Genomic DNA, 112,990 nt, shown 5'->3' on the forward strand with positions numbered 1-112,990 from the left:
TTAGAGGTCCTAACAGAGTCGTTGGATGTGTCGCCAGGTGATGATGCAGGTGGCGAGGCCGAGGAAGGCTTCGTGGATGTCGTCGCGGCGTTCCCAGCGGATGCGCAGCCGTTTCATGCCGTGATACCAGGCGATGGTGCGTTCAACGACCCACCGGACGGTGCCCAGCCCGGATCCGTGGGGACGTCCGCGGCGGGCGAAGCGGGTGCGGACGTCCCGGGCACGCATGCGGCGGCGGTACTTGTCGTGGTCGTAGGCCCGGTCGCCGTAGACCGTCTCCGGCCGGTGACGAGGGCGCCCACGCCGCCCGCGCACGCGGGGCACCGCGTCGAGCAGCGGCTCCAACTGGGTGACGTCGTTGCGGTTGCCGCCGGTCAGGACCACAGCCAGCGGGATCCCGTTGCCGTCGGTCAGGACATGGTGCTTGGAGCCCGGTCGGGCGCGGTCGACCGGACTCGGCCCACTTTTGGGCCCCGCCGCGCGGCCCGCACATGCGAGGAATCGATCACCGCCCGATCCCAGTCCAGCCTCCCCGCCGAGTGCAACTCCGCCAGCAACACCGCATGCAACCGGGACCACACCCCGGCCTTGTTCCAGTCACGCAACCGACGCCAACACGTCATCCCCGACCCGAACCCCAACTCCTGGGGCAGGAACTCCCACTGGATGCCCGTGTGCAGCACGAACAGGATCCCGCACAACACCCGCCGATCCGGCAACCGCTTCCGCCCCGGATTGCGTGACCTGCGCTCCACCACCGGCAACAACGGCTCGACCCGCTCCCACAATCCGTCCGAGACAATCCACGGCGGCGCCTCACCTCTCCTCACCAGACCATGATCCACAACCGACGACCACGTTGCCACACAAGTTGATCATTCTGTTAGGAACTCTTAAACCACAGACACGGCTGAGCAAGAGCCCGCCCCAGGCACCCACAACAAACCCCGGCGCTTGAGCCGAAGCGCGCACCAAGGTCCCGGCGAAGCGGCCGAGCACACGGCCCAGCGAATTTCGCAGCCCCCGAATCAATCCAAGCAGGAGACACCGACAGAGGCGGGCGGCCGGATCGGGGTTGTCCACAGGCGGTCGGGTGCCACCCCCGACAACAGACGTAGGACGACCGGACGGTTTGCCGCCGAGTTGGCGTTCCCCACGTAGAGTCCCGGTCCGTGAACCCACTCCGTTCCCTGATCCTCGCCGCCGCGCGGAACGGCGCCACCCGCCGCCTCGTGGCGACCGCCCCCGTGAGCCGGGACGTCGTCCGCCGGTTCGTGGCGGGGGAGACCACCGAGGACGCCGTCGCCGTGACCCGGCGGTTGGTCGACTCCGGTCTCGCCGTCACCCTCGACCACCTCGGTGAGGACACCACCGACACCGAGCAGGCCGAGCACACCGTCCGCGCCTACCTGGACCTGCTCTCCGCCCTGGGCCCGCTCGCCGCGCACGCCGAGGTGAGCGTCAAGCTCACCGCCGTCGGTCAGTTGCTCGACGAGGGGTTGGCCCGGGACAACGCCGCCCGGATCTGCGCCGCCGCGGCCGAGGCGGGCACGACGGTCACCCTCGACATGGAGGACCACACCACCACCGACTCCACCCTCCGGGTGCTCGACGGCCTGCGCCGCGAGCACCCGTGGGTGGGCGCGGTCCTCCAGTCGTACCTGCACCGCACCCTGGACGACGTGCTCGACCTCTCCGGCCCCGGCTCCCGGGTCCGGCTGTGCAAGGGCGCCTACGCCGAACCGGAGTCGGTGGCCTTCCAGGAGCCCGTCGAGGTCGACAAGAGCTACGTGCGCTGCACCAACGCCCTGCTCGCGGGTTCCGGTGTGCCGATGTTCGCCACCCACGACCCGCGCCTGGTGCGGATCATCGGCGAGCGCGCCCAGGCCCACGGGCGACCCCCGGGCAGCTACGAGCACCAGATGCTCTACGGCATCCGCCCCGAGGAGCAACTGCGGTTGGCCCGCCTCGGGCACACCGTCCGGGTGTACGTGCCCTACGGCGGTGAGTGGTACGGCTACCTCATGCGCAGGATGGCCGAACGGCCCGCGAACACCGCGTTCTTCCTGCGCGCCCTGGTGACCCGGACCTGACGGACGGCGGCGATGGTGGCGCGGGGGGAATCGGTGGACCGGGCGTGGCAGGCTGTGGCCATGAATAGCGCTGCTGGGCACGGCGATGTGCGGGCGGGTGGCGGCCCGGCGCCCGCGGTCGGGTCGTTCGCCGCGGCCGTGCGCGTGCGCCCCCTGGGGGACGGCACGTTCACCGCCGACCTGCCCGCCGCCTGGACCGTGGGCGGGCGCCCGCACGGCGGCTTCCTGATGGCCCTGCTGGCCAAGGCGGCCGTGGCCACGCACACCGGTTCCGGCACGCCGCTGGTCGACCCGCTCTCGGTGAGCGCGCAGTTCCTGCGCCCACCGGGGGTGGGGCCGGTCCTGCTGCGCACCGATGTGCGCAAGTCGGGCAGGCGCACCACCGTCGTGTCCGTCCACTTGGAACAGAGCGGGCACAGTTGCGTCGAGGGCCTGGTCACCACCGGCAGGCTGCCCAGGGAGCGGGCCGCGTGGACCGACCTGCCCAACCAGTCCGCCGAACCGCCCGGCAACGCCATCGACCTGTCGGCCATGCGCTCGGCGTCGGCGTTCAAGCTCAGCGAGACCTGCGACGTGCGCCTCGACCCCAACGGGGCGGGCTTCCTGCACGGGCACATCGGCGACCCGCTGCGGCTGCGGCTGTGGGCCCGCCCGCGCGGCGAGCACCCCGACCCGCTGTTCGCGCTGGTCGCGGGGGACATCTCGATGCCGGTGACGTTCAACCTCGGCCGCGTCGGCTGGTCGCCCACGGTCCAGCTCACGGCCTTCCTGCGCTCCCGCCCGGCGCCGGGCTGGCTGCGCATCCAGGTCGAGTCCAAGGCCGTGCACGGCATGTGGTTCGACGCCGACGCCACCGTCGTCGACTCCACCGGCCGCCTGGTCTGCCAGGCCCGGCAGCTCGCGCTCTCCGCCATCGGCTGACCACCCCGGGAGGGTCCGGTTCCCCGGCCCCTCCCGGGGCGGCCGGGCTGGATAGCCTGGTCGCATGACTGAGGTGAAGCGACCGGTCGTCGCGGTGTTCGGCGCGGGCAAGATCGGCGAGGCGCTGCTCTCGGGCCTGCTGCACGGCGGGCGGAGCACCGACGAGCTGGTGTTCACCGAGCGCTCGGCCGCGCGCGCCGCCCAGCTCACCGCCGACCACGGCATCCCCTCCGCCGACGTGGCGGACGCGGCGGAGCGGGCCGACGTGCTGGTGGTCGCGGTCAAGCCGCAGGACATCGAGCCGCTGCTGGACGAGCTGGCGCCGGTGGTCGGCCCGGGCAAGCTGGTCGTGTCGCTGTGCGCGGGCCTGCCGACCGCCCTGTTCGAGCGCAGGCTGCCCGAGGGCGTCCCGGTGGTCCGGGTCATGCCGAACACCCCGATGCTCGTCAACGAGGCCATGAGCGCCATCTCCGCGGGCGCGCACGCCGGTCCCGAGCACCTGGCCACCGTCGAGGAGCTGATGGGCGTCGTCGGCAAGGTCGTCCGGGTGCCCGAGGCGCAGCAGGACGCCGTCACCGCGCTGTCGGGTTCCGGGCCCGCCTACTTCTTCTACCTGGTCGAGGCCATGATCGACGCGGGCATCCTGCTCGGCATCCCGCGCGCGGTCGCCCAGGACCTCATCGTGCAGTCCGCGGTCGGCGCGGCCACCATGCTCGCCCAGGGCGGCGACCACCCGGTGACCCTGCGCGAGGCGGTCACCTCCCCGGCGGGCACGACGATCATGGCGATCCGCGAGCTGGAGCGGCACGGGGTCCGCGCCGCGCTCATCGACGCCATCGAGGCGGCCAGGGACCGCTCCCGCGAACTGGGCGCCGCGCACGACCAGGGTTGATTGAATAACCGAAAGTGACATCGCACCAGTCACACGTGTCCCGCTACCCTCGATCGAAGCACGTGCGTGTCGAATCCGTCGGTGGGGAAGCCGGCGGCGCGACGCGTGTTGAAGGTTGCGGTGAATCATGGCTGTTCAGAAGCGAGATGAGCCCAAGACCCTGCCCCAGGTGCAATTCCTGACCGTGGCCGAAGTGGCCACCCTGATGCGGGTCTCCAAGATGACGGTCTACCGGCTGGTGCACGGCGGCGAGCTGCCCGCGGTGCGGGTCGGCAAGTCGTTCCGCGTGCCGGAGAAGGCCGTGCACGACTACCTGCAGAACGCGTACTTCGACGCGGGGTGACCCGGGCCCGTTGACGGGCCCCTTGCCGGGGCCGCCCAAGCCGCCGGGTACTCTGGTCAGCCGTTGTGCCTGGTGTCTTGGCGCGCGTCCTCGGACGTGGCAGCACCGGAGCGCCGGACTCCAGTACGACCAACGGACAGGAGCTGAACCCACATGGGCTCGGTCATCAAGAAGCGTCGCAAGCGCATGTCGAAGAAGAAGCACCGCAAGCTGCTGCGCAAGACTCGCGTCCAGCGTCGCAAGCTCAAGAAGTAGTTTCGCAACACCCGGCGGGCGGCCTGTGCTCATCTGCGCACAGGCCGCTGCCTTGTTCGGGTGAACATCCCCCGACACCCCGTGTGACCTGCGTTAAGAGTGTGTTGCTCGACTGGCGGCCCGCCGGGGCCCGCGTACAGTCGTAGGTCCCGACACCTCATCCCAGGGATGCCCATGACGCCCAAAGTCGTTCTGGTGACCGGCGTCGGCGGCTACCTGGGTGGCCACCTGGCCGCCCGGCTCGCGGCCAACCCGGACATCGACCGCGTCCTCGGCGTCGACACCGTGCCCCCGTACCGGGACGTGGTGCGCACCATGGGTCGGGCCGAGTTCGTCCGCGCCGACATCCGCAACCCGCTGATCGCCAAGGTCATCACCTCGGCGAACGTGGACACCGTTGTGCACGCCTCCCTGACCGCGCTCCCGCCCGGGCCCACCCGGCGCACCGCGCTCAAGGAGATGAACGTCATCGGCACCATGCAGCTCCTGGCGGCCTGCCAGCGGGCGCCGTCGGTGCGCAAGCTGGTGGTCAAGTCCAACACCGCCGTCTACGGCGCGGGCCCCCGCTCCCCGGCGGTGTTCACCGAGGACGACACCCCCAAGGACATCTCCTCCGGCGGCCCGGCCAAGGACGCCGTCGAGGTGGAGCAGTACGTGCGCGGCTTCGCCCGCCGCCGCCCGGACGTCGAGGTCACCCTGGTCCGGCTGACCAACCTGATCGGCCCCCGGGTCGACACGGTGCTCACCCGCTACTTCGCCCTGCCGGTGGTCCCCACCGTGCTCGGCTACGACGCCCGCATCCAGTTGCTGCACTCGGAGGACGCCCTCGCGGTGCTGGAGCAGGCGGCCCTGCGCGAGGGCGGGGGAGTGTTCAACGTGGGCGGCGACGGCGTGCTGATGCTGTCGCAGGCCATCCGCCGGGCGGGGCGCGTCCAGCTCCCCATGCCCGCCGCGGCGGTGCCCACCGCGGGCAGGCTGCTGCGCGGCGCCCGGCTGGTCGACTTCAACCCCGACCACGTGCGCTACCTGAACTACGGCCGGGTCGTCGACACGACCCGGCTGCGGACGGTCTTCGGGTTCACCCCCAGGTGGACCACCCGGCAGGCGTTCGACGACTACGTGCACGGCAGCGCGCTGCGGCCGGTGCTCGACCCGTCGCTGCTCGCCGCGTTGGAGAGCCGGGTCCTGCGGACCCGGGTGTGAGGCAACCGAGCGGAGAAGGTGCGTAGGGAATGCAGGAAGCCAGGGTGATCCCGCTCCAGCGGACCGAGCGGAATCGCCGGTTCACCCCGCCGTCCACCCCCGACGGCCCGGCCGTCGAACCAACGCCGCTGCGCCCGGAGCCCGCCGCGCCGCCGGTCTCGCCGCTGCGCCGGGGCGTGGCCGACGCGCTGGCCTTCGCTCGACGCAGGCTCGCTGGCGATTACCAGGTCGACGAGTTCGGCTTCGACCGCGACCTCACCGAGGCCCTCCTGCTCCCGCCGCTGCGCGTGCTCTACGACAGGTGGTTCCGGGTCGAGGTCAGCGGCATCGAGAACCTGCCGGTCGACAGCGGCGCCCTGATCGTCAGCAACCACTCGGGCACGCTGCCGATCGACGCGCTGATGACCGCGGTCGCCGTCCACGACAACCACCCGGGCAGGCGGTACCTGCGGATGCTCGGCGCCGACCTGGTCTTCCAGGTGCCGGTGCTCGGCGCGCTGGCCCGCAAGTCCGGCCAGACCCTGGCCTGCAACCCCGACGCCGAGCACCTGCTGCGCTCCGGCGAACTGGTCGGCGTGTGGCCGGAGGGCTTCAAGGGCATCGGCAAGCCGTTCTCCGACCGCTACAAGCTCCAGCGCTTCGGCCGCGGCGGGTTCGTCTCGGCCGCCCTGCGCACCGGGGTGCCGATCGTCCCGTGCTCCATCGTGGGCGCGGAGGAGATCTACCCGAAGATCGGCGACCTCAAGGCCATCGCCCGGCTGTTCGGCCTGCCGTACTTCCCGATCACCCCGTTCTTCCCGCTGCTCGGCCCGCTCGGCGCCGTCCCGCTGCCGTCGAAGTGGCACATCCGCTTCGGCGAGCCCATCACCACCGACACCTACGACGCCGACGCCCAGGACGACCCGATGCTGGTCTTCAACCTCACCGACCAGGTCCGCGAGACGATCCAGCAGACCCTCTACCGGATGCTCACCCAGCGCGGCAACCCGTTCCTCGGCTGAGCCGCTACCGGGCCAGCCGGTAGCGGGTCAGGCCGCGGATCACCACGGTCTTGCGCCAGCGCGCCCGCCCGACCGGCTTCAGCTCGGGCAGCCGCTCGGCCAGGGCCGTCAGGGCGACCTCGCCCTCCAGCCGGGCCAGGGGTGCGCCCAGGCAGTAGTGGATGCCGCTGGAGAACGACAGGTGGTCGCCGCTGTCGGGGCGGGAGATGTCGAAGCGGTCGGGGTCGGTGAACACCTCCGGGTCGCGGTTGGCCGCGCCCAGCAGGCAGGCCACGAGCGTGCCCGCCCGCGCCTTCACCCCGCCGATCTCCACGTCCTCGTGCGGCAGCCGCTGCGTCATCTGCACCGGCGACTCGTACCGCAGCACCTCGTCCACCGCCGCGGGCGCCAGCGACGGGTCCGCGCGCAGCGCCGCCCACTGGTCGGGGTGCGCGGCGAAGGTGTGCACGGCGTTCCCGATCAGGTTCGACGTGGTCTCGAACCCCGCGATCAGCAGCAGCTCGCAGGTCGAGAGCAACTCCTGCTCGGTCAGCTCCCCGCGCCCGAGCGCCTCGACGAGGGTGCTGATGACGTCCGGCCCCGGGTCGGCGGTCCGCTCCTCGATCAGCCGCAGGAACAGCTTCTGCAACTCCCCGGTGGCGTCGCGCAGGTCCCGGGCGTGCCGGACCGACTTGATGCCGTCCAGCGAGGCGCCGAGGACCCTCCCGTACCGCAGGAACGTGTCCGCGTCGACGTCCGGCACCCCCAGCAGGTCGCTGATGACGGCGATCGGCAGCGGCGAGGCGAAGTCCGCGACCAGGTCGAACACCGGCTTCGCCAGCGCGTCGTCGAGCAGCCGGTGCGTGGTCTTCTCCACGCTCTCCCGGTACCCGGCGATCTGCTTCGGCCCGAACGCGGGCCGGGCCAGCCCCCGCAGCCGGGTGTGGTTCGGCGGGTCCTCCTCCAGGAAAGTGTGCGTCACCAGGTGCTCGGCGGGCAGCGGCGACCGCGCGAACGGCGCGGGCTCGGACCCGTCCGCCGTGCGCACCCCCAGCCGCCGGTCGCGCAGCACCTGCGACACCAGCGCGTGCGAGGCCACGGTCACCGCACCGGTCCGGCTGCGCTGCGCCCCGCTCAGCCGCCGGTACTGGGCGTACGGGTCGGCCCGCCACGGCGGCGCCACCACCCGCGCCAGCGGGTCCCCGGCCGCGGCGATCCCCCACACCCCGCCCCACACCAACGCCAGCCGACCACCCAGAGCGATCTCGTCCCGAAGCGCCATGCGCTCCACCCTAGGCGCGACCCAGCCCCTCTTCCAGGGCCGTGACCAGCGGGGTGCCGCCCAGGCGCCCGCTGAAGCGCGGAATCGAACCCCTGGTCCGGGCAGCGTCAGAAGGCCCGCTTCTTGTAGGCCAGCCCCGCCGCGACCGCACCGGCCAGCGCCCCCGCGCCCAGCACCGACGGCACGCCGATCTTCGCCGCCTTGCGCCCGGTCCGGAAGTCGCGGATCTCCCAGCCGCGCTTGCGGGCGACCTCGCGCAGCCCGCCGTCCGGGTTGACCGCCACAGCGGTCCCCACCACCGACAGCATCGGCACGTCGTTCGAGGAGTCCGAGTACGCCGTGCACCGGCGCAGGTCCAGCCCCTCGCGGGCGGCCAGCGAGCGCACCGCGTGCGCCTTCGCGGGCCCGTGCAGCATCTCGCCGACCAGCTTGCCGGTGAACACCCCGTCGGTGCTCTCCGCGACCGTGCCCAGCGCCCCGGTCAGCCCCAGGCGGCGCGCGATGATCGAGGCGAGTTCGACCGGGGTGGCGGTCACCAGCCACACCCGCTGGCCCGCCTCCAGGTGCATCTGGGCCAGGGCGCGGGTGCCGGGCCAGATCTTGTCCGCCATCAGGTCGTCGAAGATCTCCTCGCCGAGCGAGATCAGCTCCGCCACCGTGTGGCCCGCGACGAAGGACAGGGCCTGCTCGCGGCTGGTGCGGATGCTCTCCGCGGTCTCCTTGCCGCCGACGCGGAACAGGACCTGCTGCATGGCGAACTTGAGCAGGTCGGAGTTGGTGAAGAACTTGCGCGCGGCCAGGCCCCTGGCGAAGTGGAAGATCGAGGCGCCCATCATGACGGTGTTGTCCACGTCGAAGAAGGCCGCGGCGGTGAGGTCGGGCGGGGCGCTCGTGCGCGGCGGCTCGTTGGCCTCCATCGCGACCGCGGCGTCGGCGCTCGCCGCGCCCGCGACCACCGCGATGCGTTCGCGTTCGAGTCCGGGGTCCTGCTCCCCACGCCGCAGGGACACCGCGCGCCTCCCGTCCGATTGGGACTCCGCCGATCAGTGTCGATCAGTCAGCCGACCAGTCGACCACAGCCTAGCGCCGTCCGGTCAGCCGATCTCGATACCGGGCAGGCCCAGGATCGGGGGTACCGCGATCGTGGGCAGGGGGAGCGGGAGCGGCACCTTCAGGGTCGGCGGCGTCGAGGTTCCCGGCCTCGGCGGCGTGGTCGTGGTCGCCTCACCGGGCGTCGACGGCGGCGGCTGCACGGGTGTCGGGGCGGTCGTGGTGGCCACCGGGTCGCTGCCCGCGCCCGGTGCGGGGGGCAGGCCCGCGGGGCCGTCGGAACCGGTGGTCGGGGCGACCTGGCCGGTGCCGGTGGTGGTGCCGGGGGCACCGGCCCCGGGCTGGGTGCCCGCCTGCGACGGCGGCGGCGGCACGGCGCCGGGGCGCAGCGCGCACACCGTGGTGGCGGGCAGCGGACCCAGCTCGTCGACCGCGCCGGAGGTGATCTCGTGGCAGGGCAGCCGGTCGAGCAGCGCGGCCGAGCGGGCCTGGACCTCGGTCAGCAGGGTCGAGGTGGTCGACTCGCGGTTGGCCGCGGCCGCGGGCAGCCGGTCGCGCACGGCGGCGAGGCGCGAACCCTGCTGGGCCGCCCAGCCGCCCAGCGCGTCGAGCCCGCCGCCGTCGCCGGTGGTGACCAGGGCCAGGGTCAGCAACTGCCGGGTGCCCGCGGTGGTGTCGCCCTCGAAGTCGGAGAACGCGGCCAGGTAGTCCGACACCGGGCCGTCGGCCGGGTCGGGGTGGCGCTGGGTCAGCGTCTCGATCTCGGTGATCCGCGCGGAGGCGAACTCCAGGTGCTTGAACGCCCGCTCCTCGTCGCCGAAGGTCAGGCCGAGGGACGCGGCCTCGCCGGTGCGCTTGATCCCGTACAGCGGATCACCCGGGAGGGCGTCGCGGGCGAGCAGCAGGCTCATCCCGCCGAGGGAGAAAACCATCACCAGCACGGCCACCGCCGCCACCGCGAACCGCCCGCGGACCCCGTGGGTGGTTCTTGGGCCCTCCCCGGGCCGCGTGCTGCCGGTGGTCGCGGTGGCGCGGCGGGAGCGCGGCGCGCGGCCCGCCCGGACCGGTCGCGGGTTGGGCGTCGGTCGCGGCCGGTCGGCGGGGAACTCGGTCAGCACCCGGTTGAAGATGCGGTCGCGGGCCGCGGGGTCCGGGCCGGTCAGCGGGCCGAGCTGGGCGAACAGGCCGAGGACGGCCCGGTCGTCGTCGGTGAAGTCGTCGTCGAGGTCGGCGAGCAGCGCCCCGAGGTCGGCGCGCGACGACTCGGCGCGGCCGTCCGGCGCACGCCCGTCGCGCGGGCCCGAGGACCCCGATCCGCTCTCCACATCCCGCTCCGATTTCGGCGTTGGCTCTTGATCGGTCTCAACGACCGCGGGTGCCGGGGGTTACGGCTCCGGCCCGCCGCTCCCCGCGTTGTACACCCGTTCGGCGTACACCGCTCACCGGAGCTCCGTCGGCAGCAACTGCGCGAGCCGCCGCACCGCCCGGTGCTGCAACGCCTTCACCGCACCCTCGTTGCGGTTCATGATCTCGGCTGTCTCCGCGACGGACAACCCTTGCAGGAATCGCAGCACGATGCACTCCCGCTGGTCGTCGCCGAGCTGGTCGACGCACTGCAGCAGCGCGTCGCGGGTCACCCGGGACATGACCTGCTGCTCGGGGCCCGCTTCGTCGCGCTCGGAGTCGCGGAACTCCGGGGTGGTGACCTCCAGCCGGTAGCGGCTGGACTTGACGTGGTCGAGCACCAGGTTGCGGGCGATCGTGACGAACCACGCACCCACGTCGCGGCCCTGGTAGCTGACCGAGGTGATGCGGCGCAGCGCGCGCAGGAACGTCTCGCTGGTGACGTCCTCGGCCAGCTCGCGGTCGCCCACCCGGAACAGCACGTAGCGGAACACCACGTCGACGTAGCGGTCGTAGAGCTTGCCGAACGCGACCGTGTCCCCGGCCTGCGCGGCGTGCACCAGCTCCCAGGACGCGCGGTGCGCCTCCTCGGCCTCCACCGGCTCGGTCCCGGTGGTCCCGTCGGCGGGAACGGTCGCGTCCCCGGCCGGCTCCGGTGCCGGACGGGCGTGCGGCACGGCCGCGTCGGCCGTGTTCGTTCGCGTAGGACGGGTCATCGAGCTGCCGCTCACTCCCTGGACGGTCCCGTTCGGCTGACCACGCGTTGGGCATCCGGTGGGGCTTACGTGTCGTTACTTTTTAGTAGTTGATAAGTCTTCAGGTAAAGGATGTGTCATCTGATGTAGTGAACCGTGATGTTGGTGAGCCGCGCCACAGCGTGGGCATTGCCCGATGCCGTGCAAATGCAGCACCCTATCCGGGTACCTGCGACGAGAGGCCCGCTCCGATGGCAGAGTTGCCCACCGGAACCATCGCTGACCTGGTCATGAAGGCCGCCGCGACGGTACCCCGTCATCTCGCCCTGGTCGACGCCCCCAGCGGGGCGTCGCTGACCTGGCGGGCGCTGGACGCGGCGGTCGACGCCTACGCCCGGGTGCTGACCGAGCACGGTTTGACGCAGGGTGATCGCGTCGTCCTGCTGCTGCCCAATGGGCTCGAATTCTGCGTCGCACTCTTCGGCGTCATCCGTGCGGGTGGCGTGGCCGTCCCGATCGACACCGAATCCGCCCCGCCCGAGGTGCGGCGGGTCGTGGAGCACTGCGGCGCCGAGCTGGCCCTGGGACTCGGCGGGGATGCCGCCGCGGCAGCGCTGCCCGCCCCGGTCCTCGACGCGGAGCCGGGGGAGCCGTTCGCGGCCGTCGGCGGCGGCGAGGACCTGGCGGTGCTCTGCTACACCTCCGGCACCGGCGGGCTGCCGCGCGGGGTGATGCTGTCGCACCGGGCGCTGCTGGCCAACGTCGAGCAGTGCGCCGCGCTGCGCCCGGCCCCGGTCACCGCCCAGGACCGGGTCCTGCTGGCCCTCCCGCTCTCGCACGCCTACGGCCTGTCCGGCCTGTGGCAGGTCGCCGCCGCCGGGGCCACCGGGGTGCTGCTCGACCACTTCGCCGTGGCCAGCGCGCTGGCCGCCTGCCAGGAGCGGCGGATCAGCACCGTCGTCGGGGTGCCCGCGATGTACCGGGCGTTCGTCGGCGCGGGCGCCGAGCGGCTGGGGGAGGCGCTGTCCACGGTCCGGCTGGCCACCTCCGGCGCGGCCCCGCTGGACCCGGGGGTGCTGGCCGGGTTCCGCCGCGAGACCGGCCTGTCGATCTACGAGGGCTACGGCCTGACCGAGACCGGCCCGGTGCTCACCTCCACCCTGGCCAGCGGGGTCGCCAAGCCCGGCTCGGTCGGCAAGCCCATCCCCGGCGTGGAACTGCGCCTGGTCGACAGCGACGGCTCGACGATCGAGGTCCCCACCGAGGACGACGAGATCAGCTACGGCGAGGAGGAGACCGGCACCGGCCTGGTCGCCGCCCGTGGCCCCAACCTGTTCAGCGGCTACTGGCCCGACGGCGCCCACGGCCCCGACGCGGACGGCTGGTTCCGCACCGGCGACGTCGGCTACCTCGACCCCGACGGCGACCTGCGCCTCGTCGACCGCGCCAACGACCTGATCATCGTCAACGGCTTCAACGTCTACCCGCACGAGGTCGAGCGGGTCGTCGGCGAACTCCCGGAGGTCGCCGAGGCCGCCGCCGTGGGCGTCCCGGACGAGCGGGCGGGCGAGCGGGTCAAGGTCGTGGTCGTCCTGCGCCCCGGCACGGAACTGACCGAGGACGGCGTCCGCGCCCACTGCGCGGAGAACCTGGCCCGCTTCAAGGTCCCGGCGGCCGTGGAGTTCGCCGACGCCCTCCCGCACTCGGTCACCGGCAAGATCCGCCGCGCCGGCCTGCGCGGCCCGCGCTGACCCCGCCGGTAGCGTGGCGGCCATGAGCACCAGGGTGACGGTGGTGACCAGGCAGGGCTGCCACGCCTGCGAGGTCGCCGAGGCCGACGTCGCGCGCATCTGCGCCGACCTCGGCATCGGCTGGGACACCACCGACGTCGACACCGACCCGGAACTCCGGGCCGAGTTCGGCGACCGGGTCCCGGTGATCCTGGTCGACGGGGACGAGCACGGGTACTGGAAGGTCGAGGAACCCCGCCTGCGCGCGGCACTCGCCTGACGCCGCGCGGACCGGGGTTGAGCAGCCACCACCCGATCGGGTGGTGGCAATCCGCGGGTCCACCGGGATCGAATACCGCACGTGGACACCATGGAGCGCGACGCAGTGGCCGAGGCACAGCCCGCCGACAAGCTGCCGGTGCCGATCGCGGCGCTGATCGGCGTGCTCGCGGTGGCCGCCGCCCTGGCCGCGGGGCACTTCGTGGCCGGGTTCGTGGGGCCGACCGCCTCCCCGTTCCTGGCCGTCGGCAACAGCGCGATCGACCTGACGCCCGAGTCGCTCAAGTCGTTCGCCATCCGCAACTTCGGGTCCAACGACAAGGTCGTGCTGCTCTCCGGCATGGCCGTGACCATGCTGCTGGTGGCCGTCGTCGCGGGCCTGCTGTCGCGCCGCAAGCCGCTGCCCGGCCTGGTCATCGCGGGCGCCCTGGGCCTGGTCGCCATCGCCGCCGTGCTCAACCGCCCCGACGGCGGGCAGCTCGCGGTGCTCGCCCCGATCGCCAGCCTCGCCGCCGCCATCGGCGTCTTCCGCTGGCTGCACCTGGTGGCCACCAGCCGCTTCACCGCCGAATCCGCGCACGACCAGGGCCTGTCGCGGCGCAGGTTCCTCTACTCCTCCGCCGGTGTCGCGGTCGGCGCGGGCGTGCTCGGCGGGGTGGGCCAGTTCCTGTCGGGCCGCGTCGACGTCGAGGGTTCGCGGGCGGGTGTCGGCTCGCTCAGGCCGAAGGTGCCCGCCCCCGCGATCCCCAACACGGCCGACTTCTCCGCCATCGGCTCGTCGAAGTTCATCACCAGCAACGAGAAGTTCTACCGCGTCGACACCGCCCTCACCGTGCCCCGCCTGCGCGCCGAGGACTGGAAGCTGCGCGTGCACGGCCTGGTCGACAACGAGCGCACCTTCGACTTCGGCGACATCCGCGACCGCGACCTGGTCGAGAAGACCATCACCATGACCTGCGTGTCCAACGAGGTCGGCGGCCCGTACGTCTCCACCGCGAACTTCATCGGCGTCCCGGTGCGCGACCTGCTGCTGGAGGCGGGCGTGCCGAACCGCTCCGCCTGGGTCTTCTCCACCAGCGTGGACGGGTGGACCACCGCCACCCCCGTGGCCGACCTGCTCGACGAGGAGCGCGGCGCCCTGCTGGCCATCGGCATGAACGGCGAGGCGCTGCCGCTGGAGCACGGCTTCCCGGCCCGCCTGGTCGTCCCCGGCCTCTACGGCTACGCCTCGGCCACCAAGTGGGTCGTCGACCTGGAGCTGATCACCGAGGGCGCCAAGAAGTTCTACTGGGAGGAGCGCGGCTGGGCGACCAGGGGCCCGATCAAGACCCAGTCCCGCATCGACTTCCCGGTCGGCTTCGGCAACGTCCCGGCGGGCAAGGTCCAGGTGGCCGGGGTTGCCTGGGCGCAGACCGTGGGCATCGACAAGGTCGAGGTCCGCATGGACGGCGGCCCCTGGCAGGCCGCGGAGCTGGCCACCGAGGTCAACGACCGCACCTGGCGGCAGTGGCGCACCGAGTTCGACCTGGGCAGCGGCAGCCACCGGGTGGAGGTCCGCGCCACCGACCGCAACGGCAACACCCAGACCCCCGACCGCGTCCCCCCGATCCCCGACGGCGCGACCGGCTGGCACCTCATCCAATTCTCCGTGGACTGATCCCCGACCCGGGCGCCGCCGCAGACCACTGCGGCGGCGCTCGTCCTTCCGGTGCCGGTGTCACCCGACACACCACCCGCGTTCGCACAGATGTTCGACTGTGGGCTATACTCGTGGGCATCCGGGATTGGTCGGCGGGGAAGGTCGACCAAGGTCGGGTGCCTGGCGGTCGGCGAGCCCACGCGGCTCGCCGACCGCTGGCCCGTTCGCACCCGCCCCGGTCTCTCCGGGCACCCGCCGCGCACCGCCCGTCAGCGCGGCCCTGGGCCATCCGGGTACACCTCGATGCGGTGGTGTGGCGTGCGTCAAGCCCCTGGCCACTGACTTTGTGCACGCGTTCACAAGCGGTACCGTGTTCTCATCCCGGAGACATTTCCTGTCGAGGAGTACCAGCGTGGCGGCACAGCGAGGCCAGCGGAACGGTGTCGGCGGCGACACCCCACCCGCCCCCACCGCCGCGGAGGTCACGACCCCGATCCCCAGGGTGGCCGAGGTGCCCGCGGCGCGGGAGCGCGCCCGGGCGATCCCCGAGGCCGCGGTGGCCCGGCTGGCCGTCTACCTGCGGGTCCTGTCCGCCATGCAGGAGCAGGGCGCGGGAACGGTCTCCAGCGAGGAACTCGCGACCGCGGCGGGGGTCAACTCGGCCAAGCTCCGCAAGGACCTGTCCTACATCGGCTCGTACGGCACCCGCGGGGTCGGCTACGAGGTGGCGGTGCTCATCGAGGAGATCGAGCGCATCCTCGGCCTGACCCGCAAGCACAGCGTCGCCGTGGTCGGGATCGGTAATCTCGGTCACGCCCTGGCCAACTACGGCGGCTTCCCCGGGCGCGGCTTCCCGGTCTCCGCGCTGTTCGACGTGGACCCCGACCTGGTCGGGGTGCCGGTCGGGGGCCTGCCGGTCGACCACATCGACGACATCTCCCGCGTGTGCGCCGAGCGCGAGGTCTCCATCGGGGTCATCGCCACGCCGCCGCCCGCCGCCCAGACGGTCTGCGACCGTTTGGTCGAGGCGGGAGTTCAGTGCATCCTGAACTTCGCGCCCGTCGTGCTGCAGGTGCCCGACCACGTCGAGGTGCGCAAGGTCGACCTGGCGGTCGAGCTGCAGGTGCTGTCGTTCCACGTGGCGCGGCGAGCCGACGACGCGGCCGCCACGAACGGGCAACAGGTCAACGGGATGGTGGTGTCATGAGCGTGCTCGCGGTCGGGATGTCGCACCGCAGCGCCGACGTCCGCTTGCTGGAGCGGGTGACGGTCGCCGCCGCCGACGTGCCCAAGGTCCTGCACGACCTGCTGGCCTGCCCGAACGTGACCGAGGCCGTGCTCGTCTCCACCTGCAACCGGGTCGAGGTCTACGCCGTCGTCGAGGCCTTCCACGCCGGGCTCTCCGACGTCGTGGGCGTGCTGGCCCGGCACGCCGGGGCCGACCCCACCGCGCTGCACGACCACCTCTACGTGCACTACGCCGCCTCCGCCGTGCAGCACCTGTTCACCGTGGCGGCGGGCCTGGACTCCATGGTCGTCGGCGAGTCGCAGATCCTCGGCCAGGTGCGGATCGCCTACGGCACCGCCACCGAGTGCGGCACCGTCGGCCGCTCGCTGCACGAGCTGGTGCAGCAGGCGCTGCGCATCGGCAAGCGCGTGCACACCGACACCGGGCTCGACCAGGTCGGCGGCTCCGTCGTCTCCGAGGCGCTGGCCGACGCCGACCGGTCCCTGGGCGGCCTCGCGGGCCGCTCGGCGCTGATCGTCGGCGCCGGTTCCATGGGCGGGCTGGCCGCCGCGGCCCTGCGCCGCGCGGGTGTCGGCGAGGTCGTCATCGCCAACCGCTCCGCCGCCAACGGCGAGCGGCTGGCCGCGGCGCTGCTGGAGCAGGGCGTCCCCGCCCGCGCCGTGGTCGGCCTGCACGACCTGACGGCGCTGATCGCCGCCGCCGACGTCGTGGTGTCCTGCACCGGCGCGGTCGGCGCGGTCATCCCGGTCGAGGCCGTCGCCGCGCGCACCACGCCGCTGGTCGTCTGCGACCTCGGCCTGCCGCGCGACGTCGAGGACGGCGTTGGCGAGCTGCCCGGCGTGCACGTGGTCGACCTGGTCAGCCTCCAGCGCCGCCTGGCCGAGACGCCCAGCGGGCTCGACACCCGCCGGGCCGCCGAGATCGTCGCCGAGGAGGTGCGCGGCTACCTCGCCGCGCAGCGCTCGGCGGAGGTCACCCCCACCGTGACCGCCCTGCGCCGCCGGGCCGCCGAGGTCGTCGACGCCGAACTGCTGCGCCTGGACTCCCGGCTGCCCGACCTGGACGACCCGGTCCGCGACGAGCTGGCGCGCACGGTCCGCCGGGTCGTCGACAAGCTGCTGCACACCCCGACGGTGCGGGTCAAGGAGTTGGCCTCCGGACCCGCGGGCACCGGTTACGCCGAGGCGCTGCGCGAGCTGTTCCAGCTCGACCCGCAGAAGCCCGCCGCCGTGGCCGTCGCCAGTGAGGACAAGACGTGAAGCGAACCATCAGGATCGGCACCCGTGGCAGCGCCCTCGCGCTCGCCCAGACCGGGACCATCGCCGACGCGCTGGAGAAGGCGGGCGCGGCGACCGAGATCGTCGTCGTGTCCACCCCCGGCGACCGCTCGCACGCCCCCATCGCCGAGATCGGCGTGGGCGTGTTCACCTCGGCGCTGCGCGACGCGCTCGCCGACGGGACCGTGGACGTGGCCGTCCACTCCTACAAGGACCTGCCGACCGCCCCGGACCCGCGCCTGTCGATGGCCGCGGTGCCGCAGCGCCAGGACCCCCGGGACGCGCTCGTGGCGCGCGACGGGCTCACCCTGGGCGAGCTGCTGCCGGGCGCGCGGATCGGCACCGGCTCGCCACGGCGGGCCGCGCAGTTGCACGCGCTCGGCCTCGGTCACGTGATCGTGCCGATCCGCGGCAATGTGGACAGTCGGATCAAGAAGGTGCGCGACGGCGAACTCGACGCCGTCGTGCTCGCCCGCGCCGGGCTCGCCCGGCTGGGCAGGCTCGACGAGATCACCGAGACCCTCGACCCCATCCAGATGCTCCCCGCGCCCGCGCAGGGAGCGCTGGCGGTGGAGTGCCGGGTCGACGACGTCGACGTCGAACACCTTCTCCGGTCCACAGTGGATGACGAAGCCACCCGGCTCGCGGTTGCCGCGGAGCGCGCCATGCTGGCCGCGCTCGAAGCGGGATGCAGCGCGCCCGTTGGCGCTTTGGCCGACGTCGTCGAAGACTTCGACCAGGACGACAGGGTGATCCTCCGCCTGTCGCTGCGCGGCGTCGCCGCCGCCTACAGCGCGGACGGCGACCCGACGGGTCCGGTCGAGATCATGCGAGCGTCGGCCACCGGTGACCTGACCGAAGGAGAGCAGCTCGGTCGTGCGCTGGCCGCCGAGCTGCTGGAACTCGGGGCCGGGGTGCTCTCCGGTCCCGAGGCGTAGTTGATGGGAAGTGTGGCCTGACATGACCACCCGTGCACGTAAGTCCCCCGGTCGCGTCGCCTTCGTGGGCTCCGGTCCCGGCGACGCCGGACTGCTCACGGTTCGCGCCAAAGAGCTGCTCGAACGCGCCGAGCTGGTGGTGACCGACCCCGATGTGCCCGCCGCCGTGCTGGCCTTCACCAGCGCCGACGCCGAGGTGCGCCCCGCCGTGGGGCAACCCGCGGACGTGGCCAAGGACCTCTCCGGTGAGGCGAAGGCCGGTCGCGTCGTGGTGCGCCTGGTCGCGGGCGACCCGCTGACGCACTCGGCCGTGGTGGCCGAGGCGCAGGCGGTGGCCCGCACCAGCGCGGTGTTCGACGTCATCCCCGGCGTCTCCCCCGCCACCGCGGTCCCGGCCTACGCGGGCATCGCCCTGGGCTCCGGGCACACCGAGGTCGACGTGCGCGGCGACGTGGACTGGGCGGCCCTGGCGGCCGCGCCCGGCCCGATCGTGCTGCACGCCAGCGCCAGCCACCTCGCCGAGGCGGCCTCCTCGCTGGTCGAGCACGGCCTCGCCGCGCAGACCCCGGTCGCGGTCACCGCGGACGGCACCGCGACCAGCCAGCGCACCGTCGACACCACGCTGGCCTCGCTCGCCGCCGACGCCGGGGAGATCTCCGGCCACCTGGTGGTGACGGTCGGCGCCGCCGCCGCGCAGCGCTCGAAGCTGTCGTGGTGGGAGTCGCGCGCCCTCTACGGGTGGCGCGTGCTGGTGCCGCGCACCAAGGACCAGGCGGGGGAGATGAGCGAGCGCCTGCACCTGCACGGCGCCATCCCCAGCGAGGTGCCGACCATCTCGGTCGAGCCGCCGCGCAGCCCCGCGCAGATGGAGCGCTCGGTCAAGGGCCTCGTCGACGGCCGCTACCAGTGGGTCATCTTCACCTCGACCAACGCCGTGCGCGCGGTCTGGGAGAAGTTCGCCGAGTTCGGCCTGGACGCCCGCGCCTTCTCCGGCGTGAAGATCGCCTGCGTGGGCGAGGCGACCGCGGCCAAGGTGCGCTCGTTCGGCATCAACCCGGAGCTGGTGCCCTCGGGCGAGCAGTCCAGCGAGGGCCTGCTGGCGGACTTCCCGCCGTACGACGACATCCTGGACCCGGTGGAGCGCGTGCTGCTCCCGAGGGCCGACATCGCCACCGAGACCCTGGCGGCCGGTCTGCGCGACCGCGGCTGGGAGATCGACGACGTGACGGCCTACCGCACCGTCCGGGCGGCCCCGCCGCCCGCCGACACCCGCGAGATGATCAAGACCGGCGGGTTCGACGCGGTGTGCTTCACCTCGTCGTCGACCGTGCGGAACCTGGTCGGCATCGCGGGCAAGCCGCACACCCGCACCCTGGTCGCGTGCATCGGCCCGAAGACCGCCGAGACCGCCCGCGAGTTCGGCCTCCGGGTCGACGTCCAGCCCGAGCACGCGACCGTGCCCGCGCTGGTCGACGCCCTGGCCGAGCACGCGGCCCGGCTCCGCGCGGAGGGCGCCCTGCCGCCGCCGCGCAAGACCAAGCGCGCGCGCCGCTGACCGGCGCGGCACCGACAGACTGGGCGGGCGGGGTTGCCACTGGCACCCCGCCCGCTCCGGTTTCCGATCCAGTTCGGGAGAGCCTGATGTTCCCCAACCACCGCCCCCGCCGCCTGCGCCGCACCCCCGCGCTGCGCCGCATGGTCAGCGAGACCACCCTCGCGCCGCACCAGTTGGTGCTCCCCGTGTTCGTCAAGGAGGGCGCCACCGAGCCCACCCCGATCTCGAGCATGCCGGGCGTCGTCCAGCACACCCGCGACACCCTGCGCAAGGCGGCCGTCGAGGCCGTCGAGGCCGGGGTGGGCGGCATCATGGTGTTCGGCGTCCCGGAGGTCCGCGACGCCGTGGGCTCCGGCGGGGTCGACCCGGAGGGCATCCTCAACGTCACCCTGCGGGACCTGCGCGCCGAACTCGGCGACAGCACGGTCCTGATGTCCGACCTGTGCCTGGACGAGTTCACCGACCACGGCCACTGCGGCGTCCTCGACGGCGAGGGCAACGTCGACAACGACGCCACCCTGGCGGTCTACGCCGACATGGCCAGGGCCCAGGCGGACGCGGGCGCGCACCTGCTCGGCCCCAGCGGCATGATGGACGGCCAGGTCGGGGTCATCCGCGAGGCCCTGGACACCTCGGGCCACGCGGACACCGGCATCCTGGCCTACTCGGTCAAGTTCGCCTCGGCCCTCTTCGGCCCCTTCCGCGAGGCGGTCGACTCCCAGCTCACCGGCGACCGCAAGACCTACCAGCAGGACCCGGGCAACATCCGCGAATCCCTGCGCGAGGTCCACCTCGACCTGACCGAGGGCGCGGACCTGGTCATGGTCAAGCCCGCCGGGGCCTATCTGGATGTGATCAGGGCGGTCCACGAGGTCTCCGACGTGCCGGTGGCGGCCTACCAGGTCTCCGGCGAGTACGCGATGGTCGAGGCCGCCGCCGCCAACGGCTGGCTGGACCGCGACCGGACCATCCTGGAGACGCTGACCTCCATCCGCCGCGCAGGCGCCGACGTCATCCTCACCTACTGGGCCACCGAGGCGGCGACCTGGCTCAACCGCCGCTGACCCCGCTGGTTTCGCTGTTCTCACCGGCCGCTGCGGCGACCCGCCGCTCCCGCGCGGTGGTCGCGGTCTCGATCAACCGGTCGAGGCTGCGATCGGTGAGCACGACCTCGAACCCGGTCGCCCACTCGCCCAGGAGCAGGCGGGTGTCCTCGTCCTCGCCGAGGGTGAAGCTCATCCGGCAATCGTCGGGCACGCTGACCCAGGCCCCGACGGTGGGCACATCGCTCATGGAAATCTCCCGAAACGCTCGAAGGTGGGGGTTGTACTGCCGTTGAGACAACGGGTTCGGTCCCTATCCTGCAAGCGCACGCGGAGAAGACCCGGAATGTCGTTGGCAAACCGAGTCCGATACCGCGAAACGAGCGGGGAAAGTCTTGCAAATCGGATGTAGGCTCCCCCCGGGATGAAAGGTGGGGCGGTGTCCGAGGGGACAACGGGCTCAACGGTGCCGAGGCGCCAACTCGGCAGGTACCTGCGCGACCTGCGCGGCAAGGCCAGGCTCACGGTCCGCGCGGCGGCGGAGGCGTTGGAGTGGTCGGAGGCCAAGATCTGGCGGATAGAGACAGGCCAGACCGGCCTTCGTAGCCTGGACGTGGAGGCCATGTGCAAGGTCTACGGCGCCCCGCCGGAGGCCACGGGATCGCTGAAGGAACTCGCCAAGGAAACCAAGAGCAAGGGGTGGTGGCACGCCTTCGGCGATGTCCTGACCAACGACTTCAACCTCTACGTCGGCTTGGAGGAAGCTGCCTCGTCCTTGCGCTGGTATCAGTGCGAGTTGATTCCTGGCCTCTTCCAGACCCCCGAATATGCTCGGGTCATCTTCCGTGGTGGGCGCTCTGACGTGTCAGAGGAAGTGATCGAGCGTCTTGTCCGGCTGCGTGTCGAGCGGCAGGCAATCCTGGACCGGGTCACCGCCGCCCCGGACGTCTCCGTGGTGATCAACGAGGCGATCCTCCGCCGCCCCATCGGGGGACCCGTTGTCATGGGTCTGCAACTGAACCGCCTCATCGAGTTCGGGGAACTGCCCAACGTGAGCATCAGGGTGGCGCCGTTCTCCATCGGGCTGCACCACGGCGCACTCACCGGCCCGTTCGTGATCATGCGCTTTCCCCGGTACGGCGATCGTGACCCGGAGCCACCTACGGTTTTCGTCGATGGCTTCACCGGCTCCCTCTACCTGGACAAGCCGAGTGAAGTCGGAAAATTCGACCAGGCTTTTTCCGGACTGCTCGCCGAGATCCCGGATGAGAAGGCCAGCAAGAGCCTTATCCACCAAGCAGCAAGGGAGTTCATGCCATGAGCAAGCCCAACCTGTCCTGGCGCAAGAGCAGCCACAGTTCGGGAGAGGCCAACTGCGTCGAGGTGGCGTTCCCTGGCCTCTCCGTGGCCACCCGAGACAGCAAGCACCCCACCGGCCCCACCCTCTCCTTCCCCACTCCCACCTGGCACACCTTCCTCACCACCCTCACCCGCTGACCTCATTCGTTTTGAGGACAGGCCCCCTCGTAGTCGGAGGGGGCCTGTCTCGTGCCGGGATCGGAAAAACCGCCTGGCGTGTTTGCTGCCAGCGTCCTTCGGGCCGGGCAAACGACGGTGCCAGGCAGGCACGCACTGCTGCCCGGACTTCACTCGCGCAAAGCTCCGCCTCCGCCGGGAATTCGCGCTCATGTGGTTGGAAATCACAGGTGAATGTCAATTACCTGTTGACCGGACTACGGGGTGACACGTCGACAACGCGCAGGCCCTTGATCGGTAGTCCTAATCCGCCTCGATCAGGGAGAGGTGGACGGTCAATAGCGCTGGCACGTCACTGCGGAATCTGGACGTCTGCCGACCGCAATCGTCGATAGGATGGCCTGCATGGCCATCGCTCGCTTGCCCCTCATCGTTGTCGACTGTCCTGATCCTGGTGCACTCGCCAGGTTCTACGGCGCGATGCTGGGTTGGGAGGTCGCTGTCTCCGCCGACCGGGCTTCGGTTTGCGCTGAGGACGGCCAGTGCATCTCCTTCCATCGGGTGGATGGTTACACGCCGCCGATGTGGCCAACCCAGGAGCGGCCCCAGCAGATGCACCTCGATGTGATCGTTGACGACCTCGATGCCGCCGAGGCGGCAGTGATCGATCTCGGTGCGACCAAACACCCGGACCAGCCCGGTACGTCCTTCCGGGTCTTCCTGGACCCGGCAGGTCATCCCTTCTGTCTTTGTCTGAACTGATCCGGACGGGGCCCTCGGCGTAGCTTCACGATGGGTTCCACCCGGCCGAGTGGGAAGACCTCGACGTGGTCGACCACTGGCGGCGGTACATGAACAACCCGGCCGCGTACCTGCGGTACGTCACCGACAAGTGAGGAACACCGGTGCCGGTCGACACCAGCGGGGCTGACGCGCAGTTCAGGCAGTGGATGCGCGAAAACCTCGACCGCGCCGCGGAGCACTTCGGGGCGGTCGTCGTCGGCGAGCCGCTGCTCGGCTGGCGCGACCGGTCGGTCAGCGCTCCCGCCCGCCGTGGCGATGACGACTGCTGGTTGCGCGTCGTGTCCGAGGACAAACGGTGGATCGGCGGTGACTTCTGGACGGGCAACCTCGACGCGAACGTGTTCGAGGGCATCGCCAAGCCCCGCGTACTGGACGTGGTCGAGTGGGAGGAGTGGCGGCAGCAGCGCGCCGAGATCATGACCAGGTTGCCGGGCCGCGCGTGCTCGCCGACCGACGCACTGCGCGCCACGGCCGACCTACCCGACGAGTGGTGGGTCGAGCTGCGCCGAACCGTCGACACCGTCGCGGCCACACCGACCGAGCGCGCCAACACCACCCAGGCCAAGGTGACCGACTGGCTTGCGCAGCGCTTCGGCGACGCGGTGGACCCGACGGTGCCCGGGTGGGAAACCGTGCACGGTGACGTGCACTGGGCGAACCTGTTCGGTCCTCGATTCGGACTGCTCGACTGGGAGTGGTGGGGCAATGGCCCCGTCGGCACCGACGCGGCGACCCTGCTCTGCTACAGCCTCCTGGTGCCCGAGACCGCGCAACGGGTGCGCGAGGTCTTCGCCGACGTGCTCGACACCGACACGGGCCGGTTCGCGCAGCTCTACGCCACCGCTCGACTGCTGCGCAGGGTGGACCGCGGCGAGTTCCCCGACCTCGCCGAACCGCTCGAACGGCACGCTTCGGGCCTGCTCCGATCCTGACCGCGTGTGACGGCAGACCGAACACCCCCGCTGGTGGAAGAGCGCACCGCGTACGTGATTCGACCGGCCGAAGAGAACTGACCGGATCACTCCGTCACGGGCAGGCACTCGGCGAGCAGGTCGACGACGTCACGCCAGGCTCGCTGTGCGTGCCGTGGGTGGTGTCCGACGCCGGGGAGCACGGTGTGGTCGACCGGTGGGTGGTGGAAGGCGTGCAGGGCGCCGCCGTAGACCATGAGGCGCCAGTCGACGCCCGCGGACTGCATCTCGGCCGTGAACGCTTCCCGTTGCGCGGGCGGCATGATCGGGTCTTCCGACCCGACCCCGGCCCACACCGGGCAGTGGATGCGCGCCGCCTCGCCCGGGCGGCCGGTGGTCAGTCCGTTGACGGTGCCGATCGCGCGCAGGTCGACGCCGTCGCGGCCGAGTTCCAGGGCGATCGCGCCGCCGGTGCCGTAGCCGATGGCGGCGATCCGGTCGGGGTCGGTCCGTGGTTCGGCGCGCAGCACGTCGAGCGCGGCGTGGCCGATGCCCCGCATCCGGTCGGGGTCGGCGAGCAGCGGCAGGCAGCGGGCCAGCATTTCCTCGGGGTCGCCCAGGTAGCGCCCGCCGTGGATGTCGAAGGCGAGTGCCACGTACCCCAGTTCGGCGAGGGTGTCGGCCCGGTGGCGCTCGACGTCGCTGAGGCCCGTGCCCTCCGGGCCGAGCAGCACCGCGGGCCTGCGGTCGGTGCCTGCCGGGAGGGCGAGGTGCCCGAGCATCGTCAGGCCGTCGGCCGGGTACTCGACCGTGCGTGTGGTGATCGTCGCCATGGAATCGGACGGTAGCGATCGGCGGGCACGGTCGGGCCGGGGTTCACCGCAGGCGGAACAGCGCGGCCACAACCTCCTGGGACCGTGCGACGGGTGCGCGAGGTCTTCGCCGGACAGGCCTTTCCGACCGGCGGGTAACCTCGGGTCCGTGAGCACCCCGGACGAGACCGACGACGCCACCCCGCGCGAGGCGCCGGTCATGCCCACCGCCGAGGAAGCCGCCGCTGCCGGGCAGGCGCGGACCGACGCGCCCCGGGTTGTCCGGGTCAGCTTCTGGCTGTGGATCGCGGCGGGGGTCATCGGGCTGGTCGGGGCCGTGTTGTTCCTCGTGCTGCGCGACGAGTGGGCGGACATCCAGGCCCGGAGCAGCCCGGGGCGGAGCGTCGCCGAGATGCGGGGGTTGGCCGCCGGGTTGTCCTGGTGGTTGTTGGCCGGGTCGGTCATGTTCCTGGCGTTCTTCGTGCTGGTCGGCTACAACGCCCGGCGCGGGGTGCGGAAGGCGCGCACGCTGCTGCTGGTGCTGGGGGTCTTCGCCGCCCTGTTCGAGTACTCGTTGGGGCGGGTGACCATCTACGGGCTCATCAGCGCGCTGCTGATCATCGTGGCCGCCGGGTTGCTCTACGCGCCCCCGGCCCGGCGCTTCTTCGCCGGGGACGAGCGGTGACCGAGGAGGCCGGGGGAGTTCCCGGGGAAATCACAGAGGCCCCCGAGGTCGAGGAGGCCGTCCGCTACCACGAGTCCGGCTCCACCTGGTGGCCGTTGCTCTGGGGGCCGGGCTTCTGCGGGGTCGGGTTCACCCTGGAGACCGTCACCGGGGCCTCGCACGGTCTCGCGTGGATCGTCGTCGGGGTGGTGCTGCTCGGGTTGACCGCGCTCTGGGTGTCGGCGCGGCGGACCGACCGCGCGGTGACGCTGACCGACACGACCCTCCGGATGGGGACCGGGATGGTTTCCGTGGCGCGGATCGCGCGTGTCGAAGGGGTGCCGGAACCGGTCGGGGCGCGGGCGGTCGGGGGTGGGTTCACCATCCCGGCCAAGACGCACCCGGTGCCGATGGAGCTGGTCGACGGGTCGGTGGTGCTCGGGTGGGCCCGCTTCTCCGACGACCTGGTCGAGGTGTTGGCGCCCATGGTCGAGGGCAACACCGCCGAGTCCGCCTGCCTGGACCTCGACCTCCCTCCCAGCGCCCGCCCGGCCACCGCCGCGAACGACAGCACGGCGAACGGCACCGCCGCGAACGACAGTGCCGAAGGCAAGACCGCCGCGAGCAACACCGCCGAGAGCGACACCGAACGGCCGCGAACCCCGGTCGAGAGCAAGGAAGGCGAGCAGTGACCCGTCCCACCCCGCCGCCGTACCAGGCCCCGCCGCAGTACACGCCGATGCCGCCGGTGTCCGCGCCGCCGCCGAACCCGCGGCCGCGGATCGTCGACCACGCCGTGTGGCTGACCCTGGCGGGGATGGTCGTGAACGTGGTCGGCACGCTCTACCAGTTGATCTTCGACCGGGCGTGGGTCGACCGGACCGTCCGCGAGCTGACCAAGGACACCAACCCGACCTTCGCCGCCGTGGACGCCAAGGTGGTGGTGATCGCCGGGGTGTGCGGCGTGCTGCTGACGATCGGCCTCTACGTCCTGCTCGCCCTGATGGCCAGGCGCGGGCGGAACTGGGCGCGGATCGCCCTCGCCGCGCTGGCCGCGCTCGGGGCCGCCGGGTTCCTCGCCGGGGTCTCGACCGTCGGGCCCGCGCCGGACCTGATGTGGAACCTGGCCGACGCCGCCTTCCGCGTCGCCGCCGTGGTCTACCTGTTCCAACCCGAGGCGACCAGGTTCTTCCAGCCGGGCCGCCGGGGCTGAAAAGCGCCGCGGCGCGGCGGCAAAAGTCGTGCGGCGACCGCTTGCAGGCAATACGGTCACCCCCATGACCACGAGTGGCCCCGATCCCGACCAGTCCCCCAGGTACGACCCCATGCCCGCGGCCCCGCCGCTGAGCGACCGCGAGATGGGTCAGCCCCTGGCCCGCCCCAAGCCCGTCGACACCGCGTTCACCCTGTGGATCGCCAACGCCGCGCTGAGCCTCATCGCCTACGTCGTCACCCTGACGCTCGGTGGTGACGCGCTGCGCGAGGCGGCCCGCGACTCCGCCCGCGCCAGCGGCGGCGGTGGCCTCTCCGAAGCCGACATCGACACCGCGGTCACCGCGGGTCTGGTGTTCTCCGGGGTCATCGCGGTGGCGTTCTTCGCCCTGTACCTGCTGTTCGCGTTCAAGATGCGCGCGGGCCGCAACTGGGCCCGCATCACCCTCACCGTGCTCGGTGCCCTCGGCCTGATCAGCGGCCTGTTCAGCCTGCTCGGCGGTGGGCTGGACGCGGTGAGCCTGGTGCTGAACATCATCCAGATCGCGCTGATCGGCACGGCGATCTTCATGATGTGGCAGAAGGAGGCCACGCACTACTTCGAGGCCGCCAAGCGCACCGGGTGATGCGCGCGGGACACCGCCGGGGTCGGTAACACGGACCGGTCCGGTTGCTACATACCGGGCGTGACCCAGTTGTCCGTACTCCCCGAACCCGAGGTGTCCCGTGCCAGACCGGCGGCGGTGACCGGCGCGTTCTGCGGTGCCCTGCTCGGCGCCTGCCTCACCGGCGTCATGCTCGTCCTCTCCACCCGGTCCCCGGGGCTGCTCGGCCTCGGGGCCGCCCTGTCGGCGCTGGCCGCCGCGGCCTGCGCGCACCCGTTGCGCGAGGGCCGCGGCTGGGCCCGCTCGGGCCTGGTCGCCGCCGCCCTGCTCGGCGCCCTGTGCGCCCCCGCCGCCGCGAACCCCGTCCCCGGCCCGGCCGCCCCCTTCCTGGGCGGGGCCGCTGTGGTCGTCTGGGTGGTCGTGGTGACGCTGCTGCTGCGCGTCGACGCGGGCACCTTCTTCGCCCGCCGCTCCTGAGCCGCCGCCCCCGGCGGGCGCATGAGACCCTGGGGCCGTGACCACCCCCGAACCCGGTTGGCCGGAACCCGCCCCCGCGCCGCACCGCCCCCGCCGCGCGATCGTGGCCGCGGCGGAGGTCGTGGTCACCGCCGCCCTGGTGTGGCTGGCGTTCTGGCTGTGGTCGCGCGGCACGGTCGTCGGCACCCCCATCCCCGAGCGGCCCGACCTGCGGTTCGAGGAGTTCGACGGGCCGTTCGTGGCCGGTGCGGTCGCCGCGGCCACCCTCGCGGGCCTGGTCCTGGTGGACGCCGTGCGGCAGGTCGTGCTGGCGGTGCGGACCACGCCGAAGGCGGCCGTCGAGGTGGCGTGAGCGCGGCCACCCCGCCGCGTTTGGGACACTGGCGGGGTGACCGCTGAAGTCCAGGCCCACGTCCGCAGCTCCGCCGCCCTCTTCGACCGCGCCAAGGCCGTCACCCCCGGTGGGGTCAACTCCCCGGTCCGGGCGTTCTCGGCGGTGGGCGGCACCCCGCGCTTCATGACCGGCGGGTCCGGCGCCTACCTGTGGGACGTCGACGACAACCGCTACGTCGACCTGGTGTCGTCGTGGGGGCCGATGATCCTCGGCCACGCGCACCCCGAGGTCGTCGAGGCGGTGCGCAAGGCCGCCGGTGACGGGTTGTCGTTCGGCACGCCGACCGCGGGGGAGATCGACCTCGCCGAGGAGATCATCCGCCGGGTCGCGCCGGTGGAGCGGGTGCGCCTGGTCAACTCCGGCACCGAGGCCACGATGAGCGCCATCCGCCTGGCCCGCGGGTTCACCGGTCGGGCCCGGGTCGTCAAGTTCGCCGGGTGCTACCACGGCCACGTCGACGCGCTGCTCGCCGAGGCGGGCTCCGGGGTCGCCACCCTGGGCCTGCCGACCACGCCGGGCGTCACCGGCGCGCAGGCCGAGGACACCCTCGTGCTGCCGTACAACGACTTCGACGCCGTGCGCGCGGTCTTCGCCGAGCACGGCCCGACCATCGCCGCGGTCATCACCGAGGCGGCGGCGGGCAACATGGGCGCCGTCGCCCCGCTGCCCGGTTTCAACGCGCTCCTGCGCGAGCTGGCCACCGAGCACGGCGCGCTGCTGGTCATGGACGAGGTGATGACCGGGTTCCGGGTGTCCGCCGCGGGCTGGTTCGGCCTGGAGGGCGTCGCGGGCGACCTCTACACCTTCGGCAAGGTCATGTCCGGCGGCCTGCCCGCCGCGGCCTTCGGCGGCCGGGCCGACGTCATGGGCAGGCTGGCCCCGAGCGGCCCGGTCTACCAGGCGGGCACCCTGTCCGGGAACCCGGTGGCGGTCGCGGCGGGCCTGGCCACGCTGCGCGCCGCCGACGAGTCGGTCTACCGCGTGCTCGACGCCAACGCCACCCGCCTCGGCGAGCTGTTCACCTCGGCGCTGACCGCCGCGTCCGTCCCGCACCGCGTGCAGTTCGCGGGCAACCTGGTGAGCGTGTTCTTCACCGAAGACCCGGTCGTGGACTACGCGGGGGCGAAGGCGGCGCAGACCTGGCGCTTCCCCGCCTTCTTCCACGCCCTGCTCGACCACGGCGTCTACGCCCCGCCCAGCGCGTTCGAGGCGTGGTTCGTCAACGCAGCCCTGGACGACGAGGCGTTCGAGCGCATCGCCGCCGCCCTCCCCGTCGCCGCAGCGGCGGCCGCAGCAGCCGAGGAGCCCGCGTGACCCAGACCGTCGTCCACCTGCTGCGCCACGGCGAGGTCCACAACCCGTCGGGCATCCTCTACGGCCGCCTGCCGCACTTCCGCCTGTCGGAGACCGGCAAGCGCCAGGCGCTCACCGTCGCGGAGTACCTGCGCGACCACGACATCACCCACGTCGTGGCCTCCCCGCTGCTGCGCGCGCAGGAGACGGCGACGCCGATCGCCGGTTCGCACCGGCTGGAGCTGGCCACCGACGACCGGCTGATCGAGTCGGAGAACGTCTTCGAGGGCCAGAAGGTCTCCGTCGGCGACGGCGCCCTGCGGCAGCCGAAGAACTGGCCGCACCTGCGCGACCCGTTCACCCCGTCCTGGGGGGAGCCGTACCTCCAGATCGCCCACCGGATGCTCGGCGCGGTCCACCGGGCGCGGGCGGCGGCGGCCGGGCACGAGGCGGTGTGCGTGTCCCACCAGCTCCCGGTGTGGACGGTCCGGCGCTACCTGGAGGGCAAGCGCCTCTGGCACAACCCCTCGAAGCGCGAGTGCTCCCTGGCCTCGCTGACCTCCCTGGTGTTCGAGGACGAGAAGCTGGTCGGCCTGCGCTACGCCGAACCCGCCGGTGCCAGCGACCCGAAGAACACGGGGGCCTGAGCCGTGCGCGCGGTCGCGGTCGTGGCGCTGCTGCTGGCCCTGGCGGGCTGCACGGCGGAGAAGGACGCGGTCTCCACCGACACCGAGTTCGTCTTCGTCTCCCCCGGCGGGCAGACCGACATCACCTACCCCGTCGCCGACCGCAAGCCGCTGCCGGAGCTGAGCGGGCCGAGCCTGATGGACGAGTCCCGGCAGCTCAAGCTGTCGGACTACCGCGGCAAGGTGGTCGTGGTGAACGTGTGGGGCCAGTGGTGCGGCCCGTGCCGCGCGGAGGCCCCGGAACTCCAGAAGATCCAGGACGACTACGGCCCCAAGGGCGTGCAGGTCCTGGGCATCAACTTCCGCGACAACCAGCGCGACGTCCCGCAGGACTTCGTCCGCGACCGCGGCTTGACCTTCCCGTCGATCTTCGACCCGCCCGGCCGCACCCTGCTGGCCCTCAAGGGCTACCCGCGCGCGGTCGTCCCGGCCACCTTCCTCATCGACAAGCAGGGCCGGGTCGCCGCCGCCTACATGCGCGACCTGCTGGCCGACGACCTCAGGGCCGAACTGGACAAGCTCACCGCCGAGTCCTGACCGCCCCCGGTGTGAGGTAGGACGCCCCAGGGCCGGGCGCTCACCAGGCCCTGACAGCCGATCCCTACGCTGGTTCCGTGGACGCCACCGAGCTCGTGACCACCGGCCCGCTCCTGGCGGCGGGTGGTGTGGCGCTGCTGGCGGGCGTGGTCTCCTTCGCCTCGCCGTGCGTGGTCCCGCTCGTCCCCGGCTACCTGGCCTACCTCGCCGCCCTGGTCGGCGCCGAGGCCCCGGCCGTGTCCGCCGACGAGGAGCGCAAGTCCGGCCGCGGCCGGGTGCTGGGCGCGGTGGCGCTGTTCATCCTCGGGTTCACCGCCGTCTTCGCCGCGACGATCGGCACCGTCGTCTGGCTGGCGGACACGCTCCTGATCAACCAGGACGTCCTGCAACGGGTCGGCGGCGTGGTCACCATCGCCATGGCGCTGGTGTTCATCGGCCTGGTCCCCGGGATGCAGAAGGACATCCGCATCCACAGGACGCCCAGGATGGGCCTGGTCGGCGCCCCCGTGCTCGGGGCGGTGTTCGGCCTCGGCTGGACGCCGTGCATCGGGCCGACGCTGATGGGCGTGCTGTCCCTGGCCACCGCCACCGGCGGCACCGCGGCCCGCGGGTTCGTGCTCGTCCTGGTCTACTGCCTCGGCCTCGGGGTGCCGTTCCTGCTGATCGCCCTCGGCGCCCGGTGGGCCGTGCGCACCACCACCTGGATGCGCGCCCACGGCCGGGCGATGCAGCTCTTCGGCGGCGGGCTGCTGTTCGTCGTCGGGGTGCTGCTGGTCACCGGGGTGTGGGGCGATGTGGTCGGGTGGCTGCGCGACGCCGTCGTCAACGACTACGAGCTGCCGCTGTGACCGCCTTCCTGCGCAACACCTGGCGCGGCCTCACCTCGATGCGCACGGCGCTGATCCTGCTGTTCCTGCTGGCGCTGGCCGCGATGCCCGGCGCCCTGCTGCCGCAGCGCTCGCTCAACCCGCCCCGCACCGCGGACTACATCGCCGCCCACGGCTGGTGGGGCACGCTGCTGGACCGGCTGGAGTTCTTCGACGTCTACTCCAGCGTCTGGTTCTCCGCGATCTACCTGATGCTGTTCATCTCCCTCGTCGGCTGCCTGCTGCCGCGCACGGTCGACTACGCCAGGTCCATGCGCGCCCAGCCGGTGCTCACCCCGCGCAACCTCGCCCGGATGCCGCACCACGCGCAGGCCACGCTGCCCGAGGAGCCCGCCGCGGTCATCGCCGACGCCAAGGCGCGGCTGTCCGGCTGGCGGACCGTCGAGCGCGACGAGGACGGCGGCGGCAAGACCCTCAGCGCGGAGAAGGGCTACCTGCGCGAACTGGGCAACCTCGTCTTCCACTTCGCCATGCTCGGGCTGATCGTCGCCCTGGCCCTGGGCAAGATGTTCAACTACGAGGGCCAGGTCATCGTGCTGGCCGACGGCTCCGAGTTCTGCAACTCCGGCACCGCCGGGTACGACACCTTCCGGCCCGGCCTGCGCGTCGACGGCACCGACCTCACCCCGTTCTGCGTGCGGGTCGACGACCTCGACGTCAGCTACTTCCCCGACGGGCAGGCCGAGCAGTTCACCGTGCGGATGGACTACCAGGCGGGCGCCGACCTCGACGCGGGCACCTGGCGGCCCTACGACCTGCGGGTCAACGAGCCGCTGCGGGTCGTCGGCGACCGGGTCTACCTGCTCGGCCACGGCTACGCGCCGACCTTCACCGTCACCTTCCCCAACGGGGAGAGCCGCACCCAGACCATCCAGTGGCGCACGGTCGACCCGCAGACCCTGCTCTCGCAGGGCGCGACCAAGTTCGACCCGCCGGGGACCACCGACGCCGAGCAGCGGCGCAAGAGCCAGATCGCGATCACCGGCCTGTTCGCCCCCACCGCCCAGTACGACGGCACCCTGCTCACCTCCGGCCACCCCGACCTCCAGGACCCGGCGGTGGCCGTCGACGTGCTGCGCGGGGACCTGGGCATCGACTCCGGGCGGGGGCAGTCCATCTTCGAGGTGGACCAGTCGCTGGTGGACCAGGGCAGGCTGGTCCGGGTGGCCAGGCAGAACCTGGAGGTCGGCGGTCAGCTCCGGCTCGACGACGGCACCACCGTCCGGTTCGACGGCGTCGAGCGCTGGGCCTACCTCCAGGTCTCGCACGACCCGACGCAGGTGTGGGTGCTCGTCTTCGCCGTGGCGATGATCTTGGGCCTGGGCACCTCGCTGACGATCAAGCGCCGCAGGCTGTGGGTGCGCGCGACGCCGGACGACGCGGGTCGTACCGTGGTCTCGGTCGGCGGACTCGCCCGGACCGACCAGGCGGGGTACGGCGAGGAGTTCAGCAGGATCGCAGCCGCGCTGCGCACTCCCAGGAGGGAACCCTGATGGCGGTCAACGAGACCCTGGCGACCTACAGCGACTGGTGCTTCCGCGCCGCCGTGCTGGTCTACGTCTTCGCGATGGTCGGGTACGCCGTCGAGCAGGCGTTCACCCGCACCGCGAAGAAGTCCGAGGCGGCCCGCGAACTGGTCGGCGCGGGCGGCCCGGTGCCCGCGGGCACCGACACCCCCGCCTACGGCCGGGTCGAGGCGGCCCCCCGGCGCGACCGGGCCGAGCGCGCCGGTCGCGCGGCGGTGGCCCTGACCGTCCTCGGCGTGGCGCTGCACCTGGCCTCGCTGGTGCTGCGCGGGGTCGCCACCCAGCGCGCCCCGTGGGGCAACATGTACGAGTACAGCATGGCCACGATGCTCATCGCGGTCATCACCTGGCTCGTGCTGATGCGCAAGTTCGACGTCCGCCGCATGGGCGTGTTCGTGCTGACCCCGGTCGTCATCCTGATGTTCCTCGGCGGCACCGTCCTCTACACCGACGCGGGCCCGGTGCAGCCCGCGCTGCGGTCCTACTGGCTGGTCGTCCACGTCTCCGCCGCGATCATCTCCAGCGGCCTGTTCCTCGTCCCCGGCGTGTTCAGCGTGCTGTACCTGATCAAGGCCGCGCACGACCGCAACCCGGCCAAGTTCGCCCGCCTGGCCCCCAAGCTCGCCGACGCGGACACCCTCGACCGGCTGGCCTACCGCACCACGATCTTCGCGTTCCCGATCTACACCTTCGGCATCATCTGCGGCGCCATCTGGGCCGAGGCCGCCTGGGGCCGGTTCTGGGGCTGGGACCCCAAGGAGACCGTGGCCTTCGTGGCCTGGGTGGTCTACGCCGGGTACCTGCACTCCAGGGCCACCGCGGGCTGGCGCGGCACCCGGGCGGCGATCGTCAACACCACCGCGTTCGCCATGGTCGTGTTCAACCTGTTCTTCATCAACCTGGTGATCTCCGGGCTGCACTCGTACGCGTCGTAACCGTTTTGCGCGCGTTGCGGACAGCCCCCGTTTCGGTGGCGCCTGCCGCGAGCGACTACCGTCGCCATCGTGAGTCGGGCGGGACCGCTCGCACGCCGGGCAGGAGGGGTCGCAGGGGTGACTGGACGCCAAGATGAGTCCGAGCAGGCCTGGGGGCCCGGTGGCGGGTCCGCGGTGGGCCGGAGCGGGCCGCCGCGCGAAGCCGACACCGACACCCACGACTTCGGCCCAGCCCCCGAACTCGCCGACAAGGCCGACACCCCGAAGGCGGACGACCCGTTGACCGACGACGCGGCCACCGACCACACCCCGTTCCCCGAGGCATCCGGTCCGCACCGGGTCCCCGGCCCGAACCAGTCCGGACCGCACCCCGTGCCCGGCCCTGGCCAGTCGGGACCGCACCCCGTGCCCGGTCCCGGCCAGTCGGGCCCGCACGCCGTGCCCGGCCCTGGCCAGTCGGGTCCGCACGCGATGCCCGGACCCGGGCAGTCCGGCCCGCACGCCGTGCCCGGGCCGCACCAGCCCGGCCCGCCGCCGGGCTACTACAGCGAACCGACCCCCTCCGGCCCGCAGCCGCTGGCCTACGGGCAGGGCTACCCGCAGCCCGGGATGCCCCCGCAGGGCGGCCCGACCGGTTACGGACCGCCGCCGCAGCAGGCGCCGATGGGGCCGCCGCAGAGCGACGAGCTGTCGTCGGCGCGGCTGCTCAAGCAGGCCAAGCGCGCCCCGCAGTCGGGCTGGCGCAAGGCCGTCTACGTGGCCAGCGGGCACCTGATCAACGTGGGCGAGAGCCCGGCCGACCGGCACCGCCGCGAGCTGATCGCCCGGGTCAACCAGCCGCTGCGCGGCTGCTACAAGATCGCCATGCTGAGCCTCAAGGGCGGCGTCGGCAAGACCACGACCACCACCACGCTGGGCTCGACGTACTCGTCGCTGCGCGGTGACCGGGTGATCGCCGTCGACGCCAACCCCGACCGCGGCACGCTGAGCCAGAAGATCCCGCTGGAGACCACGGCCACCGTGCGGCACCTGCTGCGCGACGCCAACCGGATTCGCCGCTACAGCGACATCCGCGCCTACACCTCCCAGGGCCCCAGCCGCCTGGAGGTCCTCGCCTCCGAGCAGGACCCGGCCGTGTCCGAGGCGTTCAGCGAGGACGACTACCGGCGCACGGTGGCGCTGCTGGAGCACTTCTACAACATCGTGCTCACCGACTGCGGCACCGGGCTCATGCACTCGGCGATGAAGGGCGTGCTCGACATCGCCGACTCGCTGGTGATCGTCTCCTCCGGCTCGGTCGACGGCGCCCGCAGCGCCTCGGCCACGCTGGACTGGCTGGACGCGCACGGCTACCGGGACCTGGTGTCCCGCTCGGTCGCGGTGATCAACTCGGTGCGGCCCAAGTCCGGGTCGGTCGACCTGGACAAGCTCACCCAGCACTTCAGCGCGCGCTGCCGCGCGGTCTGCCGCATCCCGTTCGACCCGCACCTGGAGGAGGGCGCCGAGATCGAACTCGAACGCCTCCAGCCCGACACCCGGGTCGCACTCCTGGAGATGGCCGCCACCGTGGCCGACGACTTCCCGAACGAGGCCCACCGCAGGCGTTGACCACGCCGCGGGGAGGCCGTTCGCCGGATTCGTCGGCGGACGGCCTCCTCTCGGTGCCCGGTCTAGGGCGCGGGCGGGGTGCCGTCGTCCTTGCCGTCCTTCTTCCGGTGCTTGTCGAGTCCGCGCAGGAACTCGGGGTCGTCATCCGGGGCCACCGACGTGCGGTGGGGCGCCACGGCCGCGGGCTGCGGTCCGAGCGCGCGCCACAGCAGGACGGCGACGGTGATGGCGCCGACCACGGCGAGCAGATAGATCATCGAGAGACACCTCCGAACCCTGGGGGTTCGAGGCTAGCCGCTTTGTCGCTTTCGCGGGTCCCGCGCGGCGCTCGATTCGCCGATCAGAGGCCGCCCGGGCCGTTGGCCTCGGTGGTCAGCTCCGCCAGCAGCGTCCGCACCTCGGACTCGCGGAACCGGCGGTGCCCGCCCGGGGTCCTGATGGAACCGATGCGGCCCGCGGTGGCCCAGCGGGTGACGGTCTTCGGGTCGACGCGGAACAGGGCCGCGACCTCGCCCGGGGTCAACAGGCGTTCTCCGACGTGCGCAACGGTCACTTGGGCCGCCCTCCTCGATGAGCTGGAACTCGGCTGGGGGCCTGGTCGGCGGGAACCGTCGGACCAAACCGGGACCATCGTGGCACTTCGACCATCGGGTACTCGAACGGTTGGGGAATGGTAAAGAGGTAGTAAGGGACAAAACGGCTGTATCCGGACACCGTTCACCCCCTGAGACGGACGTCGTACGCTGCCTCACCGTGGACACCGTGGACCGCCGCATCATCGCCGCACTGCGCACCAACGGCCGCCTCACCTACGCCGACCTGGGCAGGCAGGTCGGCCTCTCCGCCTCGGCGGTGCACGAACGGGTCGGCAAGCTGGAGGCCGCCGGGGTCATCACCGGCTACCACGCCGTGGTCGACCCCATGACCGTCGGCCTGGGGGTGACCGCCCTGGTCGGCATCCACCCCACCGACACCGCCGACGACGAGGACGTGGCCGCCGCGCTGGCCGAGCTGCCGGAGGTGGAGAGCTGCTACCGGGTCGCGGGCGACGAGGCGTTCGTGGTCAAGGTCCGGGTCGCCACCGTCGACGAGCTGGAGCGCAGCCTGGGCAGGCTGCGGCGGATCAACGGCGTCGCCCGCACCCGCTCCACGGTCGTCCTGTCCACCCGCTTCGAGGGCAGGCCCAACGTGTCCGACGTCGAAGGACCCACCCCGCGGACCGACGGGTAGCCTGGGACCGTGGACGAGCGGCGGAACCTGGGGCGCGACATCGTGCTGTACACCGCGGCCAGGGTCGCGCTGGTGGCCGTGGTCGCCGGGGTGCTGCTGTGGTTCGACCTGCCGCTGCTGGTCAGCCTGGCCATCGCCCTGGTCGTCGGCTTCCCGCTGGGCCTGCTGCTGTTCCGCGGCCTGAACGCCAGGGTCACCGCGGGCCTCGCCGAGCGCGGCGCGGACCGCGACGCCGAGCGCGACCGCCTGCGCGCGGAACTGCGCGGCGACCGGGGCTAGTCACCCGTGGTCTTCGCCATGCTCGGAAGGTGACAAAACGCCGATAGTGTCGGCTCATGACGGCTGTCGACCGATGCAGTGAGCGCACACGGGCCTGGGTGAACGAGGCCGTCCGGATCATCGAGGCGGACGCCAACCGCAGTGCCGACACGCACCTGCTGCCCTTCCCGCTGCCGACCGAGTGGGGAGTCCGGCTCTACCTCAAGGACGAGTCCACCCACCCCACCGGCTCGCTCAAGCACCGCCTCGCCCGCTCGCTGTTCCTCTACGGCATCTGCAACGGCTGGATCGTCGGCGGCACCCCGGTGATCGAGGCGTCCTCGGGCTCCACCGCGGTCTCCGAGGCGTACTTCGCCAGGATGCTCGGGCTGCCGTTCATCGCCGTCATGCCGCGCACCACCAGCCCGGAGAAGATCCGCCTGATCGAGCGCGAGGGCGGCCGCTGCCACTTCGTCGACTCCCCGGGCGAGATGTACACCGAGGCGCACAGGCTGGCCGACGAACTGGACGGGCACTTCCTCGACCAGTTCACCCACGCCGAGCGGGCCACCGACTGGCGCGGCAACAACAACATCGCCGAGTCGATCTTCCAGCAGATGGCGCTGGAACCGCACCCGGAGCCGGACTGGGTGGTCGTCGGGGCGGGCACCGGCGGCACCAGCGCCACCATCGGCCGCTACATCCGCTACCGCAGGCTCGGCACCCGGCTGGCCGTGGTCGACCCGGAGAACTCGGTGTTCTTCGACGCCTGGCGCGACGCCGACCCGGACCTGACCGGCGGGTGCGGCTCGCGGATCGAGGGCATCGGGCGGCCCCGCGTGGAGCCGTCGTTCCTCGGGCAGGTCGTCGACCGCATGGTGAAGGTGCCCGACGCGGCGTCCATCGCCGCCGCCCGGCTGGCCGAGCGGGTCCTGGGCAGGCGCGTCGGCGGGTCCACCGGCACCAACCTGTGCGGCGCGTTCCAGGTCATCGCGGAACTGCGCGCGGCCGGGCGCGCGGGCAGCGTCGTCACCCTGCTCTGCGACGGCGGCGAACGCTACTCGCACACCTACTACGACGACGCGTGGCTCGCCGCCAACGGCATCGACATCGCCCCGCACCTGGCGTCGCTGGAGGAGTTCCTGCGCACCGGCGAGTGGTGACCGGTCCCGATTCGCATTGGAAAAGCACCACCGGAGTTCGGAACCGGTGTCCGCTGCGGACCGTCAACCCCGGGGTCAGGCACGGGAGTGGTGGGGAGCCGCGATGAGCGAGTTCATGGTCGAGACAGCACAGTTGCGCGGGTACGCGGGATTGTTGGAGCGCAACGCCGGGCACTTCTCGGCGATCGAGGGCCACGCCAGGGACAAGGGCGGCGACACCAGCGGTTTCACCGGCCTGCTGTCCCTGCTCGTCCCGGTGGTCGACGGGGCGGTCGGCCTGTACGCGGAAACGCTGAAGTTCGGGCACGACAAGATGGCCGAGCTGCACCAGTCCCTCACCGGCGCCGCGGACGCCTACGACCGCGCGGACGCCGCCAACGTCACCAAGATGACCACTGTGGACACCGTGTCGAACATCCCGACGGTGGGGGGCAACTGATGGGCTACGCCGACACCGCCGACCCGATCACCGCCCTCAACAACGAGGCGAACCTCCAGGGCGGCCCCAGCATCTCCGACGCCATCAGCGAAGCGGGCGTGCAGGTCCAGGTCGTCAACTGGATCTGGGAGAAGGTCGTCGGCGACGACCTGGTCACCTCCCTCATCGCCCCCATCACCGGCGACTTCGAGAAGATCGCCACCACCGGCAAGCAGTGGACCAACGTCTGCGACGCCCTCCAGGCCGTCCGCGACAACCTCAACACCGGCCTCGACGAACTCGACCCCCACTGGGACGGCGCGGCGGCGGACGCCTTCGCCATGCGCATCCGCACCATGTGGACGGTCGCGATCGAAGCCGACGCCCAAGCCGCCAAACTGGTCGGCACCGCCTTCGACAAGGTCGCCGACGCGTCGAAGAAGGCGTGCGACCAAGCGCTCAAGCTCATCAAGAAGCTGGTCAACAAACTGCTGGAAGCCATCGCCCTGCTGCCCATCCCGGTGGTCGGCTGGGCCAAGGCGGTCAAGACGGTGATCGACGCCATCGAGATCTACAACGCGGTCATGACCATCATCAACGGCATCAAGGCCATCATCGAGGGCTGCAAGTCCGTCGTGCAGGGCGTCCAAGACCTGGGCAGCGCCATCGGCAAGATCAAGGACATCCGCAACGTCAACGACGCCATCAACTCCGCCAACGACATCTCCGACGCCCGCGACGACATCAACGCGGGCAAGGACCAAGCCGCGGGCGGCCTCAAGACCACCGCCAAGGGCGCCGTCTCAGCGGGCAAGAACGGCTACAAGGCCAACAAGCACTACGGCGAGTACCAGCAGGAACGCAACCCCGCCCCGGCCCCCGCCCCCGAGCCGGAACCGGCGGCGAGCTGACCATGCCCGACGACAACTGGAAGAACGTCCAACTCCGCGAGGCCGAAGCCGACCTGGACCTCGCCCTCGCCGCCCTGGACGCAACGGTCGCCGAAACCGCCGCCCGCTTCGCCGACACCCCCGAAACCACGCTGACGGACGAAGACATCGAACTGATCTCGGCCCACAACCGGGGCCCGGACGCCACCCCCGCCCAACGAGCCCTCCAAACCCGCATCGACGCGGGCGAACTCACCTGGCGCGACATCACGAGCGGCCGGGCCGCGGGTGCGGAAGGGGTCCAGGAGGCGCTGGAGGCGGGCCTCCCGCAGATGCGGCAGGCGTACGCCCTGATCGAGGAGGGGCACACGCTGAACGAGATCATCGCCGCTGGGGTGCCGCCGGAGGACGACCCGGACGACTTCAGCGGTCCGATCATGCGCAGGCGCTAGTCGTTCACGCCGAGAGCGGGCTGCCTCCTGGGGTGGCCCGCTCTCGGTTTGTCGGGTGAGCGTTGGTGGCTTGGGGCTGAGGTGCTTGGCCGTGTCCGGCTGCCGGTCTTTTCGCTGGGGTCTCGGGGGATGTGCTTGGTTGCATCCGGGTTCAAGCGCCGGTCGTTTTGTGGGTGTGCCCGGCTGGGTGGATGTGTTTGGCCGGGGCCCCTATGGCGATCATGTGCTCCAGTGCGTCAGGTGGGGCTGAAAAGATGCCCCACCGCCCAGGCAGGCTGTCACATGATCGCCACCCCCGGCCAAACACATCCACCCACCCGGGCAGTTGCTTGGTCGGGCCGGCGGTTCTCGGGGCGGTCGACTCTCCGACAAGGACAGAAGCCGATCGGCCCGGCCTGGCTGGACTGGTCGCTCCGGCTCAGCCCGCCCTTGCCAGCCGGGCTGCCCTGCTCGGCCCCGCCCCGCCCGGCCCCGCCCAGCCCCGCTCGGTCCTGCCCCGCTCGGCCCGGCCCAGTCCGGTCCTGCCCGGCCCGGCCCGGCTCGGCCCGGCCCGGCTCGGCCCGGCTCGGCTTGGCCTGGCTTGGCCTGGCCTGGCCTGGCCTGGCCCGGCTTGGCTCGGCCTGGCCTGGCTTGGCTCGACCCGGTCTGGCTCGGCCCGGCCCGGCCCGGTCCTGCCCGACTCAGCCCCCGGCCCAGCCCTCTCCCGCCCGGCTCGGCTCTGTCCGGCCCTGCCCCCGCCCGGCCTGGCCTGGCCTGGCCCGGCCCGGCCCCGCCTGGCTCGGCCCGCCCGGCCCGGCCCGGCCCGGCCTGGCCTGGCCCGGCCCCGCCTGGCTCGGCCCGCCCGGCCCCGCCTGGCTCGGCCCGCCCGGCCCCGCCTGGCCCGGCCCGGCCCCGCCTGGCCCGGCCCGACCCCGCCTGGCTCGGCCCGCCCGGCCCGGCCTGGTCCGGCCCGGCCTGGCCCGGTCCTGCTCGGCCTCCTGGCCCGGCTCAGTCCCCGGCCCGATGCTCCCCCGCCCGGCTCGGCTCTGTCCGGCCCTGCCCTGCCAGCCGGGCAGGGCAGGGCCGCTCCGGCTCAGTTCAGTTTGCTTCTGCCAGCTCTCCAGCCCAGCCAGCTCGGCTGGGCCCATCCCGGCTGGTTCAGCCGGCAGGTTCGGCCCATTCCGGGCGGCTCGGTCCAGCCCGGGCGGGGCGTCAGCCCGCTCAACCGGGGTGGGCGGCAGGCGGATGGCGTGGCCGGGCGCGGACAGCCCGGCCGGGTGGAGGGCGAGCCGGGTGGGCGGCTGGGGGGTGTCAGACCGCTGCGGTCACGGCTTCGCCGACTGCGGCGCGGAGGCGGGCGTGCAGGTCGCGGAGGCGGTCGCGGTCGGCGCGGACTTCGACCACCCGCAGGCCCGGGGTGGGGGTGAGGGCGGCGCGGAGGTCGGTTGGGGTGGTGACCAGGGTGTGGGGTACGCCGTAGCCCGCGCACAGGGCGCCGAGGTCGGCGCCGGTGGGGGTGGCGAAGACGCGTTCGAAGCCGTTCTTGTGCTCGGCGGCGCCCTGTTCCAGGAGGGAGAAGATGCCGCCGCCGTCGTCGTTGAGGACTACGGCGCAGAGGTTGGGGCGGGGCTCGGTGGGGCCGATGAGGAGGGCGTTGGCGTCGTGCAGGAAGGTCAGGTCGCCCATCAGGGCGTAGCCGGGGGCGGTGCTGCCGAGGCCCACGCCGACCGCGGTGGAGAGGTTGCCGTCGATGCCCGCCACGCCCCGGTTGGCGTGGATGGTGATGTCGGGGCGGGGGGTGGAGACCAGGTCCAGGTCGCGGACCGGGTTCGAGGAGCCGAGGACCAGGGACGCGCCGGTGGGGAGTGCCTCCAGCACCTCGCGGGCCACGTGCAGGCCGGTGGGCCACGTCTCCTCACCGAGCAGCTTCTCCACCGCCAGGGTCGCCGCCTGCTCAGCTTCGCGCCACACCGGCAGCCAGGTGGGGTCGTGGTCGGTGACCCAGCGCAGGTCGTCCTCGTCCAGCCAGCCGCGCACGTGGGTGGCCACGTACTGCGGGTCGGTCCACTGCGGGTGGTCGCCGATGCCGTACACCGCGACCCGGTCCATCAGCCCGCGCACCCCGCGCGACAGGGTGGGCCTGCCGACGACGACCACCGCCTCCGGCCGCATCGACGGCGGGAGCGCGCCGGTGCCCAGCAGCAGCGGCCCGCCGCGCAGCACCGCCGCCCCACCGGCGAGCGCCGCCGCGGTGCCCACCGGTTCGGCCACCACCGGCCAGCCCGCCCGCGCCGCCACCCTGGCCGCCGCCGTGGCCCGCGCCGGGTCGCCGCTGCCGACGACCACCACCGACCGGGCGGGCAGCGGGAAGTCGACCCGGTTGTCCGGGACCGACCGCGGCACCGACGAAGTCGTCCACCGCGCCCCACCCGGCCGCCCGGTCAGCGCGTCCGGCCACGAGTCGCCGAAGGTGGGCACCAGGGGTTCGCGGAACGGGATGTTGAGCTGCACCGGGATGCCGGTCTCCGCGCGCGCCACCCCCCGGCACACCAGCCCGCGCCACACCGGGTTCTGCCCGGTCCGCCGCTCGGCCACCGGGAAGTCCACCGCCACCGCCGCGCTGCCGAAGATGCCGCGCTGGTCGATGGTCTGGTTCGCGCCGCTGCCGTGCAGCTCCGGCGGCCGGTCCGCGGTGATCAGCAGCAACCCCACCCCGGAGTGGTGCGCCTCCAGCACCGACGGGTGCAGGTTCGCCACGGCCGTCCCCGACGTGCACACCACCGCCGCGGGCCGCCCGGTCGCCCGCCCCAACCCCAGCGCCACGAACCCGGCCGACCGCTCGTCCACCCGCACGTGCAGCGTCACCCGCCCCGCCACCGCCGCCTCGTGCAGCGCCAGGCTCAACGGCGCGTTGCGCGACCCCGGGCACAGCACCACCTGCCGCACGTCGTTGCGCACCAGTTCGTCGACCACCACGGTGGCCATCGCGGTGGACGGGTTCACCACAACTCCATTCCCTCATCGCCTCTCGGCACCCGGGCTCGCGGTACCCGCCCACCCGCCACCCACCGCGGCGCTGGGTCGATCACCGCGTCACCCGGCGGCGGGCAGCCGCGACCCGCCGGAACGGCGGCCGGACGTGCGTTCGCGGCCCGTGTGCGGCTTGCCAGGGCTGTCGGGCGCGTGTTCGCGGCCTGTGTGCGGCCTGTCGGGGCGGTGGTGGGGCGCGTGTTCGCGGCCGGTGGCCCGGTCATCGCGGTGGCGGCTCGGTTGGCTTCGGCGGCCCGCAGGCCGGTCGTCGTGGCGCCCGCACCTGCGGCCGGGGCCACCTCGTCGGCCCACGGGCCTGCCGGTGTGGTGGTCGGGTTCGCGGGGGTGGCTCGCGGGGTGGTCATGCGGGTGGGCGGGTTCGGCACGGCCGCCTCATTCCGCTCGGGCCGGGAACAGCACCCTGGCCCGCAGGGACCAGCGGGCCAGGGCCCGGCCCGCGTCGGTCAGGGCCACTCGGCGGCCGGTCGGGTCGGCGTCCACCGCTTCGAGGACCCACAGCCTGCGCAGGAAGCGCTCGCCCAGTTCGGTGGCGTTGGCGGGGCCCGGTTCGCCCGACCAGCCCTCCTCGGCCAGGACGAACGCGATCTTCTCGAACACCCTGGCCGGTGCCATGCGCTCCTCGAGCAGCAGGGCCGCGAACACGACCTCCTGGACCGCGCCCAGTGCCGTCCGCTCCCTCGTCACCAGCCGTTCGCCGACGGTCATCAGCAGTGAGTCGGCGTCGCCGATGAGGGCGGCGCCCTGGTCGGTGAGGCGGAGCCTGCCGCCCTCGCGGGTGAGCAGGTCCATCCGCTCGGCCAGTTCGCGCAGCAGGGCCACCGGGGGCCACTGCGACTCGCTGCGGCCGGTGCCCGCACCGCCCCGGCAGGCGGGCATGACCTCCACCAGCGTCGCCACCAGGGCCGTGGGCAGGTAGCCGCTGCCGGTCAGCCTCGCCCCCGCGCCCCGGCAGGACTCCAGCAGGACGGTCAGGGCGGGCAGCCGCTCCTCGGTGGTCTCCGGGGCCCGGCGGACCTCCGGCCGCAGCCGCACCAGCATCTCGCGGCGGGTCTGGCTGCCGCGGCGGGTGAACCAGGCGTCGAGTCGCTCGTCGAGCAGCCGGGCGAACCAGGACTCCTCGCCCTCGGACTCCGGGCTGGTCAGCAGGCGCATCACCAGGCCGACCCGCATCGGTTCGCCGCTGCCGTCGGCGGGCAGCGTGCCCTGGTCGACGGCCTCCTCCAGCAGCCTGCCGCAGGCGGCGTGCAGGGCGGTCTCGACCGGCCCGCCGTCGTCGGCCCAGCTCAGCACGGGGGTGTCCGGCGGCCACACGCCCGAGGCCGCCCACGCCGCGGCCACCAGCTCCCGGTAGCGCGGCCGGTCGGCGGCGGCGTCGAGGATCTCGTGCGTGACCGCCGAGCGGCACAGCCCGGCGTACTCCTCGTGCCCGAGCAGGAACAGCAGCTCGGCGAAGGACTCGCAGGTCTGGTGCAGGTCGTCGAAGGCGCCCTCGCCGCCGGGGCTGTGGTGGGCGCCGGGCAGGGTGCGCCACACCATCTGCTGCACGTCGTAGCGGGTGACCTTGGTCGGGTGCGCGGCGGTGGCCCGCATCACGTGCCAGAGCGCGTGTGCGTGCTTCGCCGCGGTGTCGTCCCGCGCGCGGATCACGTCCAGCGCGGAGTCCAGGTCGTGCACGGGTCCAGCTTTACACGCCGACCCGCAACCCCGCGAACGGCTGTCCACAGGGCGTCGGGCATCCTCGGGCGCGTGGCTGATCGCGAGGTTTCCGAGTTGTTCGACCCGGCGCAGTGGACCGAGGTCGCCGGGTTCGACTTCACCGACATCACCTACCACCGAGCGGTGGGCACCGGCGCGGTGCGCATCGCGTTCGACCGGCCGGAGGTGCGCAACGCCTTCCGCCCGCACACCGTCGACGAGCTGTACCGGGCGCTGGACCACGCGCGGATGAGCTCCGACGTCGGCTGCGTGCTGCTCACCGGCAACGGGCCCTCGGCCAAGGACGGCGGCTGGGCGTTCTGCTCCGGCGGCGACCAGCGCATCCGCGGCCGCACCGGCTACCAGTACGCCAGCGGCGACACCTCGGAGACGGTCGACCCGGCCCGCGCCGGGCGGCTGCACATCCTGGAGGTGCAGCGGCTGATCCGGTTCATGCCCAAGGTGGTCATCGCCGTGGTCCCCGGGTGGGCCGCGGGCGGCGGGCACAGCCTGCACGTGACCTGCGACCTCACCCTCGCCAGCGCCGAGCACGCCCGGTTCAAGCAGACCGACGCGGACGTGGGCAGCTTCGACGGCGGGTTCGGCTCGGCGTACCTGGCCCGGCAGGTGGGGCAGAAGTTCGCCAGGGAGATCTTCTTCCTCGGCCGCACCTACACCGCCGAGGACATGGTGGCGATGGGCGCGGTGAACCAGGCGGTGCCGCACGCGGAGCTGGAGGCGACCGCGCTGGAGTGGGCGCGGGAGATCAACGGCAAGTCGCCCACGGCGCAGCGGATGCTCAAGTACGCCTTCAACGCCATCGACGACGGCCTAGTCGGGCAGCAGGTGTTCGCGGGGGAGACCACCCGCCTCGCCTACATGACCGACGAGGCCGTGGAGGGCCGCGACGCGTTCCTGGAGAAGCGCGACCCCGACTGGTCCCGCTTCCCCTACTACTACTGAGAACCGGCTGCTATTGGGAACCGGTTTGCGCGAGGAGGTAGCGCTCGTGGTCCTCGCGCAGCCGGTTCCACAGCACCCCGCGCCTGCTCTCGTCCACATCGGACAGTGGTAGCCGGAACAGGTCGGCCAGGGCGGCGAAGTAGTCGGCGCGGGCGGTGAGAACCGAGGAGTCCTCGCCGCCCGGGGCGACCGTCTGCAGCGCCAGGCCGCGCAGTTCGTGGATCACCCGCCCCTCGCGGCGGGCCAGGGTGACGGTGCGGACGAACCCCGAATCGGGGGCTGTGGACAACTCGCGGTGCTTGTCGGTGAAGTCGGCGATACTGGCCTCGGAGGGAGCGAAGTCCATCCCGGCGAACGCACCGCGAGGGTCGTGGTCGAAGCGCCAACCGCCGGGGACGACGTCCGAGGGGCGCAGCCGGAACCGGAACGGGTCGGCCCGGTGGTCGCCGGGCACCAGCGGCAGCGGGTCGCGCAGCCCGTCGCCGAGGCCGGTGTCGACGAACCAGCGGCCGCCCGCGCACTCGGGGGCGGGCAGGCCGTGCACCTCGATGACCATGTGCGACCCGGTGGCGCCGGGGGCCACCGGGTCGTTGCGGCCCTGCGCGCCGCCGACGCGCAGGTGGGTGTCGAAACCGAGCCAGTCCAGCAGCACCGCCAGGGCGCCGTTGAGGTGGTAGCAGTAGCCGCCGCGACCGGAGGCCAGGTAGCCCATCGAGTCGAGGGGTTCGACGGTCCGCGGTTCGCGCAGGGCGATCCACACGACCTCGTACGGCACGCCCTCGATCTGCGCGCGGTGCAGGGCGCGCAGGGTGTCGAGGGTGGGTGGCGGCGGGCTCGGGAAGCCGAGCCGGGTCAGGTACGCGTCGCGCAGGCCCTCGTCGAGGGGGCGGCGCCAGGTGCGCTGCGGCACGGCTCAGGCGAGGTTGAGCTGCCAGGACACGCCGAAGCGGTCGTTGGTCCAGCCGAACCTGCGGCTGAAGCCGTAGTCGGCCAGGGGCATCAGCTCGCTGCCGCCCTCGGCCAGGGCGGCGTACACGCGGTCGATCTCCTCTTCGGAGTCGCACTGCACGAACAGGGAGGTGGAAGGGGTGAAGGTGAAGTCGTGCTCGACGGTGCTGTCGTTGGCGAGGATGGTCTGACCGCCCAGGAGCAGCACGGCCTGCTGCACCGTGCCCTCCTTGCCCGGCCCGCCCGCGGGCCACTTGGTCAGCGCCAGCAGCTCGGCCTCGGCGAACAGGTCCGCGTAGAAGGTCAGCGCCTCTTCCGCCTGCCCCTGGAACATCAGGAAGGTGGAGACCTTCTGCGACATGGTGTGGAGTCCTCTCGACCGGGTGAGCGGGTCCGTCGCAGCGTAGGGGCAGGGACCGTTCTGCTGGAAGGATGAGGCGCATGCGAGTGGTCGAACTGGCCAGTGGTCCCGGCCCCCTGGTCGGGCCGCTGCGGGCGGCGTTGGACGGCACCGGGCCCGCTGTGTTGCCCCTTGCGGCGGGGGAGTCGGCCGCGGCGATGCGGCCGGACCTGCCGGTGGAGCCGGGCACCGCGCTGATCGTGCGGACGTCCGGGTCGACCGGTGCGCCCAAGGGGGTGCTGCTGCCCGCCGCGGCGCTGCGCGCCTCCGCCGGGGCCACGCACGCCCGGCTGGGCGGGCCGGGGACCTGGCTGCTGGCCATGCCCGCCCACCACATCGCCGGGGTGCAGGTCGTGGTGCGCTCGCTGCTGGCCGCGACCCCGCTGTCGGTGCTGCCGCCGGGGAGCTTCCGCGGTCGGGTGTTCGTGGAGTCGGCGGCGGACGTGCTCGCCGCCGACGGCCCCCGCTACACCGCGCTGGTGCCGACCCAGCTCACCCGGCTGCTCACCGAGGGCGGTGCCGCCCTGGCCGCGCTGCGCGCCTTCGACGGGGTGCTGGTCGGCGGTGCCGCCACCCCGCCCGCCCTGCTCGACCGCGCCCGCGCCGAGGGCGTCCGCGTCCGCACCACCTACGGCATGAGCGAGACCTCGGGCGGCTGCGTCTACGACGGCGTCCCCCTCGACGGCGTGCGCGTGCGCACCGCCGACGGCCTGGTCCAGCTTGCCGGGCCGACCCTGGCCTCGGGCTACCGCCTCGACCCGGACAACCCCGCCTTCGCGGGCGGCTGGTTCCGCACCAACGACCTCGGCGCGTTCGACGGCCGGGTGCTCACCGTCCTCGGCCGGGCCGACGACGTGATCAACACCGGTGGGGAGAAGGTGCCGCCCGCCGCCGTCGAGCGGGTGCTGACCGGGTGCCCCGGGGTGCTGGAGGCCTGCGTCGTCGGCCTGCCCGACCCCGAGTGGGGGCAGTCGGTGGCCGCCGCGGTGGTCGCCTCCGGGACCGTCGACGTGCGGGGGCTCGTGGCCGCGGTGCGCGCGGAGCTGGGGCCGGTGGCCGCGCCGAAGCGGGTGCGGGTGGTGGCCGGGCTGCCGCTACGCGGGCCCGGGAAGGTCGACCGCGCCGCCGTCGCCGCGCTGCTCGGCGAGGTGGGCGCCGATGCCGTCGAGGAGGCGCTGTAGGCCGAAGTCGAACAGCTCGTCCAGCTCCAGGTCGACCCCGCCCGCCACCGTGCGGGCGAACGCCGGGAAGCGGCCGGTGGCCAGCACCGCCCGCAGCGCGCTCGACTGGGTGTCCATCCACTGCTCGTCGGTCAGCCCGGACGCGCTCTCCGCCTCCCGCTCCCACTCCAGGTTCACCGCGGTGCCGCGCACGTGGTTGAACACCGTGACGTACACCTGGAACGCCACCGCGGGCGCCAGGCCCAGGCCGTCGAGCGAGCGCAGCATCCACTCCGAGTGGGCCACCGCGTTCGGCAGCAGTTGCGGCCGGGTCAGCGAGAGGGCGTGCGCCAGCCAGGGGTGGCGCCGGTAGACCGCCCACTGCGCCCGCGCGGCGACCTCCAGCCCCGTCCGCCAGTCCGGGGGCGCGGTGTCGGGCAGCGGCACGGTGCCCAGGGCGTGGTCGATCATCAGCAGCACCAGCTCGTCCTTGCCCGCGACGTGCCGGTACGGCGCCATCGTCGCCACGCCGAGCCGGGCGGCGATCCCGCGCATGGACAGCGCCGCCAGCCCCTCGGCGTCGGCCAGTTCCACGGCCACCTCGACGATCCGGCCCCGCGACAGCTCCGGTTCGCGCCTGCGCACCGGCACCCCGGCCGCGACCACCGTGCCGATCCGCGGCAGCGCCTCGACCACGCCCTCGCGCCGCAGCGCGGCCAGGGCCTTGGTCGCGGTCGCCAGGGCCACCCCCCACTCCCGGGTGATCTCCCTGGTGGAGGGCACGCGGTCACCCGGCCGCAGCTCCCCGTCGGCCACCCGCCGCCGGATCTCCGCGGCGATGACCAGGTACGGCGCGTCCATGTCCCACCCTCCCTGTACTAGTACAGCAGTGGCAACTGTACTAGTTGTGACCTGCTGAAATGCTGTATACTTTGCTCGCTGTGACAGCATACGACGTACACACGGTTCTGGTGTCCGGCGCCGGTGTGGCCGGTCCCGCCCTCGCCCACTGGCTGCGCCACCACGGCTTCGCCCCGACCGTCGTCGAACGCGCCCCGGCACCGCGGCCGGGCGGGCAGGCCATCGACGTCCGCGGCCCCGCCATCGAGGTGCTCGACCGCATGGGCGTGCTCGCCGAGGTCCGCGCCGCCCGCACCGGCACCCTCGGCACGTCCTACGTGGACGCCGAGGGCGCCGAACTGTCCCGCACCGAGGGCGAGACCTTCACCGGCGGCCCGGTCGACGGCCCCGACATCGAGATCCTCCGCGACGACCTGTCCGAGATCCTGGTCCGCGCCGCCCCCGCCGAGTACCTCTACGGCGACACCGCCACCGCCCTCGACCAGGACGATCACGGCGTGCTGGTCCACTTCGAGCACTCCGCCCCCCGCCGCTTCGACCTGGTCATCGGCGCCGACGGCCTGCACTCCCGGGTCCGCTCCCTGGCCTTCGGCGAGGTCCCCCCGCACCACCTCGGCGTGGCGCTGGCCGTGTTCAGCACCCCCAACACCTTCGGCCTCGACCGCTGGCAGGTCTTCCACAGCAGCGACGCGGGCATGGTCGGCGTCTACAGCGCCCGCGCCAACGCCGAGGCCCGAGTGGTCATGGGCTGGCACTGCACCGACCTGCCCCGCGACCCCGACGCCCAGCGCACCCTGGTCGCCGAGGCCTTCGCGGGCGGCGGCTGGGAAACCCCCACCCTGGTCGAGGCCATGCGGACCGCGCCGGACTTCTACTGCGACACCATGAGCCAGGTCCACCTCGACACCTGGTCGCGCGGCCGGGTCGGCCTGCTCGGGGACGCCGCGCACTGCCCGTCCCCGCTGTCCGGGCAGGGCACCAGCCTGGCCCTGGTCGGCGCGTACGTGCTGGCGGGCGAACTGGCCCACGGGGGTGGCCTCGCCGGGTACGAGTCGGCGATGCGCGAGTACGTGCGGCTCAACCAGGCCCTCGCCACCGAGCACCAGGGCGCCCCGCCGCCCCCGGAGGCCGTGCGCAAAGCGGTGGACGCCATCGACCTCAAGGCGTACTAGGAACACGTGGACCTCGCCGTGGCCACCCTCGCCGACCGCCCCGCTGCACTACGGCACGGCCGCCGAGCACGTCCTCGTCGCCCATGACCGCGCGGTCGAACCCAATGTCTCGATCCGCCACACCACGCGACCGGTATCGACCCTCAGCCCTCGCCAACGTGCTCGAGTGTGCCCTGTCGGCGTGCTCACACGTAGTGTGATGGAAGCTGGGCGGTGCGGGCTTCGATCATCAGCAGTTCCACGCCCCAGTCGTGCGGCTCGGTGACCATCCGCTCCAGGCACTTCGCCCTGGCCCGCTCCTGCCGCTTCGCCGGGACCGGCGTGCCAACCGCCACCACACTCATCGAACCGAGCGCCCCCCACGGTCCGCGCGGCGGTGTGGCGGGCGGGGAATCCCGTGGAGCGTCGGATGGGCGCAACGGTGGCCACCCGTGGTCGGGGTCGTCGTCGCCATCGGTGAAGATGGTGGCATGGCGACTGTGGCGGAGTGGATCGAAGGCGCGCGGGTGCGGACGTTGCCGAACTCCGTGGCGCCGGTGTTGGTGGGGGCGGGGGCCGCCGTCGCCGGGGGTGGGTTTTCGTGGGGGCGGGCGGTGTTGGCGTTGGTGGTGTCGTTGTCGTTGCAGGTGGGGGTGAACTACGCCAACGACTACTCCGACGGGGTTCGGGGGACCGATGCCGATCGGGTGGGGCCGTTGCGGTTGGTGGGGTCGGGGGTGGCCACGCCGGGGTCGGTGAAGGGGGCGGCGTTCGCCTGCTTCGGGATCGGGGCGGTGGCGGGGTTGGTGCTCGTGGCGCTGTCGGGGTACTGGTGGCTGCTGCTGTTGGGGGCCGTGAGCATCGCGGGTGCCTGGTTCTACACCGGGGGGGACAAGCCGTACGGGTACTCCGGGTGGGGGGAGGTCGCGGTCTTCCTGTTCTTCGGGGTGTTCGCGGTGTTGGGGACCGAGTACGTGCAGACCGGGCGGGTCAGTTGGGTCGGGGTCGGCGGGGCGGTGGCGATGGGGGGGTTCTCCGCGGCCGTGCTGGTGGCGAACAACCTGCGGGACGTGCCGACCGACCGGGTGGCGGGGAAGAACACGCTGGCGGTGCGGCTCGGGGAGGAGCGGACCCGGGTCCTCTACGCCGCCCTGGTGGTGCTGCCGTTCCTGGTGAGCGTGGCGCTGGTGTTGTGGACGCCGTGGGCGTTGGTGGGGGTCGTGGCGGTTGTGCTGGTGGTCCCTGGGTTGAAGCTGGTGCTGGGCAAGGAGACCGGGCTCAACCTGATCCCCGTGTTGAAGCAGACCGGGTTGGCGATGCTGCTCTGGGCGGCCGTCACCACCGCCGTCCTCGCCCTCGCCCGGTAGCCGTCAAGCCCGCCCGCGCCCCCCGCTCCCGCCCGGGAGGCCGGCGCAGGCACGACGAACGCCCCCGGCACCCACAGCCGCGCGTGCACCGGTCAGCGCACCCGTTCGTGGAGCCCGCGCACGCGGGCCTCCACCTCGGACAGGGAGGTGCCGGGGCGGGCGGTCTCCCAGTCGGCCAGGGCGCGGAGGTAGTCGCGGGACAGGTCGCCGAGTTCCGGGGTCGGGGGGAGGTGGACCATCCGCGCGGCGACCAGGGCCAGTTCGGCCCCCAGGTCCGCCCGGCGCTCCCGCCACGCCGCGCGCTCGCGCCGCCGGTCGTCGAGGCGGGCGAGGCCGCGCTCCAGCAGCCCGGACCCGCCGTGCACGCCCACCACGACGGCGCCGACCAGGGCGACGGGGAGCAGGTGGCGGTACGCCGGGGAGTGGAACGCGCGGACCTCGCGCAGCAGCTTGCCGCGGGCGAGGTCGTTGTCGTACATCGCGGCGAGCTGCTCGGCCATGGCCCGGTGGTCGTGGCGGAGGAACTGGGTGGTGTTGTCGTAGGCGGTCCAGTTGGCGAAGTCCCAGCCGAAGCGGTCGGTGGTGAGCGGCAGGTCGTCGCTCTCGCAGCCGTGCTCGAACCGGCCGTCGACGACCAGGACGTTCACGATGCCGTCGATGGCGTCGGTGACGGCCGCGCAGCTCTCGGACTCGTCCGCGGCGAGCGGTGACCCGGCGGCGACGACCACCATGGTCAGCGGGCGCTCCCCGAACGCCCGCCGGACCCCGTCCGCGTCGACGCCCGCCACCCCCGGCTCGACCCACACCGCGTCCCGGTCCAGCGCCGCCACCGCCGACCGCGCCGGTGAGAACAGCAGCAGCAGGTCCGCCCAGCTCAGGAACACCACCGCGGCCACGCCCAGCGCGACCAGCCAGCGGCGCGGCACCACCCACCCCGCCCGCGCGCTCACGGCGCCACCCCCAGCAGCCCCGCGGCCTCGGTGAGCTGGTCCCGCGCGGTCCGCGCCGCCCCCCGCGCGGTCGGCAGGTCGCCGTCCGCCGCGAGCAGGTCCCTGGCCGCGCCGTACCGCTCGGTGGCGCTGGTGACCAGGTCGGCGGCCCGGCCGTCGCGGGCCAGGCCGTCGAGCCGGGCGATCTCGCCGGCCAGGGCGGTGACCTCGGCGGCGAGCCGGTTCCGGGCGACCCGCTCGGCCACCGCCCGCTCCCGCCGCAGCCGGGACGGGCGGTGGCGCAGCGCGACCGGCACCCCGACCAGCAGCACCGCCGCACCGGCGAACGCCCACGGCGCCACCGCCGCTGCCCAGGCCGGCGGGCCCGCGTCGGCCGACGGGGCGACCAGGGCGGCAGCCCGGGCCGCCCTGGTCCCGCCGACTTCCTCGACCAGCAGCGACCCCAGTCGCAGCGGGTCCGGGCCCCACTCGGCGAGCCGGAAGAAGTTCTGCCCGTAGTAGGCGTCGCGGGCGGTGCGGGCGACGTCGGGTTCCGGGCCCGCCATGTCCACCCAGCGCCCGCGGACGACGACCACCAGGTCGCGCGGGAAGCGGGCGCCCAGGCGGTGGACGAGGTCGGTGGCCGGACCCGCGGGCAGCACGGCGATCCGCACCGCCAGGTCCGGCCCGGCCCGCGACCACCGCTCGTCCTTCTCGGCGGCGGGCACGCCGGGGCCGGTGTGCACCGAGCGGGCGGCGAGGTCGGCGGCGACCCGCTCGACCTGCGCGGCCTCGGCGGGCACCGGGGCGGCGGGCTCGGTGTGCGGGCGGTCCTCGGTCAGGGCGGTCAGCACGAACTCGGTCAGGTCCGCGGTGCCGAGGACGGCCGCGACCTCGGCCATGTTCTCCGGTCCGATCAACCGGTGGCTGCGCCCCACCTCCACCCGCAGGCCGCTCACCACGACCAGCCGGTCCCCGCCGTGCTCGTCCCGCAACCTGCGGAGCTCGTCGCGGTGGCGGTCGCGGCTGTCGGTGCCGGAGAACGGCAGCAGCAGCAGCTTCCAGCCCGCCCGCTCCAGCTCCGGGCGCACCCGGCCCTCGTCGACGACGGCGGGGGCGCCGGGGAGCCGGGCGACGTGGTCGTCCGCCAGCGCCCGCACGGCCTCCTCGGCGGTCCAGGGGATCGGCGCGTCCGCGGCGGTGGTCGTGGTGGTCGTCGGGGCGGAGACCGGGGGCTCACCGCCGTGGGTGGCCAGGAACCTGATGCCCGCGATGACGAACGGCGTGCTGAACAGCAGGAGCACCACTAGGACGACCAGGGTCGTGTCCCGCCGCGCGCTCTCACCCTTCGCCACCGAAGGAGCATAGGCAGTGCACCCCCGGACCGGCGCAAACCACCCATAGCGCACGGGACGGTCACCGCCGGTCATCCCGCTACGCTCGTCGTGTGACAGCCGAGCCCGATCGCTCCCAGCCGGTCCGCCGCACGACCGCGATCGTGGCGATCGGTGTCGCCGGGCTGCTGACCGTCCTCGGCCTGCTCCTGGTCATCGGCGCCTTCACCGAGGACTCGGCGATCGAGTCCGACACCGGCCGGGCCAACGCCGACGTGGTCAGCGTGGCCTTCGGCCGCACCCTGGTCCGCTTCCAGACCCCCGACGGCGCCGAGCACACCCCGTCGGGGGGCGTGCTCTACCCCGAGGCGCTGGAGGAGGGGCAGGTCGTGCGGGTGGAGTACGACCAGGGCAACCCGGACCTGGTGCGGGTCGCCGGTCGCGGCGCGACGCTGACCGTGCTGCCGGTGAGCACCACCCTGCTGGTCGGGTGGCTGGTCGTCGGCGGGCTGGTCTGGTGGTTGCGCAGCCGGGGCCCGCTGCACATCCGCCCGCTGCTGCCGCGCCGCATCCGCGTGTGACGGTCCCGCGCTGATCAGTACCGGTTCGGCCGGTGGTCGTCCGGGGTGGGGAAGTGCTGGGGTGCGTACTGCTGCGGCACCTGCCGCCCGCCCGTGGGCTGCTGGGGGATGGTGCCCTGGTGGTACCCGGGCTGCGCAGGCCAGTCCTGGGTGAACTGGCCCTGGCCGTACGGCTGCTCCGGCGGGTACTGGCTCTGCCGGGGCGGACCCGCGGGGACCGCCTGGGCCGGGTGGGCGCCGTGGGCCGCGTGGGCGAACCCCTGCTGGTAGTAGGCGGCGCGCTGCTGCTCGGCCTGCCTGCGGGCGGTGTTGGCCTCCACCTGCTCGCGCATCCGGGGGATCTCCTGCTCGGCCCGGTCGAGCCACCGGGTCCAGCGCTGCTGCATCGGCTTGATCAGACCACCGCCGACGCCGATGACCGCGATGCCGCCGATGGTGGCCAGGACGGTGATGAGGACGGGGGTGGTGACGGTGGTGGCGACGCCGACCTGGTTCAGCGCGGCGATCACCCCGAGCCCGACGACGAACACCGAGGCGGCGGTGGCCACGACCTTGCCGTAGGACAGCCCGCCCATCGCATTGGTGATGAAGTCCTTGGCGGCCTTGGCGATGGCCGCGGCCACCACGACGATGACGATCGCCACGGCGGCCCTGGGCAGCCACGCCACGATATCGCCGAGGAGCTGCGAGACCGGGTTGCTGCCCCACACGCCGAAGGCGAGCTGCAGGGTGATCAGCAGGACCGCGTAGCGGACGAGCTTGGCGATGACGTCCGAGGCGTCGTACTCCGACCTGGCCAGCGCGGTCTTGACCCCGCCGCGCTCGACGACCCGGTCGAACCCGACCCGCTCCAGGACGGCGTTGACCGCCTTGGCCAGGAGCCTCGCCACGAACCATCCGATCACCAGGACGAGCAGGAACCCGAGCAGCCTGGGCGCGGAGGTGACCACCACCTGCCACGCCTGGGACAGGCCGCTCCCGAAGTCCACGGCGGCCACGGTCGATGTCGACGTCACAGCCTTCCCCTTTCCGTCACGGACCAGGGGCCTACCCGGGGTTCGGGGGCGTACACGCGGACCACGCGTCAGGGGGTCAGCCCACGGTAGAAGTCGAGCAGCACCGGGGCCAGCACGCCCTCCTCGACCTGGTGGGTCTGCTCCGGCAGCACGGCGACGGTGACGTCCGGCAGCGCCGCCGCGGCGGCCCGGGCGCCGCGCACCAGGGCCTCCGGGCTGGCACCGCCGTGGCAGACCAGGGCGGGGACGGCGACCGCGGACAGGTCCGGCACCGAACCGTCACCGACGACCCGCCCGTCGTAGGGCAGCGTGTGCGCCATGCCCACCAGGTGGCCCCAGGCCGGGCCGCGGCGCACGGCGTCGACCGCCTCCGCGGGCATCCCGGTCACCTCCAGGAACGCCACCACCGCGCCCTCCCGGTCGCCCGCGGCGATCCGGGCCTCCTGCTCCTCGGCGTAGGTCGGCGACCCGGCGCCGAACGGCGGCTCGTACACCGCGACCCGCTCCGCGGGCACCCCCGCCGCCACGGCCTTGAGCACCAGCACCCCGCCCGAGGACATCCCGTAGAGCCGCGCGCTCCCGCCGACGGCCCCGACCACCGCGGCGAGGTCCTCGAACTCCCGTTCCACGGCGTACCCCGGCGCGTCCCCGCTGCCGCCGCGCCCGCGCCGGTGGTAGCTGACCGCGCTGAACTCCCCGGCCAGCCCGGCCGCCAACCCCGCGGTCGACCCGGCGTCCATGAACGCCCCGCCGACCAGCACCACCGGCGGCCCCGACCCCACCACGTCGAACTCGACCCCGACACCGTCCGCCGAACGCACCTTCGCCATGGCGCCCAGCCTCCCGCACCCCACCGACAATCCCACCAGTCCCGATCGCCAGTTCCGATCGCCAGTTCCTCAGCCGCCGCGCCACCAGCCCAGCGCCTGCTCGGCCACCCCCGGCGCCGCCACCAGCAGCCCGTCCGCGGGCAACCGCACCGCGTCGCGCCCCGACCGGTCCAGCACCACCGCCCCCGACTCCGAGGCCAGCGCCACCGCGGCGGCCACCTCGTGCTCCCGGCAGCCGTGCAGCACCGCCGCCGCCGCGTGCCCCAGCGCCACCTGGGCGACCGCCAGCGCCGACGAGCCGAGCACCCGCACCCGCGCCGCGGCCGCCCCCGCCCGCTCGATGAACCCGGCCAGCCCCGGCCACGGCCCACCCGACACCAGTTCCGTGCACACGATCGCCCCCGCCACCGAGGTGCGGTCCCGCAGCGCGATCCGCACCCCGTTCACCCGCGCCCCGCGCGCCCTGGCCGCGGCGTAGATGCGGCCGCGGAACGGGTCGGCGACCACCCCGACCACCGGGCCGTCCGCGTCGACCAGGGCCAGGCTGTAGGCGCACCAGGGGATGCCCGCGGCGTAGTTGGCGGTGCCGTCGAGCGGGTCGACCACCCAGCGGTAGCGGGACCCGGCCTCGGCGCCGAAGGCGGAGCTGACCACCGGGATACCGGGGAACTCCGCGGTCAGCACCCGCCGGGTGTGCCGCTCCAGGGTGTGGTCGGTGTCGGTGACCCAGTCGAACGGCGACTCCGGGGTGTCCAGGACCGCGTCCCGGCCCGCCGTCGCGGTGATCACGTCGGTGGCGTCGTTGGCGAGCCTGCCCGCGGTCTCCAGGGCCCTGGAGAGCAGCCCGGGGTCCACCTGGCCGCGCGGACGCGGTGACATGAGGGTCATGCCGACCTAGGGTGACCACCTCTGGTGTCCGGTTCACGACCCCCAGGTGACCAAACGACGATGGTCGGGCCAAGGTCGCGCGGGGCACCGGCTGTTCGGCGGCCGTTCGCCCGACTGCCACGCCCAGGTCGATCCCGGCTGCGACGGTCGGACCCGTGCGCGTCGCCATCGTCACCGAGAGCTTCCTGCCGCAGGTCAACGGGGTCGCGAATTCCGTGCTGCGGGTGGTGGAGCACCTGCAGCGCCGGGGCCACCCGGCGCTCGTCGTGGCCCCCGGGCCCGGCCAGGACCGATACCGGCACGCCGAGGTCACCCGGGTCCCGGCGGTCGGTGTACCGCTGATCACATCGCTGCCGATCGGGGTGCCCACCCGCCGGGTGCTCACCGAACTGGCCGCGTTCGACCCGGACGTGGTGCACCTGGCGTCACCGTTCGTGCTCGGCGCGGGCGGGCTGTGGGCGGCCAACCGGCTCGGGGTGCCGACGGTCGCGGTGTACCAGACCGACGTCGCCGGGTTCGCCGCCGCCTACGGCCTCAGCCGCGGCTCCCGGGCGGCCTGGCGCTGGATTCGCAGGCTGCACGCGGGCGCGGACCGGACCCTGGCCCCGTCGACCGCCGCGGTCGACGACCTCACCGCGCACGGCGTGCCCCGCGTGCACCGCTGGGGCCGCGGCGTCGACACCGACCGGTTCCGCCCGGACCGCGCCAGCCGGGCGCTGCGCGCGGAGCTGGCGCCGAACGGGGAACTGCTCGTCGGCTACGTCGGCAGGCTCGCCCCGGAGAAGCAGGTCCACCGGCTCGCCGCCCTGCACGGGGTACCCGGGGTCCGGGTGGTCGTCGTCGGCGAGGGGCCCGCCGAGGAGTCGCTGCGCGCCCTGCTGCCCGGTGCCGCGTTCCTCGGCTTCCGCGACGGCACCGCGCTGGCCGAGGCCTACGCCAGCCTCGACGTGTTCGTGCACACCGGCCCGCACGAGACCTTCTGCCAGGCCGTGCAGGAGGCGATGGCCTCCGGGCTGCCGGTGATCGCCCCGGACGCGGGCGGCCCGCGCGACCTGGTCCGCCCCGGCCGCACCGGGCTGCTGCTCGACCCGGCGGAGTTCGACCTGCGCGGCGCCGTCGACCGGCTGGCCGACCCGCTGACCCGCCGCCGGATGGGCGCCGCGGGCCGCGCCGCGGTCCGCGACCGGGGCTGGCCGGGGGTGTGCGAGGAGTTGCTGGGCCACTACCGGGCGGTGCTCGACGACACCCGTGCGGTGGCCGCCTGAGGCGTTTCTCGTACGCTGCCGCACATGGCGCGCGCCGGTTTGGACAAGGACCCGCACGACATCGCCGAGATGTTCGACGGTGTCGCCCAAGGCTACGACCGCACCAACACGGTCATGACACTCGGGTTCGACCGCCGCTGGCGCGAGCAGACCCGCCGCGTCCTCGACGCCCGCCCGGGGGAGCGGGTCCTCGACCTCGCCGCGGGCACCGCGGTGTCCACCGTGGAGTACGCCCGCTCCGGCGCCTGGTGCGTCGCCGCCGACTTCTCGCTGCCGATGCTCTCCGGCGGCGCGGGCCGGGGCGTGCCCAGGGTCGCCGCGGACGCCTTCCACCTCCCGTTCGCCGACGAGGCGTTCGACGCGGTCACCGTCACCTTCGGACTGCGCAACATGGTCCCCACGGTGGAGGCCCTCGCCGAGATGCGCCGCGTCGTGCGGCCGGGCGGGCGGCTGGTGGTGTGCGAGGTGTCCCAGCCGCCGCTGCGCACCCTGCGCTGGCTCTACCACAACACGGTGCTGCGGGCGCTGCCGCTGATCACCCGCCCGTTCTCCTCCAACGGCGAGGCCTACGCCTACCTGGCGGAGTCCATGCGCGACTGGCACGACCAGCGCTCGGTCGCCGAACTGGTGGCCAAGGCGGGCTGGACCGAGGTCGAGTGGCGCAACCTCACCTTCGGCGTGGTCGCCCTGCACCGCGCGGTCAAGCCGTGACCGCCTCCCGCCCGGTCTGCCACCGGTCCACCCGCCGCATCAGGTAGAGCACCGCCGCCGCGGCCACGACCGTCAGCCCCGCGCCCACCGCGGCGGCGGCGTACACGGCCCCGAACGCGGCCACCGCGTGCCCGCCCGCCAGCACCACCCCGACCGCCTCGGCCAGCAGGGACAGCAGGGACGCGCCCCACCACAGCCCGACGACCCACCCGGTCGGCACCGCCCGCAGGTCGGCCCCGCGCGGCGGCACGTCCGGGTTGCTCGCCCGCCACACGTCGGACACCACCACCGCGGGCAGCCACAGGTTCAGCCCCGGCACGAACCAGGCCCCCACCACCCACCCCGGCCCCAACCGGTGCGGCGCCGCGCAGATCCGCGCCGAGTTCGCCCGGGCCCGCCGCAGCCAGGTCGCGAAGGCCGCCGTGGACGCCACCGACCCGACCAGCCACACCCAGGCCAGCGTCACCGCCCGCCCGTTGGCGGCCACGAGCTGCGCCGCCTCCGCCGCCGGGTCGCGCACCAGCGCGTAGGAACCCCACGCCTGCCAGGCCGCCGAGCAGGCGACCAGCGCGGTGACCGCGATCAACCCGGACGCGGTGCAGCGGGCGGTGTGCGCGGGCCGCACGATCGGCACGTCGTCCGGCGGTGCGGCGGGCGCGTGGTCGTCCGTCCGCGCCACACCGGTCATCTCGGTCATCGAGGGTGCGTCTCCTGGCGGGCCGTGGTCGACCCGGGGAACATCGTGACCCGCCGTACACCCGTTTCACCAGACCCCGGCGCCGGTGTCCCACGCGGGCGCTGCGCGGACGGGCCGCTCCCGGCACGCCCTAGACTGGGCGGCATGACGACTTCTTCGATCAGCAGGCGCAAGGCTGGCGAGGACGCCGAGGTGATCGTCGTGGGCGCGGGCCCCGCAGGTTCGACCGCGGCCACCTACCTCGCCCGCGCGGGCCTGGACGTCCTGCTGCTCGAGAAGAGCACCTTCCCCCGCGAGAAGGTCTGCGGCGACGGGCTCACCCCCCGCGGCGTCAAGCAGCTCATCGACCTCGGCGTCGACACCAGGGAAGAGGCGGGCTGGCTGCACAACCGCGGCCTGCGCGTGGTCGGCGGCGGGGTCACCCTGGAACTGGACTGGCCGGACCTGGCCACCTTCCCCCCGTACGGCGTCGTCCGCCCCCGCCAGGACTTCGACGAGATGCTGGCCCGCACCGCCCAGCGCGCGGGCGCCCGCCTCCTGGAGCAGACCACGGTCACCGGCGCCGTCACCGACGACCGCACCGGCCGCGTCGTCGGCGTGACCGCCAAGGCGGGCCCGGACAAGACCCCGGTCACCTACCGCGCGCCCCTGGTCCTGGCCTGCGACGGCGTCTCCGCCCGCCTGGCCCTCTCGGTCGGCCTGGACAAGATCGAATCCCGCCCCATGGGCGTCGCGGTCCGCCGCTACTACGCCAGCCCCCGCAGCAAGGACGACTACCTGGAGTCGCACCTGGAGCTGTGGGACCGGTCCGACCCGGCCAACCCGGTCCTGCTCCCCGGCTACGGCTGGATCTTCGGCATGGGCGACGGCACCGTCAACGTCGGCCTGGGCATCCTGTCAACGTCGAAGGCGTTCGGCAGCACCGACTACCGCAAGCTGCTCACGTCCTGGCTGGACGGAACCCCCGAGGAGTGGGGCTTCCGCGAGCACAACGCCACCGGCAAGATCGGCGGCGCGGCCCTCCCCATGGGCTTCAACCGCACCCCCCACTACCGCGACGGCCTGCTCCTGGTCGGCGACGCGGGCGGCATGGTCAACCCCTTCAACGGCGAGGGCATCGGCTACGCCATGGAGTCAGCCAGGATCGCCGCCGAGTGCGTCATCCAGGCCCTGGCCCGCGCCGAGGGCCCGGCCAGGGAGAAGGCCCTGCACGGCTACCCGGTCGCCCTCCAGCAGGCACTCGGCAGCTACTACCGCTTGGGCAACATCTTCTCCAAGCTCATCGGCAACCCGAAGGTCATGGCCCTCGCCACCAAGTACGGCCTCCCCCGCCAGACGCTGATGAAGCTCGTGCTCAAGCTCCTGGCGGGCCTCTACGACCCCAAGGACGGCGACGCCTTCGACAAGGTCATCGTCGCCGCCACCAGGATGGCCCCCACCGTCTGACCGGGCGCTGAGTCGCCGACCTGTTGCCCCGCAACCGAAGCCCGGGGCTGCTGTGGCGTGATGGAGGACTCGATGGGTGCGTTCGACGTGCCGCTGGATGATGAACGCACCCAACTGGACGCGTTCGTCGAGGAGTACCGCGCCGCCGTCGAGGCGACGCTGGACTCCCTCACGGAGGAACAGGCCCGCCGCGCACTCGTCCCGTCGGCGACGACGCTGCTCGGGCTGCTCAAGCACGTCACGTGGATGCAGCGGGTGTGGTTCGAGGAGTGCGTGGGCGGCACGCCCCGCCGGGAACTCGGCCTGGTGGGAAACCCGGACGAGTCCTTCCGCCTCGCCGACGGCGACACCGTCGCCTCGGTCACCGCGGCCCACCGGGAAGCCTGCGCCACGGCCAGGACCGCGGTCGCGGACCTGCCGCTGGACACCGTGGTGACCGGCCACCGGACCGGACCGCGCACGCTCCGCTGGGTGTACCTGCAAGTCCTGCGGGAACTGGCCCACCACTGCGGCCACGCCGACATCCTCCGCGAACAGGTCCTCGCCGACTGAGTTCACCCACCCGCAGTTCTGGGCTCCCTCGCGCGACCACCCTCCGAACTCCGGAAAGAGACCACCAAGAGACACCACCAAGCAACACGTCGCCCGTTCGTGCAAGACCGTCAACCCGGTTTTTTCTCAATCGTCCGCCTTCCGGGCGCTTTGTGACGACAGAAAAACCCGTGAACGGCAGCAAGCCCCCGACCGCATGGCCGGGGGCTTGCTGCCGTTCACGAACGCCGTGGCCTGACCCGCTCACACGGGGGGGACGATTCCGGGAAAGTGTCCCACGGTCTGACAGTGTGGGCACGGGCGTCCATTGTCCACCGTGCGAGGTACACCACCGATGATGGCGAGCTTGGGGTCCGCGATCAGGCCCCCGCCGCCACACAGCACGCACACCGTGTGGGTCTCCGACGGGACCTCCACGTCGTCGCCTGTCTCGTCGTCCCCGTAGCCGCCGTTCATCTGTGCCGCCTCACTGGTTCGTCATGCGTCCACCCACTGCGACCCGTCGCACTGCGGGCACGTGATCTTCTCGTCCACTGTTCCGCCGCGCCCGCCCGTGCTCGCGGCGCGCTGCACGGTCACCCACCCCGTGCCGTTGCAACTCGGGCAAATCTGCTTCATTGAATTTTTGCCTTCCTGGTGGAGTGTACTCCGACAAGCCGCAGCGCATGGCGCACGTCGTGGTGCGACAATTCCCGATTCAACTTGTGACATGGAACCGCCGATCGGGCAATCTGCGAATTACCGCTCCAATAGGTGGCGCGGCGCGGTCCGCACCACAGGCATATCGCCGCGTCCTTGATGTCGAGACCGGATTCCGCGTTTCATGGGTGGAGCGCTGATCGGCCGTTCGCCTCGGATTGCGACTCCCGGTGCCATTCCACCGAGGCGGTGCCCGGTCGGGTGGATGTCGATCTTGGTCTGTGGGCAACCTGGGCCGATCTTGCCTGTGGACAACTCGGGGGAGGGGGAAGCAATACACCCGTACTGGTGAGTCCGCCCAGGTCACGGCCATGAGAATGGTCACGCAGAGTTGTCCGGGACCCAGGGTTTCGCGTTGTGAGCCGCGTCCTACACTGGCCCCGATGCTTGTGAACCCGTTCACACCAGGCTGCGCCAGCTTGTGAATGTTTTCACAATCATCACCCGATCGCATGGTATGGGTTAGGGCTGCCTAACAACGGGTGGTGTGACCGATGCCCCATAGGGTTCGGGCCGGAGGAAGCGGGAAAGGACGACGGAGTGCCCATGCTCGTAGCCCAATCTTCGGACGTGTCGTCGGACCTGGGGATCTACCTCCCCCTGGTGGTGATGTTCGCGCTGGCCGCGGCGTTCGCGGTGTTCTCCGCGCTCCTGGGACCCCTGGTCGGGCCCAGCCGCTACAACCGGGCGAAGTTCCAGGCCTACGAGTGCGGCATCGAGCCATCGCCGCAGCCGGTGGTGGGCGGTGGCCGCGTGCCGGTCGCCTACTACCTGACGGCCATGCTGTTCATCCTGTTCGACATCGAGATGGTGTTCCTCTACCCGTTCGCGGTGTCGGCGGACGTCCTCGGTCTGTTCGGACTGGTCGAGATCTTCTTGTTCATCGCGACGGTCGGCTTCGCCTACGCCTACGTGTGGCGGCGCGGCGGCCTCGACTGGAACTGACGGGAGGCACTGAGGTCATGGGACTCGAGGAAAAGCTCCCCAACGGCATCATGCTGGCCAGCTTGGAGAAGCTGGTGAACTGGGGCCGCAAGAACTCGCTGTGGCCCGCCACCTTCGGGCTGGCCTGCTGCGCGATCGAGATGATGACGACCGGCGGACCCCGCTACGACATCGCCCGGTTCGGCATGGAGGCCTTCCGCGCCTCGCCGCGCCAGGCCGACCTGATGATCGTCGCGGGCCGGGTGACCAACAAGATGGCCCCGGTCCTGCGCCAGATCTACGACCAGATGGCCGAGCCGCGCTGGGTGCTGGCCATGGGCGTGTGCGCCTCCTCCGGCGGCATGTTCAACAACTACGCCGTGGTGCAGGGCGTCGACCACATCGTCCCGGTCGACATGTACCTGCCCGGCTGCCCGCCGCGGCCGGAGATGCTGATCGACGCGATCCTGAAGCTGCACGCCAAGATCGGCGACGAGCCGATCAACGCCGCCCGGGCCGCGATCCGCGCCCAGAGCGGCGCCCGCACCGAGCTCATCGCGTCCACCGTGAAGTACGCGAAGAAGTGAGGTGAACCCGAATGGCTGACGATCCCACCACCCCAGACCCCACCACCCCCGAGTCCGACGCCGGTCACGAGATCGGCGGCGCGGACTCCTCCGCCCAGCAGCCCGACGAGGGCTTGCAGGTCACCGGCCCCGGCGACGCCGAGCCCAAGGCCCCGCTGGTCACCGGCCGCACCCGCTCCGGCATGTTCGGCATCAGCGGCACCGGCGACACCTCCGGCTTCGGCGGCCTGCGGCTGCCCGCGTTCAGCCCGGCCCCGGCCGAGCGGCCCTACGGCGGCTGGTTCGACGAGTTCGCCGACGACCTCACCGCCGCGATGGCCAACCGGGACATCCCCGCCTCCGCCGTGCAGCAGGTGACCGTCTCGCACGGGGAGATCACCTTCTACGTGCGCCGCGAGCACCTGCTGGAGCTGTGCCGCACGCTGCGCGACGAGCCCGCGCTGCGGTTCGAGCTGTGCAGCTCGGTGTCCGGTGTGGACTACGGCGTGGACGTGCCGCAGCGGCTGCACTCGGTCTACCACCTGACCTCGATGACGTTCCGCCGCCGCATCCGGCTGGAGGTCGCCCTCGACGTCGACGACGCGCACGTGCCGTCGGTCGTCGAGGTCTACCCGACCGCCGACTGGCACGAGCGCGAGGCGTGGGACATGTTCGGCATCGTCTACGACGGCCACCCCGCGCTGACCCGCATCCTCATGCCGGACGACTGGGACGGCCACCCTCAGCGCAAGGACTACCCGCTCGGCGGCATCCCCGTCGAGTACAAGGGCGCGGAGATCCCTCCGCCCGACCAGCGGAGGTCGTACTCGTGACCACCTCACACGGGACCAAGGCCGAGAACCTGTCCGACGCCGCCACCGGCACCGACACCACCGCCGAGGGCAGCGACAGCACCGCCCAGGCCGACTACGCCCAGGAGCGCGAGACCACCGAGGGCCGCGTCTACACGGTCACCGGCGGCGACTGGGACGACGTGCTGGAAGACGCGGTCCACGACGAGCGGATCGTGATCAACCTCGGCCCGCAGCACCCGTCGACGCACGGCGTGCTGCGGCTGGTGCTGGAGCTGGAGGGCGAGACCGTCACCCAGGCCCGGTCGGTCATCGGGTACCTGCACACCGGCATCGAGAAGAACTGCGAGTACCGCACCTGGACCCAGGGCGTCACCTTCGTGACGCGCATGGACTACCTGGCGCCGCTGTCGAACGAGGCCGCGTACTGCCTGGCGGTGGAGAAGCTGCTCGGCGTCGAGGCGCCGCGGCGCGCGCAGGTCATCCGGGTGATCCTGCTGGAGATCAACCGGATCAGCTCGCACCTGGTGGCGCTGGCCACCGGCGGCATGGAGCTGGGTTCGCTGACCGCGATGACCTCCGGGTTCCGCGAGCGCGAGGAAGCCCTGCACCTGCTCGAGCACCTGACCGGTCTGCGGATGAACCACGCGTTCATCCGGCCCGGCGGCGTCGCCCAAGACCTGCCGGACGACTACGCCACCAAGATCAGCGAGTTCGTCAAGGTGATGGAGAAGCGCCTGCCGGACTACGACAAGCTGCTCACCGGCCAGCCGATCTGGCGCAACCGGCTCAAGGACGTCGGCTACCTCCCGGTGGACGCCTGCCTGGCGCTGGGCATCACCGGTCCGGTGCTGCGCAGCGCGGGCCTGGCCTGGGACCTGCGCAAGGTGGAGCCGTACCTCGGCTACGAGGAGTACGACTTCGAGGTCCCGACCGACACCGCCGCGGACTCCTTCGCCCGCTACCTGCTGCGGCTGGAGGAGATCCACCAGTCGCTGCGGATCATCAAGCAGGCGGTGAAGAAGCTGGAGCCCGGCCCGGTCATGGTGGCCGACCAGAAGATCGCCTGGCCCGCCAAGCTGTCCATCGGCGCCGACGGCATGGGCAACTCCCTGGAGCACGTCCGCAAGATCATGGGCCAGTCCATGGAGTCGCTGATCCACCACTTCAAGCTGGTCACCGAGGGCTTCGCGGTCCCGGCGGGCCAGGTGTACGTGCCGGTCGAGTCGCCGCGCGGGGAGCTGGGCTACCACCTGGTCTCCGACGGCGGCACCCGGCCGCTGCGCGTGCACGTGCGCGAACCCAGCTTCGTCAACCTCCAGGCCATGCCCGCGATGAGCGAGGGCGGCATGGTCGCCGACGTCATCGCGGCCGTCGCCTCGCTCGACCCGGTGATGGGGGGATGTGACCGATGAGCAGCACCGGTTCCACCTACGGCGGCTCCGGCGTCGGCGCCGGGGACACCCACCAGGCGACGGTGCGCGACACCGACGTCCTGGGTGTCTCCCCGGTCCCGGCCGAGCACCTGGTGGCCGAGTACGTCGAGGACCTGGGCGTCTTCGACCCGATCGTGGGCAAGGCCCAGGCGATCATCACCCGCTACCCGCAGTCGCGCTCGGCGCTGCTGCCGATGCTGCACCTGGTGCAGTCGGTGGAGGGCCGGGTGAGCCAGGCGGGCATCCAGTTCTGCGCCGCGCAGCTCGACCTGACCGCGGCCGAGGTCAGCGCCGTCGCGACCTTCTACACCATGTACAAGCGCAAGACCTGCGGTGAGCACCTGGTCAGCGTGTGCACCAACACCCTGTGCGCGGTGCTCGGCGGCGACGACATCTACAAGGCGCTCGGCGAACACCTGGGTTCCGACGGGAAGAAGCTGGGGCACAACGAGACCGCGGGCGAGCCGGGGGAGCCGGGCTCGATCACGCTGGAGCACGCCGAGTGCCTGGCGGCCTGCGACCTCGGCCCGGTCATCCAGGTGAACTACGAGTTCTTCGACAACCAGACCCCGGAGTCGGCGGTCGCCCTGGTCGACGCGCTGCGCGCGGGCGAGAAGCCCGCCCCCACCCGGGGCGCCCCGCTGCGCGACTTCCGCACCGCGGAGCTGGAGCTGGCCGGGTTCTGGCCGGAGGACGAGGCGGACTACCGGGCCACTGTGGACGGTCCGAGTGCCGCTGTGGAAACCCTGCGCGGCGCCAAGCTCGCCGAGGACCGCGGCTGGACCGCCGTGCCCTACCCGGACGACGTGCCGCTGCCGGAGGTGGAGAAGAAATGACCGAACCGACTACCGCCCCGGGCCCGAACAAGCCCGCGCCGGTCACCCCGGTCCTCACCAAGCGCTGGCTCTCGCCCACCTCGTGGTCGATCAAGACCTACGAGCAGCTCGAGGGCTACACCGCGCTGCGCAAGGCGCTGGGCGGGACTCCCGAGCAGCTCGTCGAGCTGGTCAAGGCCTCCGGCCTGCGCGGCCGCGGCGGCGCCGGGTTCCCGGCGGGCGTCAAGTGGTCGTTCATGCCGCCCAACGAGGACAAGCCGCACTACCTGGTGATCAACGCCGACGAGGGCGAACCCGGGACGTGCAAGGACATCCCGCTGATGATGGCCGATCCGCACTCGCTGATCGAGGGCTGCGTCATCGCCTCGTACGCGATGCGCTCGCACCACTGCTTCATCTACGTGCGCGGCGAGGCCCTGCACTGCATCCGCCGCCTCAACGCGGCGGTGCGCGAGGCCAAGGCCGCCGGGTACCTGGGGACGAACATCCTCGGCTCCGGGTTCGACCTGGAGATCACCGTGCACGCGGGCGCGGGCGCCTACATCTGCGGTGAGGAGACGGCGCTGCTCGACTCGCTGGAGGGCCGCCGCGGCCAGCCCCGCCTCAAGCCGCCGTTCCCGGCGGCGGCGGGCCTCTACGCCGCGCCCACCACGGTGAACAACGTCGAGACCATCGCCAGCGTTCCCTTCATCGTCAACGGCGGGTCGGACTGGTTCCGCACCATGGGCACCGAGAAGTCGCCCGGCCCGAAGATCTACTCGATCTCCGGGCACGTCACCAACCCCGGCCAGTTCGAGGCGCCACTGGGCACCACGCTGCGCGAGCTGCTGGAACTGGCCGGTGGCATGAAGGACGGCATCCCGCTGAAGTTCTGGACGCCGGGTGGCTCGTCCACGCCGATGTTCACCGCCGAGCACCTCGACGTCCCGCTGGACTTCGAGGGCGCGGCCGGGGCGGGCTCCATGCTGGGCACCACCGCGGTGATGGTCTTCAACGACACCGTGTCCGTGCCGTGGGCGGTCATGAAGTGGACCCAGTTCTACGAGCACGAGTCCTGCGGCAAGTGCACCCCGTGCCGCGAGGGCACCTACTGGCTGACCGGCATCCTGGAGCGGATGGTCGCGGGCCAGGGCACGCCCGCCGACATCGAGACGCTGCTCGACATCTGCGACAACATCCTGGGCCGCTCGTTCTGCGCCCTCGGTGACGGCGCGGTCAGCCCGATCACCAGCGGCATCAAGTACTTCCGGGACGAGTTCCTCGCGCTCTGCGACCAGAACGCGAAGACCTCCGCCCCAGCACTCGCGGGAGCGCACTCATGACGATCGCGCCGGAGAACCCCACCACGACCGAGAAGCCGCCGGTTCCCGAGGGCCACGTGCGGCTGGTCATCGACGGGGTGGAGGTCGACGCGCCCAAGGGCGAGCTGGTCATCCGCACCGCCGAGCGGCTCGGCATCACCATCCCCCGGTTCTGCGACCACCCCCTGCTCGACCCGGCCGGTGCCTGCCGCCAGTGCCTGGTCGAGGTGGAGATGGGCGGGCGGCCGATGCCCAAGCCGCAGGCCTCCTGCACCATCACCGTCGCCGACGGCATGGTGGTCAAGACCCAGATCACCTCCCCGGTCGCCGACAAGGCCCAGCAGGGTGTGATGGAGCTGCTGCTCATCAACCACCCGCTGGACTGCCCGATCTGCGACAAGGGCGGCGAGTGCCCGCTGCAGAACCAGGCCATGGCGCACGGGCGCACCGAGTCCCGCTTCGTCGAGACCAAGCGCACCTTCGCCAAGCCGCTGCCGATCTCCACCCAGGTGCTGCTGGACCGGGAGCGCTGCGTGCTCTGCCAGCGCTGCACCCGCTTCTCCGCGCAGATCGCGGGCGACCCGTTCATCGAACTGCTCGAACGCGGCGCCCAGCAGCAGATCGGCATCGCCGAGGAGAAGCCGTTCCAGAGCTACTTCTCCGGCAACACCATCCAGATCTGCCCGGTCGGCGCGCTCACCTCCGCCGCATACCGGTTCCGGTCGCGGCCGTTCGACCTGGTGTCCACGCCCAGCGTGTGCGAGCACTGCTCGTCGGGCTGCGCGCAGCGCACCGACTGGCGGCGCGGCAAGGTCATGCGCAAGCTCGCGGGCGACGACCCGGAGGTGAACGAGGAGTGGCTGTGCGACAAGGGCCGCTTCGCGTTCCGCTACACCGGGGTCGGCGACCGGGTGACCCGGCCGATGGTCCGCGACCGCGCGACCGGTGAGCTGGTCGAGACGAGCTGGACCGACGCGCTCCAGGTCGCGGCCGAGGGCCTGGCCAGGGCGCGCGACGGCCAGGGCGCCGCGGTGCTCACCGGCGGTCGGCTGACCGTCGAGGACGCCTACGCCTACGCCAAGTTCGCCCGGATCGCGCTGGGCACCAACGACATCGACTTCCGGGCCCGGCCGCACTCGACCGAGGAGCTGGACTTCCTCGCCGCCGCGGTCGTCGGCACCACCCCGGAGACCGGCGTCTCCTACGCCGACCTGGAGGCGGCGCCCGCGGTGCTCACCGTGGCCTTCGAGGCCGAGGAGGAGTCGCCGATCGTGTTCCTGCGGCTGCGCAAGGCGGCCCGCCAGAACAAGACCCGGGTGTTCCACGTCGGGCAGTGGACCAGCCCCAGCGCGGAGAAGACCTCCGCCACCCTGCTGGCCTGCGCCCCGGGCGCCGAACCCGCCGCGCTCGACGGCCTGGGCACCCACGCCCCGGACGCCGCCGCCGCGCTGGGCGCCCCCGGTGCGGTGGTCCTCGTCGGCGAGCGCGCCGCCGAGGTGCCCGGCCTGTTCAGCGCCGTGCTGCGGCTGGCCGGGACCACCGGCGCCAAGGTGGCCTGGGTCCCGCGCCGCGCCGGTGAGCGCGGCGCGCTCGACGCCGGTGCCGCGCCGACCCTGCTGCCCGGCGGGCGCCTGGTCAGCGACCACCGCGACCGCGCCGCGGTCGAGCAGGTGTGGGGCCTGGCCGAGGGCAGCCTGCCCCCGGCTCCGGGCCGCGACACCGACGGCATCCTCTCCGCCGCGTCCGTTGGCATGATCGACGGCCTGGTCATCGGCGGTGTCGACCCGTTCGACCTGGCCGACCCGCAGCTCGCCGAGCGGGCGCTGGCCGCCACCGGGTTCGTGGTGAGCCTGGAGCTGCGGCACAGCGCGGTCACCGCGCACGCCGACGTGGTCCTGCCCATCGCCCCGGCGGTGGAGAAGTCCGGCTCCTACGTCAACTGGGAGGGCCGGGTCCGCCCGTTCGGCAACACCCTGTCGGGCACCGGCGCGCTGCCGGACTGCCGGGTGCTGGACTCGCTCGCCGTCGAGATGGACGTCGACCTGTTCACCCAGACCCCGGCCGCCAGCGCGGCCGACCTGGCCAGGCTGCCGTCCGTGGCGCGCACCACCCCCGCCCCCTCGGTCGCGGCCGAACCGGTCACCCCGGCCGCCGGGCAGGTCGTGCTGTCGACCTGGCGGATGCTGCTGGACGACGGGTCGCTCCAGGTGGACGAGCCGCACCTGGCGGGCACCGCCCGCCCGGTCGTGGCCCGGGTCTCGCCCGGCACCGCCGCCGCGCTGGGCGTCGCACCGGGTGGCGACATCAGCGTCTCCACCAACCGGGGCGCGCTGACCCTGCCGGTGCTGATCGCCGACCTGCCCGACGGCGTGGTCTGGCTGCCCGCGAACTCGCCCGGCTCGGCTCCCCGCCGGGTCCTCGGGGCAGGCCACGGCGACGTGGTGTCCGTGAACGCTGGAGGCAACGCATGACCAGGGCCCAACTGCTCGCGGACGACCCGCTCTGGCTGATCCTGATCAAGGCCGTGGCGCTGCTGCTGCTCGGCGCCCTGGCCACCATGGCGATGATCATCCTGGAGCGCAAGATCGTCGCCAGGATGCAGCACCGCCCCGGCCCCAACCGGGTCGGGCCCAACGGCTGGTTCCAGTCCATCGCGGACGCGATCAAGCTCCCGTTCAAGGAGCAGATCATCCCGGACACGGCCGACCGGAAGGTCTACTTCCTGGCGCCGATCATCTCCACCATCCCGGCGTTCCTGGCCTTCTCGGTGATCCCGTTCGGCCCGGAGGTCTCGATCTTCGGCGAGCGCACCGTGCTCCAGCTCGTCGACCTGCCGGTCGGCGTGCTGGTGGTGCTGGCCTGCTCCTCGCTCGGCGTCTACGGCATCGTGCTCGCGGGTTGGGCCTCCGGCTCGCCGTACCCGCTGCTGGGCGGTCTGCGCTCGGCGGCGCAGGTGATCTCCTACGAGATCGCCATGGGCCTGTCGATCGTGGCGGTCATCCTCTACACCGGATCGCTGTCCACCGGCGACATCGTCGACGCGCAAGCCAGTGGCTGGTACTTCTACCTGCTGATCCCCAGCTTCCTCATCTACTGCGTCTCCATGGTCGGTGAGACCAACCGCGCCCCGTTCGACCTCCCCGAGGCCGAGTCGGAGCTGGTCGGCGGCTTCCACACCGAGTACAGCTCGATGAAGTTCGCGCTGTTCTTCCTCGCCGAGTACGTCAACATGGTCATCGTCTCCGCGTTCTGCACCACGCTGTTCCTCGGCGGGTACATGGCGCCGTGGCCGGTGTCGCTGATCGGGGACAACTACTTCAACACCGGCTGGTGGCCGCTGCTGTGGTTCTTCACCAAGACCTGGTTCTTCCTGTTCGTGTTCATCTGGCTGCGCGGCACCCTGCCCCGCATGCGCTACGACCAGTTCATGCGGCTGGGCTGGAAGATCCTGGTCCCGGCGAACCTGGTGTGGATCGTGCTGGTGGTCGCGCTGCGCGCGTTCCGCAACGAGGCCGAGATCTCCGCGACGACGATCCTGGTCGCGGGCGGCATCGTGCTGGTCGTGTTGATCGGGCTCAGCTTCCTGCTGCCCGACCGCGCGGCGCCGGACGAGGACTCCGACCGGGTGCCGGTCACCGGCGGCGGCTACCCGATCCCGCCGCTGGACCTGGTCGTCCCGGACAAGGACGCCGCGGCCCCGCGCCGGGTGCGCCGCAAGCGCCAGACCGCGTCGGTGGGCGCAGGCGCCGAGAAGGAGACTGAGCAGTGAGCATCTTCGATCCCTTGAAGGGCTTCGGGGTCACCTTCAGCACGATGTTCAAGAAGGTCGTGACTGAGGAGTACCCGGAGGACTTCCCCGGCACCGCGCCCCGCTACCACGGCCGCCACCAGCTCAACCGGCACCCGGACGGGCTGGAGAAGTGCGTCGGCTGCGAGCTGTGCGCGTGGGCCTGCCCGGCGGACGCGATCTTCGTCGAGGGCGGCGACAACTCCGACGACGAGCGCTACTCCCCGGGGGAGCGCTACGGCGCCGACTACCAGATCAACTACCTGCGCTGCATCGGCTGCGGCCTGTGCATCGAGGCCTGCCCGACCCGCTCGCTGACCATGCTCAACGACTTCGAGCTGGCCGACGACGACCGGCAGCGGCTGATCTACACCAAGGAGGAGCTGCTCGCGCCGCTGCTGCCCGGGATGGAGCAGCCGCCGCACCCGATGCGCCTCGGTGACAACGAGCAGGACTACTACGTCAACGGCCCGCAGCTCGCCCGAGGGGAGACGCCCAAGTGAGCGCCACCATGCTCCTCGCCCAGCAGGGCGCCGCCACCGTCTCCACCGGTGAGGCCGTGTCCTTCTGGGTCCTGGGCCCGCTCGCCCTCGCGGGCGCGCTGGGCATGATCTTCGCCCGCAACGCGGTGCACTCCGCGCTGTTCCTGGTGATGACGATGCTCAGCCTCGGCTGCATCTACATGGTCCAGCAGGCGCCGTTCCTCGGCTTCGTGCAGATCATCGTCTACACCGGCGCGATCATGATGCTGTTCCTGTTCGTGCTGATGCTCGTCGGCCGCGACGCCTCGGACTCGGTGGTCGAGGTGCTGCGCGGGCAGCGGCTGTGGGCCGGGGTCCTCGGCGTCGGCCTCGCGGTGCTCATCACCGGCGCCGTGGCCCGCTCGCTGATCGACGTCACCGACCAGGGCCTCGCCGCCGACACCGCCAACGGCGGTCGCGGCAACGTGGCCAACATCGGGCAGCTCATCTTCTCGGACTACCTGTTCCCGTTCGAGCTGACCTCGGCGCTGCTGATCACCGCCGCCGTCGGCGCGATGGTCCTGGGCTACGTCAACCGCGAGCAGCGCGGCCGCAGGACGCAGAAGGAACTGGTCGAGGCCCGCTTCCGCGGCGAGCACGACCGGCCGTCCCCGCTGCCCGGCCCCGGCGTGTTCGCCACCGCCAACTCGGTGGCCACCCCGGCCCTGCTGCCCGACGGCTCGGTCGCCCCGGAGTCGCTGTCGCGGCTCATCGAGTCCACCACCGCGGACAAGCTCGCGGCCGAGCGCGAGTCCGTCGCGGGCACCGGCCCGGCCGCCGGGACCCGCGCCCTCGCCCCCGGCAAGGAGGAGTCGCGATGACGCCGACGTACTACCTGCTGCTGTCCGCGCTGCTGTTCACCATCGGCGCCGTCGGCGTGCTGGTGCGGCGCAACGCCATCGTCGTGTTCATGTGCGTCGAGCTGATGCTCAACGCGGTGAACCTGTCGCTGGTGACCTTCGCCCGGCTCAACGGCGACCTGCACGGGCAGGTCATGGGGTTCTTCGTGATGGTCGTCGCGGCCGCCGAGGTCGTGGTCGGCCTGGCGATCATCCTGTCGATCTTCCGCACCCGCCGGACCGCGTCGGTCGACGACTCGAACCTGCTGAAGTACTAAGGGGAACTCGGTGACCGGAACGTTCAACCTGGCGCTGGACACCCAGCCCGCGGCCGGGGCGGCGAGCGCGGCCTGGCTGCTGCTGGTCCTGCCCGCCCTCGGCGCCGCCGTCCTGCTGATCGGCGGCAGGCGCACCAACAAGTGGGGCCACCTGCTCGGCAGCGGGATGGTCATCGCGGCCTTCGCCTACGCGGTGGTGCTGTTCTTCGACACGACCTCGCTCGCGGCCGAGGACCGGCTGCGGGACCTGCACCTGTTCGACTGGATCTCGGTCAACCAGCTCTCGGTCGACTTCGGCCTGCGGCTGGACCCGCTGTCCATCACGTTCGTGCTGCTGATCACCGGTGTGGGCTCGCTGATCCACATCTACTCGATCGGCTACCTGAACCACGAGCTGGAGGACCGGCGCCGGTTCTTCGCCTACCTGAACCTGTTCATCGCGGCCATGCTCCTGCTGGTCCTCGGCAACAGCTTCGTGACGCTCTACTTCGGCTGGGAGGGCGTCGGTCTCGCGTCCTACCTGCTCATCGGCTGGTACCAGGGCAAGGACTTCGCGGCCACGGCGGCGAAGAAGGCGTTCCTGATGAACCGCGTCGGTGACGTCGGCCTGGCGCTGGCGATCTTCCTGATGTTCAAGACCATGGGCTCCACCCAGTACGACGTGGTGTTCAGCCAGATCGGCGACCAGTCCACCGGCACCATCGTGGCGATCGGCCTGCTGCTGCTCCTCGGTGCCTGCGGCAAGTCCGGCCAGTTCCCGCTGCAGGCCTGGCTGCCGGACGCGATGGCCGGTCCGACGCCGGTGTCCGCGCTGATCCACGCCGCGACCATGGTGACCGCGGGCGTGTACCTCATCGCCCGCTCCTCGCCGCTGTACTCGCTGCCGCAGGCCGAGGACGCCCGACTGGTCGTGATGATCATCGGTGCGATCACGCTGCTGCTCGGGTGCGTCATCGGCTGCGCCTACGACGACTTCAAGAAGGTCCTGGCGTACTCGACGGTCAGCCAGATCGGCTACATGATCCTGGCCGTGGGCCTCGGCCCGGCCGGGTACGCCTTCGGCATCCTGCACCTGCTCACGCACGGCTTCTTCAAGGCCGGGCTGTTCCTCGGCGCCGGGTCGGTCATGCACGCCATGAACGACGAGGGCGACATCCGGCGGATGGGCGGGCTGTGGAAGAAGATGCCCGTCACGTTCGTCACCTGGACCCTGGGCTACCTGGCGCTGATCGGCTTCCCGTTCCTGTCCGGGTACTTCTCCAAGGACGAGATCATCAACGCCGCGCTCGGCCAGGGCGGCACCCGGGGCTGGGTCTTCGGCGGCATCGCGCTGCTGGGCGCGGCCCTGACCGCGTTCTACATGACCCGGCTGCTCATCCTGGTCTGGCTGGGCAAGCCGCGCTGGGAGAACCTGACCAGCCCGGCCACCCCGGACCCGGAGAGCCCCGAGGCGCCGGTCGGCAAGCCGTACCACCCGCACGAGTCGCCCAGCACGATGACCATCCCGATGATCATCCTGGCGTTCGGCTCGGTGGCGGGCGGCGCGATCCTGTCCGCGGTGCTGCCCGAGTGGCTGACCCCGGCCATCGGTGAGGTCGAGGAGACCCACGGCGCGCTGTCGCACACCATGGTCGGCATCCTCACCGTCGTGCTCGCCGCGATCGGCGCGGGTCTGGCGTTCCTGCTCTTCGGCAGGCGCGAGACCGCGGTCGAGCGGCCCAAGCGGGTGTCGTTCCCGGTCCGCGCCGCGCGCGCCGACCTGTTCGGCAACCACCTCAACGAGGCGCTGTTCGCCCGTCCCGGCACCTGGCTCACCCGGGCCCTGGTGTACGTGGACAACCGCGGCGTGGACGGTCTGGTCAACGGCATCGCGGCGGGCCTCGGCGGCAGTTCCGGCCGCCTGCGCCGCACCCAGACCGGGTTCGTCCGGTCCTACGCGCTGTCCATGCTCGGAGGGTCGATCCTGGTGATCGCCGCACTGCTGATGGTGAGGTTCGCATGACGTCGGCGACCAATTCCTGGGTGCTGGCAGCGCTGCTGCTGCTCCCGCTGGTCGGCGCGGGGGTGGTCACCGCGCTGCGGGCCGACGCCCGCACGGCCAAGCTGACCGCGCTGGGCTTCTCGCTGGCCGAGTTCGCCCTGGCCATCGCGTCCTGGGTGCTGTTCGACACCGGCGGCGCCCGGATTCAGCAGTCGTTCTCCTTCGACTGGATTCCGGCGTTCGGGGTGCACGTCTCCTTCGGCGTCGACGGCATCGCGCTGGTGATGATCGCCGTCATCGGCCTGCTGGTCCCGCTGGTGATCGGCGCGGGCTGGTCGGAGAAGCTGCCCGAGGGCCGCACCGCGGGCGGGTTCTTCGCGCTGATCCTGCTGGAGCAGGCGCTGACCGTCGGCGTGTTCGCCGCGACCGACGTGTTCCTGTTCTACGTGCTGTTCGAGATCATGCTGATCCCGATGTACTTCCTGATCGGCTCCTACGGGGGCGCGCGCAGGCAGTACGCGGCGGTCAAGTTCTTCCTGTACTCGTTCCTCGGCGGCCTGATCATGCTGGCCTCGGTCATCGCGCTCTACGTGATGTCCGCCGACGAACTGGGCTCGGGCACCTTCGACTGGGCCACCCTGGTCCGCACGGTCAGCGACGCGCCGCTGTCGACGCAGATCTGGCTGTTCCTCGGCTTCTTCGTCGCCTTCGCCATCAAGGCGCCGCTGGTGCCGCTGCACACCTGGCTGCCCGACGCCACCGCGGAGGCGCCGATCGGCGTCGCCGTGCTGCTCGTCGGCATCCTGGACAAGGTCGGCACCTTCGGGTTCCTGCGCTACCTGCTGCCGCTGTTCCCGGCGGCCAGCGCGGAACTCGCCCCGCTGGTGCTGGTGCTCGCGGTGGCCGGTGTGGTCTACGGCTCGCTGCTCGCGGTGGGCCAGTCGGACATGAAGCGGTTCGTGGCCTACGTGTCGATCGCCCACTTCGGGTTCATCGCGCTGGGCATCTTCTCGTTCAGCTCGCAGGCCATGACCGGCTCGGTGACCTACATGGTCAACCACAGCATCGCCACCGGGATGCTCATCCTGGTGATCGGCATGGTCATCGCCCGCGGCGGCTCGTCGCGCATCGCCGACTACGGCGGCATGGCGAAGCTGACCCCGCTGCTGGCCGGGATGCTGCTCATCGCCGGGCTCAGCTCGCTGTCGCTGCCCGGCACGAACTCGTTCATCTCCGAGTTCCTCGTGCTCATCGGCTCCTTCCCGAAGGCGCCGGTCTACACGATCATCGCCACCGTCGGCATGGTCTTCGCCGCGCTCTACGTGCTCTGGCTCTACCAGCGGATCATGCAGGGGCCGCTGCGCGGCGCCGCGCTGGTCGGGGTCGAGCCGGGTGAGCCGGTCTCCGGGGGCAGCAGCGCCGGTGGCGCCCTCGCCACCGCCACCCAGACCGAGACCAAGAAGATCCTCGACCTGACCGGCCGCGAGAAGTGGGTCCTCGCCCCGCTGCTCGTGCTGATCGTCGGCCTGGGTCTGTTCCCCAAGCCCGTGCTCGCCACCGTGGCGCCCACCGTGGACGCCACGATGTGCGCGGCGGGCCAGGCCGACCCGGTCCAGTCCGCAGAGAGGCAGTCGCAGTGTCCGTGATGTCCTCGGTCCTGTTCCTCGCACAGGTCCAGCCGGTGCCGTCCCCGGCACCGGCCAAGATCGACCCGCCCGCGCTGGACGCGGTGTGGCCGATCCTGATCGTGCTGGCCGCGGCCTGCGTCGGCGTGCTGTTCGAGGCGTTCCTGCCCCGCCACCAGCGCTGGCCCGCCCAGGTCGCCCTGTCCCTGCTCGCGCTCGCCGGAGCGGGGGTCGCCCTGGCGACCTACCTGTCCGACGCGCCGGAGGCGGGCGAGATGGCCATGTTCAACACCCTCGCGGTCGACCGGCCCGCCCTGTTCCTGTGGGGCACGCTGCTGGCGCTGTCGGTGGGCGCGGTGCTGCTCATCGCCGACCGCTCGGTCGAGCCGGGCGGCGCGTTCGTGGCCACCGCGGCCATCCGGCCGGGCACCGTGCAGGACCGGGCGCAGGTCACCGCGACCGGGATGCAGACCGAGGTCTTCCCGCTGACGCTGTTCGCGCTCGGCGGCATGATGATCTTCTGCGCGGCCAACGACCTGCTCACCATGTTCATCGCGCTGGAAGTGCTGTCGCTGCCGCTGTACCTGATGTGCGGCCTGGCCCGGCGCCGTCGGCTGCTGTCGCAGGAGGCGGCGGTCAAGTACTTCCTGCTCGGCGCGTTCGCCTCGGCGTTCTTCCTCTACGGCGTGGCCCTGCTCTACGGCTACGCGGGCTCGGTGCGCCTGGCCGACATCTCCGCCGCCGCCGCGGGCACCGACCGCTCCGACACGCTGCTGTTCGCGGGCATGGGCCTGCTGGTCGTCGGCCTGCTGTTCAAGGCGTCGGTCGGCCCGTTCCACACCTGGACCCCGGACGTCTACCAGGGCGCCCCGACCCCGGTCACCGCGTTCATGGCCGCCTGCACCAAGGTCGCCGCGTTCGGCGGCATCCTGCGGGTGCTCCAGGTCGCGTTCGAGTCGACGCAGTGGGAGTGGCGCGGGGTGCTGTGGGGCGTGGCGATCGCATCCATGGTCATCGGCGCGATCCTCGGCCTCACCCAGACCGACGTGAAGCGGATGATCGCCTACTCCTCGGTGGCGCACGCGGGCTTCCTGCTCATCGGCGCCATCGCGCTGACCGACCGGGGCCTGTCCGGCACGCTGTTCTACCTGCTCACCTACGGCTTCACCACGCTGGCGGCGTTCGGCGTGATCAGCCTGGTGCGCGACTCCTCCGGCGAGGCCACGCACCTGTCGCAGTGGGCGGGGCTGGCGAAGCGGTCGCCGCTGGTGGCCGGGGTGTTCACCTTCCTGCTGCTCGCCCTCGCGGGCATCCCGCTGACCAGCGGGTTCGTCGGCAAGTTCGTGGTGTTCGAGGCCGCGATCGACGACGGCATGGCCCCGCTGGTGGTGATCGCGCTGGTCGCCTCCGCGGTCGCGGCGTTCTTCTACCTGCGGGTCATCGTGCTGATGTACTTCAGCGAGCCCGCTGCGGACGGCCCGACCGTCACCGTTCCGGGCGCGTTCACCACCGCCGCGATCACCCTGGGCGTGTTGGTCACCCTGCTGCTGGGCATCCTGCCCTCGTTCGCCCTCGACTGGGCGGCGGGCGGGGCGTTCGCCATCCGGTAAAGCAGCGATCCGCGTGAGGGGCCGGGCACGGACTGTGCCCGGCCCCTCACGCGTTCGGGGACACCCTGTGGGGTCGGCCACGTTGTCAGTGGTCCGGAGCCCGCAGCGCGCGGTGAGGGTTCACTCGCCAAGTACGCTCGTTTCCGCGACCAGCCCACCCGATCAGGAGTGCCGAAGCAGTGACTGCCACCGAGAACTCCGCCCAGCCGGACCTGCCCGCGTTCCTCGGGCTCGACTCGGCTGACCCGGCGCTGATCGCCCGCGTCGGCGCGGACCTCGGCCGGGTCGAGGACCTGCTGCGCGCGGTCGTGCACAGCGACGTCGACTTCGTCGACCAGGCGGCGCTGCACCTGGTCAAGGCAGGCGGCAAGCGCTTCCGCCCGCTGTTCACCCTGCTGGCCGCCGAGGTCAACGAGGGCGCGACGGACGCCGTGGTCGCCGCAGCGGCCGCCGTCGAGCTGGTCCACCTCGCCACGCTCTACCACGACGACGTGATGGACGAGGCCACCATGCGCCGCGGCGACGAGAGCGCCAACGCCCGCTGGGACAACTCCATCGCCATCCTCACCGGCGACTTCCTCTTCGCGCACGCCTCGATGCTGGTCGCCGACCTGGGCCCGGTGGCCACCCGGGTGATCGCCGAAACCATGCGCGAGCTGGTGACCGGGCAGATGCGCGAGACCGTCGGCCCGCGCGACGACGACCCGATCGAGCACTACCTGTCGGTGATCGGGCAGAAGACCGGGTCGCTCATCGCCACCTCCGGCCGCTACGGCGGCATGTTCTCCGGTGCCCCCGCGGCGCAGACCGAGGCGCTGTACCGCTTCGGCGAGGTCATCGGCGCCGCGTTCCAGATCTCCGACGACGTCATCGACATCGCCTCACCCGCCACCGAGTCCGGCAAGACCCCGGGCACCGACCTGCGCGAGGGCGTCCGCACGCTGCCGATGCTCTACGCCCTCGCCGACGACGCCGACCCCCGGCTGGCCCGGCTGCTCGCCGGACCCGTCCACGACGACGCCGAGGTCGAGGAGGCGCTGGAGCTGCTGCGCCGCTCCTCGGGCCTGGAGCGCGCCCGCAAGACCCTCGACAGCTACGCCGACCGGGCGCACGCGGAGCTGGCCGCCCTGCCCGCCGGTGCCGCCCGCGACGCCCTGGAACTGCTCACACGCTACGTGGTCGAGCGCACGCGCTGAGCCACCTGGCGTGTCGCGGATTGTGACATCGCGGCGAAAACCCCGGTCGCACATGTCCTGCTCACCCGCTCGCAGTAGCCTTCCCTACGCTTGGGCAACCGTTTCACCCGCGTCCACCCCATGGCGCGGCCGGGGAGGGAGACGTCGGCGATGCCGTTCTTCGGGCAGGTGTGGGTCTGGAGCCTCGCCGGTTTCCTGGTCGGTTCCCTGCTGTGCTGGCTGCTGATCGCCAACCCGGCCCGCAAGCGGGTCTTGGTGCTGGAGCGCAGGCTGGCCGAGGACCGCCGGGTCGAGCCGGTGCGCGGCACCGAGCAGGCCCCCACCCCCGAGCGCACCGCCGTGGTGCCCGGCTACGCCGACGAGCGCGACGAGTACGACCGCCGCGACAGCGACATCCGCCCCCTCCACGACGACCCCGCCCACGACGTTGACGACCACCACCCCGACGACCACCACCCCGAAAACCGCCACGACGGGTACGACCGCGACGACGCGGCCCCACACCCGGACCGCGCCGACGGCGACCATGGCGACGACCTCCGCGACCGCCGCGATGACCACCGCGGCGACGACTTCCACGACGACCGCGCCCCCGGCAACCTGTTCGTGCCCACCGAGGCCGCCGCGGAGACCACCCGGTACCTCCCGCCCACCCCCGGGGACCACGACGACCGCGACACCGACAGCGGTGCCACCCGCGGCGACCTGGCCCACTTCGGCGACCTGGGCGACCTCGCCGCCCACGCCCACGACGACCGCGGGAACGACTTCGCCGACGACCGCGACGGCTGGTACGCGGGCCGCGACGCCGACGGCGAGCACCTCGTCGACGACCTGCCCGGCCGCTCCCGCGACCTCGACGCCGAGCGCGCCGACGACGACCGCATCGACCTCGTCGACGATGGTGACGACCACGGCACGATCTTCACCCAGCACACCGAGCGCATCCCCGCCGCGCTGATCCGCTCCCTCGACGACAGCACCCCCGACCCCGACGCCGTCCCCCGCCACGGCGCCGACCAGGACGACCTCGACCACCGCGCCGACCAGGACACCGCCGACCAGGGCCACCCCGACCAGGGCCACCCCGACCACGGCGACCCGGACCGCGACCACGTCGAGCACCGCGCCGACCTCGACCACGCCGACCTCGACCACGCGGACCGCGCCGAGCACGGTGACCACGCCGAGCACGACCAGCCCGCCGACCTCGACCGCGCCGACCTCGACCACACCGACCTCGGCGGCGACCGCGCCGACCAGGACGAGCCCGCCGACCAGCCCCGCGTCGACCAGGAACCGCCCGCCGACCAGGACCACCGCGGCACCCGCCGCCGCCGCGCCCGCCGCGACGAGCACGACGCGGACCTCGCCGACGACGACGCCCTGGTCGACGACCTCGCCGACGACGTGGACCAGGACCTCGACGAGGTGCTGCCCGCCGAGAACCGCCGCAGGCACGCCCCCGGGTCGCTCTCCGGCGCGCTGCCCGAGCTGACCCCGTTCGGCAGGCCGGTCGAGGAACCCGCCGCCGAGACCAGCATCGTCCCCAGGATCACCGACGAGCGCCCGGCCGACCCGGAGCCCGCCGCCGCGGAGACCACCTTCGTGCCCCGGGTGACCGACGAGCCCCAGTCCCGCCCCGAGCCCCATTCCCGCCCTGAGCCGCAGCCCCGCCCCGAGCCCCAGCCCGAGCCCGCCCCGGAGCCGGAACCCGCCGCCCGGGAGCCCGAGGTCCTCGCGGGCATCACCCCCGCCTACACCCCGGCCGGGCCGCAGCGCCCCGGCGACCCGCTGCCCAAGCGCGTCCCCTCCCGGCCGCGCACCCGCGTCCCGTTCGGCGGGACCGGTGCCGCGGGCGGGTCGGCGCCGCTGCCGGAGCGCCAGAAGGTCCCCGCCGCCTCGATGGGCGCGCCCATCCCGTTCGGCGTGGAGACCACCAGCAACGGCGGCCGGGAACGGTCCCTGTTCGAGCCGATCGTCCCGGTCGACGAGGCCCCGGCGGCCAAGGCGGAGGCGGCCCCGGCGCACGCCCAGCAGCGCAGGCGCGGTGCCCGCACGCTCCAGCAGACCGCGGGCGGCGTCGACCCGTTCGTGCCGCCCGGCCCGTTCGGCCCCGGTTCGGCGATGCCGCTGCCCGGTGGCCGCCCGCCGTCGGGCGAGTACACGATCAAGGCCAGCGTGACCGCGCTGCGCTACTGCTCCCCGGAGTCGCCGAAGTTCGACCGGACCGTCGCCGAGGTGTGGTTCCGCTCGGTCGACGACGCCGAACGGGTCGGGTTCCGCCCGCTCCCGTGAGGCGACTGGCGTCCGCCGGGCGCGGGTGGTAGCAAGTTCCAGGGCGCGCGGACGGGCCGCGCCACCCGATGGCGAGGAGGCCAACCCCGTGCGGCGACCGCTCCTGTTGTCTGCCCTGCTGCTCCTGGCGGCGGTCCTGGTCGCCTGGAACCGCAACGCCAGGCGCGCCGCCGCGGCCCCGGTCACCGCCCCCGCGAGCCCGTTCCCAGCCGAACCCGCCGCAGCAGCCCCGGCCGCCGGCCCCCACGACGCCGAACCCCACGACGCCGAGCCCCACGACGCCGAGCCCCACGACGCCGAACCCCGGAGCGCCAGGCCCCAGGACGTCGAGCCCCGCAACGCCGAAGCCCCGGACGTCGAGATCCCGGTGGGCCAAGGCGCCCAGGTCGACGACGCCTGGTACGACGACACCCCGACCGGCGCGTTCCCGGTGCAGCGCCACCCGGACGCCGAGGTCACCCGCGTGTCCGGCAACCTCGACGACGTCCTGTAGGACCCCCGAGCAACGACTGAGGCCCCCACCGGCGGTGGGGGCCTCAGTCGTTGCTCGGGGGTCGGTCAGTCGCCGACGACCGTCCAGGTGTCCCTGCCGCGCAGCAGGGACTGGAGGTCGGCCTTCCTGGTCTCCCGCGCCTGGGTGACCTGGGCGCGCGCCGAGTCGTCGTAGGTCGGCCGCGACACCGAGCGGAACACGCCGGTGACCGTGTGGCTCAGGTCCTGGGCGGACAGCCGCGACAGCGCGAACGCGTACGACGGGTCGTCGGTGTGCGCGTCGTGCACCACCAGCGCGTCCTCGCCGACGTCGGCGACCCTGGCCACCTCCAGCGTGCCGAACCCGGCCCGCACCACGCCGAACTCGCCGCCCGCGCCGAACCGGATCGGCTTGCCGTGCTCCAGCGGGACCAGCCGCTGCTCGGCCTCGCCCGGCTCCTTGAGGACGTCGAACGCGCCGTCGTTGAAGATCGGGCAGTTCTGGTAGATCTCCACCAGCGCCGTGCCCCGGTGCTCGGCGGCCTGCCGCAGCACCTCGGTGAGCCCCTTGCGGTCGCTGTCGAGCGCGCGGCCGACGAAGGTCGCCTCGGCGCCCAAGGCCAGCGAGACCGGGTTGAACGGGTGGTCCAGCGAGCCCATCGGCGTCGACTTGGTGACCTTGCCGGTCTCCGAGGTGGGCGAGTACTGGCCCTTGGTGAGCCCGTAGATCCGGTTGTTGAACAGCAGGATCTTGAGGTTCACGTTGCGCCGCAGCGTGTGGATCAGGTGGTTGCCGCCGATGGACAGCGCGTCGCCGTCGCCGGTGACGACCCACACCGACAGGTCCTCGCGCGCGGTGGCCAGGCCGGTGGCGATGGCGGTGGCGCGGCCGTGGATGGAGTGCATCCCGTAGGTGTTCATGTAGTACGGGAACCGCGACGAGCACCCGATGCCGGACACGAACACGATGTTCTCGCGCTTGAGGCCCAGCGAAGGCAGGAACGACTGCACCGCGTTGAGCACGACGTAGTCGCCGCAGCCGGGGCACCAGCGCACTTCCTGGTCGGACTTGTAGTCCTTGGCCTTCTGCGGCTCGTCGGTGGTCGGAACACCGGCCAGCCCCCCGAGGCCGGGCAGACCAAGCTCGATCGCGGTCATCGTGTCACTCCCCAATTCGCTGAGAAAAGATCACTCCGCACTTCGCCCGCAAGCTCGCTCATGCGTCGATCCCCTTGACCACACCGGTCAGCACGTCCTGCAACTCCTCGGCCATGAACGGCAGACCGGCCACCTTGGTGTGGCTGATGACGTCGACCAGGTACTTGCCGCGCAGCAGGAGCGCGAGCTGGCCCAGGTTCATCTCCGGGACCACGACCTTGTCGTAGGACCTGAGCACCTCGCCCAGGTTCTTCGGGAACGGGTTGAGGTTGCGCAGGTGCGCCTGGGCGATGGCGTGCCCCTGCTTGCGCACCCGGCGGCAGGCGGCGCCGATCGGGCCGTAGGACGAGCCCCAGCCCAGCACCAGCACCCGCGCCTTGCCGGACGGGTCGTCGACCAGCAGGTCGGGCACCTCGATGCCGTCGACCTTGGCCTGGCGGATGCGGGTCATCCGGTCGTGGTTGTTCGGGTCGTAGGAGATGTTGCCGGTGCCGTCGGCCTTCTCCAGCCCGCCGATGCGGTGCTGGAGACCGGCGGTGCCGGGGACCGCCCACGCCCGCGCCAGCGTCTCCGGGTCGCGCAGGTACGGCCAGAACTCGCCGGACCCGTCCGGGGCGTTGGGCTCGGTGGCGAACTCGACGCCCAAGTCCGCCAGGTCGCCGACCTCGGGGACCAGCCACGGCTCGGAGCCGTTGGCGATCGCGCCGTCGGACAGCAGCATCACCGGCGTGCGGTACTTGAGCGCGATGTGCGTGGCCTCCACGGCCGCGGCGAAGCAGTCCGCGGGCGACTGCGGCGCCACGATCGGCACCGGGGACTCGCCGTTGCGGCCGAACATGGCCTGCAGCAGGTCGGCCTGCTCGGTCTTGGTGGGCAGGCCGGTGGACGGGCCGCCGCGCTGCACGTCGATCACCAGCAGCGGCAGCTCGGTCATCACCCCGAGGCCGATCGCCTCGGACTTGAGCGCCACGCCGGGGCCCGAGGTCGAGGTCACGCCCAGCGCGCCGCCGTAGCTGGCGCCCAGGGCCGCGCAGATGCCCGCGATCTCGTCCTCGGCCTGGAAGGTGGTGATGCCGAACTGCTTGTGCTTGGACAGCTCGTGCAGGATGTCCGAGGCCGGGGTGATCGGGTACGTGCCCAGCAGCACCGGCAGCCCGGACTGCTGCGAGGCGGCCACGATGCCGTAGGCCAGCGCGGTGTTGCCGGTGATCTGCCGGTAGGTGCCGGGGCTCAGCTTCGCCGGGGCCACCTGGTAGGTGGTGGCGAAGGACTCGGTGGTCTCGCCGTAGTAGTAGCCCGCGCGGAAGGCCAGCACGTTCGCCTCGGCGATGTCGGGCTTCTTGGCGAACTTCTCCCGCAGGAACTGCTCGGTGCCCTCGGTGGGCCGGTGGTACATCCACGACAGCAGGCCCAGGGCGAACATGTTCTTGCAGCGCTCGGCGTCCTTCTTGCCGAGGCCGGTCTCGGCGAGCGCGCCCTGGGTGATGGTCGCCATGGCGACCTGGTGCACCTGGTAGGCGGCCAGCGACTCGTCCTCGAGCGGGTTGGCGTCGTAGCCGACCTTGGTGAGGTTGCGCTTGACGAACTCGTCGGTGTTGACGATCAGCGTGCCGCCCGCGGGCAGGTCGGCGATGTTGGCCTTGAGCGCCGCCGGGTTCATCGCCACCAGCACGTCGGGGCGGTCGCCGGGGGTCAGGATGTCGTAGTCGGCGAAGTGCACCTGGAAGCTGGAGACACCGGGGATGGTGCCCTGCGGGGCGCGGATCTCGGCCGGGAAGTTGGGCATCGTCGACAGGTCGTTGCCGAACGCCGCCGCCTCGGAGGTGAACCGGTCGCCGGTGAGCTGCATGCCGTCGCCGGAGTCACCGGCGAACCGGATGACGACCCGGTCCAGTTTGGTGATCCCGGCTCCGCGGGTGCTCCCGGCCACGTCGCCGTCCAAGCCTGTGCTCATGAGCTGCCGATCCCTCTCTCCTGACAGCGGTCCGTCCGCGGGTCAGGCCGCCCGTACCCGGCTTCCCGGCGGGCCGCGCACCGTCCGAGGCTAGTCTCCGGCCGCGCGCTGACCGCCGACGTACCGGCAGCAGGTCGGCTGTTCGCCGCCTTTGTCCACGGTAGGCACCCGGTGGGCCGAGGCCCGCTGGGTGCGTTGTAGATCACAAAGAGTCCACTCCCACGCCGGGTGGCGATGGGATATGGGCGTACCGATTAGTGTAACCGGCGGTTACAGCTATCCCAAGCTCTGGTCGACGGTTCCCGCTGTGTGGATGATTCTGCCGGATCGCGCTTGCCGTCGGCACAAAGCCGACTTAAGCGCGGCTTGGACCGGGCGCGGGGTCAGGACGAGCCGGAGATCCGGGCCTTCATCGTCGCCAGCAGCTCGGCGAACTCGGGCGTGCCCATCGACTCCACCTGCACGACCAGCTCGGCGTCCACCGCCTCGGCGTGCCCGGTCATCGCCGAGGTCGCCCGCAGCGTCCGCTTGATCGTCTTCACCAGCTCCCTGGGCCCCCTCGCCGCCGGGGCCGCCAACTCGACGGCGGCGGCGACCAGCGCGTCGTGGTCCCCGTCCACGGTCGCGAAGGACAGCCCCAGCCGCCGCGCCTCCTCGGCGTCGGGGACCTGCTTGAACAGGGTCATCGCCGTGGCGGTCTGCGGGCCGACGACGCGCTGCAACATCCAGGTCATCCCGCCGCCGGGGTGGATGCCAAGCTGCAGGAACCGCGCGTCGTAGCGGGCGCGCGGCCCGGAGATCCGCACGTCCGCGGCCAGCGCCAGGTTCAACCCGGCCCCCACCGCCGCACCCCCCACGGCCGCGACCGTCGGCAGCGACGAGTTCGCCACCGCCAGGAACCCGGCGTAGATCCCGCGCAACCCCTCGGCCTTCGACTCACCCAGCACGGTGAGGTCCGCACCCGCGCAGAAGGCGGGCGGAGCGCCGGTCACCACGATCGCGGAGACCTCGGGGTCCTCCTCGCACTGCCGCACGAGGTCGGCGAGCCGCGCGGAACCGGCCAGGGTCAGCGCGTTGCGCCGCTCGGGGTCGTTGAGGGTGAGCACGGCGACGCCGTCGCGCCGCTCCAGCAGAACCGCGTTGTCCATGGCCGACAACCTAGCCCGGCGCACCCCCGGGCAGCGCCCGGTGTGGACTCCGCCACCACCCCCTGCCTGCACCCCCGCCCACCGTCACCCGGGCTCCGGCCCGGCAGGCCGCTCCAGGAGCGTGGAGAGCACCACGGTGGAGACCGTCCGCGACACCATGTCGACGCTGCGCAGGCGTTCCAGGGCCTCTTCGAGGTGGTGGATGTTCGCCGCGCGCAGGTGCACGATCGCGTCCGCCGACCCGGACACGGTGTAGGCGGCCACCACCTCCGGCAGGGGTTCGAGCCGCTGCCGAATCCGGTCGGGGGACACGTTCCCCTGGCAGTGCACCTCGACGAAGGCCTCGGTGCCCCACCCCAGCGCCTCCGGGTTCACCACCGCGGTGAACCCCTTGAGCACCCCCAACTCCAGCAACCGGTCCACCCGCCGCTTCACCGCGGGGGCGGACAGCGACACCGCCTTGCCGATCTCGGCGTAGCTCGCCCTGGCATCGGCGACCAGCCGCGAAATGATTCGCTGATCTATCACGTCCACACGCAACATACTGCCGGTCAACAGGCAAGGAAGCGACATTGAAGGAGGTCAACGGGGTCAATAGATTTCGATCCATGACGCCACCCGCGAGCACCGCCACCCTCGTGCTGCCCGTCCCCACCGCGGCCGTCGCCCACGCGGAGCGGGTCCCGACCACCCGCCGCTACCTCATGTGCGAACCCAGGCACTTCACCGTCGAGTACTCCATCAACCCCTGGATGGACCCCACCCGACCGGTGGACACCGCGCTCGCGGTGGCCCAGTGGAACGCCCTCGTCGCCACCTACGAGTCCCTGGGCCACCGGGTCGAGCGCATCGACCCGGTCGACGGCCTCCCCGACATGGTCTTCGCCGCCAACTCCGGCACGGTCATCGGCGGCAGGGTCCTCGGCGCCCGCTTCCGCGCCCCGCAGCGGGCCGCCGAGGCCGACCACTACCGCCGCTGGTTCCTCGACCACGGCTACCGCGACGTCGTCATGCCCACCCGCGTCAACGAGGCCGAGGGCGACCTCACCTGGACCGGCGAGGTCCTCCTGGCCGGAACCGGCTTCCGCACCGACCCCGCGGCCCACGCCGAGGCCCAGGAGGCGCTCGGCGTCCCGGTGGTCTCCCTGTCCCTGGTCGACCCGGCCTACTACCACCTCGACGTCGCCCTGGTCGTGCTCTCCGAGGCCACCCGCGCCCGCCCGGCCCACATCGCCTACTACCCGGGCGCGTTCAGCCCCGGCACCCGCTCAGCCCTGCGCCGCCTCTACCCCGACGCCGTCCTCGCCACCGAGGCGGACGCCGCCTGCCTGGGCCTCAACGCCGTCTCCGACGGCCGCAACGTCGTCCTCGCCGCCGAGGCCACCCACCTCGCGGCCGAACTCGAAGCCCACGGCTACACCCCCCACCCGGTGGACATCTCCGAACTCCGCAAGTCCGGCGGCGGCCCCAAGTGCTGCACCATGGAACTCCGGGGCTGAGCACCGGTCGGTTCTGCGGCGGAGCGGTGCCGACGGCCTTGCGCCGCACCGCGATCGCCCGGGTCGCCGACCCCGCCGAGGGGGCGCGCGCCCCCTCGGTGAGCGGACCTCAGCTCGCCAGGAACTCCAGCAGCGCGGCGTTGAACTCCTCCGGGTGCGAGGCGTTGATCCCGTGCGGACCGTCCTCGATGACGACGACCCGCGCCCCCGCGATGCCCGCCGCCGACCGCTTCCCGCTCACCTCGAACGGCACGATCGCGTCCGAGTCGCCGTGGATGACCAGGGTCGGCACCGTCACCGCGGCCAGGTCGCCGCGGAAGTCGGTGCGGCCGAACGCCGCGATGCAGTCCAGCGTCCCCTTGGGGGAGGCGAAGGCGGCGATGTCGCGGGCGTGGCGCCGCTGCGCCTCGCTGACCTTCAGCGTCGACCCGGCGGTGAAGAAGTTCTTCGTGAACTCGTCCAGGAAGGCCTGGCGGTCGGTCAGGACCCCCTGCTGGAAGGCGCCGATCGTGGCCTCGTCCAGGCCGCCGTCCGGGTTGTCGTCGGTGCGCAGCAGGTACGGGGGCACCGCGGCGGCCAGCACGGCCCGCGACACGCGCGAGGTGCCGTACCGGCTCAGGTGGCGCACGACCTCCCCGCCGCCCATGGAGAAGCCGACCAGGGTGGCGTTGCGCAGGTCGAGGTGTTCGAGCAGCGCGTTGAGGTCCGCCGCGAACGTGTCGTAGTCGTAGCCGGTCCACGGCTGGGAGGACTCACCGAAGCCACGGCGGTCGTAGGTCACGACCCGGTGACCGCTGTTGACCAGGGCGGGGACCTGGGCTTCCCAGGACCGGCCGCTCAGCGGCCAGCCGTGGACTAGCACCACCGGGGGGCCGTCGCCGAAGTCCTCGTAGTGCAGTTCGAGCGTGTCGTCGATGCGCAGCGCGGGCATGGGCGGCGGATTTCCCGGGTGCGGTGTGGACACGCGGAAGTGATCGCGATCACAGCGAGTCGGGTGTCATGTGGGCCCGCACGGGGAAATACCTGCCCGAGCAACCAGAATTCCCGTACAGTCGATCGCATCCGGCCAAGCCGGGTTCTTCCCGCCCTCCCTCGGCAGCGGACTCCCGCAGCGAGTGGACGCGGACCTCATCGTAAGGAACAGCCCTTGAACGAGAACACCCAGCACCGCGACCTCCGCAAGGTGCCCGTCCCGGTCTTCCAGAACGTGCCCGAGCCCGAGCACGAGGAGCAGCCGAAGGTCACCCACGCGGTCACCGCCGTCCCGCGGCCCGTCTTCACGAGCCCGCAGGCCTGACCAGCAGGGTCACCGCCTCGGCCACCCCGGTCGAGCCCGCGGCGCCGGTCGCCAGCCTGCGCAGTTGCAAGCCCGCGACCAGTGCCACCACCGGACCGGTCAGCCGCTCCGGCTCGGGTACGCCCAGACCGGTGAGCACGGACAGCGCGAGCGCGTCGTACGCGGCGAAGCACTCCGCCGCGGCGTCCCGCAGCGACGGGTCGCGGCCCGCCTGGATGTAGAGCTCCAGCGGCGCGATCTCCTCCCGGCCGAACACCGTGCTCTCCACGATCTGCTCCACCAGGGCCGCCGCCTGCTCCACCGACACCGGCCCGCGCTGCTGCCGGGCGAACGCGGTCAGCCTGGTCGTCTCCTCCCGCACGAACAGCAGCAGCGACTCGCGCAGCAATTCGGTCTGCGTGGCGAAGTGGTAGGTGATCGACCCCAGCGAGACGCCCGCCTCGGCGGCGACGCGCCGGTTGGTCACCCCCGCCACACCGGACGCCCCGATCACCCGCAGGACCGCGCGGAGGATGCGCTCACGCACGCGGCGGCGTCCGCTCGTACCAGCGCTCGACCTGCTCCAACTCCGCTGCCAGCGAGAACAGCAGCGGCTCGCTGTCGGCGGGCCCGAGCAGTTGCGCCCCCACCGGCAACCAGTCGTCGGTCAGCCCCGCGGGCACGTTGACCCCGGGCCAGCCCAGCACGTTCCACGGCCAGGCGTACGGGCACGACCGGATCATCGTCCGGTCGGTCTGCCAGCCGGTCAGGCCGTCGATGCCGCCCACCGGCAGCGGCGGTTTGGCCGTGGTCGGGGTGAGCACCACGTCGGCCCGGTCGAAGATCCGGCCGACCCGCCTGTGGAACAGGCCCAGGGTGGCGTGCGCGGCGGCCAGCGCCCGGCCGCGGAGCAGTCCACCCATCCGGCCGTTGTCCCGGGTGCGCCGGTCCAGCAGCGCCGGGTCCGGCACCCGGCCGTGCCAGTCGTTGAGCCCGCCCAGCGAGCGCGGCAGGAAGTTCAGGCCGATCAGGCCGTAGGCGGGGTCGGCGAGCACGATCTCGTGGCCCAGCCCGTGCAGCACCCTGGCCAGCCGCACGACCGCCGCCCGCACCTGCGGGTCCAGCGCCACCGGCAGCCCGGTGAACGCCGGGCGCAGCGACAGCGCGATCCGCAGCCGCCTCGGCGTGGTCCGCGCGGCGTCCTGGTGCGCGGTGCCGGTGTCGGCCAGCACGTCGAACAGCAGCGCCGCGTCCCCCACCGAGCGGGCCAGCACGCCACTGGTGGTGATGCCGTTGAACAACTCCTTCTCCGGCAGCGGGGAAAAGCGCCCGCGCTGCGGCTTGACGCCCACCAGGTGCGTCCACGCGGCCGGGATGCGCACCGACCCGGCCCCGTCCGACCCGACCGCCGCGGGCACCACACCCGCCGCGACCGCCGCCGCGGACCCGCCGGAGGACCCGCCCGGGCTGTGGTCGAGCCGCCAGGGGTTGCGGGTCACCCCGAACGCGCTGCCCTCGGTGATCGGCCACTGGCCGAACTCCGGGGTGTTCGTCTTGCCCACGACGACCGCGCCGGAGGCCTTGAGCAGCCGGACCAGCTCGCAGTCGGCGGTCTTGACCGGGAACTCGCCCGCGCAGCCGAACGCCGTCGGCGCCCCGGCGAGGTCCACGTCGTCCTTGATCGCGATCGGCACGCCCAGCAGCGGCAGCCGCTCGCCGTCGCGCAGCCGCTGGTCGGCCGCGCGGGCCTCGGCGCGCGCCTCCCGGTCGCGCACGAACCGGAACGCGTTGAGCGTCGACCGGGTGTCCTCGATCTCCGCCAGGGCCCGGTCGACCAGCTCGACCGAGGTGACCGCGCCGTCGGCAAGCGCTTGCGCGGTCGCCACCAGCCCGGCGAACCGCAGATCCGGTGTCGTCGTCATCGCCGCCTCCTGTTCGTTCGAACGAACAGTAACAGCGGCCGGTTTGGCGACCACCCGCCACGAGGGTGAGGATGGGCCGCGATGAGCACGAACCCCGACACCCCGCCCCGCCGCCGCTCGCGCAGGCAGGAGACCCGGCTCTGGCGCGTGCCGGTGGTCCGCGTCCAGCGGGTCACCCCGCGCCTGGCCAGGGTGACCGTCCAGGACCCGTCGCTGGCCGACCTCGCCGGGGCGGGCACCGACCAGAACGTGATGCTGTACTTCTACCCGGAGGGCACCGAGTTGCCCGAGCCGCTGACGCTGGAGTCCGCGCGCGGCCTGTGGTCCAAGGTCCGCCCGCTGACCAGGACGTACACCATCCGCCGCCACGACCCGGCCACCGACGAGGTCGACTTCGACTTCGTCCTGCACGGCGACTCCGGTCCGGCCTCGGCCTGGGCGTCGCGGGTCGAGGTCGGCGACGACGTGGTCTTCGTCGGCCCCTCACCCGCCTACCAGCCCGACCCGGCGGCCGACTGGTACCTGCTGGCGGGCGACGAGACCGCGCTGCCCGCCATCGCCAACATCCTCACCGCCGTCACCGCCCCCGTGCGCGCGTTCGTCGAGGTCGCCGACGCCGCCGAGGAGCAGGACATCCCCGGCGTCACCTGGCTGCACCGCGACGCCCCCGCGGGCGAGAGCACGGTCCTCGTCGACGCGATCCGCGCCGCCGACCTGCCCGGGGGCACCCCCGAGGTGTGGCTGGCGGGGGAGCGCGCGGCCATGGTGGCCGTGCGCGCGCACCTGTTGGAGGAGCGCGGTTTCCCGCGCAAGCAGGTCCGCCCCACCACGTACTGGCGGTCGGGCGAGAGTGGCAACTGACTCAGTGTCCGGTTGGAACTTCTCGCCCCCGGCCCGCGTTTGACCTTCCGGACCGAACAACGACTTCACACCGGGGAGGAGCGCGCCGTGCACCGCCACGCCAACGCGGTCAAGACCGCGCTGCTCCTCGCCGGCCTCAGCGCGCTGATCGTCCTGGTCAGCTCCCTGTTCGGCGCCACGGCCCTGCTGATCGGCCTCGGCGTGGCGCTCGTGGTCAACGCCTACGCGTTCTTCAACTCCGACCGGCTGGCGCTGCGCGCGATGCGCGCCCGACCGGTCTCCCAGGCCGAGCAGCCCGCGCTGTACCGGATCGTCCGCGAACTGGCCACCGCCGCCCGCCAGCCCATGCCCCGGCTCTACCTCAGCCCCACCCAGGCCCCGAACGCCTTCGCCACCGGCCGCAACCCCAGGAACGCGGCCATCTGCTGCACCACCGGCCTGCTCGACCTGATGAGCGAGCGTGAACTGCGCGGCGTCCTCGCCCACGAGCTGTCGCACGTCCGCAACCGCGACACCCTCGTCAGCGGTGTGGCGGGCGCCCTGGCAGGCGCGGTCAGCGTGGTCGCGAGCCTCGCCCTGCTCACCGGCCTCTTCGGCGATGACGACGACGAGGACAACAACCCGCTGATGCTCCTGCTGGTGGCCGTCCTCGGCCCGATCGCCGCCACCATCGTCCAACTGGCCGTCAGCCGCTCCCGCGAGTACCAGGCCGACGCCTCCGCCGCGGAGCTGACCGGCGACCCGATCGGCCTGGCCAACGCCCTGCGCAAGCTGGACGCGGGCACCCAGGTGACCCCGCTGGCCCCCGAACCCGCCCTGGTCTCCCAGTCCCACCTGATGATCGCCAACCCCTTCCGCCCCGGCGACGGCCTCTCCAAGCGGTTCTCCACCCACCCGCCCATCGCCGACCGCATCGCCCGCCTGGAACGCCTGGCCCTCCCGGACTTCTGATCCACTCCCGGGATTTCCGCCCGCCCGCCCTCTAACCTGAGCCACGTGCGACGAGACCCGCCGATCACCTTCCGCGGCGCCCTGCAGATCCTCGGCCACCACGACCGCCCCTGGCTGACCCGCCTCAACGGCCTGCTCGGCGGCGTGGTCCTGGCGGCGGGCGGCATCCCCCCGATCACGGCCCTGTTCGGCTGGGTCGACCAGAAGAACGAGGCCACCGCACTGACCAGGCAGGCGCTGGACGCGGTGTCCGACCGCCTGACCCGCACCGGCGGCCTGGACCGCCACCAGTTGGTCATCGCCGCGCACACCACCATCGCCACGGCAGCCGTCTTCGACACCGTCCACGCGGCCTACCCGGAGTCCAACCTCACCGACCCGGAAAAGCTCGGCATCCTCACCGCGAACTGGGCGGACAAGGGCGAGTCCCTGGTCCGCGCCCTCTACGCCGCGGACGTGCCCACCCCGTCCCTGGTCCGAGGCTTCCACGAGAACACCGCCGTGGTCCGCTCCTGGGCGATGAGCCTGCTGAACGAGGTCTTCCACTTCCTCGACGGCCTCGACCTCGACGCCAGCCCCCGCCAGATCCCCCAACTGCTCGCCCTGGTCGAATCCGCCTACCGCGACTCCTACCTGATCCTCGCCGCCACAGTCCCCGAGTTCAAGGTCTGGTCCGACCTCGGCGAACACGCCGCCACCCGCTCCGCCCTGGCCCGCTTGGAATCCCTGCTCACCACCCCCGTCGCCGCCCAGCCCCGCGACCTCCGCGACACCGTCCGAGCGATCAACCGAGCCGAACTCGACCGCCCGATCATCGACGTGGACACCGACGGCTACGGCACCGACGCGGTCTTCCCGGCGGTCTCGGACATCTTCATCACCCCCCGCTTCCGCGCCTGGTACGCCAGCCGCGGCTCCCGCCTCGGCGACGAGCAGTGGTGGCAGGAAATCTCCCTGGGCGAAGACCTGGACCTGGTCCTCGCCCGCCACTTCCTCACCGGCGAGGCCACCAAACGCCCACTGCTGCTCCTGGGCCACCCCGGCGCAGGCAAGTCCCTGCTCACCAAGGTCCTCGCCGCCCGCCTCCCGGACTCGACGTACACGGTCATCCGAGTCCCCCTGCGCCGAGTCGACGCGGACGCCCACATCGCCGACCAGATCCGCGAAGCCCTCGCCCAGTCCACCCACGGCCGCGTCGACTGGTCCGCCCTCGCCGACCAGAGTGCCGACACCGTCCGCGTGGTCCTCTTGGACGGTCTCGACGAACTCCTCCAGGCCACCACGAACGACCGAGGCGGCTACCTCACCGACGTGGTCGAGTTCCAGCGCCGCGAAGCCGCCATGGGCCGCCCGGTCGCGGTGGTCGTCACCTCCCGAACCCTGGTGGCCGAACGGGTCCGCCTCCCGGACGCAACCCCCGTGGTCAAACTGGAGGAGTTCGACGACGCCCAGATCGACCGCTGGGTGTCGGCGTGGAACCAGCACAACACCCGCCCGATGGACGCGGAAACCGCCAAGGCGCAAGGAGAACTGGCCCGCCAGCCGCTCCTGCTGCTGATGCTGACGCTGTACTTCACCGACCCGGCGGTGGGCCCGGTGGAGGACCTGTCGGAGTCCGAACTGTACGGCCGCCTGTTCGACACCTACGCCCGCCGCGAGGTCACCAAGCAGGCGGGCCGAGTCCTCCCGGACGCGGAGTTCGAGGAGGCCGTGGAAACCCAGTTGACCCGGCTTTCCGTTGCGGCCCTGGGCATGTTCAACCGAGGCCGCCAGTCCATCACCGAAGCAGAACTCACCGCAGACCTACTGGCCCTGGGCGAACAAGTCCCGGACGGCGGCAAACTCCTGGGCGAGTTCTTCTTCGTCCACTCCGCCGAGGCGACCACAGGAACCGTCCACCGCAGCTACGAGTTCCTGCACGCCACCTTCAACGAGTACCTGGTGGCAGCCCGCGTCGTCGACGTCCTCCGCGACCTGGCCGAAGGAACCTTCGCCCGCCGCAAACGCCGCCACCCCGACGACGACCTGCTGTTCACCCTGCTGTCGTACCAACCCCTCACCACCCAACGCCCGGTGCTGGCCTTCATCACCCAACTGTTCGACACCCTGGGCGACGAAGCCAACGACATCGCGGCGGCCCTAGACCTCCTGCTCCCCACGCACCGCCCACCCGGGAACCGCCACCCCGAGTACCGCCCCCTCCCCGCTGACCACATCCGCGCCAGCGCGGCGTACTCGGCCAACCTGTTCCTGCTCCGCGCCACCATCGCTCCGATCGACCCGGAGACCGTGTGGCCGCAGGACGAAACGGACAGCCGGTGGATCGCCTTGGCCGACCTCTGGGCCGCGGGCTTGGACAGCGATGGCTACCGCTCGCTGTTCGGCGTGTTCAACTTCGCGGGCGGCAAAATCCGCTCCTCACCGGGCGCGTCCACCACCGGCTTGGACCTCCTCGACGCGCAACACCTGCGAGGCCGCCGTGCGGTCCTGGAACAGTTCAGCGTTGCGGTCGTCCTCGACCGGCACTACAGCGGATTCGGCAGGGGAAATGACTGGGCGGTCCACTGCTCGGGCTGGCTGACCGCACTGCTCGTCCAACCCGACTCGTTGGCCTATGGTTTCCTGACTCCGCCGGATTGGATCGAGGTGCAGGAAATGGCGGAGGTCGCCAACCTCGCCTACGGCGTGCTGGCCGTGCGCTGCGGCGACTGGGAACCGAAGTTCGTCGAACGCTATCTCCGCTGGCTCCTGCGGTTGCCGCTGCTGAACCCGCCCTCGCCCCTGCCCATGATGCTGGCGTACCACCACTACCGGGAGGTGTTCGACCGGTTGCTCTCCGAGGTCGAGAACGACCGGACCCCATACTGGGCGGAACTCCTCCGAACGCTGACCCCTGAACGCCTGGCCGACTTCCCGGTCGGCACCATCGCCGACTACCTCGGAAGCGTCGACATCAGGCTCCCCAAGTTCTGAGCGAACCCGGGGAGCCCGATGGTCAGCCGGTGGCGCCCGCGGCCTTGGCCAACTGCATCACGTACTGGCCGTAACCGGACTTCGCCAGCTTCGCGCCCAGCGCGTACGCCTCGTCGGCGGAGATGAACCCGCGGTCCAGCGCGATCTCCTCCAGGCAGGCGAGCCGAACCCCGGTCCGGTGCTCCAACACCTGCACGAACTGCCCGGCCTCCAGCAGCGAGTCGTGCGTGCCGGTGTCCAGCCAGGCGAACCCGCGGCCCAGGTCCAGCAGCCGGGCCCGCCCCTGCCGCAGGTACTCCAGGTTCACGTCGGTGATCTCCAGCTCGCCGCGCGGGGAGGGCTCCAGCCCTTTGGCGATCTTCACCACGTCGTTGTCGTAGAAGTAGAGCCCGGTGATCGCCCGGTTCGACTTCGGCTCGAGCGGCTTCTCCTCGATGGAGACCAGCATCCCGTTCTCGTCGACCTCGCCGACGCCGTAGCGCTCGGGGTCCTTGACCGGGTAGCCGAACAGCACCGCGCCGTCGATGTCGGAGACGTGGGCCTTCATCAGGTGCGAGAAGCCCACCCCGAAGAAGATGTTGTCCCCGAGCACCAGCGCCACGTCGTCGGCCCCGATGAACTCCTCACCGATGATGAAGGCCTCGGCCAGCCCATTCGGCGCCGCCTGCTCGGCGTAGCTGAAGCGCACCCCGAACTGCGACCCGTCCCCCAGCAACCGCTGGAAGTTCGGCAGGTCGGTCGGCGTCGAGATGATCAGGATGTCCCGAATCCCGGCCAGCATCAGCACCGACACCGGGTAGTAGATCATCGGCTTGTCGTACACCGGCAGCAACTGCTTCGACACCGCCTGGGTGATGGGGTGCAACCGGGTCCCACTACCCCCGGCGAGAACGATGCCCTTCATCACGGCTCCTGTCGTAAGTCCTTGATCTGACCGGTCCCGCACGCCCCCCGGCCCCCGATCCCTCGGAGTCGAGGCTACCGCGACCGACCGGGGCTCCTCGCCCGGTTCGTCCCGCCACCCTGCCGCGCCCCGAGCGCCACCACTGCTCCCGATTGCGCAACCCTGCCCGCCGCCACTCGCGGCCCGCCGGACGCCCACTCGGCCCCACCACCGCACCCCCGCCGCCAAGCCCCGGCACCCGCCCTCGAGACGCCGTGCCCGCCCTCGAGACGCCGTGCCCGCCCTCGAGACGCCGTGCCCGCCACCGAGATGCGGTGCCCGCCGTCAAGACGCCGTGCCCGCCCTCGAGACGCCGTGCCCGCCACCGAGATGCGATGCCCATCGTCAAGACGCGGTGCCCACCGACGAGGCGTGGCACCCTCCTCGAGACGCAGCCCCCGCCGTCGAGATGCGGTGGCCGCCCCCCGAGATGCGGCGACAGCCGAGATGCGGTGGCCGCCGGTCAGCGGTAGTTCGTGAACTGGAGCGCGATGCCGAAGTCGCTCGCCTTGAGCAGGGCGATGACCTCCTGCAGGTGGTCCTTCTTCTTGGCCGAGACGCGTAGCTGGTCGCCCTGGATCTGCGCCTGGACGCCCTTGGGGGCCTCCTCGCGGATCTTCTTGCCGATCTCCTTGGCCTTCTCGCTGCTGATGCCCTGCACCAGCGTCCCGGTCACCCGGTACGTCTTCCCCGACAGCGTGGGCTCACCCACGTCGAAGGCCTTCTGGGAGACGTTGCGCTTGACCAGCTTCTCCTTGAACACCTCGATGGCGGCGGTGCACCGCTCCTTGGTCTCGGCCTTGATGGTGATCGCCTCGTCCCCGGCCCAGCTCACCTCCGCCCCAGTACCGCGGAAGTCGAAGCGGTTCGCCAACTCCTTGGCCGCCTGGTTGAGCGCGTTGTCCACCTCTTGCCGGTCAACCTTGCTCACCACGTCGAATGACGGGTCCGCCACGTGTCTCGCACCTCCGCGTTCAGGGCTCACTGGGGTCCCGTGGATGCTACCGCCGCCCGCCCCACCCCCACCCCCGCGCGTCAGGGGGTACCCGTTGGCGGAGCCCCGGGGGCATTGGGTAAGGTCTCCGTCGTCCACAGTGGTGGACACCCGGCGGGTTGCCCGAGCGGCCAATGGGAGCGGACTGTAAATCCGTCGCGAAAGCTACAGAGGTTCGAATCCTCTACCCGCCACAGCAAGGCCCGTGTTCTCACTGCGAGAACACGGGCCTTTGTTGCGGTTTGGTCTTCTGTTGGAGCAGCGCCAAGAACTCCGCCGGTGTCAATCCCGCTCGGCGGATGGTGGAGGCGAGGGCGCCGCGCTTCACTGTGCCGTGCACGGGATGGTCACGGTGCGTCCGTCGGCGTTGCGGTGGACGGCATGGCTGCCTTTGGTGCGGGTGAAATCGAAGCCGACGGCATCGAGCGCGCGGATCACCTTCTTGACCGAGAGGTTGGACAGGGCTGAACTCACGCGGCGGTGGCTGGGATCTGGAACGAGGTGACCAGGGGCGTAGTGGTGACCTCCGCCTCGGGAACCTCCGCGAAGTACAGTTCAACGGCTTCGCGGAGGTTGGCCAGGGCCTCTTGGATCGATTGGCCCTGGCTGGCAACGTCCACCTCCAGGCATTGGGCGATGAACCAGTCCTCTTGCTGGTGCACTGCTGCGGTCAGCGTTCGCTGTTCGCTCATGTGCCCCAGTGTCCACCTGCCCAGGCCACGTGTCTCCCGCAGACGCCGGGCCGGTCACGCGTTGGCAGTCGTGGGTGCGTTCGCTGTTTGCTAACGGTCTCCCGCCTCATCAGGTCCCGTGTCTCCTGTGAATGCCGGGTTCGGCTTGCCGGGCAATTGCGCTGATGTCGTATTCGGCACCGGCGGCCGTGTGGTCAGCATTGCCGATGCGGGAATGCGTGCTCGGGGTTTCGGGCGGGGGCCGGCCGCGCCCCCTGTGGTGCGGCCGGTCCCCGCGGCGTTGGGGACTGCCCTTTCCGCGGCTGGCTGGGCTGCGGAAAGCATGGGAACAATCGATCGAATTCGGGTGTGCTGCCGAATGGTGGGGGGTGGTTGGGCTTTCTGTGGTAGCGCGGTGGCGCGTTTGATGGATCTCTGCTGGTAAGCCGGTGAAGTCGAGGGTGGATCACCCGCAAGAGGGACGTCGGGAGGGGTGGGGGTGGTTAGTTTTCGGCTCCGAACCGATTGGTCCTACGCAGGGGGTTTGCTGAGATGGCGTGGAAAAGACGTGTGGGTGCGGTATTCGCGGTTGTCGCGGTGTTGGGGGGCTCCGGGGTGGGTGCTTCGGCTTCGGCGGACAAGGACAAGGGCAAGCGGGAGGGGGAGGTCGTCGCCCGGGTGGTGGAGGGGGAGCCGCCTTCGGGGGCGGTGAAGGTGGAGTTGGTGCCGGACACCGGGGCGGATCGGGCGACTGGGGAGGTGGGGGTGCAGGCGGCGTTCCTGCCGTTCAACTTCAACTTCGACTTCACCGTCAGCCTTGCCTCGCGGACCTTCTGGCCTGTTCTGGGGCGGGCGTGCGTGAGCCTGCGGGGGACCGGGAGCGCTGACCCGAGCTACTACCAGCGGGAGGTGAAGGTCGAGATGTGGGACGCCTACGGCACCGACACCAAGAAGGGCCTCACCGCCCGGTACTCGCTCAACGGCGGCTACTACGGCTACTGCTGGTCGGGCCTGTCCTCCGGGCACGAGCACTACTTCCGCATCTACAAGGACTGGAACCTCGGTGCCCGGGTGTGGGGCAACGGTTGGACCTCGCCCATCTGACCCCCTGGTCCGAGGACGGGGCGGCGACAACCGCCCCGTCCTCGTCCTGGAGGTGGGCTTCACAGGCCGTCCACCCGCAGGACGGTGGTGGCCGTGTCCGGGGTGGCGGACCGGCGGACTCGGACCACCGGTTCCACCTCGGTGACCACGCCGACGTTGATCAGGACCTCGGGGTGGTCCGGGTCGGCGAGGGTGATGCGGTTGCCGGGGGAGGGTTTGGTCCTGCCCTTGGGCGTGAAGACAACCGTGGTGTCGTCGAGCGTGGTGAGGGTGCCGGGGGTGCCGGTGATGGCCACCGCGACCGGGAGGTCGGGGACCGCGCCCAGGTCCGTGGTGACCGTCCCGTCCGGGGCGACCACGCCGAGGAGGCCTTCGGGGCTGGCCAGCAGGCTGGTGCGGCCCGCGTCCGGGACGCTCAGCAGGTCGCTGGTGCGGGTCAGCGTGGTGACCGTGACCTGTGGGTCCGCCACGCCCGCGGTGACCGGCACCGGCACCGCACCCACCAGGGCCACCGTGTTCCACGCGCCCGCCCCGGTCTGGAACAGCGCCCAGGTCACCCCGGGTTCCACCGACGGCGTCGCCACTTGGTCGTCGAGGACGGACGTGTGCAGGGTGACGTCCCGCGCTCCCGGTTCGGCCAGGGCGAAGCCGATGGAGCCGCCGCCCGCGGGCACCTCGTCCCCGGGCAGGGCCGTGGCGGACACGAAGCCGACCGCGCGCTGGCCGCGGGCCACCGGTGCGGTGGCGCGCAGCACCAGCCGCGACGGGTCGGGGGTGCCTTGGACGTCGAGTGGGCTGGTGGCGAAGCCCACCCGTTCTCCGCCGCCGGGGTCCACCGCGACCAGGACGACCACCACCAGCGACGCGGCCCGGTTGGGTGAGGTGCCCGCGTAGACCACCCGCGACGCCCCGCCCTCCGGCCAGGCCGCGCGGGCCCGGTCGGCCAGCTCCTCATCGCCGATGAGGTTGCCGCGCGGGGTCCACTCGGTGACCGGGGCGGCGGGGGGTACCTCCGTGCCCCGGTCCCGGGCCGCGAACCCGCCCACCACCAGTGCCAGTGCCACCACCGCCGCGGTGACCGACACCAGCGCGCGCTGCCGCCGCTGGGCGTGCCTGCGCTGGTGCAGCCGCCGCAGCACCCCGTCGACCGCGGCGCCGTCCCCGTGGACCTCGACCGCGTCGAGTTCGCGCCGGAGTCGGGTGGCCGTCCGGTGGGTCTCGTCCTGTCCTCCCGCGATCACGGCCTCCTCCTCCCCGGCGCGGCGGGCTCGTCGGCCCCCCACAGCTCGCGCACCCTGGCCAGCCCTCTGCTGGTCAGCGACTTCACCGTGCCCACGGCACAGCCCAGTTCCCTGGCGGCCTGCGCCTCGGTCATGTCCAGGACCACCCGGCACACGACCGCCGCCCGCTGCCGGGCGGGGAGCTGTTGCAGCACCGCCAGCACGTGGTGGCGGTTGTCGACCGCCCGGGAGAAGTCCGCCACGTCCAACTGCTCGGCGTACTCCGCCAGCGGCACCGGCGGCTTGCGCCGGACGGTCCGCAGGAACTCGTGGTAGACGGCCTTGCGCGCGTAGGCGACCGCGTTGTCCGCGGGCACCCGGCGCCACCGGGCCAGGCAGCGCAGCAGCGCCTCCTGCACGATCTCCTCCGCGTCGGTCCGGCGTCCGGCGAGCATCAGGGCGTAGCGCAGCAGTTGGTCGTACCGCTCGCGGACGAACGCGTCGAAGTCCGGGTCACCCGGCACGTCTTACCTCCCGATCCACTCCCCAGACCGCCCGGTCGCCCGGAAGGTTGCCGTGCCCGGCGGGAATCTCCCCGCCCGCGCTACCGTGCGGCCATGAGCACCGCCTTCCACCTCGCCATCCCGGTCGACGACCTCGACGCCGCCCGCCGCTTCTACGGCGAGCTGATCGGGTGCCCGCGGGGGCGGGAGGCCGACACCTGGGTGGACTGGGACCTGGGGGGCCACCAGTTGGTCACCCACCTCGCCCCGGGCGGGCGCGGCGACGCGGCCGTCAACGCCGTCGACGGCCACGGGGTCCCGGTCCCGCACTTCGGCCTGGTCCTCGACGTCCCCGACTTCCAGGCCCTGGCCGGGCGCCTGCGCGCGGCCGGGACCGAGTTCGTCATCGAGCCGCACGTGCGCTTCCCCGGGCAGCCCGGTGAGCAGTGGACCATGTTCCTGCGCGACCCGGCGGGCAACGCCCTGGAGTTCAAGGCCTTCGCCGACCGCGACCAGCTCTTCGCCCGCTGACGATGGACCTCGACCTCGTCTCGCGGACCGTGTCCCAGGGCCTCGCCGGTCCCCGCCCGAAGGCCGTCGCCGACGCCGTCCGGCGGGTGGTGGGCGTGCCCGCCCGCGACGTGTTCGCCGCCGCCCTGGCCGTCCGCGCCCGCACGGACGGGTTGGTGCTCGCCGACGTGGACGACGCGATCACCTCCGGTTCCGTGGTGCGGACCTGGGCGATGCGCGGCGCCCTGCACCTGGTCGCCGCGGCGGACGCGGGCTGGCTGGTCGCCCTGCTGGGGCCGCGGGCCGCGCACGGGCTGCGGGAGCGCAGGCACCGGCTCGGGCTCGACGACGCCAGGGTCGCGCACGGCACGAAGGTGATCGCCGAGGCCGCGGTGGTCCCGCGCACGCGCCCGGAACTGCTGGCCGACCTGGCCGCGGCGGGGATGGCGCTGGACGACAGCCGGGCCTTCGCGCAGTTGGTCGCGCACGCGGCGATGGCCGGGGAGGTCGTCCGGGTCGCCGACCGGGACGGGGAGCCGACGTTCCTGCGCGCGGAACCGGTGGTCGAGGACGAGGCGGTGCTGCTGAACCGGCTCGCCCTGCGCTACCTCGACGGGCACGCGCCCGCCGGGTGGGAGGACTTCGCCACCTGGTCCGGGCTGCCCACCGGCAAGGCCAAGGCGGCGTTCGCCGGGCTGTACCCGCCCGCCGCGCGGCCGGAGCCGCCGCGGACCGCGCGGCTGCTGGGGCACTCGGACCCGTACCTGTCGGCGTACCGGTCGCGGGCGTTCGTGGTGCCCTCGGGGTTCGAGGGGCGCGTGCAGGAGGGCGACGGGGTGGTGAACCCGGTCGTCTTGGTGGACGGGGCCGCGGTGGGGACGTGGGGGCTGGAGGGCGACGAGGTGCGGGTGGCGCCGTTCGCGATCCTGCCGCGCGGGGTGGGGTCGCTGCTGCGGGTGGAGACGGGGGAGCTGGGCCGGTTCCTGGGGCAGCCGTTGACGCTGCTGGAACGGGCCTGAGGACCGGTCAGCGGCGGACCGGGCGGCGCAGCCACATCGTCCACAGCGGGCGGTAGCCGTGGGAGTACCAGAACGGCGTGGAGCGGGGGTTGGGCAGGGCGTGGTGCAGGAGGGTCACCGGGATGCCCTCGTCGTCGAGGACCCGGTGGGCGTGCGCGGCGAGGGCCGAGCCGATCCCGGTGCCGCGCTCGGCCGCGGTGACGCCGAGGCTGGCCAGGTAGGCCACCTCCGGCGCCGAGGTGTAGCGGCGGGCCCACCGCGAGGTGGGTGGGAGCTGGAGGTGGACGTGGCCGAGGACGCGGTCGCCGCGCACGGCCACCCACACCGCGGGCCGGGGCTCCCCCAGGAGGAACACCAACTGGTTGCGCAGGGCCTCGGCGGTGTCCTCGCGGGGGGTGACCTTCCCGAAGGGGGCGTCGTACTCGACGACCTCCAGGTTGAGGGCCACGAGGGTGTCGAGGTCGTCCGGGGTGGCGGGGCGGATGGTGGCGTCCGTCAGCGGGGTCGGGCCGGGACGGCCCGCGGTGCGGGCGGCGATGGTGCTGACCGGGGCGAAGCCACGGTGGACCAGGGCCAGGACCGCCTCGGTGTCGCGGCTGGGGAGTTCCAGGACCGCCGCCGAGTCGGTGTCGCCGGGGGTGGTGGCGCCGTGCAGGAGGTCGAACCAGGTGTCGAGGAGGGCGCCGAGGGTGGTGGCCCGGTCCGCGCCCGCCAGGCGGACCTCCAGGTTGTGCCGCTTCGCCGGGTCCCAGGTGCGCGCCGCCGTGCCGACCGCGGATTCCTGGTACCAGGCGATCGCCGCGCCCGCGGGGGCGGTGATCAGCTTGCCCGCGCCGGGGGACAGGGGCGGGGGCGCGGGCAGCAACGGGTCCAGGTCCGCCAGGCGGGCGGCGTGCTCGTCGGCGACGGCGGCGACGGCGGTGAGGTCTGGGGTGGGATCGGCGGGGCTCACGCGGCCATCCAAGCGCAGCGACCGGCCCGGCGTGCCGCGATCGGGGCGGGACGGTTCCTCGTTCGGGTGGGTGATGCCGGGGGACGAGCTCGGTGTCTCTGCGTTGGGACGGCGTTGCGCCAGTGGGGTGATTGTCGCCGCACCCCGACCGGAGAAGGCGGCTCGTGTCGGTCGGGGTCCCCGGCGGCCCCGGGGGTGCGTGGAGTGGATCTCCGCGCTGCGCCTGGGCCAGGACTTGAGCGGGAGCGGGCCGGGCGGTCGTCGCTGGTGGCCCGGTGGGTGCCCCGCGGCGCGAGAACGTGCCGGGAGTGCTCGACAGTGGTCCGGTGGTGTTGCGGGGGTGAGCGAAAACCGGGTTCGGCGGGCTGTCGAGCGGTGGGCGGACGCCTGAACTTGGTGTCCACGAGTAACTAGCACACGTGCCAGTTTCGCCTGATCGGGGTACAGTCGGCTCGCCGTCGGGGGACTCGCCATGCGCGGGGGTGGTCAGCAGGGCCATCCACCGGCCGTCCGAGGAGGTTGAATGTCGGACCACCATGGCGGGGCCGCTCCCGGCCAACTGCCCGCGGTGAGCACCACTGCCGACACCCCGGACGAGGGGCAGCAGTGGGCGTCCGAGGAGCCCCCGCCGAATCGGCGGTTCCTGGTCTTCTCCGTCCTGGTCCTCACCTCCTCCCTGGTCGCGGCCGCGCTGGTGTCGCCGTGGTCGATGCCCTCCGGCGGGGCGCAGGTGATCTGGATCGGGCTGCTGCTGGCGCTGGGCTTCCTGGTCGCCGAGCAGCTCGGCATCAACATCGACGTGCGCAGCGGCGTGTCCTGGTCGATCTCCTTCTCCGAGATCCCCCTGGTCATCGGGCTGTTCGTGGCCCCGTTCGAGGTGGTGCTGGCCGCGCACCTGGTCGCGGGCGTCGGCACGCTGCTGGTCCGCCGGGTGCAGGACCGCATCCTCTACAACGCGGGCGCCATGGTCTTCGAGATCGTCAGCGCCTTCGCCGTGTTCGGGTTCGTCAACCGCTGGCTCGCCGGGGTCGGGCCGAGCTGGACCGGCGTGCTCGCCGGTGCGCTGGCCGCCCCGCTGTCGAGCACCCTGCTGGCCCTGGTCTGCGTGCGCGTCCTCGGCCGCCGGATGCGGCTGGGCGCCGCGGTCCGGCTCGTCCTGCGCACCCTGGTCCTCGGCCTGGTCAACGCCTCCACCGGCGTCGTCGGCTACCAGGTCGTCATGCACGCCGAGGCCGGGTGGCCGCTGCTGGTGCTGGCCATGGGCGGGCTGGCCGCGCTCTACATCGCCTACTCCGGGCTGCTGCGCGAGCAGCGGGACCTGGAGGCGCTCTCGGAGGTCAGCCTGATCGTCGCCCGCTCCGGGCACCAGGCCGCGGCGAAGCCCTCGATGGGGCTGGCCGACCCGAACGAGGTCGCCGAGGTGACCGACCCCGACGAGTGGCAGGTCATCGCCGAGCGGATCAAGGACCAGCTCGGCGCCGCCAGGGTGGTTCTGCGGCTGCGGTTCGACCCGCAGCTCCCGCTGCACACCGTGGTCTCCGGCACCGACCTGCCCGGCGAGATGTACGACCTCGAGGCGACCGGGCCCAAGGCGGACGCGCTGCTGCGGCTGCCCGGCTCGCACGTGCGCCACTTCCGCCGCGGCGACGCGGTCCCCGAGGTGCGCCACGCCCTGCTGCGCCGCGACGCCGAGGAGGCGCTGGTGGTGCCGCTGCGCAGCGCCAGCCACCTGCTCGGCGTGGTCGAGGCGCACGACAAGCTGTCGCGGTGGCGCGGCTTCGGCCAGGCCGACACCCGGCTCATCGGCACCATGGCCAGCCACCTCGCCACCGCCATGGACAACCGCAGGCTGCTCGCCACCCTGCGCCACGACGCCTACCACGACCCGCTGACCGGCCTGCTCAACCGGCCCGGCTTTCGCCGCGCCGCCGGGGAGCCCATCCGCCAGCACCCCGACTCGGTCGTGCTGCGCATCGACCTCGACGTGCTCTCCACCGTCAGCGACGCCCTCGGCTACGCCTGGAGCGACCGGATGGTGGTGGCCGCGGGCAGGCGGCTGCGCGACGCGCTCGGCCCGGACGTGGCGCTGGCCCGGCTGGAGGGCGGCCAGTTCGCCGTGCTGCTGGCCGAGACCACCCCCGAGGAGGCGCACCGGGTCGCCGAGCGGCTGCGCTCCGGGCTCGCCGCCTCCTACCCGGTCGACCGGCTGACCGTCGAGGCCAGCTCCGTGGTCGGCTACTCCACCCCGCGCACGGTCGGCACCGACGCGGAGGACGCCCTCGAACTCGACGTCGACGCGCTGTTGCAGCGCGCCGACGTGGCGCTGCGCGCGGCCCGTTCCAGCGGCGAGAACGTGCGCGTCTACCTGCCCACGATGGGCCAGATCTTCCTGCGCCGCTTCCAGTTGGTCACCCAGTTCCGCCAGGCGCTGGAGACCGGCCAGGTGAAGGTGCACTACCAGCCGAAGGTGGCGCTGCCGAGCCGCCAGGTGCTCGGCGTCGAGGCGCTGGTGCGCTGGCGGCACCCGGAGTTCGGCAGGCTCGACCCGGACGAGTTCGTGCCCGCCGTGGAGGCCGCCGGGCTGGTGGACGCGCTGACCGGGTTCGTCATGGACCAGTCGCTGATCCGGGTGCGCAAGTGGCTCGACCGCGGGCTGCGGATCGCCGCCGCGGTGAACCTGTCGGTGCGCAGCCTGGACGACCCGAACTTCCCCGACCGCGTCGCCGAGGCGCTGGAGCGCCACCAGGTGCCGCCGGAGCTGCTGACCCTGGAGCTGACCGAGTCCGGGGTGATGGCCGACCCGCAGCGCGCCCTGCCGGTGCTGCGCCGGTTGCACACCCTGGGCGTGACGCTGGCGGTCGACGACTTCGGCACCGGCTACTCGTCGCTGGCCTACCTGCGCCAGCTCCCGGTGGACGAGGTGAAGATCGACAAGAGCTTCGTGCTCGGCATGGGCACCGACCTCGGCGACCTCGCCGTGGTCCGCTCCATCGTCGAGCTGGGCCACTCGCTGGGCCTGATCGTGGTGGCCGAGGGCGTGGAGGACGACGCCGCCCGCGACCAGTTGGCCGCGATGGGCTGCGACGTGGCGCAGGGCTACCTGATCTCCCGCCCGCTGTCGGAGAGCAGGCTGGAGGCGTGGCTCCAGGCCCGAACGACGCAGGCGAGGGGCTTGCGCGACGAGACCGTACTGACCCTGTTGTCGTAAGGGACCCCCCGGTTTTGACCCTGCGACACCGTTGTGTATGGTTACCCGCGTCGCCAGGGAAACCAGGCGGCAGGAGCCAGACCAGCCCCTTTAGCTCAGTCGGCAGAGCGTCTCCATGGTAAGGAGAAGGTCTACGGTTCGATTCCGTAAAGGGGCTCGACGGTTGAAGCCGCGGTTGCACCGGGAATTTTCGCGGTGTGTCGCGGCTTGAACCATGTCATAGCGGCGTAGCTCAGTTGGTAGAGCAAACGGCTCATAATCGTTGTGTCGCCGGTTCAAGTCCGGCCGTCGCTACGCGATAGACCGAGGGGTTCGCCCCTCGCATCCTTGAGACCCGGTCCACGCCGTGGGCCAGGCCTCCCCGCCCGCAGGGCGGTCATCGGTTACGAAAGGCATCGCTGTGGCTTCTACTGACGTGCGGCCGAAGATCACGCTCGCGTGTGAGAGCTGCAAGCACCGCAACTACATCACCAAGAAGAACCGGCGCAACGACCCGGACCGCCTGGAGATGAAGAAGTTCTGCCCGAACTGCGGCGCGCACAAGCTGCACAAGGAGACCCGCTGACCCACCGGGCCCCACGGGCCCCCTGGTTGGCTGACTGAGCCGTCCTACCTCGGTAGGGCGGCTTTGGTCGTTTTCAAGCGCGCCTGACTAAGGTGCTCCCGTGGCACTCGACCAGTCGTTTGTGGGGCGTACCTACCCGCCGTCGCCCGTGTACGAGGTGGGGCGGGCGAAGATCAAGGAGTTCGTGGACGCGATCGGCGACACCGATCCCGTGCACCGCGACCCGGAGGCCGCGCGCGCCGCGGGCTTCCCGGACGTGGTGGCACCGCCGACGTTCACCACCATCCTGAACCTCGAACTCATCAACACCATCGTGTCCGACCCCAAGCTGGGGCTCGACTACGGCCGGATGGTGCACGGGGACCAGAGCTTCGAGTACCACCGGCCCGTCGTGGCCGGGGACCGGCTGGTCGCGGTGGGTTCGGTGCAGAGCATCATGAGCCGGGCGGGCAACGACTTCATCGTGCTCCGGGCGGAGATCACCACCGAGTCGGGCGAGCCCAGGGTCACCGGCACGGCGCAGTTGGTCGTGCGGGACGCGGGAGTCGACTCGTGAGCGCGCTGGAGAAGGGCGCCGAGCTGCCGCCGCTGCAGGTCCGGCTGACCAGGGCCGACCTGGTCCGGTACGCGGGCGCGGCGCTCGACCACAACCCGATCCACTGGAACGAGCGCTTCGCCAAGGAGGTCGGCCTCCCGGACGTCATCGCGCACGGGATGCTGACCATGGGCGTCGCCGGTCGCGTCGTCACCGAGGCCCGGGTGGGGACGCTGGTCAGCTACAGCGCCCGGTTCACCCGGCCCGTGGTCGTCCCGGACGACGACAAGGGCGCCCTGGTGGAGCTGAGCGCCAAGGTCGGCGCGGTGCTCGACAACGGCGACCTGCGCATCGACATCACCGCCCGGTTCGACGGCCGGACCGTGCTCGGCAAGGCCATCGCGATCGTCCGCCCCTGAGCCCCCGGCGGCCGGACACCTGCCCGGCCGCCGGAATTGCTCCGGTCGCCAGGGGGACGCCCGCAACATTTGTCGTCCGGGGCTGGCCAAACCGGGGGTGTGTCGGGTAATGCGGCCCACTCGCCCAGCCCCGGTGGGACGGGACTACATTCGCCCGGGTGACGGCATCCGACCTCATCTCCTTCGCCCGCGGCGCCCCCTCCCTCGACATCATCGACGTGGCAGGCCTCAAGGCCGCCACGGACGCGGCGCTCACCCAAGACCCCGGCGGCGCCCTCGGCTACGGCACCGCGATCGGCTACCCCCCGCTGCGCAAGCTGCTCGCCGAGCGGCACGGCGTGGCCGAGGACCAGGTGCTGGTCACCAACGGCTCGATGCAGGCCGACGCGTTCCTGTTCGACCAGCTCGTCGTCTCCGGCAGCCCGGTCGTGGTGGAGCGGCCCACCTACGACCGCACCCTGCTGGGCCTGCGCGAGCGCGGCGCCGACGTGCGGCCGGTGGCGCTGGACCTCGACGGCATCGACACCGAGGAGCTGGCCGCCCTGCTCGACGGGGGCCTGCGCCCGACGTTCGCGCACATCATCCCCAACTTCCAGAACCCGGCCGGCTACACGCTGAGCCTGGCCAAGCGCAAGCGCCTGCTGGAGCTGGCCGAGCAGTACGACTTCGTCGTGTTCGAGGACGACCCGTACGCGCAGATCCGGTTCGCCGGTGAGCCGCTGCCGACCATGCTGGAGCTGGACGAGGGCCGCGGTCGGGTCGTCTACGCCAGCTCGTTCTCCAAGACGGTGGCCCCCGGCGTGCGCGTCGGCTACATCGTCGGGCCCAAGGAGCTGGTGGCGCGGGTGCGGGCGCGGGCGACCAACACCTACATCTCGCCCAACATGTTCGCCCAGGCCGTGGTCTACCAGTTCTGCGTCGACGGCGGCCTCGACCGGTCGATCGCCAAGGTCAACGCGGCCCTGGCCGAGCGGGTCGCGACGCTGTGCGCCGCGCTGGCCGAGCAGCTCCCGGAGGCGAAGTTCACCGCCCCCGAGGGCGGCTACTTCATGTGGGTCGAGCTGCCCGAGGGCGTCGACGTGGCGCGGCTGCTGCCCGCCGCCGAGGAGCGCGGGGTGACCTTCGTCAAGGGCACCGACTTCCTGCTGGAGGGCGGCGCGTCGACCATGCGCCTGGCCTACTCCGGGGTGCGCGCCGACCAGATCGCCGAGGGCGTCGGTCGCCTCGCCGAGGCGCTGCGCTCGTTGCGGGTCGCCGCGGGCTGAGAGCACCGGTCACCCGGGATGTGGGCCTCGGTTGCGAGACCCACTCCCGGGTACCGTATGCTCTCGTGCTTGGGACGGCTTGATCGCCCACGCTGGTCCGCGCGAGCGGTAAGGTGGGGGTCGATCGGGTGCGTTCGCACCACGCAGTCGCGAGGCTGCACAGGGGCGTAGCTCAATTGGCAGAGCAGCGGTCTCCAAAACCGCAGGTTGCAGGTTCGATTCCTGTCGCCCCTGCGTTTGTCGCCCGGTCCGGCCCGAGTCCTCGACTCGACCGGCCCGGGCGAACAGAACACACCGAGTGGAGGATGGCGTGGCCGAGGACAAGGAGCGGGAAGAGGGGCAGGAGCGCCCCTCTCGTCCGTCCACCGCCGCTTCCCGGCGGGAACGCCGCGGCACCGCCCGGCCCGCCGCCGCTGCCTCCACGGGCAAGGACGTCGACCCCAAGACCGAGCGGGTCAAGGCGGTCCGCCCCGCGGGCAAGACCGACGCGGCCGACGCGAAGGACAAGAAGGGCCGCGCGACCCCCAGCCGGGAGCGCAAGGCCGAGAAGGTGTCCTTCTTCGCGCGCATCGCCCGGTTCCTCCGCGAGGTCGTCTCCGAGCTGCGCAAGGTCATCTGGCCCACGCGCAAGCAACTGATCACCTACACCGCCGTGGTGCTGGTGTTCGTCGCCTTCATGGTGGCGCTGGTCTCGGGCCTCGACCTCCTCCTCGGCAAGGGCGTTTTCTGGCTGTTCGGCTGAGCCCGCGCCCGCTGGGTGCGCCGGTCGGAACGGGCTGGGGACGTGATGTACGAAAGGAAGCGAGACCAACTGTGACCTCCGAGAACGGCGCCGCCGACGGGAGCGGCCTGTCCGCCCTCACCGACGACGAGGTCTTCGCGGCCAAGGACACCGAGTCCGACGCGGACGCGGTGGACTCCACCGAGACCGACAGCGCCGATGAGGCCGACGGCACCGACGAGGCCGACAGCGCGGACGCCGACGACGCGGACGACTCCGACGACGCGGACTCCGACACCGGGGACTCCGACACCGGGGACCTCGAGTCCGAGGCCGCCGAGACCGAGGCCGCTGATGGTGCGGTGGTCGACGAGACCCCGATCGACGCCCCGCCCGCCGACCCGGTCGCCGAGATGCGCGACGCGCTGCGCGCGGCCCCCGGCGACTGGTACGTCGTGCACTCCTACGCGGGTTACGAGAACAAGGTCAAGACCAACCTCGAGACCCGCATCCAGACCCTCGACCAGGAGGAGTTCATCTTCCAGGTCGAGGTGCCGACCGAAGAGGTCACCGAGATCAAGAATGGCCAGCGCAAGCAGGTGCAGCGCAAGGTGCTGCCCGGCTACATCCTGGTCCGGATGGAGCTCAACGACGCCTCCTGGTCCGCGGTCCGCAACACCCCCGGGGTCACCGGTTTCGTCGGCGCGACCTCCAAGCCGTCGCCGCTGACCATCGACGAGGTGCTGAAGTTCCTCCTCCCTCGGGTCGAGGAGGCCAAGCCGGACAAGGCCAAGGGCTCCTCGGGCACCGCGTCCCGCGGTCCCGCGGTCGAGGTGGACTTCGAGGTCGGCGAGTCGGTCACCGTCATGGACGGCCCGTTCGCCACGCTGCCCGCCACGATCAGCGAGGTCAACGCCGACGGGCAGAAGCTGAAGGTCCTGGTGTCGATCTTCGGCCGGGAGACCCCGGTCGAGCTGTCGTTCACCCAGGTCTCCAAGATCTGATCCGCTCCCCGCCCGCGGGGACGGACGGCCGCACCCGGCGCAGCCATTCGCCGGGTGCGGACCCTGTGGCCGTACCTGGCCACTCCCGATGGAAACAGGAAGCACGGAAATGCCACCCAAGAAGAAGAAGCTCGCAGCGATCATCAAGCTGCAGATCAAGGCGGGCCTGGCCAACCCGGCCCCGCCGGTCGGCCCCGCGCTGGGCCAGCACGGCGTCAACATCATGGAGTTCTGCAAGGCCTACAACGCCGCGACCGAGTCGCAGCGCGGGCAGGTCGTGCCGGTCGAGATCTCCGTGTTCGAGGACCGCTCGTTCGACTTCAAGCTCAAGACCCCGCCCGCGGCGAAGCTGCTGCTCAAGGCCGCCGGGGTGGAGAAGGGCTCGCCGGAGCCGCACACCAAGAAGGTCGCCAAGGTGACCTGGGACCAGGTGCGCGAGATCGCCGAGACCAAGAAGGCCGACCTGAACGCGGTCGACATCGACCAGGCCGCCAAGATCATCGCGGGCACCGCCCGCTCGATGGGCATCACGGTCGAGTAGGACC

The 112,990-nt window shown here is 72.3% G+C and carries 115 protein-coding genes and 4 tRNA genes; 84 read left to right on the forward strand and 35 right to left on the reverse strand.

Annotated features, from left to right (window positions below):
• Nucleotides 1-9: 9 nt before the first annotated feature.
• A protein-coding gene (locus UO65_RS34355; RefSeq protein WP_152551991.1) for an IS5 family transposase occupies nt 10-830 on the reverse strand; the annotation gives its coding sequence in 2 pieces (ribosomal slippage) (nt 10-482 and nt 482-830; 822 coding nt in all).
• Between the two features lie 342 nt (nt 831-1,172).
• Between UO65_RS34355 and UO65_RS05290 the strand changes: the two genes are divergently transcribed.
• The 7 genes from UO65_RS05290 (at nt 1,173) to UO65_RS05315 (ending at nt 6,708) form a co-directional block, all read left to right on the forward strand.
• Complete coding sequence (locus UO65_RS05290) at nt 1,173-2,093, forward strand: proline dehydrogenase family protein (protein ID WP_035279324.1); 921 nt, start codon at nt 1,173-1,175, stop codon at nt 2,091-2,093.
• Between the two features lie 60 nt (nt 2,094-2,153).
• Nucleotides 2,154-3,014: a thioesterase family protein gene (locus tag UO65_RS05295; protein WP_233427452.1), complete on the forward strand. Its 861-nt coding sequence runs from the start codon at nt 2,154-2,156 to the stop codon at nt 3,012-3,014.
• A gap of 64 nt (nt 3,015-3,078) precedes the next feature.
• Nucleotides 3,079-3,906, forward strand: coding sequence for a pyrroline-5-carboxylate reductase (gene proC, locus UO65_RS05300; RefSeq protein ID WP_035279330.1), 828 nt, complete (start codon nt 3,079-3,081; stop codon nt 3,904-3,906).
• Nucleotides 3,907-4,033: 127 nt separating this feature from the next.
• Nucleotides 4,034-4,249 (forward strand): helix-turn-helix domain-containing protein, encoded by a 216-nt coding sequence (locus UO65_RS05305; protein WP_035279333.1) that lies wholly within the window; start codon nt 4,034-4,036, stop codon nt 4,247-4,249.
• A 153-nt stretch (nt 4,250-4,402) separates the two neighbouring features.
• Complete coding sequence (locus UO65_RS34360) at nt 4,403-4,504, forward strand: 30S ribosomal protein bS22 (RefSeq protein ID WP_018684825.1); 102 nt, start codon at nt 4,403-4,405, stop codon at nt 4,502-4,504.
• Nucleotides 4,505-4,678: 174 nt separating this feature from the next.
• Entirely contained in the window at nt 4,679-5,707 is a 1,029-nt protein-coding gene (locus UO65_RS05310) for an NAD-dependent epimerase/dehydratase family protein (RefSeq protein ID WP_035279335.1), read from the forward strand.
• A 29-nt stretch (nt 5,708-5,736) separates the two neighbouring features.
• Complete coding sequence (locus UO65_RS05315) at nt 5,737-6,708, forward strand: lysophospholipid acyltransferase family protein (RefSeq protein WP_035279336.1); 972 nt, start codon at nt 5,737-5,739, stop codon at nt 6,706-6,708.
• Between the two features lie 4 nt (nt 6,709-6,712).
• Here the strand turns inward: UO65_RS05315 and UO65_RS05320 are convergent, their stop codons facing one another.
• From UO65_RS05320 to UO65_RS05335, 4 genes are all read right to left on the reverse strand, one after another.
• The gene (locus tag UO65_RS05320) at nt 6,713-7,969 is read right to left on the reverse strand and encodes a cytochrome P450 (RefSeq protein ID WP_035279337.1); all 1,257 of its coding nucleotides are present in this window, start codon (nt 7,967-7,969) and stop codon (nt 6,713-6,715) included.
• 107 nt (nt 7,970-8,076) lie between these two features.
• Nucleotides 8,077-8,886, reverse strand: coding sequence for an HAD family hydrolase (locus UO65_RS05325; RefSeq protein WP_110079695.1), 810 nt, complete (start codon nt 8,884-8,886; stop codon nt 8,077-8,079).
• Nucleotides 8,887-9,063: 177 nt separating this feature from the next.
• Nucleotides 9,064-10,344, reverse strand: coding sequence for a DUF5667 domain-containing protein (locus tag UO65_RS38550; RefSeq protein ID WP_052020762.1), 1,281 nt, complete (start codon nt 10,342-10,344; stop codon nt 9,064-9,066).
• Between the two features lie 114 nt (nt 10,345-10,458).
• Nucleotides 10,459-11,139, reverse strand: coding sequence for a sigma-70 family RNA polymerase sigma factor (locus tag UO65_RS05335; protein ID WP_035279339.1), 681 nt, complete (start codon nt 11,137-11,139; stop codon nt 10,459-10,461).
• 230 nt (nt 11,140-11,369) lie between these two features.
• Between UO65_RS05335 and UO65_RS05340 the strand changes: the two genes are divergently transcribed.
• From UO65_RS05340 to hemB, 8 genes are all read left to right on the forward strand, one after another.
• Complete coding sequence (locus UO65_RS05340) at nt 11,370-12,869, forward strand: AMP-binding protein (protein WP_084175335.1); 1,500 nt, start codon at nt 11,370-11,372, stop codon at nt 12,867-12,869.
• 22 nt (nt 12,870-12,891) lie between these two features.
• Nucleotides 12,892-13,128, forward strand: coding sequence for a glutaredoxin family protein (locus tag UO65_RS05345; protein ID WP_035279340.1), 237 nt, complete (start codon nt 12,892-12,894; stop codon nt 13,126-13,128).
• 90 nt (nt 13,129-13,218) lie between these two features.
• The gene (locus tag UO65_RS05350; protein WP_084175345.1) at nt 13,219-14,784 is read left to right on the forward strand and encodes a molybdopterin-dependent oxidoreductase; all 1,566 of its coding nucleotides are present in this window, start codon (nt 13,219-13,221) and stop codon (nt 14,782-14,784) included.
• A gap of 394 nt (nt 14,785-15,178) precedes the next feature.
• Nucleotides 15,179-15,973, forward strand: a complete 795-nt coding sequence (locus UO65_RS05355) for a redox-sensing transcriptional repressor Rex (protein ID WP_035279342.1) — start codon at nt 15,179-15,181, stop codon at nt 15,971-15,973.
• On the forward strand, nt 15,970-17,274 hold the full coding sequence (locus UO65_RS05360) for a glutamyl-tRNA reductase (RefSeq protein WP_035279344.1): 1,305 nt from the start codon (nt 15,970-15,972) through the stop codon (nt 17,272-17,274). The genes UO65_RS05355 and UO65_RS05360 overlap by 4 nt, the downstream gene beginning before the upstream one ends.
• A complete protein-coding gene (gene hemC / locus UO65_RS05365) occupies nt 17,271-18,230 on the forward strand; it encodes a hydroxymethylbilane synthase (protein ID WP_035279346.1) in 960 nt (319 codons plus the stop codon). Before UO65_RS05360 ends, hemC begins: the two co-directional genes overlap by 4 nt.
• A gap of 22 nt (nt 18,231-18,252) precedes the next feature.
• Nucleotides 18,253-19,785, forward strand: coding sequence for a bifunctional uroporphyrinogen-III C-methyltransferase/uroporphyrinogen-III synthase (locus tag UO65_RS05370; RefSeq protein ID WP_035279349.1), 1,533 nt, complete (start codon nt 18,253-18,255; stop codon nt 19,783-19,785).
• 86 nt (nt 19,786-19,871) lie between these two features.
• The gene (gene hemB / locus UO65_RS05375; protein WP_035279351.1) at nt 19,872-20,849 is read left to right on the forward strand and encodes a porphobilinogen synthase; all 978 of its coding nucleotides are present in this window, start codon (nt 19,872-19,874) and stop codon (nt 20,847-20,849) included.
• Here the strand turns inward: hemB and UO65_RS05380 are convergent.
• Nucleotides 20,836-21,078, reverse strand: coding sequence for a hypothetical protein (locus UO65_RS05380; RefSeq protein WP_035279353.1), 243 nt, complete (start codon nt 21,076-21,078; stop codon nt 20,836-20,838). The genes hemB and UO65_RS05380 overlap by 14 nt on opposite strands.
• A gap of 189 nt (nt 21,079-21,267) precedes the next feature.
• On the opposite strand from UO65_RS05380, the gene UO65_RS05385 reads away from it, so the two are divergent.
• The 4 genes from UO65_RS05385 to UO65_RS05400 all read left to right on the forward strand — a co-directional run bounded on the left by UO65_RS05385 (nt 21,268) and on the right by UO65_RS05400 (nt 24,040).
• Nucleotides 21,268-22,149, forward strand: a complete 882-nt coding sequence (locus UO65_RS05385; RefSeq protein WP_035279355.1) for a helix-turn-helix domain-containing protein — start codon at nt 21,268-21,270, stop codon at nt 22,147-22,149.
• Nucleotides 22,146-22,325: a DUF397 domain-containing protein gene (locus UO65_RS05390; RefSeq protein ID WP_035279357.1), complete on the forward strand. Its 180-nt coding sequence runs from the start codon at nt 22,146-22,148 to the stop codon at nt 22,323-22,325. Before UO65_RS05385 ends, UO65_RS05390 begins: the two co-directional genes overlap by 4 nt.
• A 384-nt stretch (nt 22,326-22,709) precedes the next feature.
• Entirely contained in the window at nt 22,710-23,066 is a 357-nt protein-coding gene (locus tag UO65_RS05395) for a VOC family protein (protein ID WP_035279577.1), read from the forward strand.
• A 188-nt stretch (nt 23,067-23,254) separates the two neighbouring features.
• Nucleotides 23,255-24,040: a phosphotransferase gene (locus UO65_RS05400; RefSeq protein ID WP_052020791.1), complete on the forward strand. Its 786-nt coding sequence runs from the start codon at nt 23,255-23,257 to the stop codon at nt 24,038-24,040.
• 86 nt (nt 24,041-24,126) lie between these two features.
• Here the strand turns inward: UO65_RS05400 and UO65_RS05405 are convergent, their stop codons facing one another.
• The gene (locus UO65_RS05405) at nt 24,127-24,852 is read right to left on the reverse strand and encodes a dienelactone hydrolase family protein (RefSeq protein ID WP_035279364.1); all 726 of its coding nucleotides are present in this window, start codon (nt 24,850-24,852) and stop codon (nt 24,127-24,129) included.
• 148 nt (nt 24,853-25,000) lie between these two features.
• Between UO65_RS05405 and UO65_RS05410 the strand changes: the two genes are divergently transcribed.
• The 13 genes from UO65_RS05410 to UO65_RS05470 all read left to right on the forward strand — a co-directional run bounded on the left by UO65_RS05410 (nt 25,001) and on the right by UO65_RS05470 (nt 35,655).
• Nucleotides 25,001-25,516 (forward strand): hypothetical protein, encoded by a 516-nt coding sequence (locus UO65_RS05410; protein ID WP_052020763.1) that lies wholly within the window; start codon nt 25,001-25,003, stop codon nt 25,514-25,516.
• Entirely contained in the window at nt 25,513-26,187 is a 675-nt protein-coding gene (locus UO65_RS37225) for a hypothetical protein (protein ID WP_063935894.1), read from the forward strand. Before UO65_RS05410 ends, UO65_RS37225 begins: the two co-directional genes overlap by 4 nt.
• A complete protein-coding gene (locus UO65_RS05420) occupies nt 26,184-26,708 on the forward strand; it encodes a hypothetical protein (protein WP_035279366.1) in 525 nt (174 codons plus the stop codon). Before UO65_RS37225 ends, UO65_RS05420 begins: the two co-directional genes overlap by 4 nt.
• Nucleotides 26,709-26,772: 64 nt before the next feature.
• A complete protein-coding gene (locus tag UO65_RS05425) occupies nt 26,773-27,333 on the forward strand; it encodes a hypothetical protein (RefSeq protein WP_146241163.1) in 561 nt (186 codons plus the stop codon).
• A gap of 60 nt (nt 27,334-27,393) precedes the next feature.
• Nucleotides 27,394-27,789 (forward strand): hypothetical protein, encoded by a 396-nt coding sequence (locus UO65_RS05430; protein ID WP_146241165.1) that lies wholly within the window; start codon nt 27,394-27,396, stop codon nt 27,787-27,789.
• A gap of 37 nt (nt 27,790-27,826) precedes the next feature.
• On the forward strand, nt 27,827-28,141 hold the full coding sequence (locus UO65_RS05435; RefSeq protein ID WP_052020765.1) for a hypothetical protein: 315 nt from the start codon (nt 27,827-27,829) through the stop codon (nt 28,139-28,141).
• A 36-nt stretch (nt 28,142-28,177) separates the two neighbouring features.
• Nucleotides 28,178-29,497 carry a glutamate-1-semialdehyde 2,1-aminomutase gene (hemL, locus tag UO65_RS05440; protein WP_035279370.1) on the forward strand — a complete coding sequence of 440 codons (1,320 nt, stop codon included), beginning with the start codon at nt 28,178-28,180 and terminating at the stop codon, nt 29,495-29,497.
• Nucleotides 29,494-30,123: a histidine phosphatase family protein gene (locus UO65_RS05445; protein ID WP_035279371.1), complete on the forward strand. Its 630-nt coding sequence runs from the start codon at nt 29,494-29,496 to the stop codon at nt 30,121-30,123. The genes hemL and UO65_RS05445 overlap by 4 nt, the downstream gene beginning before the upstream one ends.
• Before the next feature lie 3 nt (nt 30,124-30,126).
• Nucleotides 30,127-30,699 carry a TlpA family protein disulfide reductase gene (locus tag UO65_RS05450; RefSeq protein ID WP_035279373.1) on the forward strand — a complete coding sequence of 191 codons (573 nt, stop codon included), beginning with the start codon at nt 30,127-30,129 and terminating at the stop codon, nt 30,697-30,699.
• 77 nt (nt 30,700-30,776) lie between these two features.
• The gene (locus UO65_RS05455) at nt 30,777-31,547 is read left to right on the forward strand and encodes a cytochrome c biogenesis CcdA family protein (RefSeq protein ID WP_035279375.1); all 771 of its coding nucleotides are present in this window, start codon (nt 30,777-30,779) and stop codon (nt 31,545-31,547) included.
• A 38-nt stretch (nt 31,548-31,585) separates the two neighbouring features.
• Complete coding sequence (gene resB, locus UO65_RS05460) at nt 31,586-33,079, forward strand: cytochrome c biogenesis protein ResB (protein WP_084175346.1); 1,494 nt, start codon at nt 31,586-31,588, stop codon at nt 33,077-33,079.
• On the forward strand, nt 33,079-34,047 hold the full coding sequence (gene ccsB / locus UO65_RS05465; RefSeq protein WP_035279379.1) for a c-type cytochrome biogenesis protein CcsB: 969 nt from the start codon (nt 33,079-33,081) through the stop codon (nt 34,045-34,047). The genes resB and ccsB overlap by 1 nt, the downstream gene beginning before the upstream one ends.
• Nucleotides 34,048-34,164: 117 nt before the next feature.
• The gene (locus tag UO65_RS05470; RefSeq protein WP_084175337.1) at nt 34,165-35,655 is read left to right on the forward strand and encodes a MinD/ParA family ATP-binding protein; all 1,491 of its coding nucleotides are present in this window, start codon (nt 34,165-34,167) and stop codon (nt 35,653-35,655) included.
• Between the two features lie 62 nt (nt 35,656-35,717).
• Here the strand turns inward: UO65_RS05470 and UO65_RS05475 are convergent, their stop codons facing one another.
• On the reverse strand, nt 35,718-35,912 hold the full coding sequence (locus tag UO65_RS05475) for a hypothetical protein (RefSeq protein ID WP_035279381.1): 195 nt from the start codon (nt 35,910-35,912) through the stop codon (nt 35,718-35,720).
• 83 nt (nt 35,913-35,995) lie between these two features.
• Nucleotides 35,996-36,208: a BldC family transcriptional regulator gene (locus tag UO65_RS05480; RefSeq protein WP_035279382.1), complete on the reverse strand. Its 213-nt coding sequence runs from the start codon at nt 36,206-36,208 to the stop codon at nt 35,996-35,998.
• Nucleotides 36,209-36,408: 200 nt separating this feature from the next.
• On the opposite strand from UO65_RS05480, the gene UO65_RS05485 reads away from it, so the two are divergent.
• The 6 genes from UO65_RS05485 (at nt 36,409) to UO65_RS05510 (ending at nt 40,066) form a co-directional block, all read left to right on the forward strand.
• A complete protein-coding gene (locus UO65_RS05485; RefSeq protein WP_035279383.1) occupies nt 36,409-36,885 on the forward strand; it encodes an Lrp/AsnC family transcriptional regulator in 477 nt (158 codons plus the stop codon).
• Nucleotides 36,886-36,894: 9 nt separating this feature from the next.
• Nucleotides 36,895-37,164, forward strand: coding sequence for a DUF4229 domain-containing protein (locus UO65_RS05490; protein ID WP_035279384.1), 270 nt, complete (start codon nt 36,895-36,897; stop codon nt 37,162-37,164).
• A 56-nt stretch (nt 37,165-37,220) separates the two neighbouring features.
• Nucleotides 37,221-38,306, forward strand: coding sequence for an L-cysteine desulfhydrase Cds1 (cds1, locus tag UO65_RS05495; protein ID WP_035279385.1), 1,086 nt, complete (start codon nt 37,221-37,223; stop codon nt 38,304-38,306).
• A gap of 103 nt (nt 38,307-38,409) precedes the next feature.
• Nucleotides 38,410-38,745, forward strand: coding sequence for a hypothetical protein (locus UO65_RS05500; RefSeq protein ID WP_035279389.1), 336 nt, complete (start codon nt 38,410-38,412; stop codon nt 38,743-38,745).
• The gene (locus UO65_RS05505) at nt 38,745-39,635 is read left to right on the forward strand and encodes a WXG100 family type VII secretion target (protein ID WP_052020767.1); all 891 of its coding nucleotides are present in this window, start codon (nt 38,745-38,747) and stop codon (nt 39,633-39,635) included. Before UO65_RS05500 ends, UO65_RS05505 begins: the two co-directional genes overlap by 1 nt.
• A 2-nt stretch (nt 39,636-39,637) precedes the next feature.
• On the forward strand, nt 39,638-40,066 hold the full coding sequence (locus UO65_RS05510) for a hypothetical protein (protein ID WP_052020768.1): 429 nt from the start codon (nt 39,638-39,640) through the stop codon (nt 40,064-40,066).
• 1,290 nt (nt 40,067-41,356) lie between these two features.
• Here the strand turns inward: UO65_RS05510 and menD are convergent.
• Nucleotides 41,357-43,048: a 2-succinyl-5-enolpyruvyl-6-hydroxy-3-cyclohexene-1-carboxylic-acid synthase gene (menD, locus tag UO65_RS05515; RefSeq protein WP_035279392.1), complete on the reverse strand. Its 1,692-nt coding sequence runs from the start codon at nt 43,046-43,048 to the stop codon at nt 41,357-41,359.
• A gap of 420 nt (nt 43,049-43,468) precedes the next feature.
• On the reverse strand, nt 43,469-44,770 hold the full coding sequence (locus UO65_RS05520) for a hypothetical protein (protein ID WP_035279395.1): 1,302 nt from the start codon (nt 44,768-44,770) through the stop codon (nt 43,469-43,471).
• 72 nt (nt 44,771-44,842) lie between these two features.
• On the opposite strand from UO65_RS05520, the gene UO65_RS05525 reads away from it, so the two are divergent.
• Entirely contained in the window at nt 44,843-45,754 is a 912-nt protein-coding gene (locus tag UO65_RS05525; protein ID WP_035279398.1) for a 1,4-dihydroxy-2-naphthoyl-CoA synthase, read from the forward strand.
• Nucleotides 45,755-45,764: 10 nt separating this feature from the next.
• Here the strand turns inward: UO65_RS05525 and UO65_RS05530 are convergent, their stop codons facing one another.
• The gene (locus UO65_RS05530; RefSeq protein WP_152551992.1) at nt 45,765-46,664 is read right to left on the reverse strand and encodes an arylamine N-acetyltransferase family protein; all 900 of its coding nucleotides are present in this window, start codon (nt 46,662-46,664) and stop codon (nt 45,765-45,767) included.
• Nucleotides 46,665-46,667: 3 nt separating this feature from the next.
• Complete coding sequence (locus UO65_RS05535; RefSeq protein WP_035279399.1) at nt 46,668-47,063, reverse strand: VOC family protein; 396 nt, start codon at nt 47,061-47,063, stop codon at nt 46,668-46,670.
• An 80-nt stretch (nt 47,064-47,143) separates the two neighbouring features.
• Between UO65_RS05535 and menE the strand changes: the two genes are divergently transcribed.
• Nucleotides 47,144-48,283 (forward strand): o-succinylbenzoate--CoA ligase, encoded by a 1,140-nt coding sequence (gene menE, locus UO65_RS05540; protein WP_052020769.1) that lies wholly within the window; start codon nt 47,144-47,146, stop codon nt 48,281-48,283.
• On the opposite strand, the gene UO65_RS05545 is transcribed toward menE, so the two are convergent.
• A complete protein-coding gene (locus UO65_RS05545; RefSeq protein WP_052020770.1) occupies nt 48,197-49,123 on the reverse strand; it encodes a TetR/AcrR family transcriptional regulator C-terminal domain-containing protein in 927 nt (308 codons plus the stop codon). The genes menE and UO65_RS05545 overlap by 87 nt on opposite strands.
• 80 nt (nt 49,124-49,203) lie before the next feature.
• Between UO65_RS05545 and UO65_RS05550 the strand changes: the two genes are divergently transcribed.
• Nucleotides 49,204-50,295, forward strand: a complete 1,092-nt coding sequence (locus tag UO65_RS05550) for an FAD-dependent monooxygenase (RefSeq protein ID WP_035279400.1) — start codon at nt 49,204-49,206, stop codon at nt 50,293-50,295.
• Between the two features lie 185 nt (nt 50,296-50,480).
• Here the strand turns inward: UO65_RS05550 and UO65_RS36585 are convergent, their stop codons facing one another.
• Nucleotides 50,481-50,630, reverse strand: coding sequence for a hypothetical protein (locus UO65_RS36585; RefSeq protein WP_161784431.1), 150 nt, complete (start codon nt 50,628-50,630; stop codon nt 50,481-50,483).
• A gap of 135 nt (nt 50,631-50,765) precedes the next feature.
• On the opposite strand from UO65_RS36585, the gene UO65_RS05555 reads away from it, so the two are divergent.
• Nucleotides 50,766-51,641, forward strand: a complete 876-nt coding sequence (locus tag UO65_RS05555) for a 1,4-dihydroxy-2-naphthoate polyprenyltransferase (protein ID WP_035279600.1) — start codon at nt 50,766-50,768, stop codon at nt 51,639-51,641.
• A gap of 92 nt (nt 51,642-51,733) precedes the next feature.
• Here the strand turns inward: UO65_RS05555 and UO65_RS05560 are convergent, their stop codons facing one another.
• Nucleotides 51,734-52,591 (reverse strand): hypothetical protein, encoded by an 858-nt coding sequence (locus UO65_RS05560; protein WP_035279401.1) that lies wholly within the window; start codon nt 52,589-52,591, stop codon nt 51,734-51,736.
• A complete protein-coding gene (locus tag UO65_RS05565; RefSeq protein ID WP_035279402.1) occupies nt 52,588-53,925 on the reverse strand; it encodes a hypothetical protein in 1,338 nt (445 codons plus the stop codon). Before UO65_RS05565 ends, UO65_RS05560 begins: the two co-directional genes overlap by 4 nt.
• A gap of 92 nt (nt 53,926-54,017) precedes the next feature.
• On the opposite strand from UO65_RS05565, the gene UO65_RS05570 reads away from it, so the two are divergent.
• A complete protein-coding gene (locus UO65_RS05570) occupies nt 54,018-54,485 on the forward strand; it encodes a DUF3592 domain-containing protein (RefSeq protein ID WP_052020772.1) in 468 nt (155 codons plus the stop codon).
• A gap of 14 nt (nt 54,486-54,499) precedes the next feature.
• Here UO65_RS05570 and UO65_RS05575 read toward each other — a convergent pair whose 3' ends face one another.
• The 3 genes from UO65_RS05575 to UO65_RS05585 form a co-directional block, all read right to left on the reverse strand.
• Complete coding sequence (locus UO65_RS05575; RefSeq protein ID WP_084175339.1) at nt 54,500-55,501, reverse strand: mechanosensitive ion channel family protein; 1,002 nt, start codon at nt 55,499-55,501, stop codon at nt 54,500-54,502.
• A gap of 68 nt (nt 55,502-55,569) precedes the next feature.
• Nucleotides 55,570-56,331, reverse strand: coding sequence for an alpha/beta fold hydrolase (locus tag UO65_RS05580; RefSeq protein WP_035279404.1), 762 nt, complete (start codon nt 56,329-56,331; stop codon nt 55,570-55,572).
• A gap of 69 nt (nt 56,332-56,400) precedes the next feature.
• Complete coding sequence (locus tag UO65_RS05585) at nt 56,401-57,219, reverse strand: inositol monophosphatase family protein (protein ID WP_035279405.1); 819 nt, start codon at nt 57,217-57,219, stop codon at nt 56,401-56,403.
• 155 nt (nt 57,220-57,374) lie between these two features.
• Here UO65_RS05585 and UO65_RS05590 point away from each other — a divergent pair, with 155 nt between their 5' ends.
• Entirely contained in the window at nt 57,375-58,484 is a 1,110-nt protein-coding gene (locus UO65_RS05590) for a glycosyltransferase family 4 protein (protein ID WP_035279406.1), read from the forward strand.
• 24 nt (nt 58,485-58,508) lie between these two features.
• Complete coding sequence (locus UO65_RS05595; protein ID WP_035279407.1) at nt 58,509-59,195, forward strand: demethylmenaquinone methyltransferase; 687 nt, start codon at nt 58,509-58,511, stop codon at nt 59,193-59,195.
• Here the strand turns inward: UO65_RS05595 and UO65_RS05600 are convergent.
• Nucleotides 59,185-59,892 (reverse strand): DUF4328 domain-containing protein, encoded by a 708-nt coding sequence (locus UO65_RS05600; protein WP_052020774.1) that lies wholly within the window; start codon nt 59,890-59,892, stop codon nt 59,185-59,187. The genes UO65_RS05595 and UO65_RS05600 overlap by 11 nt on opposite strands.
• 144 nt (nt 59,893-60,036) lie before the next feature.
• On the opposite strand from UO65_RS05600, the gene UO65_RS05605 reads away from it, so the two are divergent.
• From UO65_RS05605 to UO65_RS05695, 19 genes are all read left to right on the forward strand, one after another.
• Nucleotides 60,037-61,338, forward strand: a complete 1,302-nt coding sequence (locus UO65_RS05605) for a geranylgeranyl reductase family protein (protein WP_052020775.1) — start codon at nt 60,037-60,039, stop codon at nt 61,336-61,338.
• Nucleotides 61,339-61,410: 72 nt separating this feature from the next.
• Nucleotides 61,411-61,890 carry a DinB family protein gene (locus tag UO65_RS05610; protein ID WP_035279610.1) on the forward strand — a complete coding sequence of 160 codons (480 nt, stop codon included), beginning with the start codon at nt 61,411-61,413 and terminating at the stop codon, nt 61,888-61,890.
• Nucleotides 61,891-63,135: 1,245 nt separating this feature from the next.
• A complete protein-coding gene (locus UO65_RS05615) occupies nt 63,136-63,534 on the forward strand; it encodes an NADH-quinone oxidoreductase subunit A (protein WP_035279410.1) in 399 nt (132 codons plus the stop codon).
• Between the two features lie 17 nt (nt 63,535-63,551).
• Nucleotides 63,552-64,100, forward strand: coding sequence for a NuoB/complex I 20 kDa subunit family protein (locus UO65_RS05620; RefSeq protein WP_035279413.1), 549 nt, complete (start codon nt 63,552-63,554; stop codon nt 64,098-64,100).
• Nucleotides 64,101-64,111: 11 nt separating this feature from the next.
• Nucleotides 64,112-64,912, forward strand: coding sequence for an NADH-quinone oxidoreductase subunit C (locus UO65_RS05625; protein ID WP_052020776.1), 801 nt, complete (start codon nt 64,112-64,114; stop codon nt 64,910-64,912).
• Nucleotides 64,909-66,306 carry an NADH-quinone oxidoreductase subunit D gene (locus tag UO65_RS05630; RefSeq protein WP_035279415.1) on the forward strand — a complete coding sequence of 466 codons (1,398 nt, stop codon included), beginning with the start codon at nt 64,909-64,911 and terminating at the stop codon, nt 66,304-66,306. Before UO65_RS05625 ends, UO65_RS05630 begins: the two co-directional genes overlap by 4 nt.
• Nucleotides 66,303-67,163, forward strand: coding sequence for an NADH-quinone oxidoreductase subunit NuoE (nuoE, locus tag UO65_RS05635; protein ID WP_052020777.1), 861 nt, complete (start codon nt 66,303-66,305; stop codon nt 67,161-67,163). Before UO65_RS05630 ends, nuoE begins: the two co-directional genes overlap by 4 nt.
• Nucleotides 67,160-68,485, forward strand: coding sequence for an NADH-quinone oxidoreductase subunit NuoF (gene nuoF, locus UO65_RS05640; RefSeq protein WP_035279417.1), 1,326 nt, complete (start codon nt 67,160-67,162; stop codon nt 68,483-68,485). The genes nuoE and nuoF overlap by 4 nt, the downstream gene beginning before the upstream one ends.
• The gene (locus tag UO65_RS05645) at nt 68,482-70,935 is read left to right on the forward strand and encodes an NADH-quinone oxidoreductase subunit G (RefSeq protein WP_035279418.1); all 2,454 of its coding nucleotides are present in this window, start codon (nt 68,482-68,484) and stop codon (nt 70,933-70,935) included. The genes nuoF and UO65_RS05645 overlap by 4 nt, the downstream gene beginning before the upstream one ends.
• Nucleotides 70,932-72,233 carry an NADH-quinone oxidoreductase subunit NuoH gene (gene nuoH / locus UO65_RS05650; RefSeq protein ID WP_035279419.1) on the forward strand — a complete coding sequence of 434 codons (1,302 nt, stop codon included), beginning with the start codon at nt 70,932-70,934 and terminating at the stop codon, nt 72,231-72,233. Before UO65_RS05645 ends, nuoH begins: the two co-directional genes overlap by 4 nt.
• The gene (nuoI, locus tag UO65_RS05655; protein WP_035279420.1) at nt 72,230-72,754 is read left to right on the forward strand and encodes an NADH-quinone oxidoreductase subunit NuoI; all 525 of its coding nucleotides are present in this window, start codon (nt 72,230-72,232) and stop codon (nt 72,752-72,754) included. Before nuoH ends, nuoI begins: the two co-directional genes overlap by 4 nt.
• An 8-nt stretch (nt 72,755-72,762) precedes the next feature.
• Nucleotides 72,763-73,593 (forward strand): NADH-quinone oxidoreductase subunit J, encoded by an 831-nt coding sequence (locus tag UO65_RS05660; protein WP_035279615.1) that lies wholly within the window; start codon nt 72,763-72,765, stop codon nt 73,591-73,593.
• A complete protein-coding gene (nuoK, locus tag UO65_RS05665; protein ID WP_035279422.1) occupies nt 73,590-73,889 on the forward strand; it encodes an NADH-quinone oxidoreductase subunit NuoK in 300 nt (99 codons plus the stop codon). Before UO65_RS05660 ends, nuoK begins: the two co-directional genes overlap by 4 nt.
• A gap of 10 nt (nt 73,890-73,899) precedes the next feature.
• Nucleotides 73,900-75,891, forward strand: a complete 1,992-nt coding sequence (gene nuoL / locus UO65_RS05670; RefSeq protein WP_233427453.1) for an NADH-quinone oxidoreductase subunit L — start codon at nt 73,900-73,902, stop codon at nt 75,889-75,891.
• Nucleotides 75,888-77,516 carry an NADH-quinone oxidoreductase subunit M gene (locus UO65_RS05675; protein ID WP_035279423.1) on the forward strand — a complete coding sequence of 543 codons (1,629 nt, stop codon included), beginning with the start codon at nt 75,888-75,890 and terminating at the stop codon, nt 77,514-77,516. Before nuoL ends, UO65_RS05675 begins: the two co-directional genes overlap by 4 nt.
• The gene (nuoN, locus tag UO65_RS05680; RefSeq protein ID WP_035279622.1) at nt 77,516-79,105 is read left to right on the forward strand and encodes an NADH-quinone oxidoreductase subunit NuoN; all 1,590 of its coding nucleotides are present in this window, start codon (nt 77,516-77,518) and stop codon (nt 79,103-79,105) included. The genes UO65_RS05675 and nuoN overlap by 1 nt, the downstream gene beginning before the upstream one ends.
• Before the next feature lie 179 nt (nt 79,106-79,284).
• Nucleotides 79,285-80,301 (forward strand): polyprenyl synthetase family protein, encoded by a 1,017-nt coding sequence (locus tag UO65_RS05685; protein WP_035279425.1) that lies wholly within the window; start codon nt 79,285-79,287, stop codon nt 80,299-80,301.
• A 150-nt stretch (nt 80,302-80,451) separates the two neighbouring features.
• A complete protein-coding gene (locus tag UO65_RS36590; protein ID WP_052020778.1) occupies nt 80,452-82,599 on the forward strand; it encodes a sunset domain-containing protein in 2,148 nt (715 codons plus the stop codon).
• An 88-nt stretch (nt 82,600-82,687) separates the two neighbouring features.
• Entirely contained in the window at nt 82,688-83,092 is a 405-nt protein-coding gene (locus UO65_RS05695) for a hypothetical protein (RefSeq protein WP_052020779.1), read from the forward strand.
• A 65-nt stretch (nt 83,093-83,157) separates the two neighbouring features.
• Here UO65_RS05695 and UO65_RS05700 read toward each other — a convergent pair whose 3' ends face one another.
• From UO65_RS05700 to UO65_RS05715, 4 genes are all read right to left on the reverse strand, one after another.
• Nucleotides 83,158-84,228 (reverse strand): 2-oxoacid:ferredoxin oxidoreductase subunit beta, encoded by a 1,071-nt coding sequence (locus tag UO65_RS05700; RefSeq protein WP_035279426.1) that lies wholly within the window; start codon nt 84,226-84,228, stop codon nt 83,158-83,160.
• Nucleotides 84,229-84,286: 58 nt separating this feature from the next.
• A complete protein-coding gene (locus UO65_RS05705; RefSeq protein ID WP_035279429.1) occupies nt 84,287-86,182 on the reverse strand; it encodes a 2-oxoacid:acceptor oxidoreductase subunit alpha in 1,896 nt (631 codons plus the stop codon).
• A gap of 383 nt (nt 86,183-86,565) precedes the next feature.
• Nucleotides 86,566-87,330, reverse strand: coding sequence for an enoyl-CoA hydratase (locus UO65_RS05710; protein ID WP_035279431.1), 765 nt, complete (start codon nt 87,328-87,330; stop codon nt 86,566-86,568).
• An 84-nt stretch (nt 87,331-87,414) separates the two neighbouring features.
• Nucleotides 87,415-87,864 carry an Lrp/AsnC family transcriptional regulator gene (locus UO65_RS05715; RefSeq protein WP_035279433.1) on the reverse strand — a complete coding sequence of 150 codons (450 nt, stop codon included), beginning with the start codon at nt 87,862-87,864 and terminating at the stop codon, nt 87,415-87,417.
• A 74-nt stretch (nt 87,865-87,938) separates the two neighbouring features.
• Between UO65_RS05715 and ddaH the strand changes: the two genes are divergently transcribed.
• Nucleotides 87,939-88,829, forward strand: a complete 891-nt coding sequence (gene ddaH / locus UO65_RS05720; protein ID WP_084175341.1) for a dimethylargininase — start codon at nt 87,939-87,941, stop codon at nt 88,827-88,829.
• Nucleotides 88,830-88,938: 109 nt separating this feature from the next.
• Here the strand turns inward: ddaH and UO65_RS05725 are convergent, their stop codons facing one another.
• On the reverse strand, nt 88,939-89,760 hold the full coding sequence (locus UO65_RS05725) for an alpha/beta fold hydrolase (protein ID WP_035279435.1): 822 nt from the start codon (nt 89,758-89,760) through the stop codon (nt 88,939-88,941).
• Between the two features lie 216 nt (nt 89,761-89,976).
• Here UO65_RS05725 and UO65_RS36595 point away from each other — a divergent pair, with 216 nt between their 5' ends.
• Nucleotides 89,977-90,126: a hypothetical protein gene (locus tag UO65_RS36595; protein ID WP_161784432.1), complete on the forward strand. Its 150-nt coding sequence runs from the start codon at nt 89,977-89,979 to the stop codon at nt 90,124-90,126.
• On the opposite strand, the gene UO65_RS05730 is transcribed toward UO65_RS36595, so the two are convergent.
• A complete protein-coding gene (locus tag UO65_RS05730) occupies nt 90,107-90,652 on the reverse strand; it encodes a TetR/AcrR family transcriptional regulator (RefSeq protein WP_035279437.1) in 546 nt (181 codons plus the stop codon). The two genes, UO65_RS36595 and UO65_RS05730, sit on opposite strands and share 20 nt — an antisense overlap.
• Nucleotides 90,645-92,027, reverse strand: coding sequence for an amidase (locus tag UO65_RS05735; protein ID WP_035279438.1), 1,383 nt, complete (start codon nt 92,025-92,027; stop codon nt 90,645-90,647). The genes UO65_RS05730 and UO65_RS05735 overlap by 8 nt, the downstream gene beginning before the upstream one ends.
• A gap of 81 nt (nt 92,028-92,108) precedes the next feature.
• Between UO65_RS05735 and UO65_RS05740 the strand changes: the two genes are divergently transcribed.
• From UO65_RS05740 to UO65_RS05750, 3 genes are all read left to right on the forward strand, one after another.
• Nucleotides 92,109-92,888 (forward strand): siderophore-interacting protein, encoded by a 780-nt coding sequence (locus UO65_RS05740; RefSeq protein ID WP_063935897.1) that lies wholly within the window; start codon nt 92,109-92,111, stop codon nt 92,886-92,888.
• Nucleotides 92,889-92,975: 87 nt separating this feature from the next.
• Entirely contained in the window at nt 92,976-93,839 is an 864-nt protein-coding gene (gene htpX, locus UO65_RS05745) for a zinc metalloprotease HtpX (protein WP_035279440.1), read from the forward strand.
• A 45-nt stretch (nt 93,840-93,884) separates the two neighbouring features.
• The gene (locus UO65_RS05750; protein ID WP_035279442.1) at nt 93,885-96,812 is read left to right on the forward strand and encodes an NACHT domain-containing protein; all 2,928 of its coding nucleotides are present in this window, start codon (nt 93,885-93,887) and stop codon (nt 96,810-96,812) included.
• A 22-nt stretch (nt 96,813-96,834) separates the two neighbouring features.
• Here UO65_RS05750 and rfbA read toward each other — a convergent pair whose 3' ends face one another.
• Together rfbA and UO65_RS05760 are read right to left on the reverse strand one after the other, a co-directional pair.
• Nucleotides 96,835-97,716 carry a glucose-1-phosphate thymidylyltransferase RfbA gene (gene rfbA, locus UO65_RS05755; RefSeq protein WP_035279444.1) on the reverse strand — a complete coding sequence of 294 codons (882 nt, stop codon included), beginning with the start codon at nt 97,714-97,716 and terminating at the stop codon, nt 96,835-96,837.
• A gap of 502 nt (nt 97,717-98,218) precedes the next feature.
• Nucleotides 98,219-98,710 carry a YajQ family cyclic di-GMP-binding protein gene (locus UO65_RS05760; protein WP_035279447.1) on the reverse strand — a complete coding sequence of 164 codons (492 nt, stop codon included), beginning with the start codon at nt 98,708-98,710 and terminating at the stop codon, nt 98,219-98,221.
• 152 nt (nt 98,711-98,862) lie between these two features.
• On the opposite strand from UO65_RS05760, the gene UO65_RS05765 reads away from it, so the two are divergent.
• Nucleotides 98,863-98,943, forward strand: a tRNA-Tyr gene (locus UO65_RS05765).
• Nucleotides 98,944-99,073: 130 nt separating this feature from the next.
• Here UO65_RS05765 and UO65_RS37230 read toward each other — a convergent pair.
• Nucleotides 99,074-99,223 carry a type II toxin-antitoxin system HicA family toxin gene (locus UO65_RS37230; RefSeq protein ID WP_200873317.1) on the reverse strand — a complete coding sequence of 50 codons (150 nt, stop codon included), beginning with the start codon at nt 99,221-99,223 and terminating at the stop codon, nt 99,074-99,076.
• Nucleotides 99,220-99,441: a type II toxin-antitoxin system HicB family antitoxin gene (locus UO65_RS05775; RefSeq protein ID WP_035279449.1), complete on the reverse strand. Its 222-nt coding sequence runs from the start codon at nt 99,439-99,441 to the stop codon at nt 99,220-99,222. The genes UO65_RS37230 and UO65_RS05775 overlap by 4 nt, the downstream gene beginning before the upstream one ends.
• A gap of 594 nt (nt 99,442-100,035) precedes the next feature.
• On the opposite strand from UO65_RS05775, the gene UO65_RS05780 reads away from it, so the two are divergent.
• The gene (locus UO65_RS05780; RefSeq protein ID WP_146241167.1) at nt 100,036-100,524 is read left to right on the forward strand and encodes a hypothetical protein; all 489 of its coding nucleotides are present in this window, start codon (nt 100,036-100,038) and stop codon (nt 100,522-100,524) included.
• Nucleotides 100,525-100,583: 59 nt separating this feature from the next.
• Here UO65_RS05780 and UO65_RS05785 read toward each other — a convergent pair whose 3' ends face one another.
• Entirely contained in the window at nt 100,584-101,765 is a 1,182-nt protein-coding gene (locus UO65_RS05785; protein WP_035279455.1) for a hypothetical protein, read from the reverse strand.
• Complete coding sequence (locus UO65_RS05790; protein ID WP_035279458.1) at nt 101,762-102,268, reverse strand: sigma-70 family RNA polymerase sigma factor; 507 nt, start codon at nt 102,266-102,268, stop codon at nt 101,762-101,764. Before UO65_RS05790 ends, UO65_RS05785 begins: the two co-directional genes overlap by 4 nt.
• 93 nt (nt 102,269-102,361) lie before the next feature.
• Between UO65_RS05790 and UO65_RS05795 the strand changes: the two genes are divergently transcribed.
• Nucleotides 102,362-102,778 carry a VOC family protein gene (locus tag UO65_RS05795; RefSeq protein ID WP_035279460.1) on the forward strand — a complete coding sequence of 139 codons (417 nt, stop codon included), beginning with the start codon at nt 102,362-102,364 and terminating at the stop codon, nt 102,776-102,778.
• A gap of 2 nt (nt 102,779-102,780) precedes the next feature.
• Nucleotides 102,781-103,776, forward strand: a complete 996-nt coding sequence (locus tag UO65_RS05800; RefSeq protein WP_052020780.1) for a DNA glycosylase AlkZ-like family protein — start codon at nt 102,781-102,783, stop codon at nt 103,774-103,776.
• 7 nt (nt 103,777-103,783) lie between these two features.
• On the opposite strand, the gene UO65_RS37900 is transcribed toward UO65_RS05800, so the two are convergent.
• The gene (locus UO65_RS37900; protein WP_052020781.1) at nt 103,784-104,728 is read right to left on the reverse strand and encodes a GNAT family N-acetyltransferase; all 945 of its coding nucleotides are present in this window, start codon (nt 104,726-104,728) and stop codon (nt 103,784-103,786) included.
• 523 nt (nt 104,729-105,251) lie between these two features.
• Here UO65_RS37900 and UO65_RS05810 point away from each other — a divergent pair.
• From UO65_RS05810 to rplK, 11 genes are all read left to right on the forward strand, one after another.
• Nucleotides 105,252-107,936 (forward strand): putative bifunctional diguanylate cyclase/phosphodiesterase, encoded by a 2,685-nt coding sequence (locus UO65_RS05810; RefSeq protein WP_035279462.1) that lies wholly within the window; start codon nt 105,252-105,254, stop codon nt 107,934-107,936.
• Between the two features lie 84 nt (nt 107,937-108,020).
• Nucleotides 108,021-108,093 (forward strand) — tRNA-Thr (locus UO65_RS05815).
• Between the two features lie 64 nt (nt 108,094-108,157).
• Nucleotides 108,158-108,230 (forward strand) — tRNA-Met (locus UO65_RS05820).
• A gap of 106 nt (nt 108,231-108,336) precedes the next feature.
• On the forward strand, nt 108,337-108,501 hold the full coding sequence (gene rpmG, locus UO65_RS05825) for a 50S ribosomal protein L33 (protein WP_035279464.1): 165 nt from the start codon (nt 108,337-108,339) through the stop codon (nt 108,499-108,501).
• 100 nt (nt 108,502-108,601) lie between these two features.
• Entirely contained in the window at nt 108,602-109,057 is a 456-nt protein-coding gene (locus UO65_RS05830; RefSeq protein WP_035279466.1) for a MaoC family dehydratase N-terminal domain-containing protein, read from the forward strand.
• Between the two features lie 5 nt (nt 109,058-109,062).
• Nucleotides 109,063-109,455 (forward strand): MaoC/PaaZ C-terminal domain-containing protein, encoded by a 393-nt coding sequence (locus tag UO65_RS05835; RefSeq protein WP_110079701.1) that lies wholly within the window; start codon nt 109,063-109,065, stop codon nt 109,453-109,455.
• Nucleotides 109,456-109,613: 158 nt separating this feature from the next.
• The gene (locus tag UO65_RS05840; RefSeq protein WP_035279470.1) at nt 109,614-110,720 is read left to right on the forward strand and encodes an aminotransferase-like domain-containing protein; all 1,107 of its coding nucleotides are present in this window, start codon (nt 109,614-109,616) and stop codon (nt 110,718-110,720) included.
• A gap of 161 nt (nt 110,721-110,881) precedes the next feature.
• Nucleotides 110,882-110,954: transfer RNA gene (locus tag UO65_RS05845), tRNA-Trp, on the forward strand.
• 76 nt (nt 110,955-111,030) lie between these two features.
• Nucleotides 111,031-111,462 (forward strand): preprotein translocase subunit SecE, encoded by a 432-nt coding sequence (gene secE / locus UO65_RS05850; RefSeq protein ID WP_084175342.1) that lies wholly within the window; start codon nt 111,031-111,033, stop codon nt 111,460-111,462.
• 71 nt (nt 111,463-111,533) lie between these two features.
• Nucleotides 111,534-112,445: a transcription termination/antitermination protein NusG gene (gene nusG / locus UO65_RS05855; protein WP_035279474.1), complete on the forward strand. Its 912-nt coding sequence runs from the start codon at nt 111,534-111,536 to the stop codon at nt 112,443-112,445.
• Between the two features lie 109 nt (nt 112,446-112,554).
• The gene (gene rplK, locus UO65_RS05860) at nt 112,555-112,986 is read left to right on the forward strand and encodes a 50S ribosomal protein L11 (RefSeq protein ID WP_035279476.1); all 432 of its coding nucleotides are present in this window, start codon (nt 112,555-112,557) and stop codon (nt 112,984-112,986) included.
• Nucleotides 112,987-112,990: the final 4 nt, after the last annotated feature.

Origin of the sequence: Actinokineospora spheciospongiae, from assembly GCF_000564855.1 — a bacterium.
Lineage (GTDB): Bacteria > Actinomycetota > Actinomycetes > Mycobacteriales > Pseudonocardiaceae > Actinokineospora > Actinokineospora spheciospongiae.

Excerpts from the sequence above, each read along its gene's own strand:
- UO65_RS05295 (WP_233427452.1), top strand. The coding sequence starts at position 2,154 with ATGAATAGCGCTGCTGGGCACGGCGATGTGCGGGCGGGTGGCGGCCCG.
- proC (WP_035279330.1), top strand. The coding sequence starts at position 3,079 with ATGACTGAGGTGAAGCGACCGGTCGTCGCGGTGTTCGGCGCGGGCAAG.
- UO65_RS05305 (WP_035279333.1), top strand. The coding sequence starts at position 4,034 with ATGGCTGTTCAGAAGCGAGATGAGCCCAAGACCCTGCCCCAGGTGCAA.
- UO65_RS34360 (WP_018684825.1), top strand. The coding sequence starts at position 4,403 with ATGGGCTCGGTCATCAAGAAGCGTCGCAAGCGCATGTCGAAGAAGAAG.
- UO65_RS05310 (WP_035279335.1), top strand. The coding sequence starts at position 4,679 with ATGACGCCCAAAGTCGTTCTGGTGACCGGCGTCGGCGGCTACCTGGGT.
- UO65_RS05315 (WP_035279336.1), top strand. The coding sequence starts at position 5,737 with ATGCAGGAAGCCAGGGTGATCCCGCTCCAGCGGACCGAGCGGAATCGC.
- UO65_RS05320 (WP_035279337.1), bottom strand. The coding sequence starts at position 7,969 with ATGGCGCTTCGGGACGAGATCGCTCTGGGTGGTCGGCTGGCGTTGGTG.
- UO65_RS05325 (WP_110079695.1), bottom strand. The coding sequence starts at position 8,886 with ATGGAGGCCAACGAGCCGCCGCGCACGAGCGCCCCGCCCGACCTCACC.
- UO65_RS05335 (WP_035279339.1), bottom strand. The coding sequence starts at position 11,139 with ATGACCCGTCCTACGCGAACGAACACGGCCGACGCGGCCGTGCCGCAC.
- UO65_RS05340 (WP_084175335.1), top strand. The coding sequence starts at position 11,370 with ATGGCAGAGTTGCCCACCGGAACCATCGCTGACCTGGTCATGAAGGCC.
- UO65_RS05345 (WP_035279340.1), top strand. The coding sequence starts at position 12,892 with ATGAGCACCAGGGTGACGGTGGTGACCAGGCAGGGCTGCCACGCCTGC.
- UO65_RS05350 (WP_084175345.1), top strand. The coding sequence starts at position 13,219 with ATGGAGCGCGACGCAGTGGCCGAGGCACAGCCCGCCGACAAGCTGCCG.
- UO65_RS05360 (WP_035279344.1), top strand. The coding sequence starts at position 15,970 with ATGAGCGTGCTCGCGGTCGGGATGTCGCACCGCAGCGCCGACGTCCGC.
- UO65_RS05370 (WP_035279349.1), top strand. The coding sequence starts at position 18,253 with ATGACCACCCGTGCACGTAAGTCCCCCGGTCGCGTCGCCTTCGTGGGC.
- hemB (WP_035279351.1), top strand. The coding sequence starts at position 19,872 with ATGTTCCCCAACCACCGCCCCCGCCGCCTGCGCCGCACCCCCGCGCTG.
- UO65_RS05380 (WP_035279353.1), bottom strand. The coding sequence starts at position 21,078 with ATGAGCGATGTGCCCACCGTCGGGGCCTGGGTCAGCGTGCCCGACGAT.
- UO65_RS05390 (WP_035279357.1), top strand. The coding sequence starts at position 22,146 with ATGAGCAAGCCCAACCTGTCCTGGCGCAAGAGCAGCCACAGTTCGGGA.
- UO65_RS05395 (WP_035279577.1), top strand. The coding sequence starts at position 22,710 with ATGGCCATCGCTCGCTTGCCCCTCATCGTTGTCGACTGTCCTGATCCT.
- UO65_RS05400 (WP_052020791.1), top strand. The coding sequence starts at position 23,255 with ATGCGCGAAAACCTCGACCGCGCCGCGGAGCACTTCGGGGCGGTCGTC.
- UO65_RS05405 (WP_035279364.1), bottom strand. The coding sequence starts at position 24,852 with ATGGCGACGATCACCACACGCACGGTCGAGTACCCGGCCGACGGCCTG.
- UO65_RS05425 (WP_146241163.1), top strand. The coding sequence starts at position 26,773 with ATGACCACGAGTGGCCCCGATCCCGACCAGTCCCCCAGGTACGACCCC.
- resB (WP_084175346.1), top strand. The coding sequence starts at position 31,586 with ATGCGCACGGCGCTGATCCTGCTGTTCCTGCTGGCGCTGGCCGCGATG.
- ccsB (WP_035279379.1), top strand. The coding sequence starts at position 33,079 with ATGGCGGTCAACGAGACCCTGGCGACCTACAGCGACTGGTGCTTCCGC.
- UO65_RS05475 (WP_035279381.1), bottom strand. The coding sequence starts at position 35,912 with ATGATCTATCTGCTCGCCGTGGTCGGCGCCATCACCGTCGCCGTCCTG.
- cds1 (WP_035279385.1), top strand. The coding sequence starts at position 37,221 with ATGACGGCTGTCGACCGATGCAGTGAGCGCACACGGGCCTGGGTGAAC.
- UO65_RS05500 (WP_035279389.1), top strand. The coding sequence starts at position 38,410 with ATGAGCGAGTTCATGGTCGAGACAGCACAGTTGCGCGGGTACGCGGGA.
- UO65_RS05505 (WP_052020767.1), top strand. The coding sequence starts at position 38,745 with ATGGGCTACGCCGACACCGCCGACCCGATCACCGCCCTCAACAACGAG.
- UO65_RS05510 (WP_052020768.1), top strand. The coding sequence starts at position 39,638 with ATGCCCGACGACAACTGGAAGAACGTCCAACTCCGCGAGGCCGAAGCC.
- UO65_RS05535 (WP_035279399.1), bottom strand. The coding sequence starts at position 47,063 with ATGTCGCAGAAGGTCTCCACCTTCCTGATGTTCCAGGGGCAGGCGGAA.
- menE (WP_052020769.1), top strand. The coding sequence starts at position 47,144 with ATGCGAGTGGTCGAACTGGCCAGTGGTCCCGGCCCCCTGGTCGGGCCG.
- UO65_RS05545 (WP_052020770.1), bottom strand. The coding sequence starts at position 49,123 with ATGGACGCGCCGTACCTGGTCATCGCCGCGGAGATCCGGCGGCGGGTG.
- UO65_RS05555 (WP_035279600.1), top strand. The coding sequence starts at position 50,766 with ATGGCGACTGTGGCGGAGTGGATCGAAGGCGCGCGGGTGCGGACGTTG.
- UO65_RS05580 (WP_035279404.1), bottom strand. The coding sequence starts at position 56,331 with ATGGCGAAGGTGCGTTCGGCGGACGGTGTCGGGGTCGAGTTCGACGTG.
- UO65_RS05585 (WP_035279405.1), bottom strand. The coding sequence starts at position 57,219 with ATGACCCTCATGTCACCGCGTCCGCGCGGCCAGGTGGACCCCGGGCTG.
- UO65_RS05595 (WP_035279407.1), top strand. The coding sequence starts at position 58,509 with ATGGCGCGCGCCGGTTTGGACAAGGACCCGCACGACATCGCCGAGATG.
- UO65_RS05600 (WP_052020774.1), bottom strand. The coding sequence starts at position 59,892 with ATGACCGAGATGACCGGTGTGGCGCGGACGGACGACCACGCGCCCGCC.
- UO65_RS05605 (WP_052020775.1), top strand. The coding sequence starts at position 60,037 with ATGACGACTTCTTCGATCAGCAGGCGCAAGGCTGGCGAGGACGCCGAG.
- UO65_RS05610 (WP_035279610.1), top strand. The coding sequence starts at position 61,411 with ATGGGTGCGTTCGACGTGCCGCTGGATGATGAACGCACCCAACTGGAC.
- UO65_RS05615 (WP_035279410.1), top strand. The coding sequence starts at position 63,136 with ATGCTCGTAGCCCAATCTTCGGACGTGTCGTCGGACCTGGGGATCTAC.
- UO65_RS05620 (WP_035279413.1), top strand. The coding sequence starts at position 63,552 with ATGGGACTCGAGGAAAAGCTCCCCAACGGCATCATGCTGGCCAGCTTG.
- UO65_RS05625 (WP_052020776.1), top strand. The coding sequence starts at position 64,112 with ATGGCTGACGATCCCACCACCCCAGACCCCACCACCCCCGAGTCCGAC.
- nuoE (WP_052020777.1), top strand. The coding sequence starts at position 66,303 with ATGAGCAGCACCGGTTCCACCTACGGCGGCTCCGGCGTCGGCGCCGGG.
- nuoF (WP_035279417.1), top strand. The coding sequence starts at position 67,160 with ATGACCGAACCGACTACCGCCCCGGGCCCGAACAAGCCCGCGCCGGTC.
- UO65_RS05645 (WP_035279418.1), top strand. The coding sequence starts at position 68,482 with ATGACGATCGCGCCGGAGAACCCCACCACGACCGAGAAGCCGCCGGTT.
- nuoH (WP_035279419.1), top strand. The coding sequence starts at position 70,932 with ATGACCAGGGCCCAACTGCTCGCGGACGACCCGCTCTGGCTGATCCTG.
- UO65_RS05660 (WP_035279615.1), top strand. The coding sequence starts at position 72,763 with ATGCTCCTCGCCCAGCAGGGCGCCGCCACCGTCTCCACCGGTGAGGCC.
- nuoK (WP_035279422.1), top strand. The coding sequence starts at position 73,590 with ATGACGCCGACGTACTACCTGCTGCTGTCCGCGCTGCTGTTCACCATC.
- UO65_RS05675 (WP_035279423.1), top strand. The coding sequence starts at position 75,888 with ATGACGTCGGCGACCAATTCCTGGGTGCTGGCAGCGCTGCTGCTGCTC.
- nuoN (WP_035279622.1), top strand. The coding sequence starts at position 77,516 with ATGTCCTCGGTCCTGTTCCTCGCACAGGTCCAGCCGGTGCCGTCCCCG.
- UO65_RS36590 (WP_052020778.1), top strand. The coding sequence starts at position 80,452 with ATGCCGTTCTTCGGGCAGGTGTGGGTCTGGAGCCTCGCCGGTTTCCTG.
- UO65_RS05700 (WP_035279426.1), bottom strand. The coding sequence starts at position 84,228 with ATGACCGCGATCGAGCTTGGTCTGCCCGGCCTCGGGGGGCTGGCCGGT.
- UO65_RS05705 (WP_035279429.1), bottom strand. The coding sequence starts at position 86,182 with ATGAGCACAGGCTTGGACGGCGACGTGGCCGGGAGCACCCGCGGAGCC.
- UO65_RS05710 (WP_035279431.1), bottom strand. The coding sequence starts at position 87,330 with ATGGACAACGCGGTTCTGCTGGAGCGGCGCGACGGCGTCGCCGTGCTC.
- ddaH (WP_084175341.1), top strand. The coding sequence starts at position 87,939 with ATGACGCCACCCGCGAGCACCGCCACCCTCGTGCTGCCCGTCCCCACC.
- UO65_RS05725 (WP_035279435.1), bottom strand. The coding sequence starts at position 89,760 with ATGCCCGCGCTGCGCATCGACGACACGCTCGAACTGCACTACGAGGAC.
- UO65_RS05735 (WP_035279438.1), bottom strand. The coding sequence starts at position 92,027 with ATGACGACGACACCGGATCTGCGGTTCGCCGGGCTGGTGGCGACCGCG.
- UO65_RS05740 (WP_063935897.1), top strand. The coding sequence starts at position 92,109 with ATGAGCACGAACCCCGACACCCCGCCCCGCCGCCGCTCGCGCAGGCAG.
- rfbA (WP_035279444.1), bottom strand. The coding sequence starts at position 97,716 with ATGAAGGGCATCGTTCTCGCCGGGGGTAGTGGGACCCGGTTGCACCCC.
- UO65_RS05775 (WP_035279449.1), bottom strand. The coding sequence starts at position 99,441 with ATGAGCGAACAGCGAACGCTGACCGCAGCAGTGCACCAGCAAGAGGAC.
- UO65_RS05795 (WP_035279460.1), top strand. The coding sequence starts at position 102,362 with ATGAGCACCGCCTTCCACCTCGCCATCCCGGTCGACGACCTCGACGCC.
- UO65_RS05800 (WP_052020780.1), top strand. The coding sequence starts at position 102,781 with ATGGACCTCGACCTCGTCTCGCGGACCGTGTCCCAGGGCCTCGCCGGT.
- UO65_RS05810 (WP_035279462.1), top strand. The coding sequence starts at position 105,252 with ATGTCGGACCACCATGGCGGGGCCGCTCCCGGCCAACTGCCCGCGGTG.
- rplK (WP_035279476.1), top strand. The coding sequence starts at position 112,555 with ATGCCACCCAAGAAGAAGAAGCTCGCAGCGATCATCAAGCTGCAGATC.